Here is a 107,062-nt window from a genome sequence, read left to right as displayed (position 1 = left end):
GCATCGCCCGAGTACATCCGGTACGCGGGCGACGCTCCGCCTTGCGATGCACCGCACCGGACGCCGCGAGCTTTCCGGCAAACCTTTCCGGCCACGGCACTAGACGGGCTGCCCGAGCAGCATGGTGGGCGCCCCCGCGACCCGGGTCAGGAACACGGTCACCGCGTTGGGGCCGTGCGGCTTGGGCAGGACCTTGCGGCGCAGTTCCTCCGGCTCGACGGGCGAGCCGCGCTTCTTCACGGTCAGGATCCCGACCTCCCGCTCCCGCAGCAGCGCCTTCAACTTCTTCACGTTGAAGGGGAGCCGGTCGGTGATCTCGTACGCGGTGGCGTAAGGCGAGGCGCGGCGTCCGTCCGCCGTCACATAGGCGATCGTCTCGTCGATCAGGCCGCCGTCCACGTCCTCGGCCACCTCCGCCACCAGGTGCGCGCGGATCACGGCGCCGTCGGGTTCGTAGAGGTAGCGGCCGAGGGGGCGCACCGGTGGGTCGGGCAGGCCGCGCCCGCGCAGCACGCGCGGTCCGGGCAGGAGCGTGGCCCGTACCTCGCCCGGCCGTGTGCCGAACCACAGCACCGCCTCCTTCACGTCCCCGCCGTCCGAGATCCACTCGGCCTCCGCCTTGTCGGGCACCGCCTCGTGCGGGATGCCCGGCGCCACCTTCAGTGCGGCGTGCGAGGCCCGCAGAACCGTGGCCACCGCCCAGGACAGCGGGGGCGAGTACGCCTCCGGGTCGAAGATGCGACCGCGTCCTGTCCGCCGTGCGGGATCGACGAAGACGGCGTCGTACGAGGACACCTCCACCTCGGTGACGTCGGCCTCGCGCACCTCGATCAGGCCGGCGAGCCCCAGCGCGTCGGCGTTCGCGCGCGCCACGGCCGCCGTCAGCGGGTCGCGGTCCACGGCCAGGACGCGGATGCCGGCCCGGGCGAGCGCGATGGCGTCGCCGCCCACGCCGCAGCACAGGTCGGCGACGGAGGTCACCCCGAGGGCCCGGAAGCGCTCGGCGCGGTGGGTGGCGACCGTGGCCCTGGTGGACTGCTCGACGCCGTTCGGGGTGAAGAACATCCGCTGCGCGTCCTGCGCGCCGAACTTCGCTGCCGCCCGCTCGCGCAGCCGTGCCTGTGCGAGGGCCGCGGAGACCAGCTCGGCGGGGTGCTCGCGGCGCAGCCGGGTGGCGACGGCCAACTCCCGCGCCGGGTCGGTGCCGCGCACCTCGTCCAGGAGGGCACGACCCTCAGGGGTGAGCAGGGAGGCGAAGGAGAGGTCGTTCACCCGGTCATTGTCGGCCAGTCGGTGGACGGCGTGCGCCGGATCGCGGTGTCGGCCCGCCGCGGCCGCCGGTGACTGAAAGGATCCGGCACCATGCGACTCGTAGGACAAGATGACAAAAAGTGCACAAAATGCACTGCTGTGTGTGTGTCGCGCTTGACGGGTCCGGCATCAGATACGCGCCGATCTCGGACGAGGAGGTCTACGTCGACCACTGGGAGTACCGCGAGTGGGACCGAGGCCTGCACCCCGGGGACATCGTGCTGACGCACTTCCGCGGCCGGGCGGACTGGAACGGCACGATGCCCGACGTGATCCGCAGGTTCCTGAAGAAGGTGACCGACGAGGGGTACGCGGTGGCACGCCTGGAGGACTACCTGTGAGGGCACGGCGGCTGCGCGCACTGCTGGCGGGGGCCCTGGCCGCCGCGGTCCTGGCCGGAACGGCGGGCTGCGCCCAGTCGGTCGACCCCATCGAACGGCTGGGCAAGAAGGCGGCGCAGAGGGTGCGCAGGTCGTACGCTCCGCACGAGGGGGCGTACCGCCGCTGGGGGCTCACCGCCCCGCTCGCGCCCGCGCCCCGGCCGGCCCGCCCCCTGCCCCGCCACGCCGACCCGGAGGAGGGGCTGCCGGAGGTCCTCGACCGCGTCCCCACCCACGACAGGGTCGTCTTCCTCACCTACGACGAGGGTGCCGAGCGTGACCCCCGGTTCGTCGAGATGGTCCGTGACCTGCGGCTGCCCGTCAGCGTGTTCCTCACGGACAGCGGCGACGGACCCGGGTACGCGCGCATCGCCCGGCTGCGGGCGGCGGGAGCGACCATCCAGAACCACACCCTGGGCCACGTCGGACTGCGTGGCCGTCCCTTCGCGCAGCAGCGTGCCCAGATCTGCGCCGGGCGGGACCGCCTGCGCTTCCGCCTGGTCCGGCGCCCCGTTCTGCTGCGCCCGCCCTACGGCAGGTACGACCGCACGACGCTGCGGGCCGCGGCGGACTGCGGCATCAGGGCCCTGATCCTGTGGCGCCCGACGCACACCTACGGAAGGTCCACGACCCTCCGTCCGGGTGACATCCTGCGCCCCCACGAACCGGGCCGCCCTCTGACCTCCCTGACCACGGAGACCACCCGCGTCCTGCGCCGCCTGCAGTCGAGGGGCTTCACGGTGGCCCGCTTGGAGGACTACCTCTGACGGCCCCCGAAGCCCAATCGATGGCCGGTGCTTCGGAGCCGCGCCGGACGGGATACACCGACGTACTGACATTCGTGCCCGGCCGCCGTCTCCTCGAGAGGTTGGCTTCGCCGTCCGACAGCGACCACATGGGCGCCCTCGGCGGCGAAGGCGCGGGCAGTGGCCCGGCCGATGCCATTGGCGGATCGAGCCCCCAGGGCGGTCACCCCACCATCGGGTGAACACCAACCCCCGGGCAACCGAACTCACCACGGCGCGCCCCGCAGGCATTGGCACTCCGCTTGACCGAGTGCTAACCGCGGTCATAGTCTCGGCTCTGGCACTCACCACCGGAGAGTGCCAACAAAGCGACGGGCAGGTCCGGCACCCGCGACGACGGATCGACCTGGTCGCCACCTCAGACAGTTAACCCCGTGAGATCTCCGAAGGGGGAGGTCGGATCGTGACGACCGCCAGCTCCAAGGTTGCCATCAAGCCGCTCGAGGACCGCATCGTGGTCCAGCCGCTGGACGCCGAACAGACCACGGCCTCTGGCCTGGTCATTCCGGACACCGCCAAGGAGAAGCCCCAGGAGGGCGTCGTCCTGGCCGTGGGCCCGGGCCGCTTCGAGGACGGCAACCGCCTTCCGCTCGACGTCAAGGTCGGCGACGTCGTGCTCTACAGCAAGTACGGCGGCACCGAGGTGAAGTACAACAACGAGGAGTACCTCGTTCTCTCGGCCCGCGACGTGCTCGCGATCATCGAGAAGTAGTTCACCCCGAAGCACTCCTGCTTTTGAGCTGCGCCCCTGGCCCCCGCGACCGATAAGAGAAGCCGGGCGCCCGGGGCGCAGTTTCGTTCATCCAGATTTCCGAGAGGGCTCCCGCTGCCATGGCGAAGATCCTGAAGTTCGACGAGGACGCCCGTCGCGCCCTCGAGCGCGGCGTCAACAAGCTGGCCGACACGGTCAAGGTGACCATCGGCCCCAAGGGCCGCAACGTCGTCATCGACAAGAAGTTCGGCGCCCCCACGATCACCAACGACGGCGTCACCATCGCCCGTGAGGTCGAGATCGAGGACCCGTACGAGAACCTCGGCGCCCAGCTGGTCAAGGAGGTGGCGACCAAGACCAACGACATCGCGGGTGACGGCACCACCACGGCCACCGTGCTCGCCCAGGCGCTGGTGCGCGAGGGTCTGCGGAACGTCGCCGCGGGCGCCTCCCCGGCCGCCCTGAAGAAGGGCATCGACGCCGCCGTCAAGGCCGTCTCCGACGACCTGCTGGCCACCGCCCGCCCGATCGACGAGAAGTCCGACATCGCCGCCGTGGCCGCGCTGTCCGCCCAGGACCAGCAGGTCGGCGAGCTGATCGCCGAGGCGATGGACAAGGTCGGCAAGGACGGTGTCATCACCGTCGAGGAGTCCAACACCTTCGGTCTGGAGCTGGACTTCACCGAGGGCATGGCCTTCGACAAGGGCTACCTGTCGCCGTACTTCGTGACGGACCAGGAGCGCATGGAGGCCGTCCTCGACGACCCGTACATCCTGATCAACCAGGGCAAGATCTCCGCCATCGCGGAGCTGCTGCCGCTGCTGGAGAAGGTCATCCAGGCCGGTTCCTCCAAGCCGCTGCTGATCATCGCCGAGGACCTCGAGGGCGAGGCCCTGTCCACCCTGGTCGTCAACAAGATCCGCGGCACCTTCAACGCGGTCGCCGTCAAGGCCCCCGGCTTCGGTGACCGCCGCAAGGCGATGCTGCAGGACATGGCGGTCCTCACCGGCGCCACCGTCGTCTCCGAGGAGGTCGGCCTCAAGCTCGACCAGGTCGGCCTGGACGTGCTGGGCTCCGCCCGCCGCGTCACCGTCACCAAGGACGACACCACGATCGTCGACGGCGCCGGCAAGTCCGAGGACGTCGCGGGTCGCATCGCCCAGATCAAGGCCGAGATCGAGACCACGGACTCCGACTGGGACCGCGAGAAGCTCCAGGAGCGCCTCGCGAAGCTGGCCGGCGGCGTGTGCGTGATCAAGGTCGGCGCCGCCACCGAGGTGGAGCTGAAGGAGAAGAAGCACCGCCTGGAGGACGCCATCTCCGCGACCCGCGCCGCGGTCGAGGAGGGCATCGTCTCCGGTGGTGGCTCCGCCCTCGTCCACGCCTCCAAGGTGCTGGCCGACGGCCTCGGCAAGCAGGGCGACGAGGCCACCGGTGTCGCCATCGTGCGCCGCGCGGTCGTCGAGCCGCTGCGCTGGATCGCCGAGAACGCGGGCCTGGAGGGCTACGTCATCGCCTCCAAGGTCGCCGAGCTGGAGAAGGGCAACGGCTACAACGCCGCCACCGGCGAGTACGGCGACCTGATCAAGGCCGGCGTCATCGACCCGGTCAAGGTCACCCGCTCCGCCCTGGAGAACGCCGCCTCCATCGCCTCCCTGCTTCTGACGACCGAGACCCTGGTCGTCGAGAAGAAGGAAGAGGAGGAGCCCGCCGCGGCCGGCCACGGCCACGGTCACGCCCACTGACGTACGACGCACGTCGCGCAAGGCCCGGCACCCTTCGGGGCGCCGGGCCTTCCCGTTGTCCCGGCCTCCTACCGCTCGAGCTCGTCCAGCGCCCCCAGCTGCTCCATCAGCCCCAGCTGGTCGTGCTGCCACCAGGTCTCGGCGATCTTCGCGTCCTCACCGAAGCGGAAGAGGGTCATCCCGGTCATGGTGACCTTGCGGCCGGTGGACGGGATCCCCAGGAACTCACCCTTGTGCGTGGCGTCCCAGGTCCACCGCGCGCACACCCGGTCGCCCTGCTCCATCAGGTCCTCGATCCTGAAGGCGAAGTCGAAGGCGTCCCGCCACATCCGGTACTCGCGCCGGATGGCGTCCAGGCCGATGGTGTCCTGCGGGTTCACGGGGTCGTGGCTGTGGCAGCCCTCCGCGATCAGGTCGTTGAGCGGTGGCAGTTCGCCCGCTGTCGCCAGCGTGTCGAACAGGCGTCGCACCGCATCCGTGTACAACTGCTCGTCCCGCACCACCTCCAGATCGACGAAGGTGGGCATCTCGTCGCACAGGGCGACCATCTCGCGGAAGACCTGGTCGGTCTCCGGGAGGTTGGAGTTCCGCATCGCGTCCTCGTAGGAGGGGAACTCCACGATCTCGATGAAGTGCGAGGCGTCGGACCGGTCCCTGCCGATCACGTCGTGGGTCGCCGTCCGCCTGCCCCTGGTCTTCTCGACCCATCTGTCCATGATCCGGTTCATCTCGTCGAACCGGCTGGTCTTGCAGTCGATGAGCTGCACGAATGTCATGACGCCGCCTCCGGCCCCCCTGGGTCCTGACGCAGATATGCCCCATTTTCCCACCCGGGGGGCGGCGTCACCCGTGCTACTGCGGCCCGTACTTGCGCCCGGTCCGCGAGCTGATCCCGCCCAGCAGCGCGCGCGGCGTCACCTTCACCATGCCCATCAGCACCTTGTACCGCGGGTCCGGGATCGACAGCGTCTTGCCGCGGGCCAGGTCGGCGAGCGCGGAGGCGACCAGCTTGTCCGCGTCCAGCCACATCCAGTTCGGGATGTTGTCCGTGCCCATCCCGGCCCGCTCGTGGAACTCGGTGCGCACGAAGCCCGGGCACAGCGCCATCAGCCGTACGCCCGACCCGGCCAGGTCCTTCGCCGCGCCCTGCGTGAACTGCACGACCCACGCCTTCGACGCCCCGTACGTACCGCGCGGGACGAATGCCGCCACCGAGGCCACGTTGACGATCCCGCCGCGACCGCGCTTTCGCATCGCCTCCGCCGCCGCGCTCGTCAGCCGCAGCACCGCCTCGCAGTGCACCTTGAGCATCCGCAGCTCGTCGGCCATCGACACGTCGAGGTAACGGCCCTTGTTGCCGAAGCCCGCGTTGTTCACGAGCAGGTCGACCGGGTTCTTCAGGTCGGACAGGCGCCTGGCCACCGCCTCGATGCCCTCGTCGGTCGCCAGGTCCGCCGTCAGCACCTCGGCCTCGATGCCGTGCCGGTCGTGCAGCTCGGTCGCCTGCTCCCGCAGCCGCTTGGTGTCGCGCGCCACCAGGACGAGGTCATGGCCGTCGGCGGCCAGCCGCCGTGCGAACGCGGCGCCGATGCCCGCGGTCGATCCCGTAATCAGAGCCGTTGTCATGACCCAACGATAGTGACCCGGAGTCGGCGAGTCCGCCTCGTGGACCGGGCATTCTCACCGGTTGAGCCGCCAACGTTCATGCGCCTGGGGCTAGTTCCGCGCCGCGTACTTGCGCGCGTACTCCCGTGCCGCCGTCACGCTCTCCGGGTGCAGCGCGTCACCCGCCGCCAACAGGCGCGGCAGCAGGTGCCGTTCCGTGGTCACCGCCCGGAACTGCAGGGCGACGGTGACGTCGTGATCGGGCCGGTGCACGACGGCGATGGGGTCGCCGGCCCGTATCTCACCGGGCTCGATCACACGCAGATAGGCGCCCGGCACCCCCTTGTGCGTGAACCGCTTCACCCAGCCGCGCTCGCCCAGGTGCTCCTGGAAGGTACGGCACGGAATCCGCCCACAGGTCACCTCCAGCACCAGCTCCGCCCCGATCCGCCAGCGCTCGCCGATCCGCGCGCCGGCCACGTCGAGCCCCTCCGTGGTGAGGTTCTCGCCGAACGAGCCGCTCGGCAGCGACCGGCCCAGCTCACGCTCCCAGCCGTCGAGGTCCTCCCGGGCGAACGCGTACACCGCCTGGTCGTCACCGCCGTGGTGCCGCAGGTCGCACACCGCGTCCCCGGCCAGTCCGCTCGCACCGGTCCCCTTCGGCCCGGGCGCGGTCACCCGCACGGGCCCGTCCACCGGCCGCTTGTCGATGCCGGTCAGACCCTCCGGCTGGTCGGTGTAGTCGACGGCCACGGGCCGGCCCACGTTCAGAGACAGAAGCTTCATGCCCGCACGGTAAGGGACCTGTAGTCAAAGCGTCGACGCATTATTCGCGCCCCTACCCAAGGTTCGCTTATGCTCACAGCGTGATCGAGGCTCGACATCTCCGTGTGCTGCGCGCCGTGGCCGCCACCGGCTCCTTCTCGGCGGCGGGGCGCGAGCTGGGCTGCACCCAGCCCGCCGTCAGCCAGCAGATGAAGGCCCTGGAGGGGTCCGTCGGCACGCCGCTGCTGGTGCGCAGCGGTCGCGAGATGCGCCTGACGGAGGCGGGCGAGGCGCTGGTACGTCACGCGGCGGGCATCCTGGCCGGGCTGACCGCCGCCGAGGAGGAGGTCGCCGCCATCGCGGGCCTGAGGGCCGGCCGCGTCCGCCTCGTCTCCTTCCCGAGCGGCAGCTCCGCACTTGTCCCGACCGCGCTCGCCGCCCTGCGCGCCGCGCACCCGGGCACGCGCGTCTCCCTGGAGGAGGCCGAGCCGCCCCAGTCCGTGGAGAGGCTGCGCGCCGGTGACTGCGACATCGCGCTGGCCTTCCGCTACGAGGGCGCGGAGGCGGGCGTCGAGGAGTGGGACGACCTGGTCGTACGCCACCTGCTCACCGACCGGCTCGTCGGACTCGTCCCCGAGGGGCACCGGCTGGCGCGCGCGGAGTCGGTCTCCATCGGTGAACTCGCGGGGGAACCGTGGATCGCGGGCTGTCCCCGCTGCCGGGGACAGCTGGTGCAGGTCTGCGCGAGTGCCGGATTCACACCGCGCATCGACTTCGCGACGGACGACTATCCGGCGGTGGTCGGCCTGGTCGGCGCCGGCCTCGGCGTGGCCGTCCTGCCTGGGCTCGCGGTCGAGTCCGTACGTCCGAGGGGGGTGCGCCCGGTCGCACTGGAACCGGCGGTACGGCGGGAGATCGTCGCCCTCACGCTGCCGGACCTGGCCCAGGTGCCGACGGTGGCGGCGACTCTGGGGGAGCTGGCGCGGGCGGCTGTGCGATAACGGATCCGTGGCAGAGACTCTCGCTTGGCGGCGGGTTCTCGCGCGCGGCGGCGTTCTCGAAGAGCGGTGATGACGCCCTGAGGCGGGTGCGGAACGGCCCCCGGCGATTCCCCCTGAACGGCCCGACCCCGTGAAACGGCCCCCTTGCGGGCGGTGCCTGCCCCCTGAAACAGCCCCCTCGGGGCGGTACAACGCCCCAAAGCCGGGCACATGCGCGTGCCCGTGACAGAAGAAACGTTCCTTCAGTTGGTCGAGGCGGCGTGCCCGTGGCCTCCGCCGGCCGTCGAGGCCGGTACCAGCCGGTTCCGCGCCCGCCCCATGAGCTCCTCGCGCTCGTCCTCGGTCAGCCCTCCCCAGACCCCGTACGGCTCGCGCACCGCCAGGGCGTGAGCCGCGCACTCGGCGCGGACGGGGCACCTCATGCAGACCTCTTTGGCCGAGTTCTCGCGAGCGCTCCGGGCCGCCCCGCGTTCACCCTCCGGATGGAAGAAGAGCGAACTGTCGACCCCACGGCAGGCCGCATGGAGCTGCCAGTCCCACAGATCCGCGTTCGGACCGGGAAGGCGGGAGAAATCTGCCATTGCGTGTCCCCTTGTTGCCGTTCTGGGCGGATATGTGTTCTCGACCGTGCAACGACGATCTTATGAGATGAAAATATGACTCATTGCGAATCTAGCCCCAGACACCAGCTAACGGGAAGAAAAGCGGCTAAATGGGGCATAGGTTGTGATGAAAGTTGGGGGTTACGCTGCGCGTGTCTGCACCGTGTCCGTGCCCTCACGTACAGTGCCGAAGACGGCTTGCTGCACCGTAACTCTTTCGAGTGACCATCGTTGAGAGTGCGGAGGCGGTTGAAAAAACAAGCGCTCGGGCAGGCGTCCGAGGGCGTCGACCGCACAGGTGACGATTCGTACCAGCCTGGAGGCTCAAGGTGACGCGCATCAGCTGCGGAGGGCGGTCATGACATCCGTCCTCGTCTGCGACGACTCCCCGCTTGCCCGAGAGGCGCTCCGCCGCGCGGTGGCGACCGTGCCCGGTGTTGAGCGCGTGACGACGGCGGCCAACGGCGAGGAAGTCCTCCGCCGCTGGGGGGCCGACCGTTCGGACCTGATTCTGATGGACGTACGCATGCCCGGTCTGGGCGGCGTCGAGACCGTACGGCGACTGCTGTCCGCCGACCCCGGTGCGCGCATCATCATGCTCACCGTCGCGGAGGACCTGGACGGGGTGGCGCTCGCGGTCGCCGCCGGCGCGCGCGGCTATCTCCACAAGGACGCCTCGCGTGCGGAACTGCGTGCGACCGTCACACAGGCTCTCGCCGACCCGACCTGGCGGCTCGCGCCCAGGCGGCTGCGCTCGGCCGAGATGGGTGCCGCGCCCACGCTCACCGCGCGCGAGATCCAGGTGCTGGAGGGCATGAGCCACGGCCGTTCCAACGCGGAGATCGGCCGGGAGCTGTTCCTCTCCGAGGACACCGTGAAGACGCACGCCCGGCGTCTGTTCAAGAAGCTCGGCGCTTCCGACCGCGCACACGCGGTGGCGCTCGGCTTCCGGTGGGGCCTGGTCCGCTAAGTGGATCACCGCGGGGGTGCGCAGATCCCCGCCTGCCGCAGGGCGGGCGGGGCACGGCGACCTCAGGGAAGTTCCTCCCTCAAGCCGCCTGGTGAAGGGGCCCGCCGGATGCCCGCTGCTCGTTTCGTCGCGGATGCCGCATCCTTGAGGGTGTGGAGTTCCTCGGGGACGAGTCGATCGAGCGGGAGGGGAGGGCGCAGGAGATGAGTTCCGGCGCACCTGCTCATAACGCTTCGGTGCACAACTACGGACGCGGTGCCACGGACCGGACGACGCCGAGGCACCATGGACCGATGCGCGACGACGAGACAACGCTGATCGGTGCACTCGTCCATCGCGCCGTCGACGGCGACGAGCAGGCGACCCACGACCTGCTCGCCCGCGTCCACCCCCTGGCGCTGCGCTATTGCCGTACGCGACTGTCCCGGCTGCCCGGCGACGCCCGGCACTTCGTCGAGGACCTGGCTCAGGAAGTCTGCGTCGCGGTTCTGCTCGCCCTGCCGCGCTACAAGGACACCGGGCGCCCCTTCGAGGCGTTCGTCTTCGCGATCGCCGCGCACAAGGTCGCGGACCTGCAGCGTGCCGCGATGCGCCACCCCGGCTCGACGGCGGTCCCCTCGGACGAGATGCCCGAACGACCGGACGACTCCTTGGGCCCCGAGGAGCGCGCCCTGCTCAGCAGCGACGCCGAGTGGGCCAAGAAACTCCTCGCCAACCTCCCGGAGAACCAGCGCGAGCTGCTCCTGCTCCGCATCGCCGTGGGCTTGACGGCGGAAGAAACGGGTCAGATGTTGGGAATGTCACCGGGAGCGGTGAGGGTGGCCCAGCACCGGGCCCTGAGCCGCCTGCGGGCGCTCGCCGAGCAGTAGCGAGTTCCCTTCCGCCGCGACAGCGACCGGCCACGACGGCGCAGTTCCGGTGGTGCCGCACTCGGTTGCCCGGGGGGACGAGGCCTTCGGGCCCATGCATGAACAGGTGGCTCACCGACTCCGTAGGAACATACGAAGCCGAGCAGCACCCTCAACCGTGGAATGAGAGCCCCATGCTTCCCGTTAGCATGGACATCCGCACCGATCAAGGCCATTTGGGGAAGGTGTCATGACTGCCAACGTCGACGGAGTGCCCGAGAAATTCGCGACACTCGGGCTGACCTACGACGACGTGCTGCTGCTGCCGGGAGCCTCCGAAGTGCTCCCGAGCGCGGTCGACACCTCGTCCCGCATCTCCCGCAACGTCCGGGTGAACATCCCGCTGCTCTCGGCGGCGATGGACAAGGTGACCGAGTCCCGCATGGCGATCGCGATGGCCCGCCTGGGCGGCGTCGGCGTGCTGCACCGCAACCTCTCCATCGAGGACCAGGTCAACCAGGTCGACCTGGTCAAGCGCTCCGAGTCCGGCATGGTCACCGACCCCATCACCGTGCACCCCGAGGCGACGCTCGCGGAGGCCGACGCCCTGTGCGCCAAGTTCCGCATCAGCGGCGTCCCGGTCACCGACCCGGCCGGCAAGCTGCTCGGTATCGTCACCAACCGCGACATGGCCTTCGAGACCGACCGTTCCCGGCAGGTGCGCGAGGTCATGACGCCGATGCCGCTGGTCACCGGCAAGGTCGGCATCTCCGGCGCCGACGCCATGGAACTGCTGCGCCGCCACAAGATCGAGAAGCTTCCCCTCGTCGACGACGCCGGTCTCCTCAAGGGCCTCATCACGGTCAAGGACTTCGTCAAGGCCGAGAAGTACCCCAACGCCGCCAAGGACGCCGAGGGCCGCCTACTCGTCGGTGCCGCCGTGGGCGCCAGCCCCGAGGCGCTCGAGCGCGCCCAGGCCCTGGCCGAGGCCGGGGTGGACTTCCTGGTCGTCGACACCTCGCACGGCCACAACAGCAACGCCCTCAGTTGGATGTCGAAGATCAAGTCGAGCGTGGACGTCGACGTGATCGGCGGCAACGTCGCCACCCGTGACGGCGCCCAGGCCCTGATCGACGCCGGCGTCGACGGCATCAAGGTGGGCGTGGGGCCCGGCTCGATCTGTACGACCCGCGTGGTCGCCGGTATCGGTGTCCCGCAGGTCACCGCCATCTACGAGGCCTCCCTCGCCGCCCGCCCGGCGGGCATCCCGCTGATCGGCGACGGCGGTCTGCAGTACTCCGGCGACATCGGCAAGGCGCTCGCCGCCGGTGCCGACACCGTGATGCTCGGCAGCCTTCTGGCGGGCTGCGAGGAGTCGCCGGGCGAGCTGCTCTTCATCAACGGCAAGCAGTTCAAGTCCTACCGCGGCATGGGCTCGCTCGGTGCCATGCAGTCCCGCGGCCAGGGCAAGTCGTACTCCAAGGACCGCTACTTCCAGGCCGAGGTCTCCTCCGACGACAAGCTCGTGCCCGAGGGCGTCGAGGGCCAGGTGCCCTACCGCGGCCCGCTGTCCAACGTGCTGCACCAGCTCGTGGGCGGTCTGCGCCAGACCATGGGCTACGTGGGCGCCGCCACCATCGAGGAGATGGAGTCCAAGGGCCGCTTCGTGCGCATCACCTCGGCGGGCCTGAAGGAGAGCCACCCGCACGACATCCAGATGACGGTCGAGGCGCCGAACTACAGCGCCCAGAAGTGACGCACGCGCAAGCGTGAAGGTCGTCCAGAGGGCGGTCCCGGCCTCCGGGGCCGCCCTCGCCGTACCTGTGGAGGGGCGCCGTCGCAGCCGTCGGCGATACTGGAAGACGCTGAAACGCATCAGGGAAAGGCCACAGACGTGACTGAGATCGAGATCGGGCGCGGCAAGCGCGGCCGCCGGGCGTACGCCTTCGACGACATCGCCGTCGTCCCCAGCCGCCGTACGCGGGACCCGAAGGAGGTCTCGATCGCCTGGCAGATCGACGCCTACCGCTTCGAGCTGCCGTTCCTGGCCGCCCCCATGGACTCCGTCGTCTCCCCGGCCACCGCGATCCGCATCGGCGAGCTCGGCGGCCTCGGTGTGCTGAACCTCGAGGGCCTGTGGACGCGGTACGAGGACCCCCAGCCGCTCCTCGACGAGATCGCCGAGCTGCCGGCCGACACCGCGACCCGGCGCCTGCAGGAGATCTACGCGGCCCCGATCAAGGAGGAGCTGATCGGCGCGCGCATCAAGGAGGTGCGCGACTCGGGCGTGGTCACCGCTGCCGCGCTCTCCCCGCAGCGCACGGCGCAGTTCTCCAAGGCGGTCGTCGACGCCGGCGTGGACATCTTCGTCATCCGCGGTACGACGGTCTCGGCGGAGCACGTCTCGGGCTCGCACGAGCCGCTGAACCTGAAGCAGTTCATCTACGAGCTCGACGTCCCGGTGATCGTCGGCGGCTGCGCCACGTACACCGCGGCCCTGCACCTGATGCGCACCGGCGCCGCGGGCGTCCTGGTCGGCTTCGGCGGCGGCGCCGCACACACCACGCGCAACGTGCTGGGCATCCAGGTCCCCATGGCGACGGCGGTCGCGGACGTGGCGGCGGCCCGCCGCGACTACATGGACGAGTCCGGCGGCCGGTACGTGCACGTGATCGCGGACGGCGGCGTCGGCTGGTCCGGCGACCTGCCCAAGGCCATCGCCTGCGGCGCGGACGCGGTGATGATGGGTTCGCCGCTCGCGCGTGCGACCGACGCTCCGGGCAAGGGCCACCACTGGGGCATGGAGGCCGTGAACGAGGAGCTGCCGCGCGGCAAGAAGGTCGACCTCGGCACGGTCGGCACCATCGAGGAGGTCCTCACGGGCCCGTCGCACACGCCGGACGGCTCGATGAACTTCTTCGGGGCGCTGCGGCGCGCGATGGCGACCACCGGGTACAGCGAGCTGAAGGAGTTCCAGCGGGTCGAGGTGACGGTGGCGGACTCGCAGCACCGGCGGTAGCCGTACGGCGTTCAGGGGCCCGGTCCACCCGCAGGGGTGGGCCGGGCTCTTTCGTGTGCTCTGAGCCTTTCCGCAGGTGGGGGCGCGTGCTGCGGCACGGGGGGCGCGCGGTTGCCTCCGGGGCGAACACGCGGGGGGAGGGCGGCGCGCCCCCCGTCACAAGCGATGCGCCGCCCCCGTAGGCGTAGCCCCCCGCGTGTCCAGCAACAACGGCGCCTTCACCGACAGCCCCTGCAGGTCATACGTCCGGTGCTGCTGCAACAGAACTGTCAGGTCCGCCCCGGCCGCCGCCTCGTACAAGGAATCCGCGCGGGGGATCGGCCGGTCGAGGACGCTCCACGCAGGCACGTACGGGTCGTGGTAACTGACCGACGCGCCCAGCTCCATCAGCCGTAGCGCGATCTCCTGCGCGGGGGAGCCGTGCAGGTCGGCGATGTCCGGCTTGTACGTCACGCCGAGCAGCAGGACGCGGGCGCCGCGGGCCGACTTGCCGTGCTCGTTCAGGAGCGTGGCGGCGCGCTGGACGACGTACTGGGGCATACGGCCGTTGACCTGCTGGGCCAGTTCGACCATCCGCAGGGCGCGCCCGGTCGTGCCCGACAGGTCCTGGGCGACGGAGTGGCCGCCGACGCCGGGGCCGGGGCGGAAGGCCTGGAAGCCGAACGGCTTGGACTCCGCGCAGCGGATGACGTCCCACAGGTCGACGCCGAGGTCGTGGCAGAGCACTGCCATCTCGTTGACCAGGGCGATGTTGACCTGCCGGTAGTTCGTCTCCAGCACCTGCACGGTCTCCGCCTCGCGGGGTCCCCGCGCGCGTACCACCTTGTCGGTGAGGCGCCCGTAGAAGGTGGCGGCCGACTCGGTGCAGGCGGGGGTGAGGCCGCCGATGACCTTGGGGGTGTTGGCGGCGTGGAAGTCCCGGTTGCCGGGGTCGACGCGGCTCGGTGAGTACGCGAGGTGGAAGTCGCGTCCGGCGCGCAGCCCGGAGGTCTTTTCGAGGAGCGGGCGCAGGAAACCCTCCGTGGTGCCCGGCGGCACCGGCGACTCCAGGATCACCGTGGTGTGCGGGCGCAGCCGCGCGGCTAGGGTGCGGGCGGCCGCCTCCACCTGGGTGAGGTCGGGCCCGCCGTCGGCGCCGCGCGGGACGGGGGCGCAGATGACGGCGGTGCGGACGCGGCCGAGCTCGGCGGGGTTGGCGGTCGGGCGGAAGCCCCGCGCGAGCATCCGGCGCAGTTCGGCGGCGGTGAGGGAACCGGCCTCGGGGCCGGTCCGGTAGCCGAGCGTGGAGATGTCGGCGGCGACGGCGGCCTGGGCCAGGGGCAGGCCGAGATGACCGAGTCCGATGACGGCGAGATCTGCGGGCATGGCGTGGGCCGTCCTTCCCAATAGCCGAGGTGGGAGAGGTGCGCAAGCGCTGTGGACAGAACGAGCGAGCGCAATGTCAGACTAGGAGTAAATATGACCGATTTGCGGTATTGACTGGTGGCGTTTCCGTGAGTGTTGTCCACACGCCGTGGGCGCGTGGTGGCCGAAGTCGGGCATCACGGTCAGACTTTGGGCATGGGGGAAAGGAGCAGGGCTTCGCCTGATTGACGGGTGCGGCCGGCGCGACCGAGCGGGAGGCAGCGGTGAGGACAGCGGCACTGGGGCCGGCGCAGCGCGCCGAGTCACTGGCGGGAATGGCCGAGCGCGAGCTGGACGTGCTGGTCGTGGGCGGCGGTGTGGTCGGTGCGGGCGTCGCGCTGGACTCGGTCACCCGTGGTCTGTCCACCGGCCTGGTCGAGGCACGTGACTGGGCGTCGGGCACCTCGAGCAGGTCCAGCAAGCTGATACACGGCGGCCTGCGCTATCTGGAGATGCTGGACTTCGCCCTCGTACGTGAGGCGCTGAAGGAGCGCGGGCTGCTGCTGGAGCGCCTGGCGCCCCATCTCGTGAAACCGGTGCCGTTCCTCTACCCGCTCCAGCACAAGGGCTGGGAGCGGCTGTACGCGGGCTCGGGCGTCGCCCTCTACGACGCCATGTCGATGGCCCGCGGTCACGGCCGGGGTCTGCCGCTGCACCGTCACCTGAGTCGTCGTCACGCCCTGCGCGTGGCACCCTGCTTGAAGAAGGACGCGCTGGTCGGGGCGTTGCAGTACTACGACGCACAGATGGACGACGCCCGCTTCGTCGCGACACTGGTGCGCACGGCCGCGTGGTACGGCGCGAAGGTCGCCAACCGGGCGCGGGTGACCGGCTTCCTGCGTGAGGGCGAGCGGGTCGTCGGCGCCAGGGTGCAGGACGTGGAGGCCGGCGGGGAGTACGAGATCCGCGCCCAGCAGGTCGTCAACGCGACGGGGGTGTGGACCGACGACACCCAGGCGATGGTGGGCGAGCGGGGTCAGTTCCACGTACGGGCGTCCAAGGGCATCCACCTGGTGGTGCCGAAGGACCGGGTCAACTCCACGACGGGCCTGATCCTGCGGACCGAGAAGTCGGTCCTCTTCATCATCCCCTGGGGCCGGCACTGGATCATCGGGACGACCGACACCGACTGGAGCCTCGACAAGGCGCACCCGGCGGCCTCCAGCGCGGACATCGACTACCTGCTGGAGCACGTGAACTCCGTCCTGGCGGTGCCGCTCACCCGCGACGACGTGGAGGGCGTGTACGCGGGCCTGCGGCCCCTGCTCGCCGGGGAGTCGGACGCGACCAGCAAGCTCTCCCGCGAGCACACCGTGGCGCACCCGGTGCCCGGCCTGGTGGTCGTGGCGGGCGGCAAGTACACGACGTACCGGGTGATGGCCAAGGACGCCGTCGACGAGGCGGTGCACGCCCTGGACCGGCGGGTCGCCGACTGCGTCACCGAGGACGTCCCGCTGCTGGGCGCCGAGGGCTACCGGGCGCTGTGGAACGCCCGGGCCCGCACAGCCGCGCGCACGGGGCTGCACGTGGTGCGAGTGGAACACCTGCTGAACCGCTACGGCTCGCTGGCGGAGGAGGTGCTCGACCTGATCGCCGACGACCCGTCACTGGGCGAACCGCTGCACGCGGCCGACGACTACCTGCGCGCGGAGGTCGTCTACGCGGCGTCGCACGAGGGAGCGCGCCACCTGGACGACGTGCTGACCCGGCGGACCCGCATCTCGATCGAGACGTTCGACCGCGGCGCGCGCAGCGCCCGGGAGGCGGCCGAACTGATGGCGCCGGTCCTCGGCTGGGACGGTGACCAGATCGAGCGCGAGGTGGAGCACTACGAGAAGAGGGTCCAGGCGGAGCGGGAGTCCCAGCGTCAGCCCGACGACCTGACGGCGGACGCGGCCAGGCTGGGAGCGCCGGACATAGCGCCCTTGTAGGAAGAGCCAGGGAGGCCGGGAAGAGCCAGGGAGGCTGGGAGGGCGCGGGCAGGACCGAGATGACACCTACGGCCTGAAGGCGCGTCAAAGCACTGTGCGGGGGCCTCCGGCGGGCTGGCCGCGGTGGGGCGCGGCAGGGTGCGACGCCGGTGCGGTCCGGTTGCCCGGTGTACGCCCGGTCCGCCGCACCGCCCCCGTCCGCCGCCCCCGAGCGTCCTCCGACCGGGGGGAGCCGTCGAATCAGGGGCACCCTGGGCGTGGGGCGGTCCGCGCGTGGGTGACAATGGAGGCTCTGTCAGGGCGGGTTGCATGAGGGGACGCATGTCGGAGGCGGAGCGGGCGGGGACAACCCGTCAGGACAAGAGCGAACGTCTCCTCGCCGGGCGGTACCGGCTGGGGGACGTACTCGGCCGCGGCGGCATGGGCACGGTGTGGCGGGCCGAGGACGAGACCCTGGGGCGTACGGTCGCCGTCAAGGAGCTGAGGTTCCCGTCGAACATCGACGAGGACGAGAAGCGCCGGCTCATCACACGCACGCTGCGGGAGGCCAAGGCGATCGCCCGGATCCGCAACAACGGCGCGGTGACCGTCTACGACGTGGTCCACGAGGACGACCGGCCCTGGATCGTCATGGAGCTGATCGAGGGCAAGTCGCTCGCCGAGGTCATCCGCGAGGACGGCCTGCTCGAGCCGAAGCGCGCCGCCGAGGTCGGGCTCGCGATCCTCGACGTGCTGCGCGCCGCGCACCGCGAGGGCATCCTGCACCGCGACGTGAAGCCGTCGAACGTGCTGATCGACGAGGACGGCCGGGTCGTGCTGACCGACTTCGGCATCGCGCAGGTCGAGGGCGACCCGTCCATCACCTCCACCGGCATGCTCGTCGGCGCTCCCTCCTACATCTCGCCGGAGCGCGCCCGTGGGCACAAGCCCGGCCCGGCGGCGGACCTGTGGTCGCTCGGCGGACTGCTGTACGCGGCCGTCGAGGGGGTGCCGCCGTACGACAAGGGGTCGGCCATCGCCACCCTGACCGCGGTGATGACCGAGCCGCTCGAGGAGCCGAAGAACGCGGGCCCGCTGAAGGACGTCATCTACGGGCTGCTCACCAAGGACCCGGGGCAGCGGCTCGACGACGCGGGCGCGCGGGCGATGCTCAACGAGGTCATCCACGCCCCCGAGACGGAGGAAGTGCCGGCGGACGCGACGCGGGTCGTGGCGTTGCCGCCGGTGCCGGAGGAGTCCAAGGAGAAGGAGAAGGGGGCGTCGGGCTCCGGGCCCAAGCGGGGCGAGGAGGCCGCGGATCGGCTGCGCGGGGCCCTGCGGTCGATGCGCAGGGCGGCGTCGGCGGGCGCGGCGGCGGCCGGTGCCGCGACGGCCGCGCGGACCAAGGAGTCCGCCCCCGCCAAGGTGGCCGAGAGCGCGGTGGCCGCGCGTGTGGACACGCCCGCGACCGGGGCCTCCGACGCCGGACGCTCGGGGGCCGCCTCGGCGGGCGAACGGCCACACACGGCTGCCGTCGGATCGAACTCCGGTCCGGCGAAGCCGAGTTCGGGGTGGCCCATCCTGCCGGACCCGGACCGGCCGCCGCGGCCGGTGACGCCGCCCCGCGCGCCGCTCACCGACGTGGTGCCCAAGAGGACGCTGGTGATCGTCGCCGTCGTCGTGGTGCTCGCGGTGCTCGGGACCGTGCTCGCGCTCACCCTGCCGGGCGGGGACGACGGCTCGCGGAACGGCTCGAAGGGCACCACCAAGCCCGCCGCGACCGCCGGTGGGGGCAAGGACAGCGGCGGCAAGGGCAGCGGCGGGACCCGCTCGGACAGCGGCAGCACCGGCACGACCACGACGGACGGATCGGACCGGCAGAACGCGGCGGACAGCACGCCCGCCACGAGCGCCGGTGCGCCCGCCTCCGGGGCGGCGGGCGAGGGAGCCGTGGTGACGACGTACAAGGGCGGTCAGGGCTACTCGATCGGGTTGCCGGCCGGCTGGAAGTATGCGTCGTCGGACTCCGCGGGCGATCGTTTCACCGGGCCGAACGGGCAGAAGCTGCTGGTCGCCTGGACGTCCACGCCCAAGGACGACCCGGTGGCGGACTGGAACAGCCAGGAGCGCTACATGGTGCGCCCCCAGTACCACCGGATCGGTATCGAGAAGGTGGACTACCGCGGCTGGAACACCGCCGACTGGGAGTTCACCTACGTGGACTCGGACGCCACCTACCGGGTGATCGACCGCGGATTCGTCGTCAACTCGCACCTGGGGTACGGGCTGATGTACACGGCCAAGGCGGACGACTGGGACGGGGACCTGCGCGAGAACACCTGGAAGACGCTGACCCAGACGTTCCGGCCGAAGTCGTGATGTAGCGAGCGTCCGTCCGACGTTCCGTCCGATCGTGTCGAGGGCAGATATGACATCCCCGGGTTGCGGGTTGCCTCCGGCACGTATCGTGAAGGACGGATCGCGAACCGTACGCATCCGGAACGGAACGCGGGACGAACGGACTTGACCGACCGGGCGGCCGGGGGAGGCATCGTGGACGACTATGCGGGACGGGTACTCGCCGACCGCTACCGCCTGCCGCTGCCCCCCGCCGACGAGTACGAGTTCGCCGAGACCCGGGCCTTCGACACCTACAGCGGGCAGGAGGTCCTGATACGGCAGGTGCCGTTGCCCGAGGTGGTCGAGGCGGAGGTGCTCGACGCGGACGGGCTGCCCGCGGGGTTCGTGGCGCGCGACGGTCTCGGCGGACGCGGCGGTGGTCAGGGCCGGACGACGGCCACGCGCCGGCCCACCGACCCGGCCGTGCGGCACGCCGTCGAGGCCGCGCAGGCCGCCGCGCAGATACCCGACCACCCCCGCATCGACCAGGTCTTCGACGTGTTCGCCGAGGGCGGCTCGCTGTGGATCGTGAGCGAACTCGTGGCCGCGACCCCGCTCGCCGCGCTGCTCGCCGAACAGCCGCTGACGCCGTACCGCGCGGCCGAGGTCGCCTCCGACGTCCTCATGGCGTTGCGCGTCCTGCACGCCCACGGCTGGGTGCACCGCAACGTCACCGCCCGCACGGTGCTCGTCTGCGAGGACGGCCGCGTGATACTGACCGGCCTTGCGGCCGGGGCGGCCGAGGAGGCGCTGTGCGGGTACGACCCGGTGCCGGCGCGGGAGCCGGAGCCGGGGGCCGGTACGCCGGATCGGGACCCCACGGTCCCCGTGCCCGCTCCCCGGCCCGGTGGATCGGGCGGCGGCCCGTTCGGGCCCGGCGGGTCGGTGCGCGGTGTGGACGCCGAGGCCGCGCGGCGGGCCGCGATCGAGGCGCGGGCGAACGGCGCCGCTCCGGGGGCGGGCCCGGCCGGTGCCGGTGTGCCCGCCGTGGCGCCCCGCACGCTGGAGTCCGCGGAGGACGTGCGCGCGGCACGCGCCGGGGCGATCGCGGCCTACCGCGCCGGGGCCCGGGCCGCGGCACGGGTGCAGGAGGAACAGCGCGGCACCCGCACGGCGTTGCCCGCGCCCCGCCCGGCCGACACCGGCCCCGACGCCCCGCCGCGGCCGCCGTCCGGCCAGGGTGGCGACCCCGACAGTGCGCCCCCGGGCCGGGTCGCCGACCCGTACGGGACGGGTCGTACGGCGTCCTGGCACGGCGCCGTCCCCCGCCACACGGCCCCCGCCCCCGACGCCGCACCCGATCCTCAGGGCAGCGGCAGCGGCCCCTACGACAAGGCCGCGCTCCCCGGTTCCGCCACCCCCTGGCCCCACCGCGGCCCCGCCACCCCCCTCGCCGCCGAGCGGGCGCGGCAGGCCCGGATGACCGTGGTCGGACCGGTCACCGAGCGGTGGGCGCCCGAACAGGCCGGGCCCGTGCACGAGAACTGGCAGCTGGCACCGCCGATCGGGCCCGCGACCGATCTGTGGGCGCTGGGCGCGCTGCTGTTCCGGGCCGTCCAGGGGCACGCGCCCTACCCCGAGGAGAACACCGCCGAGCTGGTGCAGTTCGTCTGCTCCGAGCCGCCCGCCTTCGCCGAGGAGTGCGGCCCGCTGCGTCCGGTGGTGGAGTCGTTGCTGCGCCAGGACCCGACCGAGCGGCCCGACTTCGAGGAGCTGCGGGGCTGGCTGCGCTCCCTCGTGCGGTCCGCTCCCGAACCGGAGGCGGGGGCGCACGTCATAGCGGCGCCGCCCGTCGACCCCACCCGGCTGCCGATCGTGCGACGCCGGGGCGAACTGGTCCGCAGGCGGCGCGCCGGGCTGCCCGCGACCACCCACGCCCGTCACAAACGGGCCAGGGACGGCCGCCCCCAGCCGCGTCGCCTCGGCCGCACCCTCCTTCTGCTGATCCTGCTCGCGCTGGCTGCGGCGATCGCGTACGCGATGGCGTTCATGCCGAAGGCCGGGACGAGCAGCGGCAGCGGCACCGCTGGGGAGCGCACCGGCGCCGCCGGGGAGGCGAGCCCCGCCCCGCAGCGGTCGGACACGGGCGGCGCGCGGCAGCCGCAGCAGGGCGGCTCCACCAGCCCCTCGAAACCGGCCGACTCACCGCGGACGCAGGCCACCGGCCCCCAGGTCGCCCAGGGGTTCACCCTGCGCAAGGACTCCGAAGGCTTCAGCGTCGCCGTGGCCAACGGCTGGGACCGGACGCCGAAGAACGCCCAGGGCCAGGTCGTCTACTCCCAGGGCGACTTCCAGCTGATCGTCGTGCCGGGACGCGACACCACCGGCAGGTACGGCAGTGACCCGCTGACGTACCAGCGGGAGTCGGAGCCCGAACTGCAGCCGTTCCGCGACTCGACGTGGGCCACCTCCAGCGGGATGCGGCGCATCGACGTCGGCGGACGGACCATGGCCGAGGGGCAGTTCACCTGGGCGAACGGCAACGGGCAGGAGCTGTTCGTGCGCAACCTCGCCGTCCTCGTCGGTGGCCACTACCACGTGGTGCAGGTGCGCGGCCCCGACGCCGAACGCGACGAGGTGACCCGGCTGTTCGAACAGGCGGAGGCGACCTACAGGGTGACGAACTGACCGATTCCGGCACCCACCGCGGTCCGATTGCGCTGAGTGTGCGGTGGTTCCATCCCCTACGGGGAAGGGAGAACCGTCACAGTGCGGTCTCCGTTACGGCCCCGCCGGTTCCCTGCACGGGGACCGCTCTTTAATGTGACCTCGTCAAGAACATTGCGGGGAAACGTGAATCAGATGCAGGGCCTGCTCCTCGCGGGCCGCTACCGGCTCGTCGACTCGATCGGCAGCGGCGGCATGGGCCGGGTGTGGCGCGCCCACGACGAGGTGCTGCACCGGGCGGTCGCCATCAAGGAACTGACGGCCGCATTGTACGTCACGGAAAGTGACCGAGCCGTACTCCTCGCCCGTACCCACGCCGAGGCACGGGCCGCCGCGCGCATCAACCACTCGGCCGTCGTCACGGTGCACGACGTCCTGGAGCACGACAACCGGCCGTGGATCGTCATGGAGCTCGTCGAGGGCGGCTCGCTGGCCGACGCGGTCAAGGAACGCGGCCGGGTCGAGCCCACCGAGGCCGCGCGGATCGGGCTGTGGGTGCTGCGCGCGCTGCGTGCGGCGCACTCCGCGGGCGTGCTGCACCGCGACGTGAAGCCCGGCAACGTCTTGCTCGCCTCCGACGGGCGGGTGCTGCTCACCGACTTCGGGATCGCGCAGGTCGAGGGCGACACCACCATCACCCGCACAGGAGAGATAGTCGGGTCGGTCGACTACCTCGCGCCCGAGCGGGTCCGCGGCCACGACCCGGGCCCGGCCTCCGACCTGTGGGCGCTCGGCGCCACGCTGTACACGGCGGTGGAGGGCAGGTCGCCCTTCCGGCGGACCTCGCCGCTGACCACCATGCAGGCCGTCGTCGACGAGGAGCCGGAGCCGCCGCGGTTCGCGGGTGCCCTGGAAGCGGTGATCTCGGGCCTGCTGCGCAAGGATCCGGCCGAGCGGCCCGACGCATCGCGACTGGAGCAGATGCTGGCCGAGGCGGTCGAGGGACGGCGGCCGAGGGCGGCACAGGAGTACGTGGCGACGCAGCACGTCGACCGGAGCGGGTTCGCGGACACGACCGCGAACGTGCCGCACCCCCGGCAGGCGCGCGAGGCGCAAACGGCGCGCGGCACGGCGCCCCAGCCGGCCATGCCGCCCGCACACCGGCCCCGCAAGCGGCACCGGGCCCGTACGGCCGCGCTGGTGCTCGCGCTGGCCGCGGTCGTCGGCGCGGGGGGCGCGGTGGCGTGGCAGAAGTGGGACGGGGGCGACCGGCAGGCCGGTGCCTCCGCTTCCTCCTCCGCCTCGCCGTCCCTGGTGCCCAGCGCCAAGGGGACGCAGGAGGCCGACGCGTCGGGCGACCTCCCCGCCGGCTGGGTGCGCCACAGCGACCCCTACGGATTCAGCCTCGCCGTGCCCTCCAAGGACTGGAAGCGGAAGGTGTTCGACGAGGCCACCCATCAGGTCGACTACACCCCCGACGGCGGCGAGCACTTCATCCGCATCGCCGTCGACAGCTCACCCGACTTCGAAACCGCCTACGACCACCAGATCGATCTGGAGCAGCAGCTCCACCGGCTGATCGACTATAAGCGGGTGGTCCTGCGGAAGAACATCTACCGCGACCGCCCGGGCTCCCTGTGGGAGTACACCTGGACCGCGCTGGCGAAGGACTCGACGACCGCCCCCGGCCCGCGCCACGCCGTCGAGGAGACGTACTTCTCCCGCGACGGCGTCGAGTACGCCATCTACATGTCCGGCCCGGAGGCGGACTGGACGACGACACGGCAGCAGTTCCAGGCGGTGCTGCGAGGGTGGCGTCCGCCTACGGATTGACGGGCACCGCACCCGGGCGGGCCGGCGTACGCGGCTCGTGAGCCCACCGGTGAGTCGGTTGTCGGCCACCGTCGCGGCGTCGTCCCGGAGGGCCCCGTCCGGTGCGGCATGATGGGGCGCATGGGGACCGAGGGGGAGAACGGCTGGGTCGTAGCGGGGCGTTACCGGCTTCAGGAGCGGATCGGACGCGGCGGCATGGGCGTCGTCTGGCGGGCGTCCGACGAGCTTCTCGACCGGCAGGTGGCCGTCAAGGAACTCGTCCTCGACCTCTCCCTGTCCGCCGAGGAGGCCCGGCTGCACCGTGAGCGCACCCTGCGCGAGGCGCGCGCGGTGGCGCGGTTGCGGCACCCGCACATCATCGTCGTCCACGACGTCGTCGAGCACGACGAACGCCCGTACATCGTGATGGAGCTGATCGACGGCGGCTCGCTCGCCCAGCGCATCGCCACCCGCGGGCCGGTCGACGCCCGGGAGGCCGCCCGCATCGGCATCGCCCTGCTCGGCGCGCTGCGCCGGGCGCACGAAGCGGGCGTGCTGCACCGTGATCTGAAACCCGCGAACGTCCTGATGGAGGCGGGCACCGGCCGCGTCGTCCTCACCGACTTCGGCATCGCCCAGGTCACGGGCGCCACGACGCTCACCGAGACCGGCGCCTTCGTCGGGTCCCCCGAGTACACCGCGCCCGAACGGATGTCCGGCGAGCGGACCGGGCCCGAGTCCGACCTGTGGTCCCTCGGGGCCCTGCTGTGCACGGCGCTGAGCGGCGAGTCGCCGTTCCGCCGCGACTCGTTGGGCGGCATCCTGCACGCGGTGGTCGCGGGCGAGATCCGCCCGCCCGAGCAGGCCGGGCCGATCCTGCCCGTCATCCGGGGGCTGCTGGAACGCGATCCCGACCGGCGTCTGGACGCGGCGGAGGCGGAGCGGCTGCTGCGGGAGTTCCTGGAGACCGGGCGTACGCCGGGGGCGTCCGCGCCGTACACGCCGACGCAGCGGGACGTGCCTCGCGGCGCCCCGCCGTCCCCGCAGGAGGTGCCCGCGGCGCCGGCCTCCGGCAGGCAGTCCGTGCGGGGCGTGTTCGTGGCGGCCGCCCTGGTCGCGGCCATGGCGGGCGCGGGTGTCTCGGCGGCGGCGCTGCTGCTGCGCGACGGCGGCGACGGCGGGGGAGCGCCGGCGAGCCCGGGTCCGGCGCGCACGTCGGTGAGCCGCGGTCCGACGCTCCCGTCCACTGCGCGGCCCGCGCCCACGGTGACGGTGACCCGTATGCCGGCCTCGGCGACGTCGGAGGTCACCCGCAGGGCGCCCTCCGGGTACCGGCTGGTGCGGGACCCGAACGGTTTCTCGCTGGCCGTACCGGACGCGTTCACCCGCAGTCCGCAGGGCGAGCGGATCTTCTACGTGTCGCAGGGAGGGACCTTCCGCCTCGGCATCAAGGTGGCGGACCCCGCGACGGGCGGCCCCCTCGCGGTGATGCGGCGCTCGGACGTGGACGGGCCGTCCACCAACCCGGGCTACCACGACGGCCGGGTCACCGAGACCTCGCACCGCGGGAACCCGGCGGCGCTGTGGGAGTTCACCTGGGACGGCTTCACCGCGGCCGAGGGCCCGCGGCACACCTACGACCTGTGCTGGGACGAGGGCGGCCGGATGTACGACGTATGGGTGTCGGCGCCGGTGGGGAAGGTCCGGGAGGCGAAGGAGTACTTCGACGTGGCGGTGGACACGTTCGCTCCGGGGTGACCCCGTACGAAGCCCCCGCGTCATGGGTGTGTGACCGGCGAGACGAAGCTGACCCGGCTGGCGGCAACGCCCGGAGAAGGCGCTGGGCGCCACACTCGCCGTGCCCGCCGACTACCAGCCGAGCCGGCCGAAGAAGGACGACACCGACAAGAACTGGGTGACGTACACCGACTGGAGCGGCAGCATCTCGATCGGCCTGCACCTGGCGAGGAAGTCCCAGGACGCCTCCCACCAGATCAAGGACTCGTCGGCGGCCGAGATGTACGCCGACAACGACGCCCTCAAGAACAGCGGCGCCTACCAGTTGGACATGCCCAAGGGCCCGAGGACGGCCCCGAAGGACGGCATCACGTACCACGACGGTAAAGCCGCCGAGAACACCGTCGCCTACACGACCGACGACAGCCTGAATCCGCGCCCGCGCGAGCTGACGATCTTCTATTACAAGAACTCGGCAGGCGACATGCACAAGCTGACGGTCAGTTACCCGGGAAAGGGCGATTTCACGGAACGCGGCCGCGAAGTGGCGCGGACGGCGATAGCGAACCTGGGGATCGACACACTCTGACCCTCATGAGCCTCGCCGTAGGACGGTATGCGTTCGGCGACCGGGACCCGCTTCGACAACTCGTGACCCCGCACGGTACTCATGGGACATGCGTACTGACGCGGGACGTCTGATCGACGGTCGCTACCGGCTGACCGAACGCCTCGGGTCCGGCGGCATGGGCACCGTATGGCGTGCCGTGGACGAGCTCATGGAGCGCGACGTCGCCGTCAAGCAGCCGCATCTGCCCGGCGATCCGGAGGACGAGGCACACCGGCGCGCCGCCCACCGGCTCTACCGCGAGGCACGCGCCGCGGCCCGCGTCGACCATCCCTCGGCGGTGTCGATCCACGACGTGATCGTGGAGGACGGATGCCCCTGGATCGTCATGGAGCTGGTGAGAGGGGAGTCCCTGGCGGACGCGCTGCGCCGCGGGCCGCTGCCGGCCGAGGAGGCGGCGCGCATCGGGCTCGCCGTCGTCGGCGCGCTGGACGCGGCGCACCGCGTCGGCATCGTGCACCGCGACGTGAAGCCGGCGAACGTCCTGCTCGGTCCGCGCGGCCGGGCGGTCCTCACCGATTTCGGCATCGCACACGTCCAGGGCGAGGAATCCCTCACCGTCACCGGGGAGTTCGTCGGCTCGCTCGAGTTCATCGCACCGGAACGGATGTCCGGCCGGAGCGCCGGTCCGGCCTCCGACCTGTGGTCGCTGGGCGTGCTGCTGTACGCCGCCGTCGAAGGATCGTCCCCCTTCCGCCGTACGACGGTGGAGTCCACGCTGGCCGCGATCCTCGCCACCGATCCTCCCGAACCCCGGCAGGCCGGGAGGCTCGGGCCGCTCATCGCACGGCTGCTGGTCAGGGAACCCGAGCGGCGGCCCGACGCGGAGGAGGTCGCCGCGGTGCTGGAGACGGTGGCCGGGGGGTGGCCGGTGCCGGGTGCGGAAGGGCAGGAGTCGACGGGCGCTCAGGACGCCTCTCGGCTGAGGGAGTTCGCCGATGACGTCGGGACGGTGCGGTTCGGAGCCGCGCCGTCGCGGACTGCGGACGACGGCGGCCGCGGCACCGTGGTCGACGGCGGTCCCGGCACGTCACCGGAAGCCGCGCCGCAGGCGGAGGCGGCCTCGCCGTCCCAGCCGGACGCCGCCGAGCCGGAGGTCGTCAAGCCGTCCCAGCCGGACGCCGCCGAGCCGGAGGTCGTCAAGCCGTCCCAGCCGGACGCCGCCGCGCCGTCCGAGCCGGAGGTCCCCGCGCCGTCCGAGCCGGAGGTCCCCGCGCCGTCCGAGCCGGACGCCGCCGCGCCGTCCGAGCCGGACGCCGCCGCGCCGTCCCAGCCGGACGCCGCCGAGCCGTCCGAGCCGGACGCCGCCGCGCCGTCCCAGCCGGACGCCGCCGAGCCGTCCGAGCCGGAGGTCCCCGCGCCGTCCGAGCCGGACGCCGCCGCGCCGTCCGAGCCGGAGGTCGTCAAGCCGTCCGAGCCGGAGGTCCCCGCGCCGTTCGCCCCGGAGACCGTCGCCATGGCGGCGCCGGAGGCGAAGCCGAAGCGCCCCGCCCTTCTCCGCCCGGCCCCCGTCGCCGCGCTCGGCGTTCTCCTCGTCGGCGGCACCTGGGCCGGCGCCTCCTACTTCAGTACCCCCGAGAGCGAGGGGGGCACCGAACACACCGCCACCTACAGTTCGGCCCCGGCCATCGCATCCGCATCCGCCGGCTCCTGGATCGCCCACCGCGAGGCGAAGCTCGACGCGATCGTCTCCCTACCGTCGGACATCGCCCGGGGCACCGCCACGGACCGCACGGTGACCTACGGAGACGACACCGTCCGGCTCCGCCTGACCCGGGAGACATCGGTCCCCACCCCCCTGAAGGCCTGGGCGCGGCAGGACACCGCCTCCTGGCCGGCCGACGACCCCGGCACCCTCTACACCCCCACGAGCTTCCACGGCGACGACGCCATGCTCACCGACACCACCTACACGGTGGGGAAGAAGCGGTACCGCGTCCTGCAGCTGCTGATCGTCACGGCCGCCCGTGAGTACTACGTGCTGCGCGTGGACATGCCGAAGGGCACCCCGGACGAGAAGCGCGGCACCTTTCTCTTCAAGGGCGCCCGGGACCGCCTGAAAGTGGGCAAGGACATGCTGGGGTCCTGACGACGCCCTGATCAGCGCATTCGCTGCCAGCGGTCACTGGCGTGGTGTGGACGCCCCGTGAAAGCGCGTTACCGACGGGTACCCAAACGCTCCGCCCCGGCATACCCTGCGCCTCATGACGGACTCGCAGGCCCCGGAGAAGGCCACCGCACAGACCGGTACGGGCACGGCCGGCACCAACCCCCTCGCTCCCGCCCCCGCCGGCGCCCGTACCGCCGTCGACGTGGTGACGCCGGAGCTGGTCGCCCAGCTCACCAAGGGAGTGGCCGGCTCGGGCCGCACCGCCAACCACACGCCGTTCACCGGCGAGAAGCTGGCCGACCTGCCCGAGTCCACCCCCGAGGACGTCGCCCTCGCATTCGAACGGGCCCGCGTCGCCCAGGTCGCCTGGGCCCGGACCCCCGTACGGCAGCGCGCCGCGGTGCTCCTCCGCTTCCACGACCTGGTGCTGGAGCGGCAGGCCGAGGTCCTCGACCTGATCCAGCTGGAGACCGGAAAGGCCCGTCTGCACGCCCACGAGGAGGTGCAGGCCGTCGCCGTCGCGGCCCGGCACTACGGCCGCAAGACGCCCTCGTACCTGAGGCCGAAGCGGCACACCGGCGCCGTACCGACGCTGACCAAGGTCACCGAACTGCGCCATCCGCGCGGTGTGGTCGGCCAGATCGCCCCCTGGAACTACCCGCTGGAGCTGTCGGTCGGCGACGCGCTCCCCGCCTTCGCCGCGGGCAACGCCGTCGTGATGAAGCCCGACACCGAGACCTGCCTGACCGCGCTGTGGGCGCGCGACCTGCTGATCGAGGCCGGACTGCCCGCCGAGGTCTTCCAGGTCGTCATCGGCGACGGCCCGGTCGTCGGCCCGGAGGTCGTCAGGCACGCCGACTACGTCTCCTTCACCGGCTCCACCCGCACCGGCCGCGAGGTCGCCCAGGGCGCCGCCGCCCGGCTCGTCGGCGTCTCCCTCGAACTCGGCGGCAAGAACGCCATGTTGGTCCTCGAGGACGCGGACATCGAGAAGGCCGCCGAGGGCGCGGTGCGGGCCTGCTTCTCCTCCGCCGGGCAACTGTGCATCTCCATCGAGCGGTTGTACGTCCACGAGTCGATCGCGGACGCCTTCCTGGAGCGGTTCGTCGCCCGCACCAAGGCCCTGCGGCTCGGCACGTCCCTCGCCTACGGCGCCGACATGGGGTCGCTGGTCGGCGAGCGGCAGCTCGAGACGGTGACCCGGCATGTCGAGGAGGCCGTGGCCAAGGGGGCGAAGGTGCTGGCCGGCGGGGTGGCCCGCCCGGACGTCGGCCCGTACTTCTACGAGCCGACCATCCTCGACGGCGTCGAGGCCCCGATGGCGGTGTGCGCGGAGGAGACCTTCGGCCCGGTCGTGTCGATCTACCGCTTCAAGAGCGAGGACGAGGCGATCGAGCGCGCCAACGCAACGCCGTACGGCCTGAACTCGTCGGTCTGGACGAGGGACGGACGGCGGGGGCGCGCGGTCGCGGCCCGGCTGCGCACGGGCACGGTCAACGTCAACGAGGGCTACGCGCCGGCGTACGGCAGCGTCCAGTCCCCGATGGGCGGCATGAAGGACTCCGGCCTCGGCCGCCGCCACGGCTCGGAGGGCATCCTCAAGTACACGGAGGCCCAGACGGTCGCCCAGCAGCGACTGCTGCCGATGGCACCGTCGCTCGGGATGGACGACGAGAAGTACGCGGCGTTCATGAGCCGGAGCCTGAAGGTGATGAAGGCGCTCCGCCTCCGTTAGTGCCCCCACAGGCAACCCCCGTTCTCAGTGAGGAGAGCACGTGTCGCAGGAGAAGTCTGTCCAGACCCGGGACGAGGACGGGTACGACTACGACGTCATCGTCGTGGGCTCGGGGTTCGGCGGATCCGTCTCCGCGCTCCGGCTGACCGAGAAGGGCTACCGCGTCGGTGTCCTCGAGGCGGGCCGCCGCTTCACCCGCGAGACGCTGCCGAAGAACTCCTGGGACCTGAAGAACTACCTCTGGGCGCCCGCCCTGGGCATGTACGGCATCCAGCGCATCCACCTGCTGGGCAACGTCATGGTCCTCGCGGGCGCCGGCGTCGGCGGTGGCTCCCTCAACTACGCCAACACCCTCTACGTGCCTCCGAAGGCCTTCTTCGACGATCCGCAGTGGCGGGGGATCACCGACTGGCAGGAGGAGCTGACCCCGTACTACGACCAGGCCCGGCGCATGCTCGGCGTACGGCTCAACCCGACCATGACCCCCTCCGACGTGCACCTCAAGGCGGCCGCCGAGCGGATGGGGGTGGGGGAGACCTTCCACCTGGCACCGGTGGGCGTGTTCTTCGGTGACGGCGAGGACGCCGACGGAACGGTGAAGGCCCGGCCCGGCGAGGAGGTCCCGGACCCGTACTTCGGCGGCGCCGGCCCGGCCCGCCGGGCGTGCACCGAGTGCGGCGAGTGCATGACGGGCTGCCGGCACGGCGCGAAGAACACCCTCAACGAGAACTACCTCCACCTCGCCGAGAAGGCGGGCGCGGTCGTGCACCCGATGACGACGGTCGTGTCGGTCACGGACGACTCGCGGGGCGGGTACGCCGTGGCGACCCTGCCGACGGACGACCGGCGCAAGGGCAGGGGGCGCGTCTTCAAGGCACGGCAGGTGGTGCTCGCGGCGGGCACGTACGGAACCCAGACCCTGCTGCACCGCATGAAGGCGAACGGCCAACTGCCGTACCTCTCCGACCGGCTGGGCGAGCTGACCCGCACCAACTCCGAGGCGCTGGTGGGCGCGCAGACCGACAACCGGCGCTACCGCACGGCGCACGGCGCGCCGAAGGTCGACTTCACGCGGGGCGTGGCGATCACGTCCTCGATCCACCCGGACGAGAACACGCACATCGAGCCGGTCCGCTACGGCAGGGGCTCGAACGCGATGGGCGGCCTGTCGATCCTCCAGGTCCCCTACGCGGAGGGCCGCTCCCGCGCCCTGGCCTGGCTCACGAACGCGGCACGCCACCCGTGGCTGATGGTCCGCTCCCTGTCCAACCGACGCTGGTCGGAGCGGACCATCATCGGCCTGGTGATGCAGTCGCTGGACAACTCCCTGACGACGTATCTGAAGCCGAACGGCGTCGGCAAGGGACTGCTGACGGCCCGTCAGGGCCATGGTCGGCCCAACCCGAAGCAGATCAGGGCGGCCTCGGAGGCGGCGTCCGTGCTCGCCGCCGAGATCAACGGTTTCGCGGGCAGCAACGTCGGCGAACTGATGGGCACCCCGCTGACCGCCCACTTCCTCGGCGGCTGCCCCATCGGTGACTCCCGCGAGACCGGCGTCATCGATCCCTACCACCGGCTCTACGGCCACCCCGGCATCTCGGTGGTCGACGGCGCGGCGGTGTCGGCGAACCTGGGCGTCAACCCCTCGCTGACGATCACCGCGCAGGCCGAGCGGGCCATGTCGTACTGGCCGAACAAGGGCGAGGCGGATCCGCGCCCGGCGCAGGGGGCGCGGTACGAACGGCTCAAGCCGGTGGAACCCCGTCACGCGGCGGTGCCGGCCAAGGCGTTCGGGGCGCTGCGGCTGCCCTTCCTCGGGATGCCCGCGGTGCCGCCGAAGCAGTAGCGCGGACGGGTCAGGACAGTGAAGAAGGACCTGGGCCCCCCTCCGAGCCCAGGTCCTTCTGTCGTGCTTCAAGGCGTGGTCCGCCCACGCCCGCTACGGTTACGCGGCGGCGTGGCCCCCGGCCTTGCGGCGCCGCACCGCGAACATGACGCCACCACCGGCGACGACGGCGACACCGCCGACGAGCGCGATGGTCGGCAGCGCGGAGGACGAACCGGTGGAGGCGAGGGTGCCGGTCACCTCAGGCGTGCTGCTGCTCGGCTTCGTGTTCGTGACCGGGGCCTTGCCGCCCTCCTGCGGCTTGGTGCCGTCGGTGTCGGTGCCGGCTGCGACGATCTGGAACTTGTACGCGATTTCGCCGTAACCGGTGCACTTCTCGGCGTTGTCGTCGTAGATCGTCGCGCCGAGTGAGAAGCCGGCGCCGACCGGGGCGGACGACGTGACGTTGATGCGCATCGGGATGTCGATCTCGTAGTCGGGCTTGAGCTCGTCGGCGGTGCCGACGTAACCGACCGCGTAGCCGTCCTCGTTGAGGTTCTCCCACTTCTTGCTGTCGGGGTTCCAGGCCTGGAGCTGAACCTGCTTGCTCTTGAACAGGTCGTCACCGCTCTTGTCGGCAGCGGCCCCCGCGAAGAAGCTGAGATTCTCGAGGGTCGAGTCCGAGTTGTTGACCACGCTCAGTGAGAACTTGTGCCAACCGCTGCCCGCGGCGATCTTGCCCGGCAGTCCGCTGATGCTGACGTCGGCCTTGGAGTCCGTGCAGTCGCCGGCGGGCTCGGTGGGCTCATCGCTCGGCTCGGAGGTCTGGCTCGGCGGCGTGGCCGGAGCGGACTGCGAGGCGGAGGAGGAGGCGGACGAGGACGCCGACTGGCTCGCGGACGCGGAGGCGGAAGCGCTCGAGGACGCCGACTGGCTCGCGGACGCGGACGCGCTGGCGGACGACGTGTCGGACGGGGAAACGGTGGCCGACGGAGACGACGTGTCCTCCGACGCGAACGCGGCCGGTGCCGACAGCAGCGCGAGCGGGGCTATGGCAGCCGTCGCCGCCGCGGCGGCCAGGGCACGGCGAAGCTTCATGAAGACCTCGAAGAGTCCGGTGCGCCGCTACGACACGACGCATCTTGGTGGAGCCGCCGCGTGGCGGCGCGGGCGTGGCCCGTGATTCGCCAGATGTGACCTGTGGGCGATGTGAATGGTTGCGCTCTCATTCACAGAATTCTTATGTGTGCTGGGTCACACATTTGTGCGCCCTGTGAAGCGTCTTTCGCCGCACGTGGAACTGACCCTCGTGGGCGCGCATGGTGACCGCGCGGCTGCGGGAGCAGGAGGCGAAGCAGGGCGTGGGACGGCGAAAGGCCCCGCGGCGGGGGGACCCCGGCTCGGCGTGGCCGAGGGCTCGGGGAATCCGCGGGGCCCTTCTCCGTCAGCACCGACGTCAGGGCAGCGCCGGTGCCCGGGGAGCGGCGCCGGGGGGTTGCGCCGCTTGTCTGCTTGACCGCCGGTGGTGCGCTCCGGCGCGCGCGAGGAGCGCGCGTGGTGTCGACCATTGGCAGTCGGTGGGAGGAGCGATGCTGTTGTCTGCCAGGGACCGTGTGGGGGCCGTCGACTCTCTGTTCCTCGCATCGTGCTGGATGGGTCACGGCCTCCGCAACCGTTTCGACCACCCCTGAACAGATTCCGCCGGTCGGCTCCGGGCGTCCCCGGAGCCGACCGTTTACTGGGTGACCGGGCTGCTGTCCCCTGCCGTCCGGTCACATCCCTGGAGCGAGGTCCCACGACGCACAGCACGATCCGTACGTCTCATCGCTCCAGCGGAGCCACGCGTGGTTCTTTCGGGCCCGCCCCTGGCTGGCACGGACGCCCGGCTCAACGAAGTCGCCGCGGGCCCGGTCACGCGCCGTACGGGTGAGGGGGCATGCGCACGTACGTCCGCGGAACGCGGATCCGGGTCGGGGGTCCGGGTCCGGGACCGGCCTCAGATCCGGCCCCGGCACAGCTCGAGCAGGGTCATCGCGAGGGCCGTGCCGGGCTTGCCCAGCGCGTCCCGGTAGTGGCCGAGGACCTCCATCTCGCGGGAGAGGTTCACACGCCGGCCGCCGGAGGCGATACGGGCCTCCTGGATGACGGCGGAGACGGCCATCCGTTCCTGGATGAGACCGATGATGCGGTCGTCGAGCGAGTCGATGCGCTGACGGGCGTCGCTGATCAGGTTCGCGGCGTCGTCGGTGCGGGCGCCGGTCTTCTCGGTGGCTGCGGTGGCGGTCATGCGGGGCTCCTCGTGGACGGGTGCGCGGTGCCCCGGAGCGACAGGACCCGGGAAACGCCAGGCGCCCCGGACCTTGTCGGCCCGGGGCGCCTGGGAAGTCGCTTGTCAGTAGCTCAAGCAGCACGACCATGGCAGCCGGCGGGCCGGTTGCCATAGGTAAAGACGAAGATCGTCGCGTGCGTGAACATGGGGCCAGTATGCCGTGGGGGAGGGCGGCGTCCAAAGCGGCCCGCATGGTGAGACGTGCTCCACAGGCGGCGGCCCTGGCAGCGGCGGGACGGCACCCAGGGCCACCTCGGTAGAATCGGGTGGCACAAGGACCCGCCCAACCGCCGGAAGGCACCCCGTGTCATCAGCGACCCCCGCTGCCGCCGCCCCCGACACCGTCCTGGTCGTCGACTTCGGTGCGCAGTACGCCCAGCTCATCGCCCGTCGCGTCCGCGAGGCCCGGGTCTACAGCGAGATCGTGCCGAGCACCATGCCGGTGAAGGAGATGCTCGCCAAGAACCCGGCGGCGATCATCCTCTCCGGCGGCCCCTCGTCGGTGTACGAGGAGGGCGCCCCCCGTCTCGACCGCGAGATCTTCGAGTCCGGCGTCCCCGTCTTCGGCATGTGCTACGGCTTCCAGCTGATGGCGCAGACCCTCGGCGGCACCGTGGACAACACCGGAGCGCGCGAGTACGGCCGTACGGCCCTCGCCGTCTCCAAGCCGTCGTCCACCCTCTTCGAGGGCACCCCGGCCGAGCAGTCCGTCTGGATGTCCCACGGCGACGCCTGCTCCGCCGCCCCCGAGGGCTTCACCGTGACGGCCTCCACGGACGTCGTCCCGGTCGCCGCCTTCGAGAACGACGAGAAGAAGCTGTACGGCGTCCAGTACCACCCGGAGGTCATGCACTCCACGCACGGCCAGCAGGTACTGGAGCACTTCCTCTACCGCGGCGCCGGCCTGAAGCCCACCTGGACCACCGGCAACGTGATCGAGGAGCAGGTCGAGGCGATCCGTGAGCAGGTCGGCGACAAGCGCGCGATCTGCGGCCTGTCCGGCGGTGTCGACTCCGCCGTCGCCGCCGCCCTCGTCCAGAAGGCCATCGGCTCGCAGCTGACCTGCGTGTACGTCGACCACGGCCTGATGCGCAAGGGCGAGACCGAGCAGGTCGAGAAGGACTTCGTCGCGGCCACCGGCGTCCAGCTGAAGGTCGTCGACGCGGAGGAGCGTTTCCTCACCGCGCTCAAGGGCGTCTCCGACCCCGAGGAGAAGCGGAAGATCATCGGCCGCGAGTTCATCCGGGTCTTCGAGCAGGCCCAGGCCGAGATCATCGCGGACGAGGGTCCCGCGGTCGAGTTCCTCGTGCAGGGCACCCTGTACCCCGACGTGGTCGAGTCCGGTGGCGGCACCGGCACCGCCAACATCAAGTCGCACCACAACGTCGGCGGCCTGCCCGAGGACCTCGAGTTCAAGCTGATCGAGCCGCTGCGCAAGCTGTTCAAGGACGAGGTCCGCATGGTCGGCCAGGAGCTCGGCCTGCCGGACGAGATCGTCCAGCGTCAGCCGTTCCCGGGCCCCGGCCTCGGCATCCGTATCGTCGGCGAGGTCACCAAGGAGCGCCTGGACCTGCTGCGCGAGGCCGACGCCATCGCTCGCGAGGAGCTGACGGCGGCCGGCCTCGACCGGGAGATCTGGCAGTGCCCGGTGGTCCTGCTCGCGGACGTCCGCAGCGTCGGCGTCCAGGGCGACGGCCGCACGTACGGCCACCCGATCGTGCTGCGCCCGGTCTCCTCCGAGGACGCCATGACCGCCGACTGGTCCCGGCTCCCCTACGACGTCCTGGCGAAGATCTCCACCCGGATCACCAACGAGGTCAGCGACGTCAACCGCGTGGTCCTGGACGTCACGTCCAAGCCGCCGGGCACCATCGAGTGGGAGTGAGCCCGCAGGTCACGTCCGTTTGAGAGTGCGCACCGGCTCTCCGGGCCTCCAGATCTGGACGACGAGATACGTGTCGTCCTCGACGCAGGTCCTTGTGACCTCCGTCAGCTCGGTGCGGAAGAGGTGGAACGGCTCCGGCGGTTCCACCTCTTTCACGTACGCGCCCTTGGTCCTGCCGTCCTCGACCTCCACGGCGCGCCCGCTGATCCGCACGTCACCGCCGCCCATCCCGGTGCCCGGCCCCGGGTTCGCCTGGAGCGCGAAACGGGGGTCGCGGCGCAGGTCGAGTGCCTTGAGCGAGCCGGGCATCATGCCGAGCCACAGCTCGCCGTTCAGGAAGCGGACCTCCAGACCGGTGGTGCGGGGCGAGCCGTCCCGGCGCAGCGTCGCCAGGACGTGGTGGGTGAAGGATCCGAAGCGTTCCTCGACGGTCCGGGCGAGGGCCGGTTCCGCTTCCGCGAAAGCCGCCCAGTTCGTTGACATGCTCGTTGCCATACGGCGAGTCTGACGCCGATACCCGACATCCTCTGTCCGGTATCGGATCCGCCGGGCTCGGGGATCGGATCCGCAGGTCGCCCGGCTCGGGTCGAAGCCGTGTCCCGGCACCACCTGCGCCGCATCTTTACCAACCAGCGCTGTCATCCTCGCCTGACCGGCGGTACCTTCCGGCCCGTTGACGAAGTCAAGTGCCGGAGGACCCATGCACGGCCCCACTCCGCCCCCGCCCCTGCCCACCGACCAGCTGCGGTTCGCCATGCCGCCGATGTACGAGTCGGTCGAGGACGAGCGACGGCACCGCAAGGAACGGCTCGCGGGCGCCCTGCGGATCTTCGGGCGGCTCGGTTTCGAGGACGGGGTGTCCGGACACATCACCGCACGCGACCCGGAGTTCACGGAATGCTTCTGGGTCAACCCCTTCGGAATGTCGTTCCGGCACGTCACCGTGAGCGACCTGGTGCTCGCCAACCAGGACGGGCAGGTGATCGACGGCCGCTACCACGTGAACCAGGCCGCCTTCACCGTGCACGCCCAGGTCCACGCCGCCCGTCCCGATGTCGTCGCCGTCGCCCACTGCCACTCGGTGCACGGACGGGCCCTTGCCGCACTCGGCGATCTGCTGGACCCCATCACCCAGGAGTCCTGCGCCTTCTACGAGGACCACGCCGTGTACGACGCCTACACCGGTGTCGCCGTCGACGCCGAGGAGGGCCGCCGGATCGCGGCGGCGCTCGGCAGCCGCAAAGGGCTCGTCCTGCGCAACCACGGGCTGCTGACCGTCGGCGACTCGGTGGACGCGGCGGCCTGGTGGTTCCTGTCGATGGAACGCTCCTGCCAGGTGCAGCTGACCGCGAAGGCCGCGGGACGCCCCGTCCTCATCGACCACCGACAGGCGGTGGCCACCCGGGAGCAGCTCGGCGGTGACCTGGTGGCCTGGATCAACTACCAGCCGCTGTGGCAGGACATCACCCGCAGCGAACCGGATCTGCTCGGCTGACCTGCCGGCGCCGCAACGCTCGGAGACCCGCGCAGCACGAGGTCGGCCGACGGCGGCGCGGCGGCGCGGCGGAGCGGCGGCACGTCGGTGGCGGGTCGCGGGCGCTCCGCAGGGCCGACGGCTCGGCGAGGTCAACCGGGGGTTCGCGCTTTCACCCGCCCTGACCGGACCTGACGGACGCGGAAGGTGTTCCGTACGGCACAATTCGCTGTCGTCACACGACAGTTGTACGGCGGGGCCGGGTGGCTCCGGTGAATCGTACGTCCGGCCCGATCGGCGGCCGGGCGCGGTGTGGTGTGGTGTTCGGGCGCGGGGAAGGTGGCAGCGGGCGTGGCGGTACAGGAGGCCAGGCAGGGCGACCGGCGCGGGAGCGGCCAGGGTGCGCACGAGGGTGGTTGCACCTGTGGGGACTGCCCGCACGGCGCACGCGAGGGGCACCGGCGCGCGGTCGCCGAGTTCCTGGCGAAACGGGAGGAGTTCGCGTCCGGGCAGGGGCTGCCCGCTGCGGTCGCGCACTCCGCGTCCGCGTCCCGTCAGTGGGTGTCCGACGAGCTGACGCAGTCCGCCGCGGCCGTCGCCGAGCGCGGTCGCGCGGACGCCGAGGCATGGCTGGGCCGGCTGTGGAGGCGCACGGCGATCGCGGTGTGGGGTGCCGTCGGCGTCCTGCTGCCGGCGCAGGCGCTCACCGCGATCGGCGCCGGGTGGACCGTGGCGCGCACGGCCGGGCTGGTCGCGGCGGTGCTGGTGGGAGCGGTCCTGACCGCCGCCGGGTATCTGCACCGGGCGCGCGGCGGGGTGTTCGCGCCCGTCATCGGAGAGGACAACCGGCTGTCGACCTCCCGTGCGGTGGCGGCGGGCTGGGTGTTGTTCGTCCTGTACGCGGTGCTGGTGCTGGTCGTTGAGCTGACGGCGGCCTCGGCCGAGGGCCGGCGCGACGAGCTGATCGCCGGGCTCGGCCTCGCACGCGGCGCGGGTGTGGTGACCGTGGTCGCCGTGGTGTGCGGGATCGCGGTGCTGGTGCGGCGGGTGGTGGGGCTGCGGGTGCTCGGCCAGCGGCTGCAGAAGGTGCGCGCCGACGGGCCGCGCGCGGCGGACCTGCTCACGGACGACTCGGGGCGGGGCAGCTTTCCGGACACGCAGTATGTGATCGTCAGCGCGGTCGCCCTGGTCTTCGCGGTGGTACGGCTGGCCCGCCGGCCCGACCAACTGCCCGATCTGCCGTGGGGGCTCGCGCTGCTGGTCCTGGTCTCGGCGGCCACCTACCTCGCCGGGAAGTATGCGGAAGGCGGACGTCCGGTGATCCTCTCGGTGGTCCGGGCGCGTGAGGCGGGGGACCTGGACGCGCCGATCCGCACGGGTGACGACATCGAGATCCGCGGCGCCGGTTTCGTACCGCCCGGCGCCCAGAACGCGGACCGGCTGTCCCGGATGGTGGTCCGTATCGGCGCCGTGCACGTCCATGTCCCGCTGGTCCCGGTCACCGGCGGCTTCAGCAACCCGACGGACAGCCTGCTGACGGTGCCGGTGCCGGCGGATGTGGAACCGGGCAGGGTCGAGGTGCAGGTGGTGACGGCTGCCGGGGTGGAGACCAACCGGGTGGCCATCGACGTGACGGAGTGACCGGGCACGGGCTGGGCGAGCAGGCTCCGGAGTCTCCTGAGCGCCGGGCGCGGTGCCCCGTTCGGCCGAGCCGGGGTGCCTCCGGGCCCGCCCTGCCGAGCGGGGCGTCCTCCCGTCGGTCCGGGGCCGATGCGGGACTCCCGGACCAAGGAGCGGGAAAAGTGTGTGCGCACCGGTTGAGCGGTTGCCCCCTTTCGTACGTATGGTCTGTTGAGGGGTCAGGGCTGGGCACTGCGGGCGAGAGGCGGCGGCACGATGGTTCATGGCATTCGCACGGACTCCCACACCTCCTACGTCGACGAGAGCAGCACCTGGCGGGACACCGCCGTGCGGTACGCACTGCTTCCGCTGCGCGTCTTCCTCGGCATCACCTTCATCTACGCGGGCCTGGACAAGCTCACCAACAGCGCCTTCATGCATGCCTCCGGCTCCGGGTCCATCGGCGAGCTGATGCACTCCGTGCGCGGCTCGTCGGCGATCCCGGCCCTGGTCGACCTGGCGTTGAAGAATCCCGTCGGCTTCGGCTACGCCATCGCCTTCGGTGAACTCGCCGTCGGAATCGGCACGCTCCTCGGCCTGTTGGGCCGCCTCGCCGCGCTCGGTGGCGCGCTGATCTCGCTGAGCCTGTGGCTGACCGTCAGCTGGGCCTTGACCCCCTACTACTACGGCAACGACCTCGCCTATCTGATGGCCTGGATCCCCCTGGTCCTCGCCGGCACCCCGGTCCTGTCCCTCGACGCCGCCCTGCGCGCCCGACGACGGCAGCGTACGGGCGGCTACCGCTGAGCCGGCGGCACCGCGGCCGCCCTCGCCTCCTCCGGTTCGGCCTGCCGGCCGGCGCGGGGCGCCCGGTGCCTGCGTATCGCCCGGGCCAGCAGGCCGGTCACGGCCGCGAGACAGAGGCCGCCGATCACGATCGGGATGATCGCGAACCACGGTGTCTCCCACGCCCCGCCGGCATCACCCAGGTAAGCGACGCCCGCACCGGCCAGGAAGATCCCGGCCACGAGCCGGCCCGGCTGGAACTCATGACGCAGCACGGTCCACCTCCACCTGACCCACGCCGATCTCGAGGTCGAGGCGCAGCGTGGCCGTCTTCTTCGTCCCCGCCGCGGGGGTGAGCGTCACCTGCCGGTGCTTGCCCGGTTCCACATCCACGTCCTTGTGGGTCTCGCCCGGCAACCGGATGTCGCCGACACCCGTGTCGATGTTCAGTTCCACCGTCGCCTCCCGGGGGACCACCACCTTCAGCAGGCCCACGCCCACCTCGGCCCGTGTCGTCACCGTCTGGTTCCCGGCGAGCCGGAGACGGCTGAGATCCAGAGTGCCGACGCCGGTGCCCAGGTCGTACTTCTCCCGCACGGCGGCCACCGAGGCCGGCGTCCAGGTGGCATGCCTCCACTGGGTGCCGATGTCCTTCGGGACGGCCGCCGAGGCGGCGAGCAGGGCCGCCGTGAGCACCGCGAGGAAGACCGAGCCCGCCCCCGTACGGCCCAGGAACGAGCTGACCGCGATGCCCACGCCGAACACCACCAGCGCGCACGCCAGGCCCGTCTGCAGACTTGTGCCGAGTGCCCGGTCGTTCCAGGTCAGAAGGGTGCCGAGGCCACCCGCGAGCAGGGCGAGGAGAAACACCCAGCCACCTGTCCAGCGCGGCGCCCGCGCTCTGGGCCGCGGCTCGGTGGGTATGCGCTGGGCGGACGACGAACCGCGGGCGATGACGACCGCCGCGGCGACGTCACGGCCGGCGGTGTCGCTCGGCCCCCACAGATAGCCCGTGCCGCCCACATGGGTACCGTCCTTGACGATGGGGTCGCGCCACCAGGAGGGGTAGGAGGCGGGGACGGGCGGTGCCGTGGCCTCCGGCGGGGCGTCGGCCACGGCCTGCGCGGCAAGGGGGTCGGGGCCCGGGACGCCGCGCTGACGCGACCAGTACCCGGCACCGGCGAGGAGCAGGGACAGGACGGCGGCGAAGGTCAGCACGCTGCCGTTCCTGAGCATCGACAGGAAGATCCCGCAGCCCACCAGGGCGAAGAGCACGGCGGCCAGGGCCTGACCGTCGACGCGGCCGGTCAGCAGCTTGCGGATCTCGTTCTCCTCCTCGTCCTCGTAGGGCACGAGGAGCCAGACGAAGCCGTAGAAGATGAGGCCGAGTCCGCCCGCCGCCGAGAGCACCGCCAGCACGATCCGGAAGATCACCGGATCCATGTCGCACTGCCGGGCCAGGCCCGAACAGACCCCGGCCAGCATCTTGTGCCGGCGGTCACGCCGGAACCGGCCGGGCTCCTCGGCCATCGCCGCGTCGTCGGGCGTGGCCGTTCCGCCGCGTCCGGGCGTGTTCTTCCCGGCGCCGGTCCGCCCGCGCGCCGCCCCGCCCGTGCGGGCGCCCCGCTCCCGGTGTCCGGCCGCGTCCTGACCCATGCCGGCGTCCTCGCCTCCGTTCTCGCCCACGGCCGCATCCTGCCGCACGGCCGCATCCTGTCCCAGGGCAGCGCCGGTCTGCGCGCGCACCTCGTCCGCAGCGGCCGCGGCAGGACCGGACGCGGGCACGGCGGGCTGCCGGGCGGCGTCCGGCGCGCCGTCCCCCGGCGACCGGCCACCCCGCTCCCCGCCGGGGCCGTGCCCCGCGGTGGAGGCGTGCCCCGCACCAGGGCCGTGCCCCGCTGCCGCGTGCTGCTGATCTGTCATGCGTCCATGGTCGCCGCCGCGGGCGCCGGGCGGCAGTCGGGACGACCCTGGCCCAACCCTGAAATCTGCCCCGACAGGCCGCCGGGGGAAGTGTTCGATCACCCGGCTCCGAACATCAGGGGCGTCTAAGGGGCCGACCCTGATGCCCGGCCGTTCCTGTCGTGTGACCATCGTTGGCATGCCGGACGCCGCAACGATGCCCCTCGCCGATCCGCGGCCGCCGCGCAAGCTCTACCGCAGCAGCGACGGACGCTGGCTCGGGGGCGTGGCGCGGGGGCTCGCCGGGCATCTCGGGCTGCCGGTGATCTGGGTGCGCCTCGTCTTCGTCGGCCTGTTCCTGGCACACGGCTTCGGCGCGCTGCTGTACGCCGCGTTCTGGTTCTTCGTCCCGCTCGGGGTCGGCGGCGTCGACGACCGGCGCTCCCCGTCCCCGGTCGGCACCGGGACCTCACCCCACGGCCGCCGCAGACTGGTCGCCCGCAAGCCCGACCGGGGTCAGATCGTCGCTCTGCTCCTGATGGTCGTCGTCGCGCTGACCTTCGTGGGCAGCATGAAGCTCGACGGCGTCGCCAAGGTCTACCTCATACCGGCCGTTCTCGTCGCCGCCGGCGTCGCCCTGGTCTGGCGCCAGGCGGACAACGCGCGACGGGCCCGCTGGATGGAGGTCGGCAGCCGCCGCCGCACGCTCACCCTGCTGCGTGCCGCGGCCGGTGTCCTGCTGGTCACCGCGGGTGTCTCCGGCATGTTCGTACTGCAGGGCTCCGCCGCCCACCTCGGCTCGGTCCTGCAGGCCGCGCTGGCGGTTCTCGTCGGCACCACCCTGCTCGCCGGACCGTACCTGGTGCGGATCACCCAGGACCTGTCCGAGGAACGCCTGATGCGCATCCGCGCCCAGGAGCGCGCCGAGGTCGCCGCCCACGTCCACGACTCGGTGCTGCACACACTGACCCTGATCCAGCGCAACGCGGAGAACGCGAACGAGGTGCGCCGCCTCGCCCGCGCCCAGGAGCGCGACCTGCGTGCCTGGCTGTACAAACCGGAAGGCAGCGGCAGGGACGAGACCGAGGAGCCGGACACCCTGGCGGAGGCGGTCCGGCGCAACGCGGCGGAGGTGGAGGACAAGCACGGCGTCCCCATAGAGGTCGTCATCGTCGGCGACTGCCCGCTCGACGAACGGATCGGCGCACAGATGCAGGCCGCGCGCGAAGCGATGGTGAACGCCGCCAAGTACGGTGGCGAGGGCGGCGCCGTCCAGGTCTACGCCGAGGTCGAGGGCAAGGCGGTGTTCGTGTCCGTCCGCGACCGCGGCCCCGGCTTCGACCTCGACGCGATACCCGCCGACCGCATGGGTGTCAGAGAATCGATCATCGGCCGTATGGAGCGCAACGGCGGCACGGCACGGCTGCGCGCCGTACCGGACGGCGGCACGGAGGTCGAGCTGGAGATGGAGAGGGCGGAGACGACGTCATGAGCGACGCGAACGGGGAGGCCGCGGTGTCCGGCGGAAACGCGGAGCGGCGGGTGCGGGTCGTACTCGTCGACGACCACCGTATGTTCCGTACGGGAGTCCAGGCCGAGATCGGGCAGACGGAGCTGACCGGCGTCGAGGTCGTCGGGGAGGCGGCGGATGTCGACCAGGCGGTCGCCGTCATCACCGCCACCCGCCCCGAGGTCGTCCTTCTCGACGTCCACCTGCCGGGCGGCGGCGGGGTGGAAGTGCTGCGCCGCTGCGCCTCGCTGACGGCCGACCCCGAGCAGCCGGTGCGGTTCCTGGCGCTGTCGGTGTCGGACGCCGCCGAGGACGTGATCGGTGTGATCCGCGGTGGCGCCCGCGGCTATGTGACGAAGACGATCACCGGCTCGGACCTCGTCGACTCCATCTTCCGCGTCCAGGAGGGCGACGCCGTCTTCTCCCCGCGCCTGGCCGGCTTCGTCCTGGACGCCTTCGCCTCGACCGACGCGCCGCCCGTCGACGAGGACCTGGACCGCCTCACCCAGCGCGAACGTGAGGTGCTGCGCCTCATCGCGCGCGGCTACGCGTACAAGGAGATCGCCAAGCAGCTGTTCATCTCGGTAAAGACGGTCGAGTCCCATGTCTCGGCGGTCCTGCGCAAGCTCCAGCTGTCGAACCGGCACGAGCTGACACGGTGGGCGACGGCACGCCGGCTGGTGTGACCGTCCGCCGGCTCACACCACCCGCGTGGCCCCCGCGAACGGCATCTCGTCGATCGGTGCCAGGCGGACCGGTGCCGACGGGTTCGGGGCGTGGATCATCTGGCCGTGGCCGACGTAGATTCCCACATGGCTGATCCCGGAGTAGAAGAACACCAGGTCACCGGGGAGGAGTTCGGAGCGCGGGACGCGCCGGCCCGCGCCGATCTGGGAGTAGGTCGTCCGGGGGAGCGAGATGCCCGCCGAGCGGTACGCGGCCTGCACCAGGCCCGAGCAGTCGAAGGCGTTAGGGCCGGTCGCGCCCCAGACGTAGGGGCTGCCGAGCTTGCCGTACGCGTACGCCACCGCGTCCGCCGCCCGGGCGTCCGGCGCCTCGGCTGTCGCTGTCGCGGCCGGCACGGCGCCCAGCGGATCGTGCCCCGCGGACCGCGACGCCCGCCCCACGTCCCCGTCCGCCGAGGCCCCTGCCCGCTGCCCCTGCGTGAGCTGGGACAACAGCTGTCGTGCTTCGCCCAGCTTTTCGGTGATCGTCTGCTTCTGCCGCCGTAGCTCCGCCTGCCGGGACGTCAGCGAGGCCAGTTCGACCCGTGCCGCACCGCGCAGCCGTTCGATCTCCCGCAGCTGCTCGCGTACCCGCGTCACGGCCGCCGCCTGCCGGCTGTCCACCCGCTCGGTGAACGCGGCGTTGTCGAGGTACTGCCCGGGATCCGAGGAGAGCAGGAGCCGCACCGCGGGGTCGAGGCCTCCGTCGCGGTACTGCGCCGCGGCCGCGTAACCCAGGGCATTGCGCGCGGAGTTGAGCCGGTCCGTGCGGCGGGCCGCCTCGTCCCGCAGGGCGTTCAGCCGTTTCTGCGCCTCCTGGGCCTGCTCCTTGGCGCCGTCGTACTTCTGGGTGGCGGCCTCCGCCTCCTGGTACAGCTTGTCGACCTTGGCCTTGACCTGGGCCGGCGAGAGCGGCGGCTCGGCGTGCCCCGTGCCGTCGAAGCCGGTCGCGGTAGCCGCTCCCGCGAGGGCGATCGTGGCGGCGGTGCGGGCCGTGCCGCCCCCGAGCGAACGCTGTCTGGGCTTGCGGTGCGCTGCCACCTGGACGTCACGTCCTTTCGTACGACCGCCGGGGCCACGGGCGGTGTCACGCGTCCGGCGGCGGTCCGCACAGGGGGAACAGGCCGCCGCCGGACCTTCTCGGCGGTGGTGCCCGACGGCCGCCCCTGGCCCGGGCGGCGATGGGGAGCCGGACACCTGGGGGAGGACGCTAAACCCGTCCGTGATGGCCTCGTGACCGGATGTACGGAAGTGGCGCGACCGGACTGACGGTGACCGTATGTGACCGTGATCCGGATGCCGGGTCGGCTTCTTCACGCTCTGCGATGACCAATGCGGCGGATCCGACGCACGGGCGGCCGCCGAGTGCTATAGGGCGCATATATGCGGCCGGTTCGGAGGGATCGGCGAGCGGCGTCACATCCGCCGGGGCGGTGTCAACGGGCACGGGCGAGCTGATTAGGCTCCGGCCCCATGGACGTACTCATCCACCTCTTCGTCGGCCTGCACATCGTCGGCATCGCCGCGCTCCTCGGCGGCTTCCTCACCCAGATGAAGGCGATGGGCCAGGGCGCGGCACGCTTCGTGCCCGCCATGCTGCACGGCGCGCTGACCATGCTGGTCACAGGGGTGGTGCTGGTCGGCCTCAACCAGGCGGACCACCACTCGGTCAACACGATCAAGATCGGCATCAAGCTGGCCCTGCTGATCGTCATCCTCGGCCTCGTCTATGTGAAGCGGGACGAGGAGAGCGTCGAGAAGCCCCTCTTCGGCCTCGTCGGCGCCGCGACCCTGGCGAACATTTTCATCGCCGTGCTCTGGACCTGACGCTGTCCACGGCGGACGCGACGGCTCCCGCGAGGACCAGGAGCCAGGCGGCCACCGCGATCCACAGCAGTACCCGGCCGAGCCCGCGCAGCCACGGCACGCCGACGGAGGAGGCGACGGAAAGCGCCGCCACCGCCGTCATCCCCATCGGGAACACGGTCGACCAGCGCCGGACGTCGTAGCGGAACCGGGGCCGCACCACCTCGGCCACCGCCAGGACGACGTAACAGGCCAGGGCGAGGACGAGGAGGGCGACGGTCACACCGCGCAGGACGCCGCTGTCGTCGTTGTTCCACAGGTAGAGCCCTTTGCGCGCGGCGCTCATGAGCTGCGATCCGGCCAGCGCCGAGAGGGCGAGTGCGCCGCCCGAGATCCACTGGTCGCCCGGCCCGGTCACCACCTGCCGAGGGTCGAAACAACCCAGCCCGATCAGGTAGAACACCAGCCCGAGCCAGAAGAACACCATCGCCGTGTGGGCGAGCCACGCCACTCCCACGGCCGCCGCGAGCACCGCCCCGAGCGCCGCGATCCCCTCCGTCGCCACACACCCGAGGAACACCGCGCCGGGCATCCGGCGCCCCCATTCCGGCACGGTCAACGGGACCAGGCAGGCCCAGAGCACCACGGCCAGTGCGAGCAGTGCTTCGGCGAGCGGCTGCCCGTTCAGAGCGGACACTCCTGAGCCCAGCACAGTGGTCGCCGGCACCATGGTGAGCGCGGCCGGCGAGCCGGCCCGGGCCCGCCACTGCTCCCGGTCCCACAGCAGTTGCAGGGCGATGTCGGCGGCGAGCCCCAGCCATGCGGCACCCGCCAGGACCAGGGCGAGGCGGGAGAGGACCTGCTGGCCGGTCAGGTGCAGCCCGAACGACAGGATGCCGGTCGCCATGACGGCGGACCCGGTGGCGGGCGGACGCGGCGCCCACCAGGTGCGCAGCGCGGAGGTGCCTGACATGCGCCCGATGCTAGGGACGCGTGCACGGGTTGCGTACGGGGGCACGCGCGCGACGACGGAAAACAACCCCACGCGCGCGGCGGACGGCGGGCGTCCCTACGCGCGCGTGCCCGACGAGTGTGGGCTCAGGCCGACCGCACCACGCTCTGGATGATCGACGCGCCCCGTAGCAGATCGACTCCTCGCGGACGCACGCCCCGATACGTTTTTGTGTCCTTCACGGTGGACTCGCCCGGGTGCGCAGGTCGAGCGGTTGATCCCGGCCGGTGGCAAGGGCTCCTGCCGCCGCTTTCGAGGCGGAGTTTCCGGGGTGGCGGCGGGCTGTCGGTGGGGCGGCCTAGACTCGGAGAGCGATGAGCAGCCTCTTTGACGACAGCTTCCTGGCGGACCTCAAGGCCACTCCGGCCCCCGAGGAGGAGCCCCCGCCGCCCGAGGACCATCACGCTCCGGAGCCGGTTCCGGACGATCTGTTCGGCGGGAAGTTCGACCTGCCACCGGACAGGGACGCGTACTACCGCAACGGCGCGCACCGCCCGGCCGTCGACATGGAGGCGCTGCTGGAGGGGCTGAACGAGAACCAGCGCGCGGCCGTCGTGCACGCCGGCTCCCCCCTGCTCATCGTGGCCGGCGCCGGCTCCGGCAAGACCCGCGTGCTCACCCACCGCATCGCGTACCTGCTGGCCGAGCGGGGCGTCCACCCCGGGCAGATCCTCGCGATCACCTTCACCAACAAGGCCGCGGGCGAGATGAAGGAGCGCGTCGAGCAGCTCGTCGGCCCGCGCGCGAACGCGATGTGGGTGATGACCTTCCACAGTGCCTGCGTCCGTATCCTGCGCCGGGAGAGCAAGAAGCTCGGCTTCACGTCCTCCTTCTCCATCTACGACGCCGCCGACAGCAAGCGCCTGATGGCCCTCGTCTGCCGTGACCTGGACCTCGACCCCAAGCGCTTCCCGCCCAAGTCCTTCAGCGCCAAGATCTCCAACCTGAAGAACGAGCTGATCGACGAGGAGGACTTCGCCGCCCAGGCGTCCGACGGCTTCGAGAAGACCCTCGCCCAGGCCTACGCGCTCTACCAGTCCCGTCTGCGCGAGGCGAACGCGCTCGACTTCGACGACCTGATCATGACGACGGTCAATCTGCTGCGCGCCTTCCCGGACGTCGCCGAGCACTACCGCCGCCGCTTCCGCCACGTCCTCGTCGACGAGTACCAGGACACCAACCACGCCCAGTACGCCCTGGTGCGCGAGCTCGTCGGCACCCGCGCGCACGACCAGGACGTCCCGCCGAACGAGTACGACGTCCCGCCCGCCGAACTGTGCGTCGTCGGCGACGCCGACCAGTCGATCTACGCCTTCCGCGGCGCGACCATCCGCAACATCCTCCAGTTCGAGGAGGACTACCCGGACGCCACGACGATCCTGCTGGAGCAGAACTACCGCTCCACGCAGACGATCCTCTCCGCCGCCAACGCGGTCATCGAGCGCAACGAGTCCCGCCGCCCGAAGAACCTGTGGACCAACGCGGGCGCCGGCGCCCGGATCACCGGCTACGTCGCCGACACCGAGCACGACGAGGCGCAGTTCGTCGCCGACGAGATAGACCGCCTCACGGACGCGGGCGAGGCCAAGGCCGGGGACGTCGCCGTCTTCTACCGCACCAACGCCCAGTCCCGTGTCTTCGAAGAGGTCTTCATCCGCGTCGGCCTGCCCTACAAGGTCGTCGGCGGCGTCCGCTTCTACGAGCGCAAGGAGGTCCGGGACGTCCTCGCCTATCTGCGGGTGCTGGCGAACCCGGAGGACTCCGTGCCGCTGCGGCGCATCCTGAACGTGCCCAAGCGGGGCATCGGCGAGCGCGCCGAGGCGATGATCGACGCCCTCGCTCAGCGCGAGAAGATCAGTTTCGCGCAGGCGCTGCGCCGCGTGGACGAGGCCTACGGCATGGCGGCCCGCTCGACGAACGCGGTCAAGCGGTTCAACGTGCTGATGGAGGAGCTGCGCACGATCGTGGAGTCGGGCGCCGGACCGGCCACGGTCCTCGAGGCCGTGCTCGAACGCACCGGCTACCTCGCCGAGCTGCAGTCCTCGACCGACCCCCAGGACGAGACCCGGATCGAGAACCTCCAGGAACTCGCCGCCGTGGCCCTGGAGTTCGAACAGGAGCGCGGCGAGGGAGCGGAGACCGCAGGGGCTGCCGCCCCGGGCGGCACCCTGTCCGACTTCCTGGAGCAGGTCGCACTCGTCGCTGACTCCGACCAGATCCCCGACGAGGAAGAGGGCGACGGCGTCATCACGCTGATGACCCTGCACACCGCGAAGGGCCTCGAGTTCCCGGTGGTCTTCCTCACCGGCATGGAGGACGGCGTCTTCCCGCACATGCGCGCGCTCGGGCAGACGAAGGAACTGGAGGAGGAGCGGCGCCTGGCGTACGTCGGCATCACGCGTGCGCGTGAGCGGCTCTACCTGACACGGTCGGCCCTGCGCAGCGCCTGGGGCCAGCCGTCGTACAACCCGCCCTCGCGGTTCCTGGAGGAGATCCCGGAGCAGCACGTGGAGTGGAAGCGGAAGGGCGGTTCCTCCGCGGCGCCGCCGTCCGGGCCGCTCTCGGCGGTGGCGGCCTCGCTGTCGTCGTCTCGTTCGCGCTCGTCGGCGGCGGGCGCGTCCGGGTTCGCCACGCGCCGGGGCGGTGCGACCGAGCGGCCGGTGGTCTCGCTGGCGGTGGGCGACCGTGTCACCCATGACCAGTTCGGCCTGGGCACGGTCGTCGCCGTGAAGGGCACGGGGTCGAACGCGGAGGCGACGATCGACTTCGGGGACGAGAAGCCGAAGCGGCTGCTGCTGCGGTACGCGCCGGTGGAGAAGCTGTAGCCGCGCTTCCGGGCCCTCGCTGAACGGCGGGGGCTCGCCGCGGAGTCGGTCGGTCGGGGAGCCGATCGGTAACCGGTCGGTCGAGGAGCGGGTCGGTCAGGTCGGGTCGAGCCCGTGGCTCCGCAGCCATGGCAGTGGGTCTATCGCGGCGCCGCCGCTGGGTCGTACCTCGAAGTGGAGGTGCGGACCGGTGGAGTTGCCCGAGTTGCCGGAGTAGGCGATCGGCTGACCGGCCTTCACGGTCGTGCCGGCGGGGACCTGGTAGCTGGAGAGGTGGCAGTACCAGGTCTGCGTGCCGTCCTTGGCGGTCAGGATCAGCATGTTGCCGTACGCGCTGTTCCACTTTGTCTGCACGGTGCCGTCGGTCGCGGCCATCACAGTCGTCCCGTACGCCACCGGGAAGTCGATTCCGGTGTGCACGGACATCCAGTTGACGCCTGCCTGACCGAAGTAGGCGCTCAGGCCTCTCTGCAGGACCGGCAGCGCGAACTTGGGGCGCAGCCGCTCCTTGAGCGCCGCCTCGGCCGCCGCCTTCTTCTTCTCGGCCGCCTGCTGGGCCTTGAGGTCGATACGTTCCTGGGTGCGACTCGCCCGGTCCGCGAAGTCGGTGGCGCCCGCGGAGAGGTTCGCGAGCTGGGAGTCCAGCTTCTTGTTGGCGGCGGACGGCTTCACCGGCGTCTCGGCGGCGCTCGCCGTGGTGTCCTTGCCGTCGTCCCCGCCCACGCCGACGGTCGCCGCGGCGATCCCGGCGACCCCCACCACACACACCGACGGCACCGCGACCGTGAGCAGCGCGGACCGCTTCGCCGGGCTGCGGCGCCGGGAACGGCTCGCGGCGCGGGATGCGGTACGCGAGGAGGGGAAGGGCGTGCGCTCTTCCTGGTCGTCGAGCAGTGAGACGTCGTCGGCCGCTCCTGACGCGGCGTCGTCGGTGCGCCGCTCGGACGGGAGCTGGTCGAAGGTGGCGGTGGCTGCCTGGTGTTCGAAGGGCTCGGCGTCTGCGAAGGGCTCGGCGTCGGCGAAAGGCTCGGGGACGGCGTTCTCGAAGACGCCGGTGGCCGCTTCTTCCGACTCGTGTTCCGGGCTTCCCGCCGAGTTCCACTGCGTGGCGTCGTACGTGCCCGTGTCGAAGGTCTGCGTCCCCCATTCCCACTGCTGGGTGAGGACCGCCGACTGCTCCGCCTCGAACCAGGCCTGCGCGTCCCACTGGCCGGTGGCGTCGGGGGCCGGGGCCTGCGCGGGAATGGCGGCCAGCTGCTGGTACCCGGCCGCCCACGCCGCCGTGTCATGGGCGCCGGTGTCGAACGCGGCGTGGTGCTGGGCGGCGTACGGGTCGTAGTGCAGCGTCTGGTGCGTGCCGGTGCCGAACGTCTCGTGGCCGACGGTGTCGTGGCTGCCGGTGGACCACTGGCCGGTCTCGTAGGAACCGGTCCCGCCGTCACCCGGAAGGTCCCCGAAGAGGGGATCGGTCGCGAAGGTCGCGGTGGAGTCGGCGTAGGTCGTGAACTCACCGTACTGGCCACCCTGCGGGCCGTACGGCGCGTACTGCGCCGAGGCGGCATCGGGGGCCGGAGTCGGGGGAGTTGCGGTCCCCGACGGGTGACGGTCGTGCACCGACTTCTCTTTCGCCTCGACAACATGGGCTGCCAGAGCAGTGCGGCGACTGTACCCGGCAGTATGCGGGCGCGACAATCTTCCGCAGGTTTCCGGTGGGCAGGAAACGGGCAATCGGCCGTGTTTCGGCGGTCACCGCACAAGGCCTTGGTGCTGCGTTCGATGAATGTTCGAGAATTTGTGGGTGTCCGAGAGGTGTCGGCGGCCGTACCGGTGCTGTTTCGAGCGCGGGTGCTGGGTGCTGGGTGCTGGGTGCTGGGTGCTGGGTGCTGAGTGCTGGGTCGGGCGCGGTCGCTGGGTGCTGAGTCAGCCGTCGCGCGCGGTGGGGCTCACGCCACCGTGAGGCCACCGGTGTGGGCCACGGCCGCCGTCGGCTCCTCGAGGTCCAGGGCCTGCCGTATCCCGGCCGCGACCGCGGGGTGCACCGGCAGGGCCAGATGGCCGATGCCGCTCACCCGAATGTTCTGCGCCACCAGGTCCGGATGGTCGACGCACGCCGCCTCGAGCGGATCCATCAGCGGGTCCAGATCGCTCCAGAAGCTCACGAAGTGGGTACGGCAGCCGGGTGCCGGCTCACGCAGTTCCTCGATCAGCTCAGAGCCCGGACGCATCTGGCGGACGATGGGGTGCGCGTTCGCGAGCGGGGCGACGCGGGTGCCGGAGTGGGGTGTACCGAGCGTGACGAGCCTGCGGACGCGGAGGTCGCCACGGAGCCGCTGCACGTAGTACCGGGCGATCAGACCGCCCAGGCTGTGTCCGACGATGTCCACCTGCCGCTGCCCGGTGCGCTCGCAGATCTCCTCCACATGCCGGCCGAGCAGCTCGGCCGCGATGCGGATGTCACACGTCAACGGAGAGTAGTTGAGTGACTCGATGTGCTGACGGCCGTGCTGTGCGAGGTTCCGGCGCAGGAGGACGAAGACCGAGCGGTTGTCGATGAACCCGTGCAGCAGGATCACTGGAGGCTTGGCCTCGGTGGGGAGCGTGGCGGTGTCCGGAGGGGGCGGGAGCGGGGCGCAGCGGCGCTCCTGGATGATGCCCGACGGGTAGAGGAGCAGATGTCCGGCGAGAATCGCCAGCTCCAGGGCGGTCGCCTTCAGCAGCGCGATGGAGAGTCCGGCCAGTCTGCTGGGGAACAGGCGCTGGCACAGCGGAACCAGAGGCTCTACTACCCCGGTGACCTTCATTGGCCGACCTCCCGTCGGCACGCGCGAGGACGTCTCCGTGCCCCCGTGTGCCCTCATGGAAAGCCGTGGCGGTGGCCTGTGGGGCAGGTGCCGCGGGTTCGGCCGCGCCGCGGGTGCGGCGCGTACAGCGCCGGTGACGCAGACGGACGCTGTTTTCGTCGTGGTGACGCGAACCCGCCCGTCCTCGTGGCGCGGTGTCCCGTCCTCCTCGTACGGGTGGTGCTCCCCGCTTTCGTGCCCTTGCATTCCTTTCGCCGGCGTACCCCACCACCACGGCGCCCCGCTGGCGCGGCGGTGGTGCGGCCGCCTCGGTGCGGCTCTCCTTGCGCACGATCCCCTCGGTCCACGGCGCTCGAGCCGCTGCTGCGGCGCGTGTGCCGCGGGGAGGGGGGACCCTGCGCGGCGAACGTGTCCCATTGTGTGATTTCCCCCTCGGTCACCACCGTGAAACTGCCGGTTGCGGGATGCTGGCGATAACGTTCGTTCACTTCCCGGGTCGATACGGCGCGGGTCGCCGGTGCCGACGGGGTGATCCGCCGGTTCGAGGCGTGCCGACCGTGCGGTCCGTGTGTCCGCCGATACGGTGATGTGGCGGCAGGCGGTCCATCGGTACAGGGTGTGTTGTAGTCGCTTCATGGAGGCAGTGATGGGTGTGGCAGCCGGTCCGATCCGCGTGGTGGTGGCCAAGCCGGGGCTCGACGGCCACGATCGCGGGGCCAAGGTGATCGCGCGGGCGCTCCGCGATGCGGGAATGGAGGTCATCTACACCGGTCTCCACCAGACGCCCGAGCAGATCGTCGACACGGCGATCCAGGAGGACGCCGACGCGATCGGGCTGTCGATCCTGTCCGGCGCGCACAACACGCTGTTCGCCGCGGTGATCGACCTGCTGAAGGAGCGCGACGCGGAGGACATCCTGGTCTTCGGCGGCGGCATCATCCCCGAGGCCGACATCCCCCTGCTGAAGGAGAAGGGCGTCGCGGAGATCTTCACGCCCGGGGCGACGACCGCGTCGATCGTGGACTGGGTACGGGCGAACGTACGGCAGCCGGCCGGGGCGTAACGCTGCGTAGCCGGCGTCGCACGGCCTCCGTAGGTGCCACCTGGCGGAGGCCGAGCCCGCCGGCCGCGGCGGGCTGACCGGCGTCCGGAGCGGAGGGACCGAGGACCGAGGCGCTGGGGTGGACCCACGGCTCACGCATCCCGCAGCTCCTCCGCCATCGCCGCCCGCAGCCGCAGCGTCGCCGACAGGCGCTGGAACGCCTCCGCCCAGTAGCCGCCCGCACCCGGCGACGCGTCCTCCGGCTCGTCCGGTACCGCCGTCAGCGCGTCCAGGCGACTCGCCTCCGCCGGGTCCAGGCACCGCTCCGCCAGCCCCATCACCCCGCTGAAGCTCCACGGGTAACTTCCGGCGTCCCGCGCGATGTTGAGGGCGTCGACGACGGCCCGGCCCAGGGGAGCGGCCCAGGGCACCGCGCACACCCCGAGGAGCTGGAACGCCTCCGACAGGCCGTGCGTGGCGATGAACCCGGCGACCCAGTCGGCCCGGTCCCCGGGGGCCAGCGTCGACAGCAGCTTCGCCCGCTCGGCCAGCGAGACCGCCCCCGGGCCCGCGGCCTCCGGTGCGGACGGCGGGCCGAGCAGGGCCCGTGACCATGCGGCGTCCCGCTGCCGTACCGCCGCCCGGCACCAGGCCGCGTGCAGTTCGCTCCGCCAGTCGTCGGCCACCGGCAGCGCGACGATCTCCTCCGGCGTACGCCCCCCTAGCCTGGCCGGCCATGTACCGAGCGGCGCCGCCTCCACCAACTGGCCCAGCCACCACGACCGTTCGCCCCGCCCCGCCGGTGGTTTCGGCATCACCCCGTCGCGCTCCATGCCCGGATCGCACTCGTGCGGTGCCTCGACCACGATCGTCGGCTCCCCCTGGGTGGGGTCGACCGCGACGCAGGCCGACGCCCGCGCCGCCATCCGCCCGGCCAGGGCCGAATCCGGCAGTGCGGACAGCAACTCCGCCGCCGTGGCCCGCACATTGCGGCTGCGGTCGGAGAGCGCCTGCTCCAGGAAGGGCTCGTCCGCGGGCTGAAGTCCCGTGCGCAGCGAGTCGAGGAACATCAGGCGGTCCTCGGCCCGCTCCGTCGCCCACGTGCCGGCCAGCAGGTCCCGGGCGAGAGCGGGATGCCGTGTGCGGAGCGCGGTGAGCAGGGCCACCCGCTCGGCGAACAGGCCTTCCTGCCACAACTGGTGGACCTGGTCCGGCTCCTGAGGCGGCGGAAGATCGGAACCGCCACCGGGCACGGAGCGCAGCGCGAAGCGCCACTCCGGGTTCAGCCGGGCCAGCCACAGGGCGCGTGGGCCTGCGAAGGCCAGTGCCGCCGGTCGCAGATCCGTGCGGGCGCGGGCCGCGTCCAGCAGCGCCGGCAGCGCCTGCGGAGGCGGCGCGTAGCCGCGTTCGTTGGCCAGCGCCAGCCACTGCGGCAGCAGCTCCACGAGGTCGGGTGCCGACCCCCGGCGGCCGCCGCCGCCCGTGCCGGGGCGGTCGGACAGCAGCAGGGCCAGTCTGCGGGCCGCGGCGGGCGGCAGCGGTGGGCGGGGGTCCGCCGCCGCGGGCTCCGGGCGCGGTCCGGCCGGTGCGGGGCGCAGCCCGGCCCTGCGGCGGACGGCCTCCACGGCGGCCAGGTCCAGCAGCGCGGCCGGGGCCTGCGGGCCGGGCGGCAGCCAGGGCGGGGTGCGCCGGTCGGTGCCCAGCAGGGCCACTGTGACAAGCTCCTCCCAGGGCACGGCGGGGGACGTGCCCTGGGGAGCGGGAGTCGCGTTCATGTCGGCCCCTTCTGGGTCGATACCGAGTCGCTCGGGTGTCGTCAGCACAGTGGGACCGCCTCTCCGGCACCCTCCGGCCAGGCGGTGAGCGGAGTGAAGCCGCGGTGGCCGCACTCGCCGAAGACCGTGACCGGGGCACCGCCCGACAGCGCCACCAGTCGCCACAGGCCCGGTCGGCTGCCCGCCGACGGCGTCACGGGCAGCGCCGTGCCGCCGTCCGCGTCCGCCAGTTGCCAGGAGCCGTCGAGCGGGGTCGGTATGACCCGGCCCAGCGTCACGGGGTACGAGTCCAGCCACGGATCGGCCCTGAGGGCTTCGCCGTACCGCGCCGCCGCGTCCCGCGTGGTCACGCCCGGCGGTCTCGTCGCTGCCGGGGCCGGGGCCGGGGGCGTGAACTCCTCGCCCAACGCCGCCCGCAGTTGCCCCGCGCCCGGGTAGGGCGACACATCGGCCTCGAAGGTCAGCCCCACCGGTAGGGCCAGGTCCGGCGCGCGCCCAGCCGCTCCATAAGAAAGAAGGAGCACCGTGCGGTCGGACTTCTCCCCGTACAGCCAGATCCGGCGTGTGGTCAGTCGGCCGTCCGAGGTGTCGTACCGCGCCAGCACCAGCCAGCGGTCGCGGACGGGCGAGCCGTCGGGCGAACCCGTCAGGCCGACGCGCGAACGGACCGTCGCCGCCAGCCCCTCCGGCAGCCGCTCACGCCTCAGCCAGCCCTGGTCCAGGAGGTGCAGCAGCGCGCACTCCTCCAGCAACCGCACCGGCCAGCCCGGCCCCGACGCCGGAAGTGCCCCCAACTCCCGCACCCGCCCGGCGAGTCCCGGAGCCTGCGCGTCGACCATGCGGGCTGCCGTCTCCTCCCACAGTCCGTACCCCGCCTGCTCCGCCGCGGCCAGGCCGCCGCGCAGCAGGTCGGCCAGGCGCTGCTCCAGCTCCGTCGCCCCCGCCGTGATCCGCTCGGCCCGCCGCTCCGCCCTGCGCCGGGCCGCTTCCGGATCGGCGGACGCGGCCGACGGGGAACCACCGGCCGCCCGCTTCTCCTGCGCCCGCTGACGGCGCCCCTCTATCCACTGCTCCGCCCAGTCCGGCTCCTGTCCCCGCGGCACCGCGCCGTCCCCGCCCGCCCAGAGCAGCAGCAGCCCCAGCGCGTGCTTGCACGGGAACTTCCGGCTCGGACAACTGCACTTGTAGGCAGGCCCGGCCGTGTCCGCGATGTCGACGACCGTCTGATACGGCTTGCTGCCACTGCCCTTGCACAGCCCCCACACCGTCCCCTCGTCGGAACTGCCCGCCTCCGACCACGGCCCGGCCGTGCCGAGTTTGCTTCCCGCTTTGCGTGACGCCGCATCAGGTGCCAGTGCCAGCACCTGCTCCGCCGTCCAGCGCGCCCCCTGCCAAGTCATGTCGTCGACGGTAGGTCCCGGCACTGACAACTGGCCCTCACGACCGCGTTTGTGCAGGTCACCACGCATTGTCAGTGGTGTGGTGCACGGTTGGTGACAGATCCGAACCGGCCGAGCTGGAGGGGGATACGGCCATGCGTGCGTCCGTTGACCAGAAGTCCGTCGAAACGAACCCGAGCCCGTCCGCGCCCGCGAACGGAAGCGGGGACGCAAGCCCCGGCGTGCCCGAGCCGGCACCCGCGCCCACACCCGGGCAGGAGAAGGGGACCGCGCCCGCGGAAGCGCTGCGGCCGCACGCCGAGGACGCCTTCGCCCACGAACTCACCGCGCTGGCCGCCCAGGACGACCGGCCGCGCCCGGCCCGCTGGAAGCTGTCGCCGTGGGCCGTCGCCACCTACCTGCTCGGCGGCACGCTGCCGGACGGCACCGTGATCACACCGAAGTACGTGGGCCCGCGCCGCATCGTCGAGGTCGCCGTCACCACGCTCGCCACCGACCGCGCCCTGCTCCTGCTCGGCGTGCCCGGCACGGCCAAGACCTGGGTGTCCGAGCACCTGGCGGCGGCCATCAGCGGCGACTCGACCCTGCTCGTGCAGGGCACCGCCGGGACCCCGGAGGAGGCGATCCGCTACGGGTGGAACTACGCGCGGCTGCTCGCACACGGCCCCAGCCGCGACGCGCTGGTGCCGAGCCCCGTCATGCGGGCCATGGCCGAGGGGATGACCGCCCGCGTCGAGGAACTGACCCGCATCCCGGCCGACGTCCAGGACACGCTGATCACGATCCTGTCGGAGAAGACGCTGCCGATACCGGAGCTGGGCGAGGAGGTGCAGGCCGTCCGCGGCTTCAACCTGATCGCCACGGCCAACGACCGCGACCGCGGAGTCAACGACCTGTCGAGCGCGCTGCGCCGCCGCTTCAACACGGTGGTGCTGCCGCTCCCGGACAGCGTGGAGGCCGAGGTCGACATCGTCTCCCGCCGGGTCGACCAGATCGGCCGCTCGCTCGACCTGCCGGCAGTGCCCGACGGCGTCGACGAGATCCGTCGCGTGGTGACGGTCTTCCGCGAACTGCGCGGCGGGGTCACGACGGACGGCCGGACCAAGCTGAAGTCGCCCAGCGGCACCCTGTCCACCGCGGAGGCGATCTCCGTCGTCACCAACGGACTGGCGCTGGCCGCCCACTTCGGCGACGGCGTGTTGCGTCCGAGCGACGTCGCCGCGGGCATTCTCGGCGCTGTCGTCCGCGACCCGGCGGCCGACCGCGTCATCTGGCAGGAGTACCTGGAAGCCGTGGTCCGCGAGCGCGACGGCTGGACCGACTTCTACCGCGCGTGCCGGGAGGTGACCGCGTGAAAGACTCCGGCTCCCCGCGGAGGGGACCACTGCTGCTCGGGGTGCGGCATCACGGGCCGGGATCCGCGCGGGCCGTGCGGGCGGCGCTGGAGGCGGCGCGCCCCGGGGCGGTGCTGATCGAGGGGCCACCGGAGGCGGACGCCCTGATCCCGCTCGCGGACCACCCGGACATGCGGCCGCCCATCGCCCTGCTCGCTCACGCCGTGGACGAGCCCGGGCGATCGGCCTTCTGGCCGCTGGCCGAGTTCTCCCCGGAGTGGGTGGCGATCCGCTGGGCCCTGCGCCAGGGGGTTCCGGCCCGGTTCATCGACCTGCCGGCGGCGCACACCCTGGCGTGGGACAAGGAAGAAGCCACGGGGACCGAGGCCGAGGAGCCCGGCACGGTCGACGGCTCCGACGCCACCGTCCGTGTCGACCCCCTCGCCGTGCTGGCCGAGGCCGCCGGGTACGACGACCCGGAGCGATGGTGGGAGGACGTCGTCGAGCACCGGGGCGTGGGGACGGGGGACCCACTCGCGCCGTTCACCGTGCTCGGGGAGGCCATGGCCGCCCTGCGGGAGGAGTACGGCGCCGGGGGACACGAGCGGGACCTCGTGCGGGAGGCGCACATGCGGCTCCAGGTCCGCGCGGCACAGCGGGACTTCGGGACCGACGTGGCGGTGGTGTGCGGGGCCTGGCACGTGCCCGCGCTGCGCGAGCGGACCTCCGTCACCGCCGACCGCGCGCTGCTGAAGGGCCTGCCCAGGGTGAAGACGGACATGACCTGGGTGCCCTGGACCCACCGCAGACTCGCCCGGGCCAGTGGGTACGGGGCGGGCATCGACTCGCCCGGCTGGTACGGGCATCTGTTCCGCGCTCCTGACCGGCCCGTCGAGCGATGGCTGACCAAGGTCGCCGGGCTGCTGCGCGAGGAGGACCGGATCGTGTCGTCCGCGCATGTCATCGAGGCGGTACGGCTGGCCGAGACGCTCGCCGTCCTGCGCGGGCGTCCGCTTCCGGGCCTGTCGGAGACGACCGACGCGGTGCGGGCGGTGATGTGCGAGGGCTCGGACGTGCCGCTGGCGCTGGTGCGCGACCGGCTGGTGGTCGGCGACGACATGGGGGAGGTGCCGGAATCGGCCCCCGCCGTACCGTTGCAGCGGGACCTCGCGCGGCTGCAGAAGCGGCTCAGGCTCAAACCCGAGCCGCTGGAGCGGGAGGTGGACCTGGACCTGCGCAAGGACACCGATGCCGAGCGCAGCCGACTGCTGCACCGACTGCGGCTCCTCGGGATCGGGTGGGGGGAACCCACGGCCTCGCGGGGCAGTACGGGGACGTTCCGGGAGACCTGGCGGCTGTGCTGGGAACCGGAGCTCGCGGTGCGGATCGCCGAGGCCGGGGTGTGGGGGACGACCGTGCTCGCCGCCGCGACCGCCAGGGCCGAGGCGGACGCGACCGCCGCGCAGGCCCTCGCCGACGTCACCGCGCTCGCCGAGCGGTGCCTGCTGGCGGAACTGCCGGCGGCGCTGCCCGTGGTGATGCAGGTCCTCGCCGACCGAGCCGCCCTCGACGCCGACGTCGGCCACCTCGCCCAGGCCCTGCCCGCCCTCGTCCGTTCCCTGCGCTACGGGGACGTGCGCGGTACGGACACCCGGGCCCTCGCGGACGTCGCGGCCGGTCTCGCCGAGCGCGTGTTCGTCGGGCTGCCACCGGCGTGCGCGGCGCTGGACGCGGAGGCGGCCGAGGAGATGCGGCGCCACGTGGACGCCGTTCACGGTGCGGTGGGCCTGCTCGGGGACGGCATCGCGGCGGACCACGGCGACATACGGGGGCGATGGCGTGCCGTCCTGAGGGTGCTCGGCGGACGGGACACCGTGCCCGGGGTGATCCGCGGCAGGGCCGTGCGGCTGCTCCTGGACGAGGGGGAGCTGGCGCAGGGCGAGGCCGCGCAGCTCATGGGACTCGTGCTGTCGCCGGGGACGCCACCGGCGGACGCCGCCGCGTGGATCGAGGGGTTCGTCGGGGGCGGCTCCGGCGGCGGGATGCTGCTCCTGCACGACGAGCGGCTGCTCGCGCTGGTGGACGCCTGGCTCGCCGGGGTGCCGGCGGAGGCGTTCACCGACGTACTGCCGCTGCTGCGGCGGACGTTCTCGGCGTACGAGCCCGGCGTGCGGCGCACCGTCGGCGAGTTGGTGCGCCGCGGGCCGGACGCGCGGGGAAGCGCGGCGGCCACCGGCGCGGGTGTCCCCGGGTTCGGTCCCGGCCTCGACAGGGGACGGGCGGACGCCGTGGTCCCGCTGCTGCGCCTGCTGCTCGGCCTGGACGAACCCGACGGCAGTGATGTCGACGACCTGGTGGGGGTGGCCGGATGAGCACGCACACGACCGACGGCACGAACACCGCCGGAGCCGACGAGCGGCTGCGGCGCTGGCGGCTCGTCCTTGGCGGAGACGCGGCGGACGGCACCGGGTACGCGCTGAGCGGGCAGGACGCGGCGATGGACGGGGCACTGACCGCGCTGTACGGGAAGGGGGACAGGCCGCAGCAGGGGCGGGACCGTTCGGCGGGGCTCGGGGCGTCCGCGCCGTCCGTGGCGCGCTGGCTCGGCGACATCCGCACCTACTTCCCCTCGTCCGTCGTCCAGGTCATGCAACGTGACGCCATCGACCGGCTCGGGCTGTCCACGCTCCTGCTCGAACCGGAGATGCTCGAGGCGGTCGAGGCCGACGTGCACCTGGTCGGCACGCTGCTCTCGTTGAACAAGGCGATGCCGGAGACCACCAAGGAGACGGCACGGGCGGTGGTGCGCAAGGTCGTCGAGGATCTGGAGAAGCGGCTCGCCACCCGCACCCGGGCCACGCTCACCGGCGCCCTCGACCGCAGCGCCCGCATCACCCGCCCCCGCCACCGGGACATCGACTGGAACCGCACGATCGCCGCCAACCTCAAGCACTATCTGCCGGAGTACCGCACGGTGGTGCCGGAGCGGCTGATCGGATACGGGCGGGCGTCCCAGTCGGTGAAAAAGGAGGTCGTCCTCTGCATCGACCAGTCGGGGTCGATGGCGGCCTCGGTGGTGTACGCGTCCGTCTTCGGGGCGGTTCTGGCGTCCATGCGGTCCATCGCCACCCGGCTCGTCGTCTTCGACACGGCCGTCGTGGACCTCACCGACCAGCTCGACGACCCGGTCGACGTCCTCTTCGGCACCCAGCTCGGCGGCGGCACGGACATCAACAGGGCGCTGGCGTACTGCCAGTCGCAGATCACCCGGCCCACGGAGACGGTCGTGGTCCTCATCAGCGACCTGTACGAGGGAGGCATCCGCGACGAGATGCTCAAGCGGGTGGCGGCGATGAAGGCGTCGGGGGTGCAGTTCGTGGCGCTGCTCGCGCTTTCCGACGAGGGCGCACCCGCGTACGACCGGGAGCACGCGGCGGCGCTCGCGGCGCTGGGAGCGCCGGCGTTCGCGTGCACGCCCGACCTCTTCCCGGAGGTGATGGCGGCGGCGATCGAGAAGCGGCCCCTGCCGATACCGGAGGCGGTCTGACGGCGACGAGCAACGGTCTGACGGCGACGAGGAAGGAATTTCCGAGCGGGATGTGGGGTGTGCGCTGCGGGTCGTGCTGGTGCTGGGTGGGTTGTTCGCGCCGGGATGCGCCGGTCGGTCCCTATTGGGGTGGCGTTCGGCCGCCCCGAGCCCCTTCCGGGTTCTTCAAGGGGCCTCACCGGGTCGACCCCAGCCCGGTGAGCCCCTTCACTCGTGGCACGCCGTGCCAGAGAGCGCGGCATCATGTGACAGGTATCACCGCTCAGGTGTGACCCCCGATTTATGGAGGCCCCGCGAGCGGCGATAACCTGCGAGACGGACATGCCGCGCGCTCGGACACCGTGTGCGCCTCCCTTGTGACAGAGCGGACGTCACGTTGCCCTTCGCGGCACGCCCACGCATCCAACGAACCGCGAGATCACTGATAGGGACGGAAGCGCGTGGACCTGTTCGAGTACCAGGCGAGGGACCTCTTCGCCAAGCACGGTGTACCGGTGCTGGCCGGTGAAGTCATCGACACGCCTGAGGCGGCGCGCGAGATCACCGAGCGGCTGGGCGGCAAGTCGGTCGTCAAGGCGCAGGTGAAGGTCGGTGGCCGCGGCAAGGCCGGCGGTGTCAAGCTGGCCGCCACCCCGGACGAGGCGGTCGCCCGCGCGACGGACATCCTCGGCATGGACATCAAGGGCCACACGGTCCACAAGGTGATGATCGCCGAGACCGCTCCGGAGATCGTCGAGGAGTACTACGTCTCCTTCCTCCTCGACCGCGCCAACCGCACCTTCCTCTCCATCGCCTCCGTCGAGGGCGGCATGGAGATCGAGGAGGTCGCGGCCACCCGCCCCGACGCCGTCGCCAAGATCGCGATCGACGCCATCGACGGTGTGGACAAGGCCAAGGCCGAGGAGATCGTCGCCGCGGCCAAGTTCCCGGCCGAGGTCGCCGACAAGGTCGCCGACGTCCTGGTCAGCCTGTGGGAGGTCTTCATCAAGGAGGACGCCCTCCTGGTCGAGGTGAACCCGCTGGCCAAGGTCGCCTCCGGTGACGTCATCGCCCTCGACGGCAAGGTGTCCCTGGACGAGAACGCCGAGTTCCGTCACCCCGAGTTCGAGGAGCTCCACGACAAGGCGGCGGCCAACCCGCTGGAGGCCGCGGCCAAGGAGAAGAACCTCAACTACGTCAAGCTCGACGGCGAGGTCGGCATCATCGGCAACGGCGCGGGTCTGGTCATGTCCACCCTCGACGTCGTGGCCTACGCCGGCGAGAAGCACAAGGGTGTCAAGCCCGCCAACTTCCTCGACATCGGCGGTGGCGCCTCCGCCGAGGTCATGGCGAACGGCCTGGAGATCATCCTCGGCGACCCGGACGTCAAGTCCGTGTTCGTGAACGTCTTCGGCGGCATCACCGCCTGTGACGCGGTCGCCAACGGCATCGTGCAGGCCCTGGAGCTCCTGGAGTCCAAGGGCGAAGAGGTCAACAAGCCGCTGGTCGTGCGCCTCGACGGCAACAACGCCGAACTGGGTCGCCAGATCCTGGACGACCGCAACCACCCGCTGGTCCAGCGTGTGGACACCATGGACGGCGCGGCCGACAAGGCCGCCGAGCTGGCTGCTGCCGCGAAGTAAGGGACGAGGTCACACACAACCATGGCTATCTTCCTCACCAAGGAATCCAAGGTCATCGTCCAGGGCATGACCGGCTCCGAGGGTCAGAAGCACACCCGCCGCATGCTCGCCTCCGGCACGAACATCGTCGGTGGCGTGAACCCGCGCAAGGCGGGCCAGACCGTCGACTTCGACGGTACCGAGATCCCGGTGTTCGGCTCGGTGGCCGAGGCCATCGAGAAGACCGGCGCCGACGTCACGGTCATCTTCGTGCCGGAGAAGTTCACCAAGGACGCGGTCGTCGAGGCCATCGACGCCGAGATCCCGCTCGCCGTCGTCATCACCGAGGGCATCGCGGTGCACGACACCGCGTCCTTCTGGGCATACGCCGGCAAGAAGGGCAACAAGACCCGCATCATCGGCCCGAACTGCCCCGGCCTGATCACCCCGGGTCAGTCGAACGCCGGCATCATCCCGGCCGACATCACCAAGCCGGGCCGCATCGGCCTGGTCTCGAAGTCCGGCACGCTGACGTACCAGATGATGTACGAGCTGCGCGACATCGGCTTCTCGACCTGCGTCGGCATCGGCGGTGACCCGATCATCGGCACCACCCACATCGACGCGCTCAAGGCGTTCCAGGACGACCCCGACACCGACCTGATCGTCATGATCGGTGAGATCGGCGGCGACGCCGAGGAGCGGGCCGCGGCCTTCATCAAGGAGAACGTGACCAAGCCGGTCGTCGGCTACGTCGCCGGCTTCACCGCGCCCGAGGGCAAGACCATGGGTCACGCGGGCGCCATCGTCTCCGGTTCGTCGGGCACCGCCCAGGCGAAGAAGGAGGCGCTGGAGGCGGCGGGCGTCAAGGTCGGCAAGACGCCGACGGAGACCGCGAAGCTCGCGCGGGAGATCCTGGCCGGCTGAACTCCGCCTGGCTGAACGCGTTGGTGGGCCCGTACCCCCCGGGGTGCGGGCCCACCGCGCTTTCCGGGAGCCGCCGCAGCGCCTGACCGGCTCAGCGGGGCTGCGGTGTCAGCCGGGCCGGACCGTGGTGCGGGGCCGCCATCAGCTTGCCCCGCAGGGCTGTCTGCGGCCGGGACAGGGGACCCTGGGCCAGGCGCGGGGGAATGTCCTGGACGGGAGTGCCCCGGCCCACCGGGGGCTCGTAGTGGTTCTCGGCGGTGCGCAGGGTCAGGGTCGTCGTGCCGATGACCGCCGCCGTCAGGGCGATCGCCGCGCGGGCGCAGTGGCGGCCGCGACGTTCGCCGTGGGAGCGGACCGAGGACGCCTCGGGGGCGCGGAGCTGCTCCGAGGAGGCCAGTTCGGCAAGTCGGCGGGACAGGACCTCCGGTTCCGCCTGGTTTGGGACGAGCCTGGCCAGCGTGGCGCGGGCGCGCAGCAGACGGCCGGCGGCGGCCGGGGTGCTCGCCTCCGTCTCGGCCGCGACGTCCGGCAGGTCGAGGCCGAGGCCGTCGTAGAGCAGCAGGGTGCGTCGTCGGGTCGGCGGCAGTTGCAGGAGCGCGTGCAGCAGGGCGCGGTTCGAGGGTCCCGGGGGCGGCGGCTCCGGGAGTCGGTGGCGGAGGCGGAAGCGGTTCCAGGGGGAGAGCGCCCGGTCGTGCACCGCTGCCCGTACCCAGCCCGCGGGATCCCGGTCCACGGCCACTTCGGGCCAGCACTGCCACGCCAGCTGGAAGGCACGCTCGACTGCCTCACGGGCCAGGTCGCGCCGGCCGGTGAGCAGGTACGCCTGCCGTACGAGCGAGGGGGCGCAGTACCCGTACAGCGCGTCGAAGGCCTGTTGAGGGGTCAGGGTCTGCCTCATGAGGCGGCCCGCCGTGCCGAAAAGTACATAAAAGTATTTTTAGCGACACCTCCGTGTTTCACGCGTTACGCCGGGAAAGCGCGTGTCGTTGGGAGCATGGCGGCGTGACTCAATGGACCGACCGCCGCATTCCGTTGCCCTCCCTGCTCGCCCGGTCGCGCGCCCGGTGGCCCGGGCTGGGTACGAGCCTGCTCGGGGGAGCCCTCGCCGCGGTGGCGGGGCTCGGTGCGTTCGCCCTGCTCGCGATCGTGCTGTGGATCAGTGCGCCGTACCCGGACGACGGGCCCTATGGCGCGCTGAGGGTGGCGGCAGCGTTGTGGCTGCTGGCGCACGGTGTGGTCCTCTTCCGCACCGAGACGCTGTCCGGAGTGCCGGCACCCGTCGGTATCACGCCGCTGCTGCCGGCCGTGGTGCCGGTGTGGTTGCTGTACCGGGCGACGCGGGAGGCGACGGACGGTGAGGCCGCGGAGGGCCCGGAGACCGTGAAGGACATGGAGGGCCCGGGGGGCACGCAGGGCACGGAAGGGTCGAAGCCCGTCGCCATCGGGCCGGCGTGGTGCGGTGTGGCGGCGGGCTACGTCGGGGTGGGGCTGGTGGCGGCTCTGTACGCCTCGGCGGGGGCGCTGCGGCCGTCGTGGGTGTGGACCCTCGTCTGCCTGCCGCTGGTGACCGTGGTGTCGGCGGGGGTGGGGGTGTGGAGGGCGTACGAGCGGCCGTCCGGGGCGCTGCGCGTGCTCAACCGTGACGAACAGGAGTTGCTCTCGAGCGCCGGACGGGCTGCCCTTGCCGGGGCGGCCGTGCTGGTCGGCGGGGGCGCGCTGCTCGTGGGCCTGTCGCTGGTGCGGCACGGCGAGGTGGTGCGGGAGTCGTTCCTCCAGATCACGCAGGGGTGGGCAGGACGGGGAGCGGTGCTGCTGCTGGCGGTCGCCCTGGTGCCGAACGCGGCGGTGTGGGCGGCGGCCTACGCGCTGGGGCCCGGGTTCCTGCTGGGGGCGGGGCACGGCATGGGGCCGTGGTCGGCGGCGACGGCCCCGTCGCTGATGCCGCCGTTTCCGCTGCTGGCGGCTGTGCCCGGGAGCGGGGGCCAGGGCGGGCTGCTGGGCTGGGCGGTGGCGGTGGTGCCGGTCGCGGCGGGGGTGGTGGTGGGGTGCTTCATGGCGCGGGGTGCTTGCGCCGGGCGGGGGCGGGCTGCGGCGGTGTGGTCCGTGGGGCGGACGGTGACGGGTGTCGTGGGCGCGGCGGTGATGTGCGGCCTGTTGCTCGGAGGGCTCGCGGAGGTGTCCGGGGGGCCGCTCGGGGTCGCGGCGTTGGCGCGGTTCGGGCCGGTGGGGTGGCAGGTGGGGGCAGCCGCCGCGGGATGGATCGCGGGGGCGGGGGTGCCGGTCGCGGTGGTCGTGCGGTGGTGGTCTCTGCGGGGGGCGGAGGGGCGGCGGGCCGAGGTCCCGGGGAGGGAGGCCCGGGAGATGGATGAGCGGCGGGCCGAGGGTACGGTCGCGTCCGCGGCGACTCACGTGCCGGCGCCGGTGGCGTCGGAACCGCCGGGGGCACGGGCGGACGGCGCCTGGGAGGACCCGGACCTGTTCCCGTACGAGGTGCTGGCGACGGACGTGGATCCGTTCCTGCCGGACGGGCCGGACGGGCCGGACGGGCCGAATCCGACGCCCACCCCACCGCAAGAGTCATGACCGCGGTCCGGCAACGGGACCGGAGGCGCTCACCGTGCCGGAGGGGATTCCGTCCACCGAGCCGGAGGGGATTTTGTCCACTGGACCGAAGGGGGCCCGGAAAGGTCAGCCGTTCGTCCCCAGAACCCCCCGCAGGTCCTTCGGCAGAAGGTCGTTGCAGGACTGCTTCGACGCCGTCGTCAAGGCGTCGTTGACGCACGTGTAGTAGTCCCGGTAGACCAGCTGGGCCGCGAACGTGGTGGCCACCAGCGCCAGCGCCAAAGACGCCGTGACCAGACCGCTGATCGCTGCCGTGGTCTGGGGGCGGGCCGGAGACGTGGGGCTGCTCGGGTCCGGGGTGCGGGGCTTCGCTCGCAGGGCGCTCACGCCCCAGTACAGCGAGAGCGCGCCCAGCAGCAGCGCCACGTACTGCCAGCTGAACAGCGCGAAGAAGAACGCCCAGATACCGCCCAGCAGTGCGTACCGCGCACGGCGCTGGACCGGGTCCGTGGGGTCCCAGCGCAGTCCCGCACCGGGGCCGCCGGAACCCGGACCCTCAGGGCCGCCCTGTCCGCCCGCGCCGCCCGGGCTGCCCGGGCGCTCGCCGAAGCGGCCGCCCGCCGCGGGGCCCGGCTGCCGGTCGCTCCACTGGCTGCCCCAGCGCGAACGCCCGCCTTCGCCGGAGCCGCCCTGCCCCTGGTCGGGGCGGCGCGGCCGCCAGGGCCGGTCCGGTGCCCCCTCCGGCGGTGGCGCGAACGGATTGTCGTCCGCCGGTGCCTCCTCGGGCCTCCGGCCGTCCCCGACGGATCCGCCGCCCGCGGACGGTGCCCCGTCGCTCTCCTGCGGCGGCACAGGCGAAGGGTGCCGCTCGCGCAGCAGCAGCGGAGGGAGTCGGAGACTGCGGTCCGGCATCAGGTGTGCGTCTTCCCCTTGGTGGTACGGGCGGGCGGTGCGTCCACGGAGCTCGCCGTGCGGCGGACGCGCACCGCGCAGGCGGTGCCGCGGGCGTCCCCCTCACCCGGTCAACGTCCCGCGCAGGTGCGGCGTTCCCCGCCTGCGACCGCTTTCCGGGCCGCATCTCCGGGTGGCTCCTCCCCAGACGCTACCTTCCGGCCACGCCCCCGTCGCCCGGGGGCCTGCCGGTGTGCCGGTATCGTTGCTGACGGTCGGCCGCTTCGTAGACTTCCCCGTATCCCGGGGCGCGAAGCATTCGTACGACCGTACAAACGCTCTCCCGAGCGACCGCACGCACACTTCGCCGAGAAAGGCCCCGCCGTGCCCGAGTCCGTGGCCGAGACCGTCACCGAGTCCGCGGCCAAGCGCCTGGTCGTCCTGGTCTCCGGTTCCGGCACCAACCTGCAGGCGCTTCTCGACGCCATCGCCGAGGCCGGGCCCGCCGCCTACGGGGCCGAGGTCGTGGCCGTCGGCGCCGACCGCGACGGGATCGCGGGCCTCGCCCGCGCCGAGCGCGCCGGGCTGCCCACCTTCGTGTGCCGGGTGAAGGACTACGAGAGCCGGGACGCGTGGGACGCGGCCCTCACCGAGGCCGTCGCCTCCTACGGGCCCGACCTCGTCGTCTCCGCCGGGTTCATGAAGATCGTGGGCAAGGAGTTCCTCGCGCGGTTCGGCGGGCGGTTCGTCAACACCCACCCCGCTCTCCTGCCCAGCTTTCCCGGAGCCCACGGTGTGCGTGACGCGCTCGCGTACGGCGCCAAGGTCACCGGTTGCACCGTCCACTTCGTCGACGACGGCGTCGACACCGGGCCGATCATCGCGCAGGGCGTGGTGGAGGTTTGGGACGAGGACGACGAGAGCGCTCTGCACGAGCGCATCAAGGAAGTCGAGCGAAGACTGCTCGTCGAGGTCGTGGGGCGGATCGCCCGCAACGGCTATCGCATTGAGGGACGAAAGGTAGTTATCCAGTGACCGCCGAGAGCACCAAGCGGCCCATCCGGCGCGCGCTCGTCAGCGTCTACGACAAGACCGGGCTCGAAGAGCTCGCCCGTGGCGTGCACGAAGCGGGCGTGGAGCTCGTCTCGACCGGTTCCACCGCCGGCCGTATCGCCGCCGCCGGCGTCCCCGTCACCAAGGTGGAGGAGCTGACCGGCTTCCCCGAGTGCCTGGACGGCCGGGTCAAGACCCTGCACCCGAAGGTCCACGCGGGCATCCTCGCCGACCTGCGCCTCGAGACCCACCGGCAGCAGCTCGCCGAGCTGGGCGTCGAGCCGTTCGACCTCGTCGTCGTCAACCTCTACCCGTTCCGCGAGACCGTCGCCTCCGGCGCCTCTCCCGACGAGTGCGTCGAGCAGATCGACATCGGCGGCCCCTCCATGGTCCGCGCCGCCGCCAAGAACCACCCGTCGGTGGCCGTGGTCACGAGCCCCGACCGGTACGCCGACGTGCTCGCCGCGGTCCGCGACGGCGGCTTCGACCTCACCGCCCGCAAGCGGCTCGCCGCCGAGGCCTTCCAGCACACCGCCGCCTACGACGTCGCCGTCGCCTCCTGGTTCGCGTCCTCGTACGCGCCCGTCGACGACTCGGTCTTCCCCGACTTCGTCGGCGCCACCTACGAGCGCCGCAACACCCTGCGCTACGGCGAGAACCCGCACCAGCCCGCCGCCCTCTACGTCGACGGCACGGGCGGCCTGGCGGAGGCGGAGCAGCTGCACGGCAAGGAGATGTCGTACAACAACTACACGGACACGGACGCCGCGCGCCGTGCCGCGTACGACCACGCCGAGCCGTGTGTCGCCATCATCAAGCACGCCAACCCCTGCGGCATCGCGATCGGCGCGGACGTCGCCGAGGCGCACCGCAAGGCGCACGCCTGCGACCCCGTCTCCGCCTACGGCGGCGTCATCGCCGTGAACCGCCCGGTGAGCCGGGAGATGGCCGAGCAGGTGGCCGACATCTTCACCGAGGTCATCGTCGCGCCCGACTACGAGGAGGGCGCGCTCGAGGCGCTCGCCAAGAAGAAGAACATCCGGGTCCTGAAGGCCCCGAAGGCCCCCGAGAACCCCGCCGAGATCAAGCAGATCGACGGCGGTGCGCTGCTCCAGGTCACCGACCGCCTCCAGGCCGACGGCGACGACCCCGCCAACTGGACCCTGGCCTCGGGTGAGGCGCTGAGCGCCGAGGAGTTGAAGGAGCTCGCCTTCGCCTGGAAGGCCTGTCGCGCCGTCAAGTCCAACGCCATCCTGCTGGCCAAGGACGGTGCCTCCGTCGGCGTGGGCATGGGCCAGGTCAACCGGGTGGACTCCTGCAAGCTCGCCGTCGAGCGGGCGGGCGAGGAGCGGGCGCGCGGCTCGTACGCCGCCTCGGACGCCTTCTTCCCGTTCCCCGACGGCCCGGAGATCCTGATCGCCGCGGGCGTCAAGGCGATCGTGCAGCCCGGCGGTTCGATCCGCGACGAGCAGGTCGTGGAGGCCGCGCGGAAGGCGGGCGTGACGATGTACTTCACGGGCACGCGGCACTTCTTCCACTGACACCGGCGGTGCGGGCCGGCGGGCGCCGTCGAGCGAACGCCGGCCCCGCCGCGGCATCTCACCCCCTGACGCGGGCTGCACCCGACGCAAAAGGGCCGTGCCTCCCCCTGCCCGGGGCGAGTCACGGCCCTTGGTGCGGTGCCTGCGGTCAGTTCTGGACGACCATCGTGCCCGCGGCCTTGTCGTGCCAGCCCTGCTGACGGCCGGACTTGTCCCAGAACGGGGACAGGTAGACCAGGAGCTGGCCGATACCGCAGGCGATGGAGCCGACCATCGGAATGATCCAGCGGATGAAGGACTTGCCCAGCCCCGGCTTCTGGCCCGTCTCGGCGTTCACCACGTGCAGGCCGAGGGCCATCTTGCCCAGGGTGCGGCCCACCAGGCCGACCATCAGCCACTCGTAGAGCAGGCCGATGATCGCGAGGATGCCGATCACGGCGCCGAACTTGGCCACGAAGTCCGAGCTCGCGTTGTTGATGCAGGTGCTGTAGTCGGCGGCGTTCGGGTCGCAGTCCTTGGCCGCGCCGACGGCACCGGCGGCGCCCGCGACGGCGAGGATGATGTAGATGACGCCGAAGACGACGCCGTCGATCAGGCGGGCGCCGAACCGGCGGCCCATCGACGCGACCCGGGGAGCGGGGGCGCCGCCGCCCGCGTAGCCCGGCTGCTGCGGGTAGCCGTAGCCTCCCTGCGGCGGCACGCCCGGCGCCTGCGGGTAGCCGTAGCCGGGCTGCTGGCCCTGCTGGGGGTACTGCTGGCCCTGCTGGGGGTAGCCGTACCCCTCCTGGGGGTTCTGCGGCTGTCCGTAGGGATTGTTGGGCGAGCCGAAACTCATGGCCGGTTTCCTCCGTTGACGCAAGCGGGGACGGTGCGGATTGCGCGGAGGAACGTCACGAACCGAGCGGTTGCCCCCCGAACACGAACCGCAGAACTGCGCCGTTCATCGTTCTAGCAGCGGCGACAATTTGTCCAGTCGGCGGAAACATGTGTTGTGCAGTCGCAATGTGCGCGATCCTCCCGGTCCGGGCGCGCCCGCCGACGACCGTCCGAACCGGTTCCCACCCGGATTGGAACCGGGGGCGGGTCATCCGCGAGGATGGGACCATGACCGCCCAGATTCTCGATGGCAAGGCCACCGCAGCCGCGATCAAGTCCGATCTGACCGCCCGCGTGGCGGCGCTGAAGGAGAAGGGCGTCACGCCCGGCCTCGGCACGATCCTCGTCGGGGACGACCCCGGCAGCCGCAAGTACGTCGCGGGCAAGCACCGCGACTGCGCCGAGGTCGGCATCGCGTCGATCCAGCGCGAGCTGCCGGCGACCGCCACCCAGGAGGAGATCGAGGCGGTCGTCCGCGAGCTCAACGAGGACCCGACCTGCACCGGCTACATCGTGCAGCTGCCGCTGCCCAGGGGCATCGACGAGAACCGGATCCTGGAGCTGATGGACCCGGCCAAGGACGCGGACGGCCTGCACCCGATGAACCTCGGCCGTCTCGTGCTGAACGAGCCGGCCCCGCTGCCCTGCACCCCCAACGGCATCCTCACCCTGCTGCGCCGCTACGGCGTCGAGATCAAGGGCGCCGAGGTCGTGGTCGTCGGCCGGGGCGTGACCATCGGGCGCCCGATGCCGCTGCTGCTGACGCGGCGCAGCGAGAACGCCACGGTCACCCAGTGCCACACCGGCACCCGCGACCTCTCGGCCCACCTCAAGCGCGCCGACATCATCATCGCCGCGGCCGGCTCCGCCCACCTGGTCCGGGCCGAGGACGTGAAGCCGGGCGCCGCCGTCCTCGACGTCGGTGTCTCGCGCAACGCCGAGGGGAAGATCGTCGGCGATGTCCACCCGGACGTCGCCGAGGTGGCCGGCTGGATCTCCCCGAACCCGGGCGGTGTCGGCCCGATGACCCGCGCCCAGCTCCTCGTCAACGTGGTCGAGGCGGCGGAGCGCAGTGTCGGCTGAGGCCAGGCCCGCGGGCGACCCCGAGAAGGGGGCCGCGGGGGAGCGCGAAGCCGACGCCGAGCCCGTGGTGACGGACGCGGTCAGCGCGCCCGACGCGGACGGTGTGCCACGGCGCGTGACCCGGCGGTTCCCGCGGATCACCCGGGACACCGCGCGGCCCGAGGGCGGGGGCCGGGCCGCGCCCCGTGACGCTCCCGCGCCCGCCCGGCAGTGGCCGATCCTCGCCGTGCTGGCCGTCATCGGCCTCGGGCTGCTGCTGACCGCGCTGGACGCGTTCCGCTCCGGCACGATCCTGATCGGCGTCGCGCTGCTGGGCGGCGCCGTGATGCGCTGGGCGCTGCCCGACGTGGGCATGCTCGCGGTACGGTCCCGCTTCACGGACATGATCACGTACGGCGTCCTGGGCCTGGCCATCGTGCTGTTCGCGATGATGGCGCAGCCCCACCCGTGGCTGGAGATACCGTTCCTGGACGACACGCTGCACTTCACGGTCCGTACCTGAACGAGCCGTAACCGAACGGGCCGTTGAACGGTCCGCACCTGAACGGGCGGTTGAACGGGCCGTACTTGGATGATCCGTACCGAACGGGCCGTACCGAACGGCCCCCAACGCACAGTCCGTGTCCCATCTCGGGCGGCGCCCGGTCCCGACCCCCGTTCGGAACCGGGCGCCGGAAACACCTTCATGTACATGCTGGAGCTGTTCAACACCTGGCAGTTCCCTGTGGCACGGAAGTGACCGTTCCGCTACGGTTCCGCGCCGCGCGACGGAACCGGCCTCGCCCCTGACGTCGTCAATCGAACGGAAACACGCTCTTTGACCCGATGACGCGGAGGGGTGAGGGATGGGCGCCTGGCAGCCGCTGCCGGACGATCTGCCGCCGGAGGTACGGCACTTCGTGGAACAGCTGCGGCTCCTGAAGGACCGCACCGGGCTCAGCCTCGTCGCGCTCGGCGCCCGCACCGCGTACAGCAAGTCCTCCTGGCAGCGCTACCTCAACGCCACCCAGCCACCGCCCCGCCCGGCGGTCACGGCGCTGTGCCGGGTCGCGGGTCTCGAGGCGGAAGAGACTGAACGTTTCGGTGTGCGCTGGGAGCTGGCGGTGCGCGCCTGGCCCCGGCAGCCGGCCCCGGCGCCCGCGCCGGTGGGAGGTCCGGCCACCGCTTCCGTCCCGGGGGAGTACGAAGAGGAGCCCACGATTCCGTGGTGGGACCGGCTCGAGGAGGAGCCCGAGCCGCGGCCCGCCGGACGCCGTCTCCTTCTCGCCGCGGTTCTGGGGCTGCTGGCGTTGCTCGTCGTCGCCGTCGTCGGCGCGGTGACCTTCGGATCGTGACCTTCGGATCGTGCCTTCGCGTGAGGTGACCGGGCTCTCCCTGGGCCCCCTGAGCCGCCTGCGTCCGCTGAGGTCGCCGCTGTGTCCCCGTTGTGTCGATGTGTTGACAAGTTCGCGCATGGACCGCGAACCATTCGTACATGGCGGCTAACGTGTCCAATCGGGACGGTCCGGGGCGTCCCGCACGGTGAACCGGGCGTTCTGTTCGGCCGTACGAGCAGGCGGTGGGCACTGGTTCGGAGACCCACGGGGGCGTGCGACGGCGCTCGCTCCCGTCCGACTGCCTCCGTGCGCCCCCCGTTCCGGGGAGGGAAGGCCCGGCCGGGCGCCTCCGGCGTGGGTAGCCACAACGGGGACCGGGAGCGGGCACCACGCACGGGGAACAACAGGATGTACCGGGGGAAGAGGGGGGAAGCAATGCCTCGCTGGAAGGCCTTGCCCGATGAACTCGATCCGCAGGTCAAGGAGTTCGCGGCACAGTTGCGGCGGCTCGTGGACCGCAGCGGTCTCAGCGTCTCCGCCGTGGCCGACCGCACCGGCTACAGCAAGACGTCCTGGGAGCGGTACCTGAACGGCCGACTGCTCGCACCCAAGGGCGCGATCGTCGCGCTGGCCGAGGTGACCGGCACCCCGCCCGTCCATCTGACCACCATGTGGGAGCTGGCCGAACGGGCCTGGAGCCGGGCGGAGATGCGCCACGACAGAACCATGGAGGCGATCCGGATCTCCCAGGCGCGCGCCGCGCTCGGCGAGTTCGGGGCGGCCACCGAGAACCAGGGCCGTGGCGGCAGGGCGGCCCGCAGCGCCACGGTGGCCCCGGGCATCGCGGGCCCTGCGGGCGTGTCCCCGACGGTGCCGCCGCAGCCGACGCCCGAGCAGACCCCGGACGCGGCGGGCGACTCCGGCGCGGCGCGCGGCGGTACGGCGGGCCCCGGCTCGAGGGGAGTCGGCTCGACGGGTGGCAACTCCTGGGGACTCGCCGGGTTCAACGGGCCGTCGGGGACCGGCCGCCGCCCGGCCGCCGCGCCCAAGTCCGGCACACCCGCCCCCGCACCCGTTCCCGCACCGGACGCGCCCGGGCCGCACGGACCGGCGCCCTCCGACGCCCGGGCGGACGGCGGCGGGTCCGGCAACGCGCGCCGCAAGCGTCGGCCGACCATGTTCGTGGCAGGTCTCGTCGGGGCGCTGCTGGTGATCGCGGCCGCCTTCTACCTCACCGGTGGCGACGACAAGAAAGCCGCCGCTCCCAAGCCGTCCGCAGCCTCGCCGAGCCCGGACGCCGACCTGCCGCCCGGCGTCAAGTGCGCCGGCGCCGGCTGTACCGGCAAGGACCCGGAGACCATGGGCTGCGGTGGCACACAGGCCACGACCAGCACCAGCGTCACCGTCGGCGGCACCCTCGTCGAGGTCCGCTACAGCAGGACCTGCGGCGCCGCGTGGGCCCGCATCACCAGGGCGGCGCAGGGCGACACGGTCGAGGTGTCCGCGGCCGGGGCGACGAAGCAGACCGGCTCGGTCACCACGGCAGGGGACACCGACGCGTACACCCCGATGGTGGCCGTGAAGGGCGGGGCCGCGGCGAAGGCCTGCGCGACGCTGGCATCGGGGCAGAAGGGGTGCACGAAGTAGCACGGCGGCGACAGCGAGGGGCGCGCGGACGGGTGCCGTGCGTCTCTCGCGGAAAAGAATCACGCCACGACACGCATGAGCGTCCCCTCGCGGGGCAAGCGGACCGTACACCCCCACGGGAGTCCGGCAGCGCCGGAGGGCCGACACCCCCTTCCGGTAGGACATCCCCCACGGCGGCCGCCGCTCAGCCCCCCCTCATCGAGCAGGCGGCCGCCGCCTCATGGGGGTTGTGGGCCGGGCCACACGGACCCGGCCGTCCGGGATCCCGGATGCGCGATAGCCTGACGGCTGGATCTCTCTTGACGCCAAGAGATCGATCATTCGTACCGGTGATCGATCATCGCGGCGGGCGCCGGCCACGAGCCGGTGACGGGGATCCCTCACCCCGGGGCGACGACGCCCCACCGCCAGCTGTCATACGGAGAACGCCATGACCCGCACTCCCGTGAACGTCACCGTCACCGGCGCGGCCGGCCAGATCGGCTACGCACTGCTCTTCCGCATCGCCTCCGGCCAGCTGCTCGGCGCGGACGTGCCGGTCAAGCTGCGCCTCCTGGAGATCACCCCGGCCCTCAAGGCCGCCGAGGGCACGGCCATGGAGCTCGACGACTGCGCGTTCCCGCTCCTGCAGGGCATCGACATCACGGACGACCCGAACGTGGCCTTCGACGGCACCAACGTCGCCCTCCTCGTGGGCGCCCGCCCGCGGACCAAGGGCATGGAGCGCGGCGACCTCCTCGAGGCCAACGGCGGCATCTTCAAGCCGCAGGGCAAGGCCATCAACGACCACGCCGCGGACGACGTGAAGGTCCTGGTCGTGGGCAACCCGGCCAACACCAACGCGCTGATCGCCCAGGCCGCCGCGCCGGACGTACCGGCGGAGCGCTTCACCGCGATGACCCGCCTGGACCACAACCGCGCGCTGACCCAGCTCGCGAAGAAGACGGGCAGCACGGTCGCCGACATCAAGCGTCTGACGATCTGGGGCAACCACTCCGCGACCCAGTACCCGGACATCTTCCACGCCACGGTCGCCGGCAAGAACGCCGCCGAGGTCGTGAACGACGAGAAGTGGCTGGCCGAGGACTTCATCCCGACCGTCGCCAAGCGCGGCGCCGCCATCATCGAGGCCCGCGGCGCCTCGTCGGCCGCCTCCGCCGCCAACGCCGCCATCGACCACGTGTACACCTGGGTCAACGGCACCGCCGAGGGCGACTGGACCTCCATGGCCATCCCGTCGGACGGCTCCTACGGCGTCCCCGAGGGCCTGATCTCCTCCTTCCCGGTCACCACCAAGGACGGCAAGTACGAGATCGTCCAGGGCCTGGACATCAACGAGTTCTCCCGCGCCCGCATCGACGCCTCCGTCAAGGAGCTCGAGGAGGAGCGCGAGGCGGTGCGCGGCCTCGGCCTCATCTGACACGTCGGCGCCCATGCGCCACGGGCCCCCTCCGGTTGCGTCCGGAGGGGGCCCGTTCTTCGTGCCACGGGCCCAGTCCTCTCCGTCAGCTCCGCGACGGCTGCGGAACCCGTGAGATGTCCACCGTCTGGCCGGCGGGCGGGGTCGTCCTCGGCACCGGCACGTTGTAGCCCGTGAAGGTCAGGCTCAGATCCGTGTCCGGGCCCTTCTGGGCCGCCCGGTAGAGGCGGTGGTCCTTGCCCGTGGTGACGTACAGCGTCGAGGTGAAGCCGTTCACCTGGAAGGACAGGGGGACCACCCGGGTGCCGTTCAGGGTCGTCGCGAGGCCCTCCTTCAGGGAAGAGGGTGCGGAGACCTTCGAAACCTCCTGGATTCCACGGAGGTCACAGGTGCTCGCGATGCCGGCCAGCAGGTTGCTGGACGTGGAGCCGTGGATGTAGCGGTTGCTGAACGTCGTGGCCAGGCCGGCACCCCGCTTGCCGGGGTACTCCGCCTTCCAGAACGACGCATCCGGCTTCAGCCACACGTCGGTGCCCCGCTTGACGATCTGGACGGTGCCGCCGCGTCCGCCGAGCGTCATGGTGCCTGCGCAGTTGCCGGCCCGGTCGAGGGCGAGGTCCATCGCCGTCGGCAGACGCTTGCTCGACCTCGCCGTCGCGCTGCGGTCCTCGTAGACGAGCCGGACGGATGTGGCGTTCCGCAGCCCCCGCTCCGCCTGCGCGGCGAGCTCCTGCGGGCTCTGGTTGCCTCCGGTCCGGGCAGGGACGGCGGCGCTCGTCGGCGGACAGAGCAACATCGGGGGCAACAGCAGCGCCATCGACACGGCGCTCGTAGCGATCGCGAAGCCATGGGTTCGGGACATCACGTCACCTCCAGTGGCTCAGCGTACTTTTCACCCTTTTCGACCGCATTTTTAGTGACGCTCCGCACTTTCGGCCGCAGGGCCCGCATGTATCGACGACCCGGGGGCAGGCGCGCATCCGGCCCCGAAGTGACACCGGTGTGACACAGGGGTACCGCACAGGAACGGAAGGCAGTACCGATCATGGCCGGACAGCAGGCACGGCAGGCAGAGCAGACGATCCACGTGGCAGGGGAGTGGCGCACGGCCCTGTCCGGTGCCACGCGCGAGGTCCTCGACCCGGCGGATGCCACGCCGTTCGCGGTGGTCGCGGAGGGTGACGAGCGCGACGCCGACGCTGCGGTGGAGGCCGCACGCCGGGCCTTCGACGAGGGGCCGTGGCCGCACACGCCCGTCGCGGAGCGTGCCGCGCTGCTGCACCGCGTCGCCGATCTTCTCATACGCGATCGCGAAGAGTTGGGCCTGCTGGAGAGCCGGGACGCCGGCAAGACCGTCGAGGAGGGCCGGGTCGACATCGACTGCGTCGCCGACGCCTTCCGCTACTTCGCGAACCTCGTCGCCGCCGAGGGCGCCGGCCGGGTCGTCGACGCGGGCTCGCCGGACATCCACAGCGTCGTCGTACACGAACCCGTCGGCGTGTGCACGTTGATCACCCCCTGGAACTACCCGCTCCTCCAGGCCAGCTGGAAGATCGCCCCGGCTCTCGCGGCCGGCAACACCTTCGTGGTCAAGCCGAGCGAGATCACCCCGATGACGACGATCGCGCTGATCGACCTGCTGGTCGAGGCCGGGCTGCCCGACGGGGTGGCGAACATCGTCACCGGCCCCGGGCACTCCGTCGGCGCCCGGCTCGCCGAGCACCCCGGCGTCGACCTGGTCTCCTTCACCGGCGGCCTGGTCAGCGGCACGAAGGTCGCGCAGGCCGCCGCCGCGGGCGTCAAGAAGATCGCCCTGGAGCTCGGCGGCAAGAACCCCAACGTGGTCTTCGCCGACGCCTGCGCCACCGAGAAGGGCTTCGACACCGCCGTCGACCAGGCCCTCAACGCCGCCTTCATCCACAGCGGCCAGGTCTGCTCGGCGGGCGCCCGGCTCATCGTGGAGGAGGCCGTCCGCGACCGCTTCGTCGCCGAACTCGCCCGCCGTGCCGAGAAGATCAAGCTCGGCCGCGGCACCGAGAAGGGCGTCGAGTGCGGCCCGCTCGTCTCCGAACAGCAGCGCACGAAGACGGAGGCGTACGTCGCCTCCGCGCTCGCCGAGGGCGCGGTGCTGCGCTGCGGTGGCAAGCGGCCCGAGCCCAGTGAGGTCCGGCCCGCCACCGGCTACTTCTACGAGCCGACCGTCCTCGACAGCTGCCACCGGGAGATGAAGGTCGTCCGGGAGGAGGTCTTCGGGCCCGTCCTCACCGTCGAGACCTTCCGCACCGAGGACGAGGCGGTCGCCCTCGCCAACGACACCGAGTACGGCCTCGCCGGTGCCGTGTGGACCGCCGACACCGGCCGTGCCCGCCGCGTCGCCGGCCGGCTGCGCCACGGCACGGTCTGGATCAACGACTTCCACCCCTACCTCCCGCAGGCGGAGTGGGGCGGCTTCGGCAAGAGCGGCATCGGCCGCGAACTCGGCCCCGCCGGCCTCGCCGAGTACCGCGAGACCAAGCACGTCTACCAGAACCTCGCCCCCGAGCCGGTGCGGTGGTTCGCGGGCTGAGCCCCGCCCCGCGACCGATCACCCCCGACCTCCACCTCCGTCCCCACCTTCCCCCCGACCTCGCACTCCCCCCACCTCCCCGTATCCCTGGAGCACGACGCCCATGTCCCAGTCCACCCACGAGTACGACTACGTCGTCATCGGTGGCGGAACCGCAGGCTCCGTCATCGCCTCCCGCCTCACCGAGAACCCGGACGTCACCGTGGCCGTCATCGAGGGCGGCCCGAGCGACGTCGGCCGCGACGACGTCCTCACCCTGCGCCGCTGGACGGGCCTGCTCGGCGGCGAACTCGACTACGACTACCCGACCACCGAACAGCCGCGCGGCAACTCCCACATCCGGCACAGCCGTGCCCGCGTCCTCGGCGGCTGCTCCTCGCACAACACCCTCATCGCCTTCAAGCCGCTGCCGTCCGACTGGGACGAGTGGGAGGCGGCCGGCGCCGAGGGCTGGGGCGCCGTACCGATGGAGGCGTACTACGCCCGCCTCAAGAACAACATCGTCCCGGTCGACGAGAACGACCGCAACGCCATCGCCCGCGACTTCGTGGACGCGGCCCAGGCGGCGCTCGGCGTGTCGCGCATCGAGGGCTTCAACAAGAAGCCGTTCACCGAGGGCGTCGGCTTCTTCGACCTCGCCTACCACCCCGAGGACAACAAGCGCTCCAGCGCGTCGGTGGCGTATCTGCACCCGGTGATGGACGAACGCGCCAACCTCACCCTGCTGCTGGAGACGTGGGCGTACAAGCTGGAGCTGGACGGCACGCGCGCCCGCGGGGTGCACGTGCGCACCAAGGAGGGCGAGGAGATCCTCGTACGGGCCCGGCGCGAGGTGGTGCTGTGCGCCGGCGCCGTCGACTCCCCGCGGCTGCTGCTGCACTCAGGGATCGGCCCCAAGGCGGACCTGGAGCAGCTCGGCATACCCGTGGTGCACGACCTGCCGGGCGTCGGTGAGAACCTGCTCGACCACCCGGAGTCGGTCATCGTCTGGGAGACGCACGGCCCCATCCCGGAGAACTCCGCGATGGACTCCGACGCCGGACTCTTCGTGCGCCGCGACCCCGAACACGCGGGCCCGGACCTGATGTTCCACTTCTACCAGATCCCGTTCACGGACAACCCGGAGCGCCTCGGCTACGAGCGGCCGGAGTTCGGCGTGTCGATGACCCCGAACATCCCCAAGCCCAAGAGCCGCGGCCGGCTGTACCTCACCAGCCCGGACCCGTCCGTCAAGCCCGCCCTGGACTTCCGCTACTTCACCGACGAGGACGACTACGACGGCCGCACCCTCGTCGACGGCATCCGCATCGCCCGCGAGATCGCGAAGACCGAGCCGCTGGCGGGCTGGCTGAAGCGGGAGGTGTGCCCCGGCCCGGACATCACCGGTGACGAGGAGCTGAGCGAGTACGCCCGCAAGGTCGCCCACACCGTGTACCACCCGGCGGGCACCTGCCGCATGGGCGCCGAGACCGACGACCTCGCCGTGGTCGACCCCGAGCTGCGTATCCGCGGCCTGGACGGCATCCGTATAGCCGACGCGTCCGTCTTCCCGACCATGACCGCCGTCAACCCGATGATCGGGGTGCTGATGGTCGGGGAGAAGGCCGCCGACCTGATCGGAGGTGGTGCGTGATGAGCACCCCGGTTTCGAGCACACCGGTCTTCTCCGTGGACGGCCTGTGGAAGGTCTTCGGGCCCAAGGCGGACCGCGTCCCCGCCGACCCGGAACTCGGTGCGCTGAGCCCCGCCGAGCTGCGCGAACGCACCGGCTGCACGGCCGCCGTGCGCGATGTGAGCTTCGACGTCCGCAAGGGCGAGGTCTTCGTCGTCATGGGTCTGTCCGGCTCCGGCAAGTCCACACTGGTGCGCTGTCTGACCCGCCTGATCGAACCGACCGCGGGCACGATCGTCATCGACGGCGAGGACGTCCGCGCCATGGACAGGTCCCGGCTGCGCGAACTGCGCCGCCACCGGGCCGCGATGGTCTTCCAGCACTTCGGCCTGCTGCCGCACCGCACGGTCCTCGACAACGTGGCCTACGGTCTGGAGATCCAGGGCCTGGGCAGGTCCGAACGCCGCGAGAAGGCCGCCGAGGTCGTCGCGAAGGTCGGCCTGGAAGGCATGGAGCACCGTCGACCCGCCCAGCTCTCGGGCGGTCAGCGGCAGCGCGTGGGGCTCGCCCGGGCGCTCGCCGTCGACCCCGAAGTGCTCCTGTTCGACGAGCCGTTCAGCGCGCTCGACCCGCTGATCCGGCGCGACATGCAGGAGGAGGTCGTCCGGCTGCACCGCGAGGAGGGCCGCACGATGGTCTTCATCACGCACGACCTCAACGAGGCCCTCAAGCTGGGCGACCGCATCGCCCTGATGCGCGACGGCCGCGTGGTCCAGTTGGGCACCCCCGAGGAGATCGTGGGCTCCCCGGCCGACGACTACGTCCGCGAGTTCGTCCGGGACGTCCCGCGCGAACAGGTCATGACGGTCCGCAGCGCCATGCGGACCGCGTCCCTGGAGGAGGCGGGCAGCGGCCCGGCCGTACCGCCGGACGCCACGGTCTCCGAGGCGATCGAGGCGGTGGCCCGGGCTGGCGCCCCGGCACGGGTCGTGGACCAGGGCCGCTGCGTGGGCCTGGTGGACTCCGATGCGCTGCTCGGTGTGGTCGCCGGGGTCGAGGCGGGCCAGGAGACGCCGGCCGGGAGCGCGACGAGCGAGGAGACGTCGGCCGTGACGGCTCGGGCCAGGAAGTCCGCGGCCGGGATGGCCGCCGTGGCCGCGGGCAAGCGTGCCGCCGTGGCGGCGCAGGTGGGCGAGGCGGGCACCTCCGCGCGAGCCAAGTCGGGTGGGACGGACGCACCCGGCAAGCAGGGCCCGGCGCACCGCCCGCCGCTCAGCACCAGCAAGGAGGACGCTTGATGGCCACGGTCACCGCAAGCGCCCCGCGCGCCCTGCTGCCCGGCTTCGTCAAAACCCGCGCCGCCCGCAAACTCCTGGTGCTCGCGGTCATCGCCGCGCTCCTCGCACCGCTGGTGAACTCCCGCTGGCCGGGCGCCGCCTGGCCCGGCGCCCTCACCGTCGACCTTTCCAAGCCACTCACCACGGCCAGCAACTGGATCATCGACAACCGGGACAGCCACCCCCTGTTCCTGTACTTCTTCGGCTACATCAGCAACGCCGTCGTCCTCTCCGTGCGCGCCGTCTACCTCGTCCTGCTCGCCGCGGGCTGGCCGGGCGTGACGGTCGCGGCCGCCCTGGTCGCCTGGCGTGTGGCCGGTGTGCGCCTCGCGCTCGGCACCGCCGCGGCGATCCTCGCCTGCGGCCTGCTCGGTATGTGGGTGGCGACCATGCAGACGCTCGCCCTCATGGTGGTCGCGGTCCTCGCCTCGGTCGCCGTCGGCGCGCTGCTCGGCCTGGGCGCCGGTCTGTCCGACCGCGTGGACCGCGCCCTGCGCCCGGTCCTGGACACCATGCAGGTGCTGCCGGCGTTCGCCTACCTCCTCCCCGTGGTCCTGGTCTTCGGCATCGGTGTGCCCGCCGCCGTCCTCGCCACGGTCGTCTACGCCGCCCCTCCGATGGCCCGCCTGACCGCCCTCGGCCTGCGCGGCGCCGACAAGGAGGTGCTGGAGGCGGTCGACTCCCTCGGCGCCACCGCACGGCAGCGCCTGCTGACCGCCCGCGTCCCGCTGGCCCGCAAGGAGCTCCTGCTCGGCCTCAACCAGACGATCATGATGGCGCTGTCCATGGCGGTCATCGCCTCGGTGATCGGCGCCGGCGGTCTCGGCGACCGCGTCTACCAGGCGCTGGCGTCGGTCGACGTGGGCGCCGCGCTGTCCGCGGGCATCCCCATCGTGCTGCTGGCCGTCGTCCTGGACCGGGTGACCTCGGCTGCGGGCAACCGGATCGGGCAGGAGCAGCGCAGCGCGCGCCCCTGGGCCTACGCGGCCCTCGCCGCCGTCGCCGTGGCCCTCGCCGCGCGCCTGACGGGCCGTCTCGACTGGCCTGCGGGCTGGACGGTGAACATCGCCGAGCCCGTCAACCGCGCCGTCGACTGGATGACCGCCCACCTGTACTCCGGCGTGCCGGTCGTCGGCGGCACCGCCGACTGGGCGGGCCACTTCACCACCTGGGTCCTGGACCCGGTCCGCTCCGGTCTGCAGTGGCTGCCCTGGTGGTCGGTGCTGCTGATCGTCGCCGCCCTCGCCTGGCTGATCGGCACCTGGCGCACCGCGCTGACCGCCGTCCTCGCGATGGCCGCGATCGGCGTGCTCGGTGTGTGGAAGCCGTCGCTCGACACGCTGTCGCAGGTGCTCGCCGCCGTCGCCGTCACCCTCGTCCTCGGCTTCGCGACCGGCATCGCAGCGGCCCGCAGCGACCGCTTCGAGCGGCTGCTGCGCCCCGTCCTCGACGTCTTCCAGACGATGCCGCAGTTCGTGTACCTGATCCCGGTCGTCGCGCTGTTCGGCGTCGGCCGTGCCCCCGCCGTCGCCGCCGCCATCGTGTACGCCCTTCCGGCGGTCGTCCGGATCACCACGCAGGGCCTGCGCCAGGTGGACCCGGCGGCGCTGGAGTCCGCCCGCTCGCTCGGCGCGACCAGCGGGCAGCAGCTGCGCCAGGTGCAGCTTCCGCTGGCCCGCCCGGCCCTGCTGCTCGCCGCCAACCAGGGAGTCGTCCTGGTGCTCGCCGTCGTCATCATCGGCGGCCTGGTCGGCGGCGGCGCGCTCGGCTACAACGTCGTCTTCGGCCTCGCCCAGGGTGACCTGGCGACCGGTCTGGTGGCCGGGATCGCGATCGTCTGCCTCGGCCTGATGCTCGACCGGGTGACCCAGCCCACCGAGCGACGCGCGGCGAAGGGAGCGTGACATGACACTGAACCGCAGGACGGCGCTGATCGCCGCGACGGCGGCCGCATGCTCGCTGCTCGCCGGCTGTGGCGCCGCCGACATGACCAAGCAGGCCTCGCCGTTCGCGAACGCCGGGGGCTCGAAGTCCGTGACCCTGTCCGTGCAGTCCTGGGTGGGCGCCCAGGCCAACGTGGCCGTGGCGCAGTACATCCTGGAGCACAGGCTCGGCTACCGCGTCGACACCGTCCAGGTCGACGAGGTGCCCGCCTGGGACGCGCTCAGCCAGGGCCGGGTCGACGCGATCCTGGAGGACTGGGGCCACCCGGACCAGGAGAAGCGGTACGTCGAGGACAAGAAGACGATCACGCGCGCCGGTGGCCTCGGGGTGACCGGGCACATCGGCTGGTTCGTGCCGACGTACCTGGCCAAGCAGCACCCGGACATCACCGACTGGAAGAACCTGAACAAGTACGCCTCCCTGTTCCGCACGGCGGAGAGCGGCGGCAAGGGCCAGCTGATGGACGGCTCGCCGTCGTACGTCACCAACGACAAGGCGCTGGTGAACAACCTGAAGCTGAACTACCAGGTGGTCTTCGCGGGTTCGGAGGCGGCGCAGATCACGCAGATGAGGCAGTTCGCGAAGGAGAAGAAGCCCTTCCTGACGTACTGGTACGCGCCACAGTGGCTGTTCAAGAAGGTCCCCATGACGGAGGTGCAGCTGCCGCCGTACAAGGAGGGCTGCGACGCGGACCCGGCGAAGGTCGCCTGCGCGTACCCGCACACACCGCTGCAGAAGTATCTCAACGCCGACTTCGCGAAGAAGGGCGGCGCCGCGGCGCGGTTCCTGAAGAGGTTCAGGTGGACGACCGAGGACCAGAACGAGGTCGCCCTGATGATCGCCGATCAGAAGCTGAGTCCGGACGAGGCGGCGAAGAAGTGGGTGGACAGCCACGAGTCCACGTGGAAGGCGTGGCTGGCTGGGTAGTGCGACGCCGGGTGCCCCGCAGCCGCGGGGCACCCGGCCTTCACAGACCCACGTCGCGGCCGACGGCGTGCGGCATCGCGGCCGGCCTGCACGCGGTCCTTCAGCTACCCGTGGGCACGGAGGCGTCGGTGGTCAGGGCGGCCACCTGGCAGGGCCTGTCGGTCCAAGGCCTGTCCCGCCACCGCCACCCGTCCGCCACCACCGGCCCACTGGACGCCCTGGTCGTGGGCTACGGAACACCGCCGGACCACGCCTGGGCGGGAACGCTGGAGGCGTTGTGCCGGGTACTGCCGTGACCAGCGGCGGTTCCCGTCACGCCTCCCGAACCGGCGCCTCCCCGAACCGGGCCAGCGCCAGCGCACCCGCGACCGCCACCGCGAACCCCAGGACGGCCAGCCAGCTCAGCCCCTCCCGCGTGCGGTCGCCCAGCCACACGACGCCCACCGCGGCCGGCCCCACCGTCTCGCCGACCACCATGCCCGCCGTCGCGACCGTCACCGAACCCCGCTCCAGCGCCGTCGTCAGCAGCACGAACGCCGCCCCGCCGCCCACCACCAGGGCATACGTCGCCGGATTGGCGAGCAGCCCCCACGGCGCCAGCGAGTCGATCAGCCGCACCGCCACCTCGACCACTCCGAACCCGAACCCGGCGCCCAGCCCCAGCACCAGCGAACGCCCCCGCCCCGGCAACCGCCCCCCGGCCAGCCCGAGCGCCAGCACGCACACCGCCGCCGCCAGCAGCGCGTACCGGAGCCCGGCCGACCCGCCCCGGTCGCCCTCCGCCCCGGACGCCAGCCCCAGCATGGCCAGCCCCGCGCACACCACCGCCACCGCGCCCCACTCGCTCCCGGTCAGCCGTACCCGCAGCAGCCGCGCCGCGACCACCGCCGTCACCGCCAGGCTGGACGCGAGTGCCGCGCCCACCGCGTAGATCGGGATCGACCGCAGCGCCGCGATCTGGAACAGGAACCCGAGCCCGTCCAGCGCGAGCCCCGCGAGATACCGCCACTGCCGCACCGACCGCAGCAGCAGCGCCGCGTCCCCGCCACCGCCCGTGCCCGCCGCCCGCGCCGCGACCGCCTGCAACACCGTCGCCGTACCGAAACAGACCGCCGCGCCGAGCGCGCACACCATTCCCACTAGCACAGAGCGACTGTAGGAGACATCCCGCGGACAGGGGGAGGCGGGAACGCCACGACGGCGGTCTCTAGTCTGATAGCCGCACAGTCTCACCGACAGCTCAACGAATTCTCACTCGACGGGGGATCAACGAACATGGCGGACACACGCCGGCGACTGCGCTCGGGTACCGTCGTCCTCGGCGGCATGGGACTCCTCGCCGCCGCCCTCACCGCCTGCTCCTCGGACCCGGACAAGCGCTGCGTCGACCGGGACAGCTACACCCTCGGCAAGGGCTACAAGGTCGTCTCCGACAAGAACTGCACGTCCACCAAGACGTCCGTGAACGGTGGCTGGTACTACGGCGGCAAGAAGAAGGGCGGCTTCGTCACGGGCGGTTCCTTCACCAAGTCCCGCAAGGGATCCGGCGGCTCCGGAAGCCACGGCGGCGTCGACCGCGGCGGCTTCGGCAGCGGTCACGGCAAGTCCGGCGGCTGAGCCGCCGTGGAACGCCGTACGACCCGGCCCCGTCCCGGCTGGCAGCAGACCGTCGAGGCACAGGGCCTAATCTACCCCCTCACCCGCTACCCGGACGACTCGCTGCGCCCCTACTGGGACGAGAGCGCCTACTACGTCTTCACGCTCGACGAGGTGGAGGTCCTCGAAGAGGTCGTCGAGGAGCTGCACGGCATGTGCCTGGCCGCCGCCGGGCACATCGTCGCCACGGACCGCTTCGCCGACCTCGGCATCACCGACCCGCGGGTGGCCGCCGCGGTCGCCGAGGCCTGGCACCGCCGCGCCGAACTCCCCTCCGTGTACGGCCGGTTCGACCTGCGCCACGACGGCACGGGCCCGGCGAAGCTCCTGGAGTACAACGCCGACACGCCCACCTCGCTCGTGGAGGCGGCGAGCGCCCAGTGGTTCTGGATGCAGGACCGCTTCCCCGGCGCCGACCAGTGGAACTCCCTGCACGAACGCCTCGTCGCCGCCTGGAAGAGGCAGGCCACGCTGCTCCCGCCCGGTGGCCCGCTGTACTTCGCGCACTCCGCCGACGACGAACTCGGCGAGGACCTGATGACGGTCGCCTATCTGAAGGAGACCGCCGACCAGGCCGGTCTCGACACCGACTGGATCTCCATGGAGGAGATCGGCTGGGACCCGCTCTCCGAGCGCTTCGTCGACAACCGGCTCCGCTTCATCCGCAGCTGCTTCAAGCTGTACCCCTGGGAATGGCTCACCACCGACCGCTTCGGCGGCCACGTCCTCGACACCCTCGACAACGGCGGCGGCACCGGCAGCACCCTGTGGATCGAGCCCGCCTGGAAGATGCTGCTCAGCAACAAGGCCCTGCTCGCGATCCTCTGGGAGCTGTACCCCGGCCACCCGAACCTGCTCCCGGCCCACCTGGACGGCCCCCGGGAGCTGGCCCGCACCGCGGGCTACGTCGCCAAGCCGCTCCTCGGCCGCGAGGGCGAGGGCGTCACGGTCCACGCGCCGGGCGCCACGCCCGTCGTGCGGGAGGAGCCCTGCTGCTACCAGGAACTGGCGCCCCTGCCCTCCTTCGACGGCAACCACGTCGTCCTCGGCGCCTGGGTCGTCGAGGACGAGGCGGCGGGCCTCGGCATCCGCGAGTCGTCGGGCCTGGTCACCGACGAGTACGCGCGTTTCCTGCCGCACGTGATCCTCTAGACGCGGTCTCTCGGACGCCGAGCACCGCCCGCAGCCGGCCCGCAGCCGGGCCGACCCCTTCCGGCCGCAGGCGGGCGTGTGCCCCTTGCCCGTCGTCGCTCGCATGATGGACACGGGAACGGACGGCGCCGCGACGCCCGGTAGGCTGATCGACGGGCCGTGACTGGCGCGCTGGGATGGGACCGACCATCGGGGAGCGGCCCGGATGCGAGCGAGTGCCGTGCGCCTGGGCCAACCGTGAACCGTGAACGCTTCAAGCCACGCCGCCCGGAGGCCGACATGACAGAGCAGCAGTCCCTCTCCACCGAGTCCACCGCCTTCCGCGCCGCCCTCGACGTGATCCGCGCGGTCGAGCCCCGGGTCGCAGACGCCATCGGTCAGGAGGTCGCCGACCAGCGCGAGATGCTCAAGCTGATCGCCTCCGAGAACTACGCCTCCCCGGCCACCCTGCTGGCGATGGGCAACTGGTTCAGCGACAAGTACGCCGAGGGCACCGTCGGCCGCCGCTTCTACGCCGGCTGCCGCAACGTGGACACCGTCGAGTCGCTGGCCGCCGAGCACGCGCGCGAGCTGTTCGGCGCCCGCCACGCCTACGTCCAGCCGCACTCCGGCATCGACGCCAACCTCGTCGCCTTCTGGGCCGTCCTCGCCCAGCGCGTCGAGACCCCGGCCCTGGAGAAGGCGGGCGTCCGCCAGGTCAACGAGCTCTCCGAGGAGGACTGGGCCGAGCTGCGCCGCGCCTTCGGCAACCAGCGCATGCTCGGCATGTCCCTGGACGCGGGCGGCCACCTCACCCACGGCTTCCGCCCGAACATCTCCGGCAAGATGTTCGACCAGCGCTCCTACGGCACCGACCCGGCCACGGGTCTCATCGACTACGACGCCCTGCGCGCCCAGGCCCGCGAGTTCAAGCCCCTGATCATCGTCGCCGGCTACTCCGCCTACCCGCGCCTGGTCAACTTCCGGATCATGCGCGAGATCGCCGACGAGGTCGGCGCCACGCTCATGGTCGACATGGCCCACTTCGCGGGCCTGGTCGCGGGCAAGGTCCTCACCGGCGACTTCGACCCGGTCCCGCACGCCCAGATCGTGACCACCACCACCCACAAGTCGCTGCGCGGCCCGCGCGGCGGCATGGTCCTGTGCGACGACTCCCTCAAGGACCAGGTCGACCGCGGCTGCCCGATGGTCCTCGGCGGCCCGCTCCCGCACGTGATGGCCGCGAAGGCGGTGGCGCTCGCCGAGGCCCGGCAGCCCGGCTTCCAGGACTACGCCCAGCGGATCGTGGACAACTCCCGGGCGCTGGCCGAGGGCCTGATGCGCCGCGGTGCCACGCTGGTGACCGGCGGCACCGACAACCACCTGAACCTGATCGACGTGGCCACCTCCTACGGCCTCACCGGCCGCCAGGCCGAGGCCGCCCTGCTGGAGTCGGGCGTCGTCACCAACCGCAACGCCATCCCGGCCGACCCGAACGGCGCCTGGTACACCTCCGGCATCCGCATCGGCACGCCCGCGCTCACCACCCGTGGCCTGGGCACGGCGGAGATGGACGAGGTGGCGGGCCTGATCGACCGGGTCCTCACCACCACCGAGCCGGGCACCACCAAGTCCGGTGCCCCGTCCAAGGCGGCCCACGTCCTGGACGAGAAGGTCGCCCAGGAGATCGCCCAGCGGGCGACGGACCTGGTGGCGGGCTTCCCGCTGTACCCGGAGATCGACCTGGGCTGACCGCCGCCGGTCACCCGAGCTCGCCGAGATCGATGAGCTCCTGCCGCGGCGGCTCGGCCACGCGCCGAGCCGCCGCGCGCCGGCGTACGGCCACCGTGCCGCCGGCACCCAGCGCCAGCCCGGCCCCGAGCCCCACGGCCGCCCAGCGCAGGTCGTCCGGAAGACCACCTCCGGGCGCGGCGGGCCCGGCGCCCAAGAGCCCGTCCCGCTCCAACCGCCCGAAGACGTCCTTCGGCACCCGCCGCCACCGGATGTCGTCGTCGGCCACGTCCGGCGCCGGGTCCGACCGCACCCAGGGCGTCCCGTCCGCCGCCAGGAACACCTGGTCCTGCCGCTCGATGGCCACGTCGCCCCCGGGTGCCCGCCGCGTGTAGGGCCACCCCCCGATCCCGGTCAGTGCCCACACCACCGTGGCCCGCGCCCGCGGATACCGCCCCCGCTGCCACGCCTCGGGCACCCGCTCCGTCCGCGTCTCCGTCGGCGCCAGCAACTGCCACAGCAGCGCGAACCGCCGGTCACCCGAGCGTAAGGTCGTCGTGCGGCCCGAATCGCCCGCCACGACCAGCGCGAGATCGGGTATGTCCCTGCTCATGGCCCGCGCCTGCGCCGCCGGGCCGCCCAGCGCCACCACCGCGGCCAGCACCGTCGTCACCAGTGCCCCCACCAGCCCGCCGAGCCCGCGCACGCCACCCCCTCGGTTGTCATGTTCTTTGTTACACCGTCGCAGAAAGATCGGATCAGAGCTGTTCCCGGTCAGTTCCAGCCCGGCCCCCCGGACCTGAGAGAATGGTGAACATGGCCTCTGACAGTCCTCGCGTGCTCTCCGGTATCCAGCCCACCGCGGGCTCGTTCCACCTCGGCAACTACCTCGGCGCCGTCCGTCAGTGGGTGGCCCTGCAGGAGACCCACGACGCGTTCTACATGGTCGTCGACCTGCACGCGATCACCGTCCCGCAGGACCCGGAGGACCTGCGCGCCAACACCCGTCTGGCCGCCGCCCAGCTGCTCGCGGCCGGGCTCGACCCGGAGCGGTGCACGCTCTTCGTCCAGAGCCACGTCCCCGAGCACGCCCAGCTCGCCTGGATCATGAACTGCCTCACCGGCTTCGGCGAGGCCAGCCGCATGACCCAGTTCAAGGACAAGTCCGCCAAGCAGGGCGCCGACCGCGCCAGCGTCGGCCTGTTCACCTACCCGATCCTCCAGGTCGCCGACATCCTGCTGTACCAGGCGAACGAGGTCCCGGTCGGCGAGGACCAACGCCAGCACGTCGAGCTGACCCGCGACCTCGCCACGCGCTTCAACGGCCGCTTCGGCGAGACCTTCACGATCCCCAAGCCGTACATCCTGAAGGAGACGGCCAAGATCTACGACCTGCAGGACCCGTCCATCAAGATGAGCAAGTCGGCGTCCACGCCGAAGGGCCTGATCAACCTGCTGGACGAGCCGAAGACCACCGCGAAGAAGGTCAAGAGCGCGGTCACGGACACGGACACCGTGATCCGCTACGACGTGGAGCAGAAGCCCGGCGTCAGCAACCTGCTGACGATCTACTCGACCCTCACCGGAACCCCGATCGCGGTCCTCGAGCAGCAGTACGAGGGCAAGGGCTATGGCGCCCTGAAGACGGACCTCGCCGAGGTCATGGTCGAGTTCGTGACGCCGTTCAGGGAGCGCACCCAGCAGTATCTGGACGACCCCGAGTCCCTCGACTCGATCCTGGCCAAGGGCGCGGAGAAGGCCCGCGCCGTCGCCGCGGAGACGCTGGCGCAGGCCTACGACAAGGTGGGCTTCCTGCCCGCCAAGCACTGACGGCCGGGACCGGCGCCGACCGGCGCACGGACGCGCCACGGCCAAGAGCGCTGTACATCACTGCGGTTGCGCCTGCCCACCGGGCGGTCGTGGCCGTACAGTCGATAGCCGGACGGCTGTGCACGAATCCGACACGACGACCGACACGACGACAGGGAGACGACGTGGGGACCGTAACGATCGGTGTGTCGATCGCGGTCCCGGAGCCTCACGGCAGCGAGCTCCAGGAGCTGCGCGCGGGCTTCGGCGACGCCGCGGCGCGTTGCATTCCCACACATGTCACCCTGCTGCCGCCGACGGAGGTGGACTCCGCGGATCTGCCCGCGGTCGAGGCGCACCTCGTCGACGTCGCGGCGGCCGGGCGCCCTTTCCCGATGCGGCTGGCCGGCACGGGCACGTTCCGGCCCCTGTCGCCGGTGGTGTACGTGAAGGTCGTCGAGGGCGCCGAGGCGTGCTCCCGGCTGCAGCGGCAGGTCCGGGACCCCGCCGGGCCGGTGGCGCGCGAGCTGCTGTTCCCCTACCACCCGCATGTCACGGTGGCGCACGGCATCGACGACGCGGCGATGGACCGGGCGTACGAGGAGCTCGCGGACTACGCGGCCGAGTGGTCCTGCACGGGCTTCGCGCTGTACGAGCAGGGCGCGGACGGCGTCTGGCGCAAGCTGCGGGAGTTCCCCTTCGGCAGCGCGGTCGTACCGCCGCAGGCGGCCGCCCCGGCCGAGAACGCCACCCTGCCGACCCTCTAGGGGGTGCCTGCCCCGGGGGCCGTCCGAGACCCTAGAGGGGCAGCCCCGGGGCCGTCCGAGACCCTAGACGGGCAGCCGCCGGAACAGCGGTCGCGGAAGGTGCCGCAGGACGGCCATGACCAGGCGCAGGACGCCGGGGACCCACACCACCTCCGAGCGTCTGCGCAGCCCCAGCTCGATCGCCGTGGCGACCTCCTCCGGCGTGGTGGAGAGCGGCTCCGGTTCCGTGGCCGCCGTGCCGCTCGTACGGACGTGCGCGGGGCGTACGACCATGACGTGCGCGCCCGTGCCGTACAGCGCGTCGCCCAGGCCCTGCGCGAACACGTCGAGCCCCGCCTTGCTGGAGCCGTACAGGAAGTCCCGGCGGCGGGCGCGCTCCCCGGCGGCCGACGACAGCACCACCATCGAGCCATGGCCCTGCGCCTGAAGGGCCCGGGCGCACACCAGCCCCGCCGTGACCGCGCCCGTGTAGTTGGTCCGGGCGACGCGCGCCGCGGCCACCGGGTCGCGTTCGTCGGTCGCCTGGTCGCCGAGCACGCCGAAGGCGAGCAGCACCAGGTCGATCTCTCCCTCCGCGAACACCTTGCCGAGCGCGGCCTCGTGCGCTTCGGGATCAAGGGCGTCGAAGGCGACGGTGCGGGTGTCGGCGCCGAGCGCCCGCAGATGCCCGGCGGCGGCCTCCAGGCCGGGGGAGGGCCGCCCCGCCAGCCATACGGTACGGGTGCGGCGGGCGACCAGGCGGCGGGCGGTGGCCAGGGCGATCTCCGACGTGCCGCCCAGGATCAGCAGGGACTGGGGCAGGCGGTGGGCGTCCTTCGCGGCAGACATGACCGCGACCGTATCGCGATGAAACAGGCATAACCTTCTCATATCTCTCCTCTGTGCGGCTCCTCACTGAAATGGGCGATGCGGGGAAGCCGGATACAGACCGGAGTACCGGGGTACAGACCGGGTTCACGCGGGGAGGGACGGATCATGGACTGGCTGAAAAGACTCCCCGGCATCGGGCCACTGGTCACGCGACTGATGGCCACGCACGCCTGGCGCTCCTATGAACGCCTGGACCGCGTGAAGTGGACCCGGCTCGCCGCCGCGATGACGTTCGTCAGCTTCGTGGCGCTCTTCCCGCTGCTCACCGTCGCCGCCGCGATCGGCGCCGCGACGCTCAGCCAGGCCCAGCAGAACACCGTGCAGAAGAAGATCGCCGAGCAGTTCCCGGGCATCTCCAGCCAGCTCGACATCCACGGCCTGGTGCAGAATGCCGGTACCGTCGGCGTGATCGCCGGGGCCGTGCTGCTGTTCACCGGCATCGGCTGGGTGGGCCAGATGCGGGACTGCCTGCGCGCGGTGTGGGAGCTGCCGGACGACACCGCGAACCCCCTGGTGCGCACGCTCAAAGACGGGCTGGTGCTGGTCGGTCTCGGCGGCGCGGTCGTCGTCACCCTCGCCACGTCCACCGTCGCCACCGCGCTGGTCGACTGGATGGCCGGGCAGCTCGGCCTCGACCGGGGCGGCTGGGGCAGTGTCCTGCTGCGGATCGCCGCCTTCGCCGTCTCCGTCCTCGCCGACTTCCTCGTCCTGCTCTACGTCCTCACCCTGCTGCCCGGCGTGGAGCCGCGGCGGCGCCGTCTTCTCGTCGCCGCGCTGATCGGCGCGGTCGGCTTCGAACTGCTCAAACTGCTGCTCAGCGGGTACATCCAGGGCGTCGCCGGAAAGAGCATGTACGGCGCCTTCGGCGTGCCCGTCGCGCTGCTGCTGTGGATCAACTTCACCTCCAAGCTCGTGCTGTTCTGCGCCGCCTGGACGGCGACGCAGAGCAAGGAGGAGGAGGCGGAACAGGTCAGGGACGCGTCCGGCGACGTACCAGATCGGGCAGCGGCCAGCGGCGGTTCACCAGGAACGCCCCCGCGCCCAGCAGCACCAGAAGGCCGGCCGTGATGGCGAGTGCCACGCCCACCCCGCTGGAGCCGCCCTCCCGCACCGAGGCCGCCACCGGCTTGCCGGGCCCGCCGGCCGCGGCGGCGGGGGACGGCGTCCCGCTGGGGTCCGTGCCCGTGGCCGCGCTCTTCGGCGCGACCAGCTCGCCCACCGGCGTCACCTTGCCGGCGGCGCCGAAGCCCCAGTCGAGCAGCCGGGCGGCCTCCTTGTAGACCTCGTTGTGGTCGTGCTTCTCCGGGTTCATGACCGTCACGAGCAGCACCTTGCCGTTGCGCTCGGCGACCCCCGTGAAGGTCGCGCCCGCGTTGGTGGTGTTGCCGTTCTTCACGCCCGCGATGCCCCGGTAGGGGGTCATGTCGTAGTCGCCGGCCAGCAGCCGGTTGGTGTTCTGGATCTCGAACGACCCGCGGGACTTCTTGCCGCCCTTCTGGGTGGTCTCGTCCGGGAAGGTGGCCCGCACCGTCGAGCAGTAGTCGCGGAAGTCCTTCTTCTGAAGTCCGGAGCGGGCGATCAGGGTGAGGTCGTACGCCGACGACACCTGCCCCTGGGCGTCGTAGCCGTCCGGGCTGACCACGTGCGTGTCGAGCGCCTGCAGCTCCTCGGCGTGCGCCTGCATGTCCTGCACGGTTTGCGGGACACCGCCGTTCATCGCCGACAGCGCGTGCACGGCGTCGTTGCCGGAGCGCAGGAACACGCCGAGCCACAGGTCGTGGACGGTGTAGGTCTCGCCCTCCTTTATCCCGACCAGGCTGGATCCGGTGCCCATGCCGGCCAGATCGGAGGGGAGCACCTTGTGCGTCTCGCTCGCCGGGAACTTCGGCAGCACGGTGTCCGCGAACAGCATCTTCAGGGTGCTCGCCGGGGGCAGCCGCCAGTGCGCGTTGTGGGCGGCGAGGATGTCACCGGACTCGGCGTCGGCGACGATCCAGGAGCGCGCGGTGACGTCCTTCGGCAACACCGGGGCACCGCTGCCCAGGTTCACCTGGGTGCCCGGCTTGCCGAGCTGCTCGCCGCCGACGGTCGACATCACGGCCGGAGGGGCGGCCGAGGGCGACGCCGCCGGGGTCTTCGGGGCCGCGAACGCCGTCGCGGGTGCGGCGAGCGAGAGGGACAGCACGACGGCGGAGGCGACCGGCAGGCGACGCCCGACGATCTTCTTCAAGGCGGACACGACCGCGAAGGTACCGGGCGCCGACGGGGAAGTCCCGCCCCATCCCGGCCGTTGCCGCGCACCCGCGGCCGAGTGCCCGCCCGCGACCCGCGATACTGAAGGTATGAAGCTCAGCCGCCCCGTCTCCTGGTTCCTGCTCGCCTTCGGGGTGTGGAGCTGGGTCATCTGGATCACTTTCGTCAAGAACCTCTGGAAGGACGGCAGCGGACTCGCGTTCGACGACGCGGGGAATCCGACGGCGTACTTCTGGGTGCACCTGACGCTCGCCGTCGTCTCCTTTGTCCTTGGGACTGTCATCGGCGTCATTGGGTTGCGCGGACTGCGCGCGCTGCGGCGAACGTCATAGCGGACGGGGACAACACCGTGGTCGTCGTCCTCGCGTTGGTCGCGCTCGCCGTCCTCGCCGCGCTCGTCGCCCTGCACTGGTACGCGTGGCGCCGGCTGGTCCGCGATACGACCCGCGGTCCGGGCCCGGCCCGCCGCACCGGCACGGCGGTGCTCGTCGCCGGACCGGTACTGATGGTCGCGGCCCTGGTCGCCGAGCGCGCCGGGGCCCCGTTCTGGCTGCAACGCGTCCTCGGCTGGCCCGGCTTCCTGTGGATGGCGCTGACGCTGTACCTGCTGCTGGCGCTGGTGGCGGGGGAGTTGGTACGACCGCTGGTGTGGCGCCTGGTGGAACGCGGGGCGCGAGCGGAGGAGAAGGTACCGCTACCGGCAGCGGTGCCGGCGGGACCGGCGCCCGCGGAGCCGGCGCCCGCGGAGCCGGGACCCGCGCCGCCACAGGAACGGTCCGCCCCGTCCCGGCGCCTGTTCGTCTCCCGGGCCGTCGGTGGAGCGGTGGCCGCGGCCGCGGTCGGCACGGTGGGCTACGGCACCTACGGCGTCCTGCGCGGCCCCGCCGTGCAGCGGGTCACGGTGCCGCTGGCCAAACTCCCGCGCGCGGCGCACGGCTTCCGGATCGCGGTGGTGAGCGACATCCACCTGGGCCCCGTGCTGGGCAGGGGCTTCGCGCAGAAGGTCGTGGACACGATCAACTCGACCCAGCCCGACCTCATCGCGGTCGTCGGCGACCTGGTCGACGGCAGCGTCAAGGACCTGGGCCCGGCGGCGGCCCCGCTGTCCCGGCTGAAGGCCCGTCACGGCAGCTACTTCGTCACGGGCAACCACGAGTACTACTCGGGCGCGGACCAGTGGGTGGAGGAGGTGCGCCGGCTGGGCCTGCACCCCCTGGAGAACGCCCGCACGGAACTGCCCGCGTTCGACCTGGCCGGGGTCAACGACCTGGCGGGCGAGAGCGAGGGCGAGGGCCCCGACTTCACCAAGGCGCTCGGCGACCGCGACACCTCACGCGCGGTGGTCCTCCTGGCCCACCAGCCGCTGCAGATCCACGAAGCGGTCAGGCACCACGTGGACCTCCAGCTCTCCGGCCACACCCACGGCGGCCAGCTCTGGCCGGGCAACTTCGTCGCGGCCGCGGCCAACCCCACGGTCGCCGGTCTGGACCGCTACGGCGACACCCAGCTGTACGTGTCCCGGGGAGCGGGGGCATGGGGACCACCGACACGGGTGGGCGCCCCGTCGGACATCACGGTCATCCAACTGGCCTCCCACCAGGCCTGAGCCTTGGCCGAAACCTGACGGAAACAACCCCTGGGTAAGTTCTCTCTCATCTTCAACTAATGCCTCTTCCCCCACTTGAAACACTGTGATTAGGTGACCCTCACCACAGGGGAGTGGTATGCGCTGAGGGCCTGGGGAGGGGCGCCGATGCGATCGGTTCGCATGCGGATTCTCGCGGCTTTGCTGGTGTTGGCAGGTGCGGGAGTGGGCGGGTGGCAGTTGCTGCCGGCCAAGGAGAACACCAACAGGACCATCACGGTCGGGACGACGGACGCCGTCACGTCGCTCGATCCGGCGGGGGCCTATGACGCCGGATCGTGGGCGTTGTTCAGCAGCGTTTTCCAGTCACTGCTGACCTTCGAACCGGACGGCGTGGAACCGGTGCCGGACGCCGCCCAGAGCTGCGCATTCGTGGGCACGGACCTGAAGACGTACCGCTGCACCCTGCGCAAGGACGTCACGTTCCCCAGTGGGCGCGCCATGACCGCCGAAGACGTCAAGTACTCCTTCGACCGGGTCAAGCGCATCAACTCCGACGTCGGTCCCGCGACGCTGCTCGACACCCTGCGCTCGGTGGAGGCGAGCGGGCTGACCGTGACCTTCCACCTGTCCACCCCGGACGCGACCTTCCCGTTCAAGGTGGCCACCGGCGCGGGCTCCATCGTCGACCGCACCAAGTACCCGCAGGACAAGCTGCGCTCCGACAACGGTGTCGACGGGACCGGGCCGTACACCCTGACGTCGTACACGAAGGACAAGAAGGCCCACCTCGCCCCGAACGGGCACTACAAGGGCGACGTCAAGGAGACCGGCCGGCCCATCGAGCTGCGGTACTACGCCGACCCCGGCGCCCTGGAGAAGGCGTGGAAGGCGAAGGACGTCGATGTCGCCACCCGCCAGCTACCGCCCTCCGTGCTGGCCAACCTCTCGCCGAGCGACCCGGGCCAGCGCGTCACCGAGGCCGACAGCGCGGAGATCCGCAACCTCGTCCTCGACACCTCCGCCGGCTCACCGCTGCACGACCGGCGTGTCCGTCAGGCCATCGCCGCGGTCATCAACCGCGAGGAACTCGTCAGCACCGTCTACGCGGGGACGACGGACCCGCTGTACTCGCTGATTCCGGCGGGCATCACGGGGCACACCACGTCGTTCTTCGACGCCTACCCCAAGCCCGACACCAAGAAGGCCCGCGCCCTGCTCACCGCCGCGGGCGTGAGCGTGCCCGTCCACTTCACCTACGGCTACGCGCAGGGCCGTGGCGCCGCCGCCGAGGAGGCCGCCGACCTCAAGCGGCAACTGGAGGCGACCGGGCTGTTCACGGTGGACGTCAAGGGCTACGAGTGGACCGACTTCCAGGAGCGGTACGCGAGCGGCAAGCTCGACGCGTACGCCGTCGGCTGGGTCGCCGACTTCCCCGATCCCGACACCTTCACGGCCCCGCTCGTCGGCACCGGCAACAGCATGAAGAACGGTTACAGCAACAAGCAGGTCGACGGTCTGATCCTGGACAGCCAGCGCTACTCCGACCGCAGCCGGACCGCCGACGACTTCCAGCACATCCAGCAGATCGTGGCGCAGGACGTCCCGCTGATCCCGCTGTGGCAGCGCAAGGAGTACGTGGTCAGCAGCGAGGACGTCGGCGGCGGCCAGTACCTGTCGGACGGCACGGGCGTCTTCCGCCTCTGGCGGCTGAACTGGATCTGAGCCAACGCCACATGCGGTCTTCCCACCGCCACATGTGGTCTCCCCACCGTCACATGTGATCTTCCTGGCGCCCCCGGCTTCTGCGCTCGGGGGCGTCTCGGGCATGATGACCGGGCTCATTTCGTCTTGTCGTATCTTCGCGGGGCTCCCCGCAACCGGTCCCAGGAGCAGTCCTTGAGCGAACAGCCGCAGCAGCCCGGTCCCTACGGTTACGGGTACCCGAACCAGCCCCCGGGCCCGCACCCCGGGTATCCGCAGTACGGGTATGCGCCTGGCGCCGTGCCGCCCGGGATGTACACCGGCGACCCCAACGCCCCGTACGGCTACGACCCTTATGGCCGCCCCTACTCCGACAAGTCGAAGGTCGTCGCCGGCGTGCTGCAGTTCGTCCTCGGCACCTTCGGCGTCGGGCGCTTCTACATCGGCGACGTCGGGCTGGGCCTCGCCCAGCTCTTCACCTGCGGCGGCCTCGGTATCTGGGCGCTGATCGACGGCATCATCCTGCTGACGGGCAGCAACCAGACCGACTCCCAGGGCCGCGTCCTGCGCGGCTGAGGATCCGGTGTCTCCCCAGTCCGTACTACGGCATCCGGCGGCGGCTCCCCTGGCGGTACTCGTCGCCGGGGCGGCCGGGGCCGGCTATCTGTACGTCACCGATCCGCACGAGCCCGGTCACGTGCTGCCCCAGTGCCCGTTCCGGCTCCTCACGGGCCTGCTCTGTCCCGCCTGCGGCGGCACCCGCATGGTGTACGACCTGATGCACGGTCACTACACCGAGGCGTGGCTGGACAACAGGGCGCTGCTGCTCGCCTCGCCGTACGCCCTCGCCCTGCTGGGCCGTTGGGTGGCCGAAGGGCTGCGCGGTCGGCGCTGGCAACCCCGACTGAACACACGGGCACAGGTGCTGGTCCTGGGGCTGGCGGTGGCGTGGACCGTGGTCCGTAACGCCTTCTAGCAAGGGGGAGTTGAGCGACGTCGGCTCGATGTGACCGCTGCCTGTCCGGATTTGATCACGGAACAGGAACAATCATTCACACCCTCTCCCGCTCTTGCGCTCTCTTTACCTAAGCTCCCAGCTCGCAGGGGGGACGACGACAGAAGACCTCCGACCGGATCCCGGTCGGCTCTCTCATTCCATCTTCGCCGCGGGATCCCTCCTGGCCTCATTCCGGAGTTAACCATTCCGGTTCTCCGTGATCCGCTACGGCACTTCCAGGAGCAGTTCCATGACCGTCCCCACCCCCGAGGCTCCCTACGGCGTCGACCCGCAGGGCCGCCCGTACTCCGACAAATCCAAGATCGTCGCGGGCATCCTGCAGATCTTCCTGGGCAGCCTCGGCATCGGCCGCTTCTACGTCGGCTCGGTCGGCGTGGGCATCGCCCAGCTGCTCACCTGCGGCGGATTCGGCATCTGGGCGCTGATCGACGGCATCCTGTTCCTGACGAGCAACGACCGCACGGACAAGCAGGGGCGGGTGCTGCGAGGCTGAGGCGGCGGGGCCCTACTGGGCCTTCTGCTGGCCGGCCTTCAGGATCTCGGCGACGTCCAGAGTGACTTCGGCGCCGATGGAGTCGGGGAGGGTCACGGTCTCGCCGGGGGCGTACGGACGATGGTTCTCGTACGTGTTCCCGGTGGGGTCCGTGAGGACGTGAAGGCGCTGGTGCTTGCGGTCCACGACGACGTAGACGGGCACCTTGGCCTCGGCGTAGGCGGCGACCTTGGTCTTCAGGTCGTTCTTCCAGTTGCTGGACGTGACCTCGAGGACGAGGCGGAAGCACACCGGGTCGTAGCAGTTGTTCTCGACGAAGTGGTCGTCGATGTCCGCGTCCACCACCACGAGGTCGGGGATGGCGTAGTCCTCGGTGTCGGTGGGCAGCCAGAGGCCGACGTTCTGGAGGACCTCGGTTTCGCCGCCGTGCAGGCCGGCGGCGATGAACGGGATCATGAGGCCGGTCAGGGCTCGCGCGTGGGGAGCATCCGGGGACGGGGTCACGAGGAGATGGCCTCCGATGATCTCGACGCGGTAGCCCGGATGGCGCTCCATGATCTCGTCGGCGATGGTCGTGAGGCTGACCGGCTCTTCGTGGCCGAAGGGCTGCTCGACGGATGCTGCGGACATCAGGTGCCTCCCGTGGGCGGGTGTCGAGAGCATCATCGTAGGCCGGGCGACGCCCGTGCGTCCTTCGCAGCCACGTTCACCCGATGGTGTGGCATATGCCCGAGGGCCCCGTATCCAGCGGAAACGGGGCCCTCGGTGACATACGGCGAGGAGACGTCAGAGGCGGCGGGTGATCAGCGCCCGCTTCACCTCCTGGATCGCCTTGGTGACCTCGATGCCGCGCGGGCACGCGTCCGTGCAGTTGAACGTCGTGCGGCAGCGCCACACGCCGTCCTTGTCGTTCAGGATCTCCAGCCGCTGCTCGCCGGCCTCGTCACGCGAGTCGAAGATGAAGCGGTGCGCGTTGACGATGGCCGCCGGGCCGAAGTACTGGCCGTCGTTCCAGAACACCGGGCAGGAGGTCGTGCAGGCCGCGCACAGGATGCACTTCGTCGTGTCGTCGAAGCGCTCGCGGTCCTCGGCCGACTGCAGACGCTCGCGCGTCGGCTCGTTCGTCTCCTTGGTGATCAGGAACGGCATCACGTCCCGGTACGCCTGGAAGAACGGCTCCATGTCCACGACCAGGTCCTTCAGGACCGTCAGGCCCTTTATGGGCTCGACCGTGATCGGCTTCTCGGGGTTGATGTCCTTGATCAGCGTCTTGCACGCCAAACGGTTCTTGCCGTTGATCCGCATGGCGTCCGAGCCGCAGATGCCGTGCGCGCAGGAGCGGCGGAAGGTCAGCGACCCGTCCAGGTCCCACTTGATCTTGTGCAGACCGTCCAGGACGCGTTCCTTGGGGTCGATCTCCAGCTGGAAGTCCTGCCACGTCGCCTCGGAGGAGATCTCCGGGTTGTAGCGGCGGACGCGGAAGGTGACCGTGATGTAGGGGGACGCTGCCGAGCCCGAAGCGCTCGCCTCGGCCTTGTCCAGAACAGGGGTAGCCATCAGTACTTACGCTCCATCGGCTGGTAGCGGGTCTGGACGACCGGCTTGTAGTCGAGACGGATGGACTCGGTGCCGTCGTCGCCCACCTCGCGGTACGCCATTGTGTGGCGCATGAAGTTGACGTCGTCGCGGTTCGGGTAGTCCTCGCGGTAGTGTCCGCCGCGGGACTCCTTGCGGGCCAGGGCGGACACCGCCATGACCTCGGCGAGGTCGAGCAGGTTGCCCAGCTCGATGGCCTCCAGCAGGTCCGTGTTGAACCGCTTGCCCTTGTCCTGGATCGCCACGTTCTTGTAGCGCTCCCTGAGCTCGGCGATCTTCTCGACCGCCGTCTTGATCGTCTGCTCGGTGCGGAACACCATGACGTTCGCGTCCATGGTCTCCTGCAGCTCACGGCGCAGTTCCGCCACGCGCTCGTTGCCCGTGGAGTTGCGCAGCCGCTCGATCTGCGCGACGACGAACTCCTCGGGGTTCTCCGGCAGCTCGACGAAGTCCGCCGTCTGGGAGTACTCGGCGGCGGCGATGCCCGCCCGCTTGCCGAACACGTTGATGTCCAGCAGCGAGTTCGTGCCGAGGCGGTTGGCGCCGTGCACGGACACACAGGCGACCTCGCCGGCCGCGTACAGGCCGGGGACGACCGTGGTGTTGTCCGCGAGGACCTCGCCCTGGACGTTCGTCGGGATACCGCCCATCGCGTAGTGCGCGGTCGGCTGGATCGGGATCGGGTCCGTGTACGGCTCGATGCCGAGGTACGTACGGGCGAACTCGGTGATGTCGGGCAGCTTGGCGTCCAGCTGCTCCGGCGGCAGGTGGGTGAGGTCCAGGAAGACGTGGTCGCCCTCGGGACCGCAGCCGCGGCCCTCGCGGATCTCCGTGTAGATCGAGCGGGACACGACGTCACGGGACGCCAGGTCCTTCATCACCGGCGCGTACTTCTCCATGAAGCGCTCGCCGTCCTTGTTGCGGAGGATGCCGCCCTCGCCACGCGCACCCTCGGTCAGGAGGATGCCCATGCGCCAGATGCCGGTCGGGTGGAACTGGAAGAACTCCATGTCCTCCAGCGGGATGCCCCGCCGGTACACCGCCGCCTGACCGTCACCGGTCAGCGTGTGCGCGTTCGACGTCACCTTGAAGAACTTGCCGCAGCCGCCGGAGGCGTAGATCACGGCCTTCGCCTGGAAGATGTGGATCTCGCCGGTCGCCAGCTCGTACGCCACCACACCGGCCGAGCGCTTGACGCCGTCGACCTCGATGATCAGCTGGTCCAGGACGTAGAACTCGTTGAAGAACTCCACGCCCTCCTTCACGCAGTTCTGGTACAGCGTCTGGAGGATCATGTGGCCGGTGCGGTCGGCCGCGTAGCAGGAACGGCGGACCGGGGCCTCGCCGTGGTTGCGGCTGTGACCGCCGAAGCGGCGCTGGTCGATGGTGCCGTTCGGGGTGCGGTTGAACGGCAGGCCCATCTTCTCCAGGTCGAGGACGGAGTCGATGGCCTCCTTCGCCAGGATCTCGGCGGCGTCCTGGTCGACCAGGTAGTCACCGCCCTTGACCGTGTCGAAGGTGTGCCACTCCCAGTTGTCCTCCTCCACGTTCGCGAGCGCGGCGGCCATACCGCCCTGCGCGGCGCCCGTGTGGGAGCGGGTGGGGTAGAGCTTGGTCAGCACGGCGGTGCGGCTGCGCTTCGTCGACTCGATGGCGGCGCGCATACCGGCGCCACCGGCGCCGACGATGACGGTGTCGTACTTGTGGATCTTCATGATTCTCGCAGCCCCGTGCCTAGCGGATGTTCGGGTCGAAGGTGAAGATCACCAGCGTGCCCAGCAGGATGGTCCACACCGTGGCGGTGTACAGCAGGCCCTTCAGCCACAGGCGTGTGTTCGTCCGCTCGGCGTAGTCGTTGATGACCGTGCGCAGGCCGTTGGCGCCGTGCAGCATCGCGAGCCACAGCATCAGCAGGTCCCAGACCTGCCACCACGGGGAGGCCCAGCGGCCGGCCACGAAGGCGAAGCCGATCTTGGAGACACCGCCGTCCAGCACGAGCTGGATCAGCAGGTGGCCGATGACCAGGACGACCAGCACGATGCCGGACAGGCGCATGAACAGCCAGCCGTACATCTCGAAGTTGCCGCGGGTCGACTTCGGGGTCTTCTTCGTCCGCTTGCGGGGCGGCTCGATGACCGGCGCCGGGTTGTCGACGTCGTACAGCGGGGCACCCTCGACGGGGCCGATACCGGAGGTGGTGGTTTCAGTGGTGACTGTGTTGTTCGACATCGTGCGCGTCAGCTCCCGAAGAGTTCACGAGCGGCGTGGCCGAGGACGGGGTAGATCGCCCCGAGCATCAGCACGACCCATACTCCGACGACGGTCCAGAGCATCTGCTTCTGGTAGCGCGGGCCCTTCGACCAGAAGTCGACCGCGATGACGCGGAGGCCGTTGAGCGCGTGGAAGAGGATGGCGGCGACGAGGCCGTACTCGAGAATCGCGACGATCGGTGTCTTGTACGTGGCCACGACCTTGTCGTAGGCCTCGGGGGAGACACGGACGAGAGCGGTGTCCAGCACGTGTACGAACAGGAAGAAGAAGATGAGGACGCCGGTGACTCGGTGAGCCACCCAGGACCACATTCCTTCCCGGCCGCGGTACAGCGTTCCAGCCGGCACGGAAGAACCCTCCGGGAGCGGGGACTAGGGCCGCGCCGGCTTTCTGTGTCGGTCGGGCCCGGCCGGGTACGGTCCACCGGCCCCCAGCATCGTAGCGACGGTTGCCTGCGGCGCTTACGGGGGGCCTGCCGGTGTGATCAATCAGGCACTCAAACGAGCACGGATGGCTCATCGGCCGGGCGGCTACGGGGGTCGGCGCTGTGGTTTCACCCCGGATACGGGTGGTTCGTGGTCGTTCGCGCCCACGCGGCGGAGCCGCATGTCGTCACGGCCCCGCGCCCCTATGGGGCACGGTCCGGCACGGGTTGGTCACAAAAGTCCCGTACCGAACGGATCAGTCTCCCCCTCGCCAAGCGGCGCAGTTCCTCCGTCACCAGGACCCACTCGTCCTCGGGATCGTTTGCCAATCGTGATCGGATGGCCGCGAGGAGCTGGTCCAGCAACTCGTCCGGCGCCACCTCGTCCAGGTAGATGATGAATACATGTCCGAATTTGCTCTCATACGCCGCGTGTGCCGCGCTCAGGGCGGTGTGGGCGGCGGAGTACGTGCCGTCGGGGAGCGGGGCGAGTGATTCCCCCGCCAGGGCCTCGGCTAGGTCCGTGCGGGTGAGGTCGTACGTCGCCTCGTCGGCTGCGGCGAGCAGGGAGTCGAGGTTCGGGTAGGGGCGGTGCTCGGCCACCCGGTGGACCCAGCGCAGGCTGCGGCAGCAGGTGAGCAGGGCGCGCCGGACGTCGTCGGCGGGTGCGCGGTTGAACCGCTCCAGGCCTGTGGCGGCCTGGGTGCGGTGCTGCGCCGGGAGGGCGGTGTGGCCGGGGAGGTGCGGGAGACGGTGCGCGGGCAGCGTGGGTCCTCGGCGGCTGGCGTGACGGCTCGTGCGCGCCACGTGCGGGTCGGCAGGGGATCGTGTGAGAAATGCGCCGCCACGTTAGCGACGGCGGTCGGGTCGGCGTCCAGTCGCTGCCCGGATTTCACCCGGATGGGAGAGTTTCGGGGCCTCTCGTGGACACGTGGGCCGGACGGGGGTCGTAGCTTCGGAAAAGAACGGCAGGGGGCAGAGTGTGGAGGTGAGGCGCGTGCGGTCCAAGGTCGGGCGAATACCACTACGCATATGCGTGCAGAGGGGCACGGCGCGACCGTGCCCCGGTGTCGAGACGGATGTGGCCCGGTGACCGGCCGCAGGCGGGCCCCCGAGAGGAAGACGCACGTACGGCGCACCAGGTTGCTGCTGGCGACCTCCGGGATCGTGGTGGCGGGCGGTGTGGCGGCGGCCGTGACGCTGTGGCCCTCCGGTGGCGGCTCGCCGAACGGGGCCGGGGCCTCCGTGGGCACGTCCGCGGCGTCCACGAACTCCGCCCGCTCCGTCCCGTCGCCCTCCTACCCCCTGTCGCAGCCGCCCCGCACCATCCCCGCCGTGAGCCGGTTCACCGCGGCGCGGGGCCCGGGCTGGCGGCCCGCCTCGGGGCACCGGGTGGTGGTCGACAACGCTCAGCTCGCCGACGAGGGTCGGCTGCTCGCCCGGGAGCTGGGGATGGCGTACGGCGGGCAGACCGGCGCCGGCGACGGTGACGTGGAGCTGGGCCTGGCCGGCAGCGGCAACCAGGAGTCGTACACGCTGACCGTCACGAACGGGCGGGTGAAGATCACCGGGCCCGGCGAGGCCGGCGTCTTCTACGGCACCCGCACCCTCAAGCAGGAAGTGCACGGCGGCGGCACCGCGCCCGAGGGCGTCGTGAACGACGTGCCCGCCAAGCCGCGGCGCGGGTTCATGCTCGACATCGCCCGCAAGTACTACACGGCCGGCTGGATCGAGGACCGCATACGCGAGCTGGGCGACCTGAAGTACAACGAACTGGGTCTGCACTTCTCCGACGACCAGGGCTTCCGCATCGAGTCCTCCTCGCACCCGGAGATCGTCTCCAAGCAGCACCTCAGCAAGGCCGAGGTGAAGAAGATCGTCGATCTCGCGGCGAGCCGGCACATCACCGTGGTGCCCGAGATCGACTCGCCCGGCCACCTGGGCGCCGTCATCGCCGCCCACCCCGACATCCAGCTGCGCAACGCCTCCGGGGTCGCCACGCGCGGCGCGGTCGACATCTCCAAGCCCGCGGCGGCGAAGATCGTCGACGATCTGCTGGGCGAGTTCTCGGGTGTGTTCCCCGGCGCCTACTGGCACCTCGGCGGCGACGAGTACCTGGCGCTGATGGCGCGCAACCCGGCCGCCTCCTACCCGCAGCTGGCCGCCGCCGCGCGGGCCCGGTTCGGGCCGAAGGCGGGCGTCGCCGACCTCGCGACCGGCTGGCTGAACGACCGCGCGAACGTGATGCGCGGGCACGGCAGGACCATGCGGGCGTGGAACGACGGCTTCTACCGGGCGAGCTCCGTGCAGCCGGCCGGGGACCTTCAGGCCGCGTACTGGACCGGTAAGGAACTGGGCGCCCGGCCGCCGACCGACTACCTGGGCGCGGGCCGCAAGGTGATCAATTACAACGACGAGTACCTCTACTACGTGCTCGGCCAGCCGCAGACCTTCGTCTACCCCACCGGGCAGCGGATCTACGAGCAGTGGACCCCGCGGGTGCTGCGGGGCACGACGGCGGTGCCCGCGCGGTACGACGGGCAGATCCTCGGCGGCGTCTTCGCCGTCTGGGGCGACCGCCCGAACGCCCAGACGCAGGACCAGGTGGCGGCCGGGATCCGGATGCCGCTGCGGGCGACGGCGCAGAAGCTGTGGGACTCGCGGACCCCGTCGCTGTCCTGGACACAGTTCAAGGCGCTGGCGGGCCGACTGGGCTGAAACGCCCCCTCGGGCAGGCTCGATGGCC

Annotated in this window: 89 protein-coding genes, 3 pseudogenes and 1 riboswitch; of the genes and pseudogenes, 60 read left to right on the top strand and 32 right to left on the bottom strand. The window is 71.7% G+C overall.

Features of this window, described 5'->3' with window-relative positions:
- Positions 1-99 precede the first annotated feature (99 nt).
- Positions 100-1,272, bottom strand: a complete 1,173-nt coding sequence (locus ACZ7L1_RS06945) for a class I SAM-dependent methyltransferase (protein WP_471434856.1) — start codon at positions 1,270-1,272, stop codon at positions 100-102.
- 164 nt (positions 1,273-1,436) lie between these two features.
- Here ACZ7L1_RS06945 and ACZ7L1_RS06940 point away from each other — a divergent pair.
- Positions 1,437-1,652, top strand: a pseudogene (locus ACZ7L1_RS06940) (polysaccharide deacetylase family protein); the annotation flags it as partial.
- A complete protein-coding gene (locus ACZ7L1_RS06935) occupies positions 1,649-2,458 on the top strand; it encodes a polysaccharide deacetylase family protein (protein WP_471434854.1) in 810 nt (269 codons plus the stop codon). The pseudogene ACZ7L1_RS06940 and the gene ACZ7L1_RS06935, both read left to right, overlap by 4 nt.
- Positions 2,459-2,529: 71 nt before the next feature.
- Here ACZ7L1_RS06935 and ACZ7L1_RS06930 read toward each other — a convergent pair.
- Positions 2,530-2,697 (bottom strand): annotated as a pseudogene (locus tag ACZ7L1_RS06930) (SDR family NAD(P)-dependent oxidoreductase); the annotation flags it as partial.
- Positions 2,698-2,900: 203 nt separating this feature from the next.
- Here ACZ7L1_RS06930 and groES point away from each other — a divergent pair.
- Both groES and groL read left to right on the top strand, forming a co-directional pair.
- Positions 2,901-3,209, top strand: coding sequence for a co-chaperone GroES (gene groES / locus ACZ7L1_RS06925; RefSeq protein WP_009190181.1), 309 nt, complete (start codon positions 2,901-2,903; stop codon positions 3,207-3,209).
- A gap of 119 nt (positions 3,210-3,328) precedes the next feature.
- Positions 3,329-4,954, top strand: coding sequence for a chaperonin GroEL (groL, locus tag ACZ7L1_RS06920; RefSeq protein ID WP_471434852.1), 1,626 nt, complete (start codon positions 3,329-3,331; stop codon positions 4,952-4,954).
- 68 nt (positions 4,955-5,022) lie between these two features.
- Here the strand turns inward: groL and ACZ7L1_RS06915 are convergent, their stop codons facing one another.
- From ACZ7L1_RS06915 to ACZ7L1_RS06905, 3 genes are all read right to left on the bottom strand, one after another.
- A complete protein-coding gene (locus ACZ7L1_RS06915; protein ID WP_471434850.1) occupies positions 5,023-5,730 on the bottom strand; it encodes an ester cyclase in 708 nt (235 codons plus the stop codon).
- A 76-nt stretch (positions 5,731-5,806) separates the two neighbouring features.
- On the bottom strand, positions 5,807-6,580 hold the full coding sequence (locus ACZ7L1_RS06910) for an SDR family NAD(P)-dependent oxidoreductase (protein WP_471434849.1): 774 nt from the start codon (positions 6,578-6,580) through the stop codon (positions 5,807-5,809).
- Positions 6,581-6,670: 90 nt separating this feature from the next.
- A complete protein-coding gene (locus tag ACZ7L1_RS06905; RefSeq protein WP_471434848.1) occupies positions 6,671-7,345 on the bottom strand; it encodes an MOSC domain-containing protein in 675 nt (224 codons plus the stop codon).
- An 80-nt stretch (positions 7,346-7,425) separates the two neighbouring features.
- On the opposite strand from ACZ7L1_RS06905, the gene ACZ7L1_RS06900 reads away from it, so the two are divergent.
- The gene (locus ACZ7L1_RS06900) at positions 7,426-8,325 is read left to right on the top strand and encodes a LysR family transcriptional regulator (protein ID WP_471434846.1); all 900 of its coding nucleotides are present in this window, start codon (positions 7,426-7,428) and stop codon (positions 8,323-8,325) included.
- Positions 8,326-8,567: 242 nt separating this feature from the next.
- On the opposite strand, the gene ACZ7L1_RS06895 is transcribed toward ACZ7L1_RS06900, so the two are convergent.
- The gene (locus ACZ7L1_RS06895) at positions 8,568-8,906 is read right to left on the bottom strand and encodes a WhiB family transcriptional regulator (RefSeq protein ID WP_471434844.1); all 339 of its coding nucleotides are present in this window, start codon (positions 8,904-8,906) and stop codon (positions 8,568-8,570) included.
- Positions 8,907-9,285: 379 nt separating this feature from the next.
- Between ACZ7L1_RS06895 and ACZ7L1_RS06890 the strand changes: the two genes are divergently transcribed.
- The 4 genes from ACZ7L1_RS06890 to ACZ7L1_RS06875 all read left to right on the top strand — a co-directional run bounded on the left by ACZ7L1_RS06890 (position 9,286) and on the right by ACZ7L1_RS06875 (position 13,764).
- The gene (locus ACZ7L1_RS06890; RefSeq protein WP_003948568.1) at positions 9,286-9,897 is read left to right on the top strand and encodes a response regulator transcription factor; all 612 of its coding nucleotides are present in this window, start codon (positions 9,286-9,288) and stop codon (positions 9,895-9,897) included.
- 293 nt (positions 9,898-10,190) lie between these two features.
- Positions 10,191-10,766, top strand: a complete 576-nt coding sequence (locus ACZ7L1_RS06885; protein ID WP_055493219.1) for a sigma-70 family RNA polymerase sigma factor — start codon at positions 10,191-10,193, stop codon at positions 10,764-10,766.
- A 229-nt stretch (positions 10,767-10,995) separates the two neighbouring features.
- Complete coding sequence (guaB, locus tag ACZ7L1_RS06880; protein WP_103837500.1) at positions 10,996-12,501, top strand: IMP dehydrogenase; 1,506 nt, start codon at positions 10,996-10,998, stop codon at positions 12,499-12,501.
- A gap of 138 nt (positions 12,502-12,639) precedes the next feature.
- Positions 12,640-13,764, top strand: a complete 1,125-nt coding sequence (locus ACZ7L1_RS06875) for a GuaB3 family IMP dehydrogenase-related protein (protein ID WP_388992776.1) — start codon at positions 12,640-12,642, stop codon at positions 13,762-13,764.
- Positions 13,765-13,920: 156 nt separating this feature from the next.
- On the opposite strand, the gene ACZ7L1_RS06870 is transcribed toward ACZ7L1_RS06875, so the two are convergent.
- Positions 13,921-15,129: a nucleotide sugar dehydrogenase gene (locus ACZ7L1_RS06870; protein WP_471434841.1), complete on the bottom strand. Its 1,209-nt coding sequence runs from the start codon at positions 15,127-15,129 to the stop codon at positions 13,921-13,923.
- Between the two features lie 263 nt (positions 15,130-15,392).
- On the opposite strand from ACZ7L1_RS06870, the gene ACZ7L1_RS06865 reads away from it, so the two are divergent.
- From ACZ7L1_RS06865 to ACZ7L1_RS06825, 9 genes are all read left to right on the top strand, one after another.
- The gene (locus tag ACZ7L1_RS06865) at positions 15,393-17,099 is read left to right on the top strand and encodes a glycerol-3-phosphate dehydrogenase/oxidase (RefSeq protein WP_471434840.1); all 1,707 of its coding nucleotides are present in this window, start codon (positions 15,393-15,395) and stop codon (positions 17,097-17,099) included.
- Positions 17,100-17,420: 321 nt separating this feature from the next.
- Positions 17,421-19,457, top strand: coding sequence for a serine/threonine-protein kinase (locus tag ACZ7L1_RS06860; protein ID WP_471434879.1), 2,037 nt, complete (start codon positions 17,421-17,423; stop codon positions 19,455-19,457).
- A gap of 174 nt (positions 19,458-19,631) precedes the next feature.
- On the top strand, positions 19,632-22,106 hold the full coding sequence (locus ACZ7L1_RS06855) for a protein kinase (RefSeq protein ID WP_471434838.1): 2,475 nt from the start codon (positions 19,632-19,634) through the stop codon (positions 22,104-22,106).
- A gap of 174 nt (positions 22,107-22,280) precedes the next feature.
- Positions 22,281-23,918 carry a serine/threonine-protein kinase gene (locus tag ACZ7L1_RS06850; protein ID WP_471434878.1) on the top strand — a complete coding sequence of 546 codons (1,638 nt, stop codon included), beginning with the start codon at positions 22,281-22,283 and terminating at the stop codon, positions 23,916-23,918.
- A 120-nt stretch (positions 23,919-24,038) separates the two neighbouring features.
- On the top strand, positions 24,039-25,655 hold the full coding sequence (locus ACZ7L1_RS06845; RefSeq protein ID WP_471434837.1) for a serine/threonine-protein kinase: 1,617 nt from the start codon (positions 24,039-24,041) through the stop codon (positions 25,653-25,655).
- A gap of 100 nt (positions 25,656-25,755) precedes the next feature.
- Positions 25,756-26,223 (top strand): hypothetical protein, encoded by a 468-nt coding sequence (locus ACZ7L1_RS06840; protein ID WP_471434835.1) that lies wholly within the window; start codon positions 25,756-25,758, stop codon positions 26,221-26,223.
- An 88-nt stretch (positions 26,224-26,311) separates the two neighbouring features.
- A complete protein-coding gene (locus tag ACZ7L1_RS06835; protein WP_471434833.1) occupies positions 26,312-28,351 on the top strand; it encodes a protein kinase domain-containing protein in 2,040 nt (679 codons plus the stop codon).
- Positions 28,352-28,466: 115 nt separating this feature from the next.
- Positions 28,467-30,107 (top strand): succinic semialdehyde dehydrogenase, encoded by a 1,641-nt coding sequence (locus ACZ7L1_RS06830; RefSeq protein WP_471434831.1) that lies wholly within the window; start codon positions 28,467-28,469, stop codon positions 30,105-30,107.
- A 40-nt stretch (positions 30,108-30,147) separates the two neighbouring features.
- The gene (locus tag ACZ7L1_RS06825; RefSeq protein WP_471434829.1) at positions 30,148-31,953 is read left to right on the top strand and encodes a GMC family oxidoreductase N-terminal domain-containing protein; all 1,806 of its coding nucleotides are present in this window, start codon (positions 30,148-30,150) and stop codon (positions 31,951-31,953) included.
- Between the two features lie 99 nt (positions 31,954-32,052).
- Here the strand turns inward: ACZ7L1_RS06825 and ACZ7L1_RS06820 are convergent, their stop codons facing one another.
- Entirely contained in the window at positions 32,053-32,628 is a 576-nt protein-coding gene (locus tag ACZ7L1_RS06820) for an LPXTG cell wall anchor domain-containing protein (RefSeq protein ID WP_471434828.1), read from the bottom strand.
- A gap of 58 nt (positions 32,629-32,686) precedes the next feature.
- Between ACZ7L1_RS06820 and ACZ7L1_RS06815 the strand changes: the two genes are divergently transcribed.
- A complete protein-coding gene (locus tag ACZ7L1_RS06815; RefSeq protein WP_471434826.1) occupies positions 32,687-33,115 on the top strand; it encodes a hypothetical protein in 429 nt (142 codons plus the stop codon).
- A gap of 813 nt (positions 33,116-33,928) precedes the next feature.
- Here ACZ7L1_RS06815 and ACZ7L1_RS06810 read toward each other — a convergent pair.
- Entirely contained in the window at positions 33,929-34,219 is a 291-nt protein-coding gene (locus ACZ7L1_RS06810; RefSeq protein ID WP_471434824.1) for a chorismate mutase, read from the bottom strand.
- Between the two features lie 346 nt (positions 34,220-34,565).
- On the opposite strand from ACZ7L1_RS06810, the gene guaA reads away from it, so the two are divergent.
- Entirely contained in the window at positions 34,566-36,146 is a 1,581-nt protein-coding gene (gene guaA / locus ACZ7L1_RS06805; RefSeq protein WP_471434822.1) for a glutamine-hydrolyzing GMP synthase, read from the top strand.
- Between the two features lie 9 nt (positions 36,147-36,155).
- Here guaA and ACZ7L1_RS06800 read toward each other — a convergent pair whose 3' ends face one another.
- Positions 36,156-36,629 carry a pyridoxamine 5'-phosphate oxidase family protein gene (locus ACZ7L1_RS06800; RefSeq protein ID WP_471434821.1) on the bottom strand — a complete coding sequence of 158 codons (474 nt, stop codon included), beginning with the start codon at positions 36,627-36,629 and terminating at the stop codon, positions 36,156-36,158.
- A 217-nt stretch (positions 36,630-36,846) separates the two neighbouring features.
- On the opposite strand from ACZ7L1_RS06800, the gene ACZ7L1_RS06795 reads away from it, so the two are divergent.
- The 3 genes from ACZ7L1_RS06795 to ACZ7L1_RS06785 all read left to right on the top strand — a co-directional run bounded on the left by ACZ7L1_RS06795 (position 36,847) and on the right by ACZ7L1_RS06785 (position 40,047).
- Entirely contained in the window at positions 36,847-37,641 is a 795-nt protein-coding gene (locus tag ACZ7L1_RS06795) for a class II aldolase/adducin family protein (RefSeq protein WP_471434818.1), read from the top strand.
- Positions 37,642-37,971: 330 nt separating this feature from the next.
- Positions 37,972-39,261 carry a hypothetical protein gene (locus ACZ7L1_RS06790; protein ID WP_471434817.1) on the top strand — a complete coding sequence of 430 codons (1,290 nt, stop codon included), beginning with the start codon at positions 37,972-37,974 and terminating at the stop codon, positions 39,259-39,261.
- A gap of 255 nt (positions 39,262-39,516) precedes the next feature.
- Entirely contained in the window at positions 39,517-40,047 is a 531-nt protein-coding gene (locus ACZ7L1_RS06785; protein WP_471434815.1) for a TQO small subunit DoxD, read from the top strand.
- Here ACZ7L1_RS06785 and ACZ7L1_RS06780 read toward each other — a convergent pair.
- Together ACZ7L1_RS06780 and ACZ7L1_RS06775 are read right to left on the bottom strand one after the other, a co-directional pair.
- A complete protein-coding gene (locus ACZ7L1_RS06780; protein ID WP_471434813.1) occupies positions 40,038-40,301 on the bottom strand; it encodes a hypothetical protein in 264 nt (87 codons plus the stop codon). The two genes, ACZ7L1_RS06785 and ACZ7L1_RS06780, sit on opposite strands and share 10 nt — an antisense overlap.
- Complete coding sequence (locus ACZ7L1_RS06775) at positions 40,288-41,949, bottom strand: PspC domain-containing protein (RefSeq protein WP_471434812.1); 1,662 nt, start codon at positions 41,947-41,949, stop codon at positions 40,288-40,290. Before ACZ7L1_RS06775 ends, ACZ7L1_RS06780 begins: the two co-directional genes overlap by 14 nt.
- 178 nt (positions 41,950-42,127) lie before the next feature.
- On the opposite strand from ACZ7L1_RS06775, the gene ACZ7L1_RS06770 reads away from it, so the two are divergent.
- Together ACZ7L1_RS06770 and ACZ7L1_RS06765 are read left to right on the top strand one after the other, a co-directional pair.
- Complete coding sequence (locus ACZ7L1_RS06770) at positions 42,128-43,420, top strand: ATP-binding protein (RefSeq protein ID WP_471434810.1); 1,293 nt, start codon at positions 42,128-42,130, stop codon at positions 43,418-43,420.
- Positions 43,417-44,124 carry a LuxR C-terminal-related transcriptional regulator gene (locus tag ACZ7L1_RS06765; protein ID WP_471434809.1) on the top strand — a complete coding sequence of 236 codons (708 nt, stop codon included), beginning with the start codon at positions 43,417-43,419 and terminating at the stop codon, positions 44,122-44,124. The genes ACZ7L1_RS06770 and ACZ7L1_RS06765 overlap by 4 nt, the downstream gene beginning before the upstream one ends.
- A 12-nt stretch (positions 44,125-44,136) precedes the next feature.
- Here the strand turns inward: ACZ7L1_RS06765 and ACZ7L1_RS06760 are convergent, their stop codons facing one another.
- Positions 44,137-45,204, bottom strand: a complete 1,068-nt coding sequence (locus ACZ7L1_RS06760; protein WP_471434808.1) for a C40 family peptidase — start codon at positions 45,202-45,204, stop codon at positions 44,137-44,139.
- Positions 45,205-45,636: 432 nt separating this feature from the next.
- Between ACZ7L1_RS06760 and ACZ7L1_RS06755 the strand changes: the two genes are divergently transcribed.
- Complete coding sequence (locus ACZ7L1_RS06755; RefSeq protein WP_471434806.1) at positions 45,637-45,990, top strand: hypothetical protein; 354 nt, start codon at positions 45,637-45,639, stop codon at positions 45,988-45,990.
- Here ACZ7L1_RS06755 and ACZ7L1_RS06750 read toward each other — a convergent pair.
- The gene (locus ACZ7L1_RS06750) at positions 45,968-46,942 is read right to left on the bottom strand and encodes a tellurite resistance/C4-dicarboxylate transporter family protein (RefSeq protein ID WP_471434805.1); all 975 of its coding nucleotides are present in this window, start codon (positions 46,940-46,942) and stop codon (positions 45,968-45,970) included. The two genes, ACZ7L1_RS06755 and ACZ7L1_RS06750, sit on opposite strands and share 23 nt — an antisense overlap.
- A 353-nt stretch (positions 46,943-47,295) precedes the next feature.
- On the opposite strand from ACZ7L1_RS06750, the gene pcrA reads away from it, so the two are divergent.
- Positions 47,296-49,806, top strand: a complete 2,511-nt coding sequence (gene pcrA, locus ACZ7L1_RS06745) for a DNA helicase PcrA (protein ID WP_471434803.1) — start codon at positions 47,296-47,298, stop codon at positions 49,804-49,806.
- Positions 49,807-49,902: 96 nt separating this feature from the next.
- Here pcrA and ACZ7L1_RS06740 read toward each other — a convergent pair whose 3' ends face one another.
- Together ACZ7L1_RS06740 and ACZ7L1_RS06735 are read right to left on the bottom strand one after the other, a co-directional pair.
- Complete coding sequence (locus ACZ7L1_RS06740) at positions 49,903-51,420, bottom strand: M23 family metallopeptidase (RefSeq protein ID WP_471434802.1); 1,518 nt, start codon at positions 51,418-51,420, stop codon at positions 49,903-49,905.
- Positions 51,421-51,749: 329 nt separating this feature from the next.
- Positions 51,750-52,607: a lipase family alpha/beta hydrolase gene (locus ACZ7L1_RS06735; protein ID WP_471434800.1), complete on the bottom strand. Its 858-nt coding sequence runs from the start codon at positions 52,605-52,607 to the stop codon at positions 51,750-51,752.
- Positions 52,608-53,253: 646 nt separating this feature from the next.
- Here ACZ7L1_RS06735 and ACZ7L1_RS06730 point away from each other — a divergent pair.
- Entirely contained in the window at positions 53,254-53,670 is a 417-nt protein-coding gene (locus ACZ7L1_RS06730) for a cobalamin B12-binding domain-containing protein (protein ID WP_030233524.1), read from the top strand.
- 131 nt (positions 53,671-53,801) lie between these two features.
- Here the strand turns inward: ACZ7L1_RS06730 and ACZ7L1_RS06725 are convergent, their stop codons facing one another.
- Together ACZ7L1_RS06725 and ACZ7L1_RS06720 are read right to left on the bottom strand one after the other, a co-directional pair.
- Complete coding sequence (locus tag ACZ7L1_RS06725; RefSeq protein ID WP_471434798.1) at positions 53,802-55,424, bottom strand: DUF5691 domain-containing protein; 1,623 nt, start codon at positions 55,422-55,424, stop codon at positions 53,802-53,804.
- 41 nt (positions 55,425-55,465) lie between these two features.
- Positions 55,466-56,824, bottom strand: a complete 1,359-nt coding sequence (locus tag ACZ7L1_RS06720; protein ID WP_471434797.1) for an SWIM zinc finger family protein — start codon at positions 56,822-56,824, stop codon at positions 55,466-55,468.
- A gap of 134 nt (positions 56,825-56,958) precedes the next feature.
- Here ACZ7L1_RS06720 and ACZ7L1_RS06715 point away from each other — a divergent pair, with 134 nt between their 5' ends.
- The 5 genes from ACZ7L1_RS06715 to sucD all read left to right on the top strand — a co-directional run bounded on the left by ACZ7L1_RS06715 (position 56,959) and on the right by sucD (position 64,233).
- Entirely contained in the window at positions 56,959-58,179 is a 1,221-nt protein-coding gene (locus ACZ7L1_RS06715) for an ATP-binding protein (protein WP_471434795.1), read from the top strand.
- Positions 58,176-60,530 carry a DUF5682 family protein gene (locus tag ACZ7L1_RS06710; protein ID WP_471434793.1) on the top strand — a complete coding sequence of 785 codons (2,355 nt, stop codon included), beginning with the start codon at positions 58,176-58,178 and terminating at the stop codon, positions 60,528-60,530. The genes ACZ7L1_RS06715 and ACZ7L1_RS06710 overlap by 4 nt, the downstream gene beginning before the upstream one ends.
- Complete coding sequence (locus ACZ7L1_RS06705; protein WP_471434792.1) at positions 60,527-61,705, top strand: VWA domain-containing protein; 1,179 nt, start codon at positions 60,527-60,529, stop codon at positions 61,703-61,705. Before ACZ7L1_RS06710 ends, ACZ7L1_RS06705 begins: the two co-directional genes overlap by 4 nt.
- 440 nt (positions 61,706-62,145) lie before the next feature.
- Positions 62,146-63,327, top strand: a complete 1,182-nt coding sequence (gene sucC / locus ACZ7L1_RS06700) for an ADP-forming succinate--CoA ligase subunit beta (protein WP_471434790.1) — start codon at positions 62,146-62,148, stop codon at positions 63,325-63,327.
- A 21-nt stretch (positions 63,328-63,348) separates the two neighbouring features.
- On the top strand, positions 63,349-64,233 hold the full coding sequence (gene sucD, locus ACZ7L1_RS06695; protein WP_366024017.1) for a succinate--CoA ligase subunit alpha: 885 nt from the start codon (positions 63,349-63,351) through the stop codon (positions 64,231-64,233).
- Positions 64,234-64,324: 91 nt separating this feature from the next.
- Here the strand turns inward: sucD and ACZ7L1_RS06690 are convergent, their stop codons facing one another.
- On the bottom strand, positions 64,325-65,131 hold the full coding sequence (locus ACZ7L1_RS06690; protein ID WP_471434787.1) for a sigma factor-like helix-turn-helix DNA-binding protein: 807 nt from the start codon (positions 65,129-65,131) through the stop codon (positions 64,325-64,327).
- A gap of 104 nt (positions 65,132-65,235) precedes the next feature.
- Here ACZ7L1_RS06690 and ACZ7L1_RS06685 point away from each other — a divergent pair, with 104 nt between their 5' ends.
- Complete coding sequence (locus ACZ7L1_RS06685; protein WP_471434785.1) at positions 65,236-66,816, top strand: cell division protein PerM; 1,581 nt, start codon at positions 65,236-65,238, stop codon at positions 66,814-66,816.
- Between the two features lie 105 nt (positions 66,817-66,921).
- On the opposite strand, the gene ACZ7L1_RS06680 is transcribed toward ACZ7L1_RS06685, so the two are convergent.
- The gene (locus tag ACZ7L1_RS06680) at positions 66,922-67,707 is read right to left on the bottom strand and encodes a hypothetical protein (protein ID WP_471434783.1); all 786 of its coding nucleotides are present in this window, start codon (positions 67,705-67,707) and stop codon (positions 66,922-66,924) included.
- Positions 67,708-68,070: 363 nt separating this feature from the next.
- Here ACZ7L1_RS06680 and purN point away from each other — a divergent pair, with 363 nt between their 5' ends.
- Both purN and purH read left to right on the top strand, forming a co-directional pair.
- On the top strand, positions 68,071-68,721 hold the full coding sequence (gene purN / locus ACZ7L1_RS06675) for a phosphoribosylglycinamide formyltransferase (protein ID WP_471434781.1): 651 nt from the start codon (positions 68,071-68,073) through the stop codon (positions 68,719-68,721).
- Positions 68,718-70,280 (top strand): bifunctional phosphoribosylaminoimidazolecarboxamide formyltransferase/IMP cyclohydrolase, encoded by a 1,563-nt coding sequence (gene purH / locus ACZ7L1_RS06670; protein WP_471434779.1) that lies wholly within the window; start codon positions 68,718-68,720, stop codon positions 70,278-70,280. The genes purN and purH overlap by 4 nt, the downstream gene beginning before the upstream one ends.
- Positions 70,281-70,428: 148 nt before the next feature.
- On the opposite strand, the gene ACZ7L1_RS06665 is transcribed toward purH, so the two are convergent.
- Entirely contained in the window at positions 70,429-71,115 is a 687-nt protein-coding gene (locus tag ACZ7L1_RS06665) for an RDD family protein (RefSeq protein WP_453243039.1), read from the bottom strand.
- Positions 71,116-71,384: 269 nt separating this feature from the next.
- Here ACZ7L1_RS06665 and ACZ7L1_RS06660 point away from each other — a divergent pair, with 269 nt between their 5' ends.
- The 5 genes from ACZ7L1_RS06660 to ACZ7L1_RS06640 all read left to right on the top strand — a co-directional run bounded on the left by ACZ7L1_RS06660 (position 71,385) and on the right by ACZ7L1_RS06640 (position 76,622).
- On the top strand, positions 71,385-72,239 hold the full coding sequence (locus ACZ7L1_RS06660; RefSeq protein WP_471434777.1) for a bifunctional methylenetetrahydrofolate dehydrogenase/methenyltetrahydrofolate cyclohydrolase: 855 nt from the start codon (positions 71,385-71,387) through the stop codon (positions 72,237-72,239).
- A complete protein-coding gene (locus tag ACZ7L1_RS06655; RefSeq protein ID WP_471434776.1) occupies positions 72,229-72,741 on the top strand; it encodes a DUF3017 domain-containing protein in 513 nt (170 codons plus the stop codon). The genes ACZ7L1_RS06660 and ACZ7L1_RS06655 overlap by 11 nt, the downstream gene beginning before the upstream one ends.
- Positions 72,742-73,084: 343 nt before the next feature.
- Complete coding sequence (locus tag ACZ7L1_RS06650) at positions 73,085-73,573, top strand: helix-turn-helix domain-containing protein (RefSeq protein WP_471434774.1); 489 nt, start codon at positions 73,085-73,087, stop codon at positions 73,571-73,573.
- Positions 73,574-73,990: 417 nt separating this feature from the next.
- Positions 73,991-75,202, top strand: a complete 1,212-nt coding sequence (locus ACZ7L1_RS06645; protein WP_471434772.1) for an XRE family transcriptional regulator — start codon at positions 73,991-73,993, stop codon at positions 75,200-75,202.
- 430 nt (positions 75,203-75,632) lie between these two features.
- Positions 75,633-76,622 (top strand): malate dehydrogenase, encoded by a 990-nt coding sequence (locus ACZ7L1_RS06640; protein ID WP_200418911.1) that lies wholly within the window; start codon positions 75,633-75,635, stop codon positions 76,620-76,622.
- Positions 76,623-76,707: 85 nt separating this feature from the next.
- Here the strand turns inward: ACZ7L1_RS06640 and ACZ7L1_RS06635 are convergent, their stop codons facing one another.
- The gene (locus tag ACZ7L1_RS06635) at positions 76,708-77,484 is read right to left on the bottom strand and encodes a hypothetical protein (protein WP_471434770.1); all 777 of its coding nucleotides are present in this window, start codon (positions 77,482-77,484) and stop codon (positions 76,708-76,710) included.
- A gap of 183 nt (positions 77,485-77,667) precedes the next feature.
- On the opposite strand from ACZ7L1_RS06635, the gene ACZ7L1_RS06630 reads away from it, so the two are divergent.
- From ACZ7L1_RS06630 to ACZ7L1_RS06605, 6 genes and pseudogenes are all read left to right on the top strand, one after another.
- Complete coding sequence (locus tag ACZ7L1_RS06630) at positions 77,668-79,188, top strand: aldehyde dehydrogenase family protein (RefSeq protein WP_471434769.1); 1,521 nt, start codon at positions 77,668-77,670, stop codon at positions 79,186-79,188.
- 103 nt (positions 79,189-79,291) lie between these two features.
- Positions 79,292-80,821 carry a GMC family oxidoreductase gene (locus ACZ7L1_RS06625; RefSeq protein WP_471434767.1) on the top strand — a complete coding sequence of 510 codons (1,530 nt, stop codon included), beginning with the start codon at positions 79,292-79,294 and terminating at the stop codon, positions 80,819-80,821.
- Positions 80,821-82,098 (top strand): quaternary amine ABC transporter ATP-binding protein, encoded by a 1,278-nt coding sequence (locus tag ACZ7L1_RS06620; RefSeq protein WP_471434766.1) that lies wholly within the window; start codon positions 80,821-80,823, stop codon positions 82,096-82,098. Before ACZ7L1_RS06625 ends, ACZ7L1_RS06620 begins: the two co-directional genes overlap by 1 nt.
- On the top strand, positions 82,098-84,041 hold the full coding sequence (locus ACZ7L1_RS06615; RefSeq protein WP_471434764.1) for an ABC transporter permease: 1,944 nt from the start codon (positions 82,098-82,100) through the stop codon (positions 84,039-84,041). The genes ACZ7L1_RS06620 and ACZ7L1_RS06615 overlap by 1 nt, the downstream gene beginning before the upstream one ends.
- Position 84,042: 1 nt before the next feature.
- Positions 84,043-85,008 (top strand): ABC transporter substrate-binding protein, encoded by a 966-nt coding sequence (locus tag ACZ7L1_RS06610; RefSeq protein WP_471434762.1) that lies wholly within the window; start codon positions 84,043-84,045, stop codon positions 85,006-85,008.
- Positions 85,009-85,079: 71 nt separating this feature from the next.
- Positions 85,080-85,304, top strand: a pseudogene (locus ACZ7L1_RS06605) (PLP-dependent aminotransferase family protein); the annotation flags it as partial.
- Positions 85,305-85,320: 16 nt separating this feature from the next.
- Here ACZ7L1_RS06605 and ACZ7L1_RS06600 read toward each other — a convergent pair.
- Positions 85,321-86,142 (bottom strand): DMT family protein, encoded by an 822-nt coding sequence (locus tag ACZ7L1_RS06600; RefSeq protein WP_471434877.1) that lies wholly within the window; start codon positions 86,140-86,142, stop codon positions 85,321-85,323.
- A gap of 141 nt (positions 86,143-86,283) precedes the next feature.
- On the opposite strand from ACZ7L1_RS06600, the gene ACZ7L1_RS06595 reads away from it, so the two are divergent.
- From ACZ7L1_RS06595 to ACZ7L1_RS06585, 3 genes are all read left to right on the top strand, one after another.
- On the top strand, positions 86,284-86,625 hold the full coding sequence (locus ACZ7L1_RS06595; RefSeq protein ID WP_471434760.1) for a hypothetical protein: 342 nt from the start codon (positions 86,284-86,286) through the stop codon (positions 86,623-86,625).
- Positions 86,626-86,631: 6 nt separating this feature from the next.
- Positions 86,632-87,816: a glutathionylspermidine synthase family protein gene (locus tag ACZ7L1_RS06590; protein WP_471434758.1), complete on the top strand. Its 1,185-nt coding sequence runs from the start codon at positions 86,632-86,634 to the stop codon at positions 87,814-87,816.
- Between the two features lie 149 nt (positions 87,817-87,965).
- Positions 87,966-88,055, top strand: a riboswitch (ZMP/ZTP riboswitch).
- A 40-nt stretch (positions 88,056-88,095) separates the two neighbouring features.
- On the top strand, positions 88,096-89,547 hold the full coding sequence (locus ACZ7L1_RS06585; RefSeq protein WP_471434756.1) for a glycine hydroxymethyltransferase: 1,452 nt from the start codon (positions 88,096-88,098) through the stop codon (positions 89,545-89,547).
- A gap of 10 nt (positions 89,548-89,557) precedes the next feature.
- Here ACZ7L1_RS06585 and ACZ7L1_RS06580 read toward each other — a convergent pair whose 3' ends face one another.
- Positions 89,558-90,232: a hypothetical protein gene (locus tag ACZ7L1_RS06580; protein ID WP_471434754.1), complete on the bottom strand. Its 675-nt coding sequence runs from the start codon at positions 90,230-90,232 to the stop codon at positions 89,558-89,560.
- 110 nt (positions 90,233-90,342) lie between these two features.
- Here ACZ7L1_RS06580 and trpS point away from each other — a divergent pair, with 110 nt between their 5' ends.
- Together trpS and ACZ7L1_RS06570 are read left to right on the top strand one after the other, a co-directional pair.
- Complete coding sequence (gene trpS, locus ACZ7L1_RS06575; protein WP_471434752.1) at positions 90,343-91,356, top strand: tryptophan--tRNA ligase; 1,014 nt, start codon at positions 90,343-90,345, stop codon at positions 91,354-91,356.
- 164 nt (positions 91,357-91,520) lie between these two features.
- Complete coding sequence (locus tag ACZ7L1_RS06570) at positions 91,521-92,102, top strand: 2'-5' RNA ligase family protein (protein WP_471434750.1); 582 nt, start codon at positions 91,521-91,523, stop codon at positions 92,100-92,102.
- Between the two features lie 63 nt (positions 92,103-92,165).
- On the opposite strand, the gene ACZ7L1_RS06565 is transcribed toward ACZ7L1_RS06570, so the two are convergent.
- Positions 92,166-92,930 (bottom strand): SDR family NAD(P)-dependent oxidoreductase, encoded by a 765-nt coding sequence (locus ACZ7L1_RS06565; RefSeq protein ID WP_471434748.1) that lies wholly within the window; start codon positions 92,928-92,930, stop codon positions 92,166-92,168.
- A gap of 147 nt (positions 92,931-93,077) precedes the next feature.
- Here ACZ7L1_RS06565 and ACZ7L1_RS06560 point away from each other — a divergent pair, with 147 nt between their 5' ends.
- A complete protein-coding gene (locus ACZ7L1_RS06560) occupies positions 93,078-94,040 on the top strand; it encodes a YihY/virulence factor BrkB family protein (protein ID WP_471434747.1) in 963 nt (320 codons plus the stop codon).
- Here the strand turns inward: ACZ7L1_RS06560 and ACZ7L1_RS06555 are convergent.
- Positions 93,943-95,211 carry a D-alanyl-D-alanine carboxypeptidase family protein gene (locus tag ACZ7L1_RS06555; RefSeq protein WP_471434745.1) on the bottom strand — a complete coding sequence of 423 codons (1,269 nt, stop codon included), beginning with the start codon at positions 95,209-95,211 and terminating at the stop codon, positions 93,943-93,945. The genes ACZ7L1_RS06560 and ACZ7L1_RS06555 overlap by 98 nt on opposite strands.
- A 103-nt stretch (positions 95,212-95,314) precedes the next feature.
- Between ACZ7L1_RS06555 and ACZ7L1_RS06550 the strand changes: the two genes are divergently transcribed.
- The 6 genes from ACZ7L1_RS06550 to ACZ7L1_RS06525 all read left to right on the top strand — a co-directional run bounded on the left by ACZ7L1_RS06550 (position 95,315) and on the right by ACZ7L1_RS06525 (position 100,025).
- Positions 95,315-95,557, top strand: a complete 243-nt coding sequence (locus ACZ7L1_RS06550; RefSeq protein WP_103837560.1) for an SCO4848 family membrane protein — start codon at positions 95,315-95,317, stop codon at positions 95,555-95,557.
- 17 nt (positions 95,558-95,574) lie between these two features.
- Positions 95,575-96,831 carry a metallophosphoesterase gene (locus ACZ7L1_RS06545; RefSeq protein ID WP_471434743.1) on the top strand — a complete coding sequence of 419 codons (1,257 nt, stop codon included), beginning with the start codon at positions 95,575-95,577 and terminating at the stop codon, positions 96,829-96,831.
- 147 nt (positions 96,832-96,978) lie between these two features.
- Positions 96,979-98,535, top strand: a complete 1,557-nt coding sequence (locus ACZ7L1_RS06540) for an ABC transporter substrate-binding protein (RefSeq protein ID WP_471434741.1) — start codon at positions 96,979-96,981, stop codon at positions 98,533-98,535.
- Between the two features lie 174 nt (positions 98,536-98,709).
- The gene (locus tag ACZ7L1_RS06535; protein ID WP_471434739.1) at positions 98,710-99,090 is read left to right on the top strand and encodes a TM2 domain-containing protein; all 381 of its coding nucleotides are present in this window, start codon (positions 98,710-98,712) and stop codon (positions 99,088-99,090) included.
- 7 nt (positions 99,091-99,097) lie between these two features.
- Complete coding sequence (locus ACZ7L1_RS06530; protein ID WP_471434737.1) at positions 99,098-99,490, top strand: DUF2752 domain-containing protein; 393 nt, start codon at positions 99,098-99,100, stop codon at positions 99,488-99,490.
- 271 nt (positions 99,491-99,761) lie between these two features.
- Positions 99,762-100,025: a TM2 domain-containing protein gene (locus tag ACZ7L1_RS06525; RefSeq protein WP_471434735.1), complete on the top strand. Its 264-nt coding sequence runs from the start codon at positions 99,762-99,764 to the stop codon at positions 100,023-100,025.
- Positions 100,026-100,037: 12 nt separating this feature from the next.
- Here ACZ7L1_RS06525 and ACZ7L1_RS06520 read toward each other — a convergent pair whose 3' ends face one another.
- The 6 genes from ACZ7L1_RS06520 to ACZ7L1_RS06495 form a co-directional block, all read right to left on the bottom strand.
- On the bottom strand, positions 100,038-100,655 hold the full coding sequence (locus ACZ7L1_RS06520; protein ID WP_471434733.1) for a Uma2 family endonuclease: 618 nt from the start codon (positions 100,653-100,655) through the stop codon (positions 100,038-100,040).
- A 156-nt stretch (positions 100,656-100,811) separates the two neighbouring features.
- Positions 100,812-101,582: a succinate dehydrogenase iron-sulfur subunit gene (locus ACZ7L1_RS06515; RefSeq protein WP_471434731.1), complete on the bottom strand. Its 771-nt coding sequence runs from the start codon at positions 101,580-101,582 to the stop codon at positions 100,812-100,814.
- Positions 101,582-103,336 (bottom strand): succinate dehydrogenase flavoprotein subunit, encoded by a 1,755-nt coding sequence (gene sdhA / locus ACZ7L1_RS06510; protein WP_471434729.1) that lies wholly within the window; start codon positions 103,334-103,336, stop codon positions 101,582-101,584. Before sdhA ends, ACZ7L1_RS06515 begins: the two co-directional genes overlap by 1 nt.
- A gap of 19 nt (positions 103,337-103,355) precedes the next feature.
- A complete protein-coding gene (locus ACZ7L1_RS06505) occupies positions 103,356-103,850 on the bottom strand; it encodes a succinate dehydrogenase hydrophobic membrane anchor subunit (protein ID WP_471434727.1) in 495 nt (164 codons plus the stop codon).
- A gap of 8 nt (positions 103,851-103,858) precedes the next feature.
- On the bottom strand, positions 103,859-104,239 hold the full coding sequence (sdhC, locus tag ACZ7L1_RS06500; RefSeq protein WP_103837432.1) for a succinate dehydrogenase, cytochrome b556 subunit: 381 nt from the start codon (positions 104,237-104,239) through the stop codon (positions 103,859-103,861).
- A 281-nt stretch (positions 104,240-104,520) separates the two neighbouring features.
- Positions 104,521-105,123, bottom strand: a complete 603-nt coding sequence (locus ACZ7L1_RS06495) for a 2-oxo-4-hydroxy-4-carboxy-5-ureidoimidazoline decarboxylase (RefSeq protein WP_471434725.1) — start codon at positions 105,121-105,123, stop codon at positions 104,521-104,523.
- Between the two features lie 225 nt (positions 105,124-105,348).
- On the opposite strand from ACZ7L1_RS06495, the gene ACZ7L1_RS06490 reads away from it, so the two are divergent.
- Positions 105,349-107,034, top strand: coding sequence for a beta-N-acetylhexosaminidase (locus tag ACZ7L1_RS06490; protein WP_471434723.1), 1,686 nt, complete (start codon positions 105,349-105,351; stop codon positions 107,032-107,034).
- The last annotated feature ends 28 nt before the right edge of the window (positions 107,035-107,062 follow it).

Source organism: Streptomyces sp. NPDC107546 (assembly GCF_055639175.1).
Note: the sequence above shows the minus strand (reverse complement) of the source record. Positions and strands in the feature narration are given on the sequence as shown.

Bases quoted from the DNA above. Each gene is read 5' to 3' on its own strand.
- ACZ7L1_RS06815 (WP_471434826.1), top strand. From the start codon at position 32,687: ATGCTGACGTCGGCCTTGGAGTCCGTGCAGTCGCCGGCGGGCTCGGTG.
- ACZ7L1_RS06610 (WP_471434762.1), top strand. From the start codon at position 84,043: ATGACACTGAACCGCAGGACGGCGCTGATCGCCGCGACGGCGGCCGCA.
- ACZ7L1_RS06910 (WP_471434849.1), bottom strand. From the start codon at position 6,580: ATGACAACGGCTCTGATTACGGGATCGACCGCGGGCATCGGCGCCGCG.
- ACZ7L1_RS06650 (WP_471434774.1), top strand. From the start codon at position 73,085: ATGGGCGCCTGGCAGCCGCTGCCGGACGATCTGCCGCCGGAGGTACGG.
- ACZ7L1_RS06690 (WP_471434787.1), bottom strand. From the start codon at position 65,131: ATGAGGCAGACCCTGACCCCTCAACAGGCCTTCGACGCGCTGTACGGG.
- ACZ7L1_RS06735 (WP_471434800.1), bottom strand. From the start codon at position 52,607: ATGAAGGTCACCGGGGTAGTAGAGCCTCTGGTTCCGCTGTGCCAGCGC.
- ACZ7L1_RS06615 (WP_471434764.1), top strand. From the start codon at position 82,098: ATGGCCACGGTCACCGCAAGCGCCCCGCGCGCCCTGCTGCCCGGCTTC.
- guaB (WP_103837500.1), top strand. From the start codon at position 10,996: ATGACTGCCAACGTCGACGGAGTGCCCGAGAAATTCGCGACACTCGGG.
- ACZ7L1_RS06750 (WP_471434805.1), bottom strand. From the start codon at position 46,942: ATGTCAGGCACCTCCGCGCTGCGCACCTGGTGGGCGCCGCGTCCGCCC.
- ACZ7L1_RS06505 (WP_471434727.1), bottom strand. From the start codon at position 103,850: ATGTCGAACAACACAGTCACCACTGAAACCACCACCTCCGGTATCGGC.
- ACZ7L1_RS06905 (WP_471434848.1), bottom strand. From the start codon at position 7,345: ATGAAGCTTCTGTCTCTGAACGTGGGCCGGCCCGTGGCCGTCGACTAC.
- ACZ7L1_RS06730 (WP_030233524.1), top strand. From the start codon at position 53,254: ATGGGTGTGGCAGCCGGTCCGATCCGCGTGGTGGTGGCCAAGCCGGGG.
- ACZ7L1_RS06835 (WP_471434833.1), top strand. From the start codon at position 26,312: ATGCGTACTGACGCGGGACGTCTGATCGACGGTCGCTACCGGCTGACC.
- ACZ7L1_RS06775 (WP_471434812.1), bottom strand. From the start codon at position 41,949: ATGACAGATCAGCAGCACGCGGCAGCGGGGCACGGCCCTGGTGCGGGG.
- ACZ7L1_RS06725 (WP_471434798.1), bottom strand. From the start codon at position 55,424: ATGAACGCGACTCCCGCTCCCCAGGGCACGTCCCCCGCCGTGCCCTGG.
- ACZ7L1_RS06715 (WP_471434795.1), top strand. From the start codon at position 56,959: ATGCGTGCGTCCGTTGACCAGAAGTCCGTCGAAACGAACCCGAGCCCG.
- ACZ7L1_RS06885 (WP_055493219.1), top strand. From the start codon at position 10,191: ATGCGCGACGACGAGACAACGCTGATCGGTGCACTCGTCCATCGCGCC.
- ACZ7L1_RS06680 (WP_471434783.1), bottom strand. From the start codon at position 67,707: ATGCCGGACCGCAGTCTCCGACTCCCTCCGCTGCTGCTGCGCGAGCGG.
- ACZ7L1_RS06520 (WP_471434733.1), bottom strand. From the start codon at position 100,655: ATGTCCGCAGCATCCGTCGAGCAGCCCTTCGGCCACGAAGAGCCGGTC.
- ACZ7L1_RS06915 (WP_471434850.1), bottom strand. From the start codon at position 5,730: ATGACATTCGTGCAGCTCATCGACTGCAAGACCAGCCGGTTCGACGAG.
- ACZ7L1_RS06645 (WP_471434772.1), top strand. From the start codon at position 73,991: ATGCCTCGCTGGAAGGCCTTGCCCGATGAACTCGATCCGCAGGTCAAG.
- ACZ7L1_RS06845 (WP_471434837.1), top strand. From the start codon at position 24,039: ATGGGGACCGAGGGGGAGAACGGCTGGGTCGTAGCGGGGCGTTACCGG.
- ACZ7L1_RS06660 (WP_471434777.1), top strand. From the start codon at position 71,385: ATGACCGCCCAGATTCTCGATGGCAAGGCCACCGCAGCCGCGATCAAG.
- ACZ7L1_RS06595 (WP_471434760.1), top strand. From the start codon at position 86,284: ATGGCGGACACACGCCGGCGACTGCGCTCGGGTACCGTCGTCCTCGGC.
- ACZ7L1_RS06890 (WP_003948568.1), top strand. From the start codon at position 9,286: ATGACATCCGTCCTCGTCTGCGACGACTCCCCGCTTGCCCGAGAGGCG.
- ACZ7L1_RS06830 (WP_471434831.1), top strand. From the start codon at position 28,467: ATGACGGACTCGCAGGCCCCGGAGAAGGCCACCGCACAGACCGGTACG.
- ACZ7L1_RS06870 (WP_471434841.1), bottom strand. From the start codon at position 15,129: ATGCCCGCAGATCTCGCCGTCATCGGACTCGGTCATCTCGGCCTGCCC.
- ACZ7L1_RS06895 (WP_471434844.1), bottom strand. From the start codon at position 8,906: ATGGCAGATTTCTCCCGCCTTCCCGGTCCGAACGCGGATCTGTGGGAC.
- ACZ7L1_RS06765 (WP_471434809.1), top strand. From the start codon at position 43,417: ATGAGCGACGCGAACGGGGAGGCCGCGGTGTCCGGCGGAAACGCGGAG.
- ACZ7L1_RS06770 (WP_471434810.1), top strand. From the start codon at position 42,128: ATGCCGGACGCCGCAACGATGCCCCTCGCCGATCCGCGGCCGCCGCGC.
- ACZ7L1_RS06630 (WP_471434769.1), top strand. From the start codon at position 77,668: ATGGCCGGACAGCAGGCACGGCAGGCAGAGCAGACGATCCACGTGGCA.
- ACZ7L1_RS06720 (WP_471434797.1), bottom strand. From the start codon at position 56,824: ATGACTTGGCAGGGGGCGCGCTGGACGGCGGAGCAGGTGCTGGCACTG.
- ACZ7L1_RS06490 (WP_471434723.1), top strand. From the start codon at position 105,349: ATGCGTGCAGAGGGGCACGGCGCGACCGTGCCCCGGTGTCGAGACGGA.
- ACZ7L1_RS06585 (WP_471434756.1), top strand. From the start codon at position 88,096: ATGACAGAGCAGCAGTCCCTCTCCACCGAGTCCACCGCCTTCCGCGCC.
- ACZ7L1_RS06800 (WP_471434821.1), bottom strand. From the start codon at position 36,629: ATGTCAACGAACTGGGCGGCTTTCGCGGAAGCGGAACCGGCCCTCGCC.
- ACZ7L1_RS06860 (WP_471434879.1), top strand. From the start codon at position 17,421: ATGTCGGAGGCGGAGCGGGCGGGGACAACCCGTCAGGACAAGAGCGAA.
- ACZ7L1_RS06600 (WP_471434877.1), bottom strand. From the start codon at position 86,142: ATGGTGTGCGCGCTCGGCGCGGCGGTCTGTTTCGGTACGGCGACGGTG.
- ACZ7L1_RS06850 (WP_471434878.1), top strand. From the start codon at position 22,281: ATGCAGGGCCTGCTCCTCGCGGGCCGCTACCGGCTCGTCGACTCGATC.
- ACZ7L1_RS06550 (WP_103837560.1), top strand. From the start codon at position 95,315: ATGAAGCTCAGCCGCCCCGTCTCCTGGTTCCTGCTCGCCTTCGGGGTG.
- ACZ7L1_RS06565 (WP_471434748.1), bottom strand. From the start codon at position 92,930: ATGTCTGCCGCGAAGGACGCCCACCGCCTGCCCCAGTCCCTGCTGATC.
- ACZ7L1_RS06620 (WP_471434766.1), top strand. From the start codon at position 80,821: ATGAGCACCCCGGTTTCGAGCACACCGGTCTTCTCCGTGGACGGCCTG.
- groL (WP_471434852.1), top strand. From the start codon at position 3,329: ATGGCGAAGATCCTGAAGTTCGACGAGGACGCCCGTCGCGCCCTCGAG.
- ACZ7L1_RS06515 (WP_471434731.1), bottom strand. From the start codon at position 101,582: ATGGCTACCCCTGTTCTGGACAAGGCCGAGGCGAGCGCTTCGGGCTCG.
- ACZ7L1_RS06665 (WP_453243039.1), bottom strand. From the start codon at position 71,115: ATGAGTTTCGGCTCGCCCAACAATCCCTACGGACAGCCGCAGAACCCC.
- ACZ7L1_RS06755 (WP_471434806.1), top strand. From the start codon at position 45,637: ATGGACGTACTCATCCACCTCTTCGTCGGCCTGCACATCGTCGGCATC.
- sucD (WP_366024017.1), top strand. From the start codon at position 63,349: ATGGCTATCTTCCTCACCAAGGAATCCAAGGTCATCGTCCAGGGCATG.
- ACZ7L1_RS06625 (WP_471434767.1), top strand. From the start codon at position 79,292: ATGTCCCAGTCCACCCACGAGTACGACTACGTCGTCATCGGTGGCGGA.
- trpS (WP_471434752.1), top strand. From the start codon at position 90,343: ATGGCCTCTGACAGTCCTCGCGTGCTCTCCGGTATCCAGCCCACCGCG.
- ACZ7L1_RS06795 (WP_471434818.1), top strand. From the start codon at position 36,847: ATGCACGGCCCCACTCCGCCCCCGCCCCTGCCCACCGACCAGCTGCGG.
- pcrA (WP_471434803.1), top strand. From the start codon at position 47,296: ATGAGCAGCCTCTTTGACGACAGCTTCCTGGCGGACCTCAAGGCCACT.
- ACZ7L1_RS06810 (WP_471434824.1), bottom strand. From the start codon at position 34,219: ATGACCGCCACCGCAGCCACCGAGAAGACCGGCGCCCGCACCGACGAC.
- ACZ7L1_RS06560 (WP_471434747.1), top strand. From the start codon at position 93,078: ATGGACTGGCTGAAAAGACTCCCCGGCATCGGGCCACTGGTCACGCGA.
- ACZ7L1_RS06785 (WP_471434815.1), top strand. From the start codon at position 39,517: ATGGTTCATGGCATTCGCACGGACTCCCACACCTCCTACGTCGACGAG.
- ACZ7L1_RS06635 (WP_471434770.1), bottom strand. From the start codon at position 77,484: ATGTCCCGAACCCATGGCTTCGCGATCGCTACGAGCGCCGTGTCGATG.
- ACZ7L1_RS06525 (WP_471434735.1), top strand. From the start codon at position 99,762: ATGACCGTCCCCACCCCCGAGGCTCCCTACGGCGTCGACCCGCAGGGC.
- ACZ7L1_RS06705 (WP_471434792.1), top strand. From the start codon at position 60,527: ATGAGCACGCACACGACCGACGGCACGAACACCGCCGGAGCCGACGAG.
- ACZ7L1_RS06540 (WP_471434741.1), top strand. From the start codon at position 96,979: ATGCGATCGGTTCGCATGCGGATTCTCGCGGCTTTGCTGGTGTTGGCA.
- ACZ7L1_RS06640 (WP_200418911.1), top strand. From the start codon at position 75,633: ATGACCCGCACTCCCGTGAACGTCACCGTCACCGGCGCGGCCGGCCAG.
- sdhA (WP_471434729.1), bottom strand. From the start codon at position 103,336: ATGAAGATCCACAAGTACGACACCGTCATCGTCGGCGCCGGTGGCGCC.